Here is a 105,397-nt window from a genome sequence, read left to right as displayed (position 1 = left end):
TTGGGTTCAGGCTAATGCTGGTGAGTATGGGTTTTATTCAAATGTTAATCCAGAAGTTAACCATCCACGCTGGAGTCAGCGTCGTGAAAGACGTATAGGTGAATTCCTCAAACGTGAAACACTTATGTTTAATGGCTATGGCGAAGAAGTTGCAGAGTTATATACCGGTATGGATTTAAAACGTTATTTCTAATGGGTAAACATATCTCCAGAGCTAAATGGCTGGTTTTCTGCGTTTGCTTATTGCCACTATTTTGGCTTGTTTATGCCTTATTAAACGATCAATTGGGTGCCAACCCGATTGAAGCTGTGACCCGTGACACCGGCTTGTGGGCTTTGCGATTTATTATGCTGACATTATTGATTTCGCCGTTACGCAAACTGACCGGCATCAATGAATTTATTCGTTTTCGCCGCATGCTGGGCTTATTTGCCTTCTTTTATGCCAGCGTACATATGCTGCTTTACTTAGGGCTGGATCAGTTTTTTGATGTACAGGAAATTTGGCTGGACATTATCAAACGACCATTTATCACGGTGGGATTCATCAGCTTTCTGTTACTGATTCCATTAACGATTACTTCTACCGATAAGATGATAAAAAAGCTCGGCGGGCGACGCTGGAAAAAATTACATTATTTAATTTATCTGATTGTCGTGCTTTCTTGTTTGCATTTTTATATGCTGGTCAAGCAAGATAAAACTGAGCCGGTAATTTATCTGCTCATTGTTATTCTGTTACTGGGATTCAGAGTGCTTAGCCAGCGTCGGCGTCATCAAGTAGCGAGTTCCTAAAGCCAATTCACTTGGCGTTTACGGCTTTTTATCCGTAATAAATATTTCCACAAGGTTTTGATTTTCTTGCCAGAATGGCGCTGCATCAGGCTTTTGTCGACGTGTCAGAGTGTCAATTAAACAAAAACTGTTACAATGTGCGGCTGTAATTTATCGCGTTGAGATTTAAGAAGGTATATATGACTGATTTTGTCGATCACGATCCACAAGAAACGCAAGAATGGTTGGACGCTCTCGAGTCTGTGCTTGAAGCGGCCGGTGACGAAAAAGCCCATTACATTATTGAAAAACTCATTGATAAGGCCCGCCGTAGCGGTGTAAACCTGCCTTACAGTGCCAATACCGCATACGTAAATACCATTCCAGTGGATCAGCAGGAGCGTATTCCTGGTGACCAGGCAATGGAACATAAGCTCAGATCGTATATCCGTTGGAACGCGATGGCGATGGTGGTTAAAGCCAATATGAAACCCGGCGCTGTCGGTGGACATATTGCGAGTTTCTCCTCCGCTGCAACACTCTATGATGTTGGTTTCAACCACTTCTACCGAGGCGATAACCATGAAGAAGGCGCCGATATGGTGTTTGTTCAAGGTCATTCTGCACCGGGTATCTATGCTCGCTCTTTCCTCGAAGGTCGCCTGACCGAAGAACAGTTAGATAATTTCCGTTTTGAAGTGGATGGCAAAGGTCTGTCTTCCTATCCTCATCCATGGTTGATGCCGGATTACTGGCAGTTCCCGACAGTATCAATGGGCCTTGGTCCAATTCTGTCTATTTATCAAGCACGTTTCATGAAGTACATGCATCATCGTGAAATCGCCAAAACAGCAGGCCGCCATGTTTGGGCTTACTTAGGTGATGGTGAGATGGATGAACCGGAATCATTGGGTGCCATCACTCTGGCCGGTCGTGAAAAACTCGATAATCTAATTTTTGTCGTCAACTGTAACCTGCAACGTCTTGATGGTCCGGTGCGTGGTAATGGCAAAATTATTCAAGAACTTGAAGCCTTATTCCGTGGGGCTGGCTGGAATGTATTAAAAGTTATCTGGGGCAGCGGTTGGGATCAATTGCTGGCACGTGATACTGATGGCTGGTTGCTGAAACGCATGGAAGAAGTGGTCGACGGCGAATACCAGAATTACAAAGCTAAAGATGGTGCTTATGTTCGTAAGCATTTCTTTGGTAAATATCCAGAGTTGCTGGATATGGTTTCAGATATGACTGATGAAGATATCTGGCACTTGAGTCGTGGTGGTCATGATCCACGCAAGATTTACGCAGCTTATAAACAAGCAGTAGATCATGTTGGTCAACCAACCGTTATTCTGGCTAAAACCGTTAAAGGTTATGGTTTGGGTCAAGCGGGCGAAGGCCAGAACACCACGCATCAGCAGAAGAAAATGGAACTGGAACATATGAAACGCTTCCGCGATCGTTTCAATATTCCTATTCCTGATGATGAAATTGAACAAATTCCTTACATCAAACTTGATGATGACAGCGCAGAGAAAAAATACCTGCTGGAACGTCGTGAAGAGTTAGGCGGATTTATTCCAAAACGTAATCACAGTGCACCTGCGCTGGAGATTCCACCATTAAGTATTTTTGATGCTGTACTGAAAGATAGTGGCGATCGTGAATTATCAACCACAATGGCTTTTGTACGGATATTAACCGCATTAATTCGTGATAAGAATATTGGCAAGAATATCGTGCCAATCGTACCGGATGAAGCACGTACTTTTGGTATGGAAGGTTTGTTCCGTTCAATCGGCATCTATTCTTCATCTGGCCAGAAGTACGAACCGGAAGATTCGGGCAAAGTCATGTGGTATCGCGAAGATACCAAAGGCCAGATCCTTGAAGAAGGCATCAATGAAGCTGGTGCGATGTCAGAGTGGATTTCTGCAGCCACGGCTTACTCCAATTACAACGTTAATATGGTGCCGTTCTACATCTATTACTCGATGTTCGGTTTCCAACGTGTTGGTGATTTGTGCTGGTTGGCCGGTGATATTCAGGCCAAAGGCTTCTTGTTAGGTGGTACAGCGGGACGCACCACACTAAATGGTGAAGGTCTGCAGCATCAGGATGGACACAGTCTGATTCTGGCCAACACTATTCCAAACTGCCTAAGCTACGATCCGACCTATGCCTATGAAATGGCGGTTATCGTCCATGAAGGCATGCGCCGGATGTATGAGAAACAGGAAGGCGTGTTCTATTACATCACTGCGATGAATGAAAACTATACCCATCCGGCAATGCCTGAAGGTGTGGAAGAGGGCATCATCAAAGGTCTGTATCAGTTGAAATCGGGTGGCAAACACAAAGTTAAAGCCCAATTAGTTGGTAGTGGCACCATCCTGCGTGAAGTTGAAGCTGCTGCTGAAATGCTGGAAAAAGACTGGAATGTTTCTGCCAATGTGTGGAGCGCAACCAGTGTGAACGAACTGGTACGTGATGGTATGGATGTGGAACGTTACAACCGTCTGCACCCGACTGCTGAGAAAAAACGCAGCTATATTTCACAATGCCTGGATGATCAGGAAGGTGTAGTTATCGCGTCTACAGATTATATGCGTCTGTATGCCGAGCAATTACGTCCGTGGATCAAACAACGTTATGTTGTACTGGGTACCGATGGTTTTGGTCGCAGTGATACCCGTGAGAGATTGCGTAGCTTCTTTGAAGTGGATCGTTATCACGTGGTTGTCGCCACCCTCAGCGCGCTGGCTGATGAAGGCACTATTAAATACGATGTGGTCGCAAAAGCCATCAAGCAATACAACATTGATGCTGACGCAACAAATCCAGTTAAGGTTTAAAACATGGCAGATTTAATCGAACTAAAAGTCCCTGATATTGGTGATTTTGATAGCGTTGAAATCATTGAAGTTTTAGTCGCTGAAGGTGATTCAATCAGTGCTGATCAGGAAGTAATCACCATTGAGTCCGATAAAGCGATGATGGAGATCCCATCATCGCTCAGCGGCACCATTAAAGAAATGAAAGTTAAAGTCGGCGATAAAGTCAGCGAAGGTTCTGTTATCGCTTTAATTGAATCCAGTGATTCAGCTGCAACGAGCGAAAAAGCAGAAAAACCAGCTGAGAAAGCTGCTGAAAGCAAGCCGGCAGAGAAAGAAAAACCAGCTGCGGCTGAAAGTAAACCAGCACCAACTCCTACGGTTGCTAACCCAGAACCTGAAAGAACTGAAACACTGCCTTATGCACCGGATACCGGTTCAGCTAAAAAACCTTCACATGCATCACCTTCAGTAAGGCAGTTTGCTCGTGAATTAGGTGTGCCATTGGCCGCTATCGTTGGCAGCGGTCAAAAAGGTCGTATTACCAAAGAAGACGTGCAAAATTTTGTTAAACAGGTGATGAATGCACCTGCACCAAAAGCGGCTGAAGGCGCTGGTATTCCATCTGTTCCGGTAATAAATTTTGAACAGTTTGGCGAAATCGAGAGCAAAGAATTATCCAGAATCAAGAAAATCTCCGGCAAACATTTGCACGCTTGTTGGTTGAATATTCCTCATGTGACGCAGTTTGATGAAGCCGATATCACTGAGCTGGAAGAATTCCGTCAGGAAAACAAAGACATGGCTGCCAAGAAAGGTGTCGGTCTGACGCCATTGGTATTCATTATGAAAGCCGTTGTTGCCTGTCTGAAACAATACCCTGAGTTTAATGCTTCCCTAAGTGAAGACAAACAAAGCCTGATTTACAAAAAGTACTACAACATCGGTGTGGCCGTTGATACGCCAAATGGTTTGATGGTTCCGGTGATTCGTGACGTTGATAAAAAAGGCTTTCTGGAACTTGCCGGTGAATTGGGTGAAATCAGCGCCCGGGCGCGTGAAGGCACTTTAACAGCCAAGGATTTACAGGGTGGAACCTTCTCTATCTCTAGCCTTGGTGGTATTGGTGGTCAATTCTTTACCCCGATTGTTAACGCTCCTGAAGTCGCTATTCTCGGTGTTAGCCGTCATCAGATGAAACCTGTCTGGAATGGTAAGGAATTTGAACCGCGGCTAATGTTGCCATTGTCGATTTCATATGATCATCGTGTAATTGATGGCGCTGCCGGCGCTCGCTTTACTGTGATGCTTAATCAAATGTTGTCGGATATCAGAAAGGTATTGTTATGAGTTTGATTGAAGTCAAGGTACCGGATATCGGTGATTTTGATGCAGTTGAAATTATTGAAATCCTGGTTGCTGAAGGCGATTCAATTAGTGAAAATCAAGACATTATCACGCTTGAATCAGATAAAGCCGCGATGGAAATCCCTAGCTCTGCTGCCGGTATTATCAAGTCTTTGAAAGTTAAAGTTGGTGATAAGGTAGCTCAAGGTGATCTGATTCTGACGTTGGAAAGCGAAGCTGATTCTGCAACTGAAGAAAAACCGGCTGAAACGGAAAAAGAATCTGCCAAGCCTGCCGAAACAAAAGCAGAAAAACCTGCTGAAAAACCCCAGGCTGCCCCAACTGCCAAGGCTGAACTAGCAACCGATGCCGATATGCAAGCCGAAGTAGTGGTTTTAGGATCCGGCCCTGGTGGTTATACGGCAGCATTTCGTGCAGCGGATTTAGGCAAGCAGGTGATTTTGATCGAGCGTCATCAACGCATCGGCGGTGTTTGTTTGAATGTCGGTTGTATCCCGTCAAAAGCATTATTGCATACCGCTCACGTGATTAATGAAGCTAAACATATTGCTGAAAATGGTGTGACGTTTGGTGCGCCAAAAATTGATATTCGCAAAGTCGCAGATTGGAAAGACAGCATTGTTTCCAAGTTGACTGGCGGATTATCGGCTTTGGCCAAGCAGCGTAAAGTCACCGTCGTACATGGTGAAGCCCAATTTGCCGGTACAAATTTGATTCAGGTCAAAACTGACGATGGCGTTAAAACTATCAGTTTTGAAAACTGCATTATTGCCGCTGGTTCGCGGGTAACTAAAATTCCAGTTTTCCCTAATGATGATCCGCGGATGATGGATTCTACCGATGCGTTGGAATTGGAAGATATTCCGAAAAAACTGCTGGTTATTGGTGGTGGCATTATCGGTCTGGAAATGGCCACTGTATATAACGCGCTGGGTTCTGAAATCAGTGTGGTTGAATTGCAGGACAGTTTGATTCCTGGCGCCGATAAGGATCTGGTCAAACCATTGCATAACCATATTCAAAAACAATACAAAGCGATTTATCTGAAAACCAAAGTCAGCAAAATCGATGCAATGAAGTCAGGTCTCAAAGTCACTTTTGAGGGTGATAATGCGCCGGAACCACAAACCTACGACAAGATCCTGGTTGCGGTTGGCCGTTCACCAAACGGTAAATTGATTAATGCAGAAGCGGCGGGCGTAACCGTCAATGATTATGGCTTTATTGAAGTCAATCAACAGATGCAAACCAATGTGCCGCACATCTATGCGATTGGTGACATTGTCGGCCAACCGATGCTGGCACATAAAGCAACACATGAAGGCAAAGTTGCTGCAGAACATATTGCTGGTAAAAAGGTAGCCTTTGATCCGATGACAATTCCTTCGGTGGCTTATACCGATCCTGAAGTTGCCTGGATGGGACTCAGTGAAGATGAAGCCAAGAAGCAGGGTATTGAATACGTTAAAGGTGCTTTCCCTTGGGCGGCAAGTGGTCGCAGCTTGAGTGTTGATCGTGATGAAGGTTTAACCAAAGCACTGTTTGATAAAGAAACCGGTCGTTTACTCGGTGCCGGTATTGTCGGACCAAATGCCGGTGAGTTAATTGCTGAAGCGGTATTGGCACTGGAAATGGGGGCTGATGCAGAAGATATTGGCTTAAGCATTCATCCACATCCGACCTTGTCAGAAACCTTTGCCTTTGCTGCCGAAATGGCTGAAGGTAATATCACGGATTTAATGCCGCCACGTAAAACATTACATAGTAAATAAGTTAATGTCAGCTGTTCAGAACAACCCCGTTGTTCTGAACAGCTTTATCCATAATTCAGTGATGAACTGCCTTGCATGCCGCGGATCCAGCCAGTGATAACTCAGCTATGACCAGAGATGATTCTGTGCTTAAACCGCCTTTAAAATGGGCGGGGGGCAAACGCTGGCTAATTCCGAAACTGTTAAAGTTGTGGAAGAAGTTTCCCGAACATCGACTGGTCGAACCCTTTTGTGGTGGTTTGTCCGTTGCTTTGGGATTAAATCCGCAGCAAGCTTTATTAAACGATGTAAACCCGGCACTGATTAATTTTTACCGCCAATTACAGCAAGGCTTAACCATCGATTTGCCACTGGCAAATGATGAACAGCTTTATTACCAATATCGTAAACAATTCAATGATATCGCTGCAGATAATGAAGTTGAACGTGCTCAATTATTTTATTATCTGAATCGAACTGGTTATAACGGCTTATGTCGGTTCAATAAAAGCGGCGGTTATAACGTGCCATTCGGGCGTTATAAAACCATCAATTACGTCAGTGACTTTGCGCCCTACCAATCTGTTTTAAGCAGGTGGGAATTCAGCAACACCGATTTCGCCAACCTTACTCTTCAGCAGAATGATTTTATCTATGCTGATCCACCTTATGATGTGCCTTTTCGACAATATTCCCAGCAAGGTTTTGACTGGGAAGATCAGGTGAGATTGGCTGAGTGGCTGGCAAAACATGATGGACCGGTGGTGTTGTCTAATCAGGCTACAGACAAAATTAAAAAGCTCTATCGTGATCTAGGATTTAGCTTGAGATACCTTGATGCACCTCGCACCATTAGCTGCAAAGGTGATAAACGCCAGTCAGCAAGAGAAGTGCTTGCTTTACGCGGATTTTGATACAATAACGCACCAATTTTTAATTTCTTCGATACAGGATTTCTTCCCCCATGTCTGACATCAAAAAAGTCGTATTAGCCTATTCAGGTGGCTTGGATACTTCGGTTATTCTCAAATGGCTGCAGGATAAATATCAATGTGAAGTCGTGACCTTTACAGCTGATCTGGGCCAGGGTGAAGAAGTTGAACCAGCTCGTGCTAAAGCCCAGTCTTTAGGTATTAAAGAAATTTATATCGAAGATTTACGTGAAGAATTCGCGCGTGATTATGTTTTCCCGATGTTTCGTGCCAATGCTATTTATGAAGGTGAGTACCTGTTAGGTACCTCTATTGCACGTCCGTTAATTGCTAAACGTCTGGTTGAAATTGCCGCTCAAACTGGTGCCGAGGCGGTTTCACATGGCGCTACTGGTAAAGGTAATGATCAGGTCCGTTTTGAGCTGGGTGCATATGGTCTGAATCCGAACATTAAAGTTATCGCTCCTTGGCGTGAATGGGATTTGTTATCACGTCAAAAACTACTGGATTATGCAGAACAACACGGTATTCCAGTTGAAATGAAACAGGGCAAAAAATCACCTTATTCAATGGATGCCAACTTGCTGCATATTTCTTATGAAGGTGGGATTCTTGAAGACCCATGGGCTGAAGCAGAAGAAACCATGTGGCGTTGGTCAGTTTCTCCTGAAAATGCTCCCGATAAAGCAACTTATCTGGAACTGAGCTATGAGAAAGGCGACATTGTCGCTATCAATGGCGAACGTATGACACCTGCACAAGTCATGACGTACTTGAACAAAGTTGCTGGTGAGAACGGTGTAGGACGACTGGATATTGTTGAAAACCGTTATGTGGGTATGAAGTCACGCGGTTGTTATGAAACTCCGGCTGGTACAGTGATGTTACGTGCGCATCGCGCCATCGAATCACTGACTCTGGATCGTGAAGTCGCCCACCTGAAAGATGAGTTGATGCCACGTTATGCCAGCATGATTTATAACGGCTACTGGTGGGCCCCAGAACGCTTGATGATGCAGACAATGATAGATGCATCACAGCATAGCGTGAACGGTGATGTCAGAATCAAATTGTATAAAGGAAACGTCACTGTGGTAGGCAGACAGTCAGCGACAGACAGTCTGTTCGATGAATCAATTGCAACATTTGAAGACGATGCTGGAGCGTATAATCAGAAAGATGCAGAAGGCTTTATTAAACTCAATGCACTACGATTAAAAATAGCAGGGAAGAAGAAAAAATAGGCATCAGGAACTTGCCGGAGAGATTATGAAATACAGCGAGCAAGATGAGCGCACATCAGAGTGGATGCGATTAGCGCTTTCAAAAATGAAACAATTCGATATTGCTCCAACGCCGGCGAATTATGCGCTATGGTTTGAGTATGTATCCGGTACCAATCTCTCTTTGACTGAAGCAGTAGATAACGAAATTGAGATGTCTGGAAAACTGACAGCACAGCAATGTCATTTGTTGTACGAGCAGTTTTTTGATGATGATAAAGATCGGGCGGCCATGTTTGAGATGCGCCAGGAATTGGCGCGATTACTTAAACAAGTATTGAATTACGTCTATACCGGCGTAACCACAACCGGTCGTAGTAACAGCCATTTACAAAGCATGTTAAGTCGTTTGCAACCTGATTTAAATCGTCAGCAATTGCATACGCTTATTGAAGAAGTCTTGATTGAAACTCGGTTGGCTGTTTCATCAGGCGAATTACTTAATGAACAATTGAATGGTGCAATGACCGAAGTTGCTGCATTGAAAAAAGAGTTGAGTGATTCGCGACGTGAAGCAATAACGGACAGTTTGACGGGTTTGGCCAATCGTAAACATTTTGATGATTTGATCCATCAAATGACACGCGATGCCGATCAGAATGGTATGGACGTCTCAGTTATCTTTTCCGATGTGGATATGTTCAGCACCATCAACGAAAAACATGGCCAGTTAGTCGGCGATCAAGTGTTAAGAGTGATTGCCGAATTAATGAAAACGTCGCTGAAAGGCCGGGACCTGGTTGCCCGCTATGGTGGTGAAGAATTTGCTGTCATTCTGCCAAATACCAGCATGCAGAATGCTCGTATTCTCGCTGATACGATTCGTCAGGATCTTGCCAGTAAACGTATTCAGCGTAAGGATACCCGCGAACCATTAGGTACTATAACCATGTCATTTGGCGTCGCGCGTTATGTGCCGGGTGAGGGCGTGGATAGTTTCCTGCAACGGGTGGATCGCGCTGTGTATTTAGCGAAACGACGAGGGCGCAACAATGTCTGTGATGCGCCGCCGCCGATTATCTGATTAAAAACTATCGGTAAAAAACACTTCCTCGAGCGGTAATTGACCGGCTCTGGGACGTGCATCCTCCAGCTTTTTACCTACGGTAATCATCATCACAATAATATGATCGTGTGGCAGGTTGATGATGCGAGCGACTTTATCAAAATCAAAGCCATCCATCGGGCAGGTGTCATAACCCATGCCTTTTGCCATCAGCATAATGTTCATCGCGGCAATACTGGCTGACCGAACACATTCATCACGCTGACCTTGATGATGATTGGTGTAGTAATTTTCAATCGCCGGAAGTATGGCATTTTGGGCTGCTTGTGGTGCATGCTGCCAATAACGTTCAGGTTGTTTTTCCCAGGCATTTAAATCAGCACAAAGCACCAGTAACAAGGATGAATCTACTACTTGCGCCTGACCCCAGGCCGCTTCCAGAATTTGCTGACGTTTCTGAGTATCTTGTACTCGCACAAACCGCCAGTGCTGAATATTGAATGCCGTAGGTGATAGGATGGCATGTTCCATCAATTCGTTGACTTCGGCTTCGGTCATTTGATGTGCTGGGTCATAATGTTTGACCGAGCGACGAGTTTGAATCGCTTCTTTTATATCCATTGTTTTGCAGGGTTACTCAGTTAAGTTCGATTTTAAGATACAGCCATTGTTGTTGATCCTGATGACTGCGATAGGTTTTAGCATTTTGTTGCTGACGGTGTTGTTCACCAATCTGACCTATCAGGATCCATTGATCTACAGGTCCAGTGACAGTGGTAAGCAGACTAGTTGTGCTGATATCTCCATTACGATGCATTTTGGAAAATAAAGGCAGAATATCGACGCGAGCTTGTTGGTTGCCGAGAATATTAACTCTAGCCTGAAAGCCATTATCCAGTTGAATGTACTGGGTCGTTTCTTGAACAGCAATACCACCATGAGGGTAAAAAATAAGCTGTTGCTGATTATCGGCGACTGCTCGGCCCATTTGTATATCAATCGGCTGACCAGCAATACCCCGTGCCTGATATTGTTGATCCCGTTCACGACTATCTTGAGTTGACCAGCGTTTTATTTGTACAGATGAATTTTGCGGATCCTGTAAATCAATATTCAGTTGATCATCAGCAAACCGTTCATCAATCAGTTGTTGTTGGGTACGCAGCACCGTAACGGTCAGGCTTTGCTGCCGGCTATCCAGCTGTTTGACCAGTTGTTCAATTTCTTGAAAGCTTTGCGACGAACTTTTGATAATCAGCAGATTATCGTGACCATTAATAGTGGTGTAGTTATCGACCATCGGTTCAATCATCGGCAATATTTCTGCCGCCAGTCGATGTTGCAAGGTAATGGTTCTGATTTGATCAGCATAAGCCGGTAACGCCAGCAATAAAAATGCTATCGAATAGATTATTTTCATAATAAAAACCGCCTTGTCGCCACATCTGCAGAGCTGTGATTCCAGCATTCTTCAAACTGTTGTTTGAGTTCACGTACCGTCAAAGGATCATGCAGATTTGCCTGTCCCTGATAGCGTTGATTATTCAGACAACGTAAATAGCCAGAATCATCCACCAACAGCACAATATTTTTTGGCCGTTGATGTTTATCTGACAAAATATTCACGCTGATCGAGCTGGTGAGCTTGGAAATTAACGGTAATAGTCGATGTGAACTAATGATGCTGCTTTGAGTTTCATCTACTAAAAATCTAATTTTTGACCGGCGACTACTTATACAAAGCTGTTTGATGCATTCAATAATCGCTAAGTTGTCGAGCAAGGTTGAATCAAGTTGACTACCGAGAAAACAAATTTCGCGCTGAGCTGATTCCACCAATGCCAAGGCAGCCGCAGCCGCCTCATGTTTACCATCAAACGCGATGATTTGATTCGTGTTGGCATTAGTGGGGTGTTCAGTCATCTAGCAGTTTTTTGCCTGTTCAATGGCATTGCCGATGTAGCTGGCAGGCGTCATATCTTTCAAAGAAAATTTGGTAGCATCAGGCAGATCCAGCGAATCAATAAACTCATGCATGATCTGTTTATTCACTCGTTGGCCGCGGGTTAACTCTTTAAGTTTTTCATACGGGTTTTCAATGCCATAGCGACGCATGACAGTTTGAATCGGTTCGGCCAATAACTCCCAGTTGGCATCCAAATCTGCCGCCATCGCTTCTGGAGCCGCTTCGAGTTTGCTGATACCTTTCAGTGCAGAGCTGTAAGCCAATAAAGAGTGAGCAAAGCCAACGCCGATATTGCGTAATACGGTTGAATCCGTAAGATCACGCTGCCAGCGAGAAATAGGCAGTTTCATCGCCATATGATCGAAAGTTGCATTGGCAATACCCAGGTTACCTTCCGCATTCTCAAAATCAATCGGATTCACTTTGTGTGGCATGGTGGAAGAGCCGATTTCGCCCTTTACGGTTCTTTGCTTGAAGTAACCAATCGAAATATAGCTCCAGACATCACGACAAAAATCGATCAGCACAGTGTTAAAACGAATCATTGCCTGGAATAATTCGGCCACATAATCATGTGGTTCAATCTGAGTGGTGTATTTGTTCCAACGCAGGCCCAGTCCGGTGACAAAAGCATTGGCCATCATTGGCCAGTCGATATTCGGGTAAGCGGCGTAATGGGCATTGTAGTTACCAACAGCGCCGTTCATTTTTCCGTAAAGCAATACGGCAGCAACATGAGTGCGTTGCAGTTCCAGACGTTTTACGACATTGGCTAACTCTTTACCCAACGTAGTTGGAGAGGCCGGTTGGCCATGAGTACGTGACATCATTGGGGTTTCAGCTTGTTCCAAAGCCAGTTTTTTCAATGCACCAATCAGCGTATCCATTTCGGGCAGGATCACCTGTTCGCGGGCATTTTTAAGCATAATGCCGTAAGCGGTGTTGTTGATATCTTCAGAGGTGCAGGCAAAATGCACAAACTCATTGACTGCATCAAGTTCTGCATTATTTTTGAATTTACGTTTGATGAAGTATTCAACAGCTTTAACGTCGTGGTTGGTCTCACGTTCGATAGCTTTGATTTCCGCCGCATCTTCAACTGAAAAATTATTCATTAAATCGTTAAGAAACTGTTCAGCGGTTTCGCTTAATTTGGGGACTTCCTGGATATCGGCATTCGCACCAAGTAAATGCAACCAACGGCACTCAACTTCGACACGAGCTCGCAGCAAACCATACTCACTGAAATAGGGGCGTAAAGCCTTGGTTTTATCGGCATAACGACCATCAACTGGTGAGATGGCAGTAAGAGCTGTTAATTCCATGAAAACTCCATTAAAAATAAGCTGAAAATTGGCCGAAATTATAGCAGAATTTGGCTGTATTTCTGGATTTGATTCAGTTTGCTTTGTCATTTTGCGTTAAAATACCGTCCATCTTGGTTTTAACTTCGGAGCGTTTTCGTGCTGCTAGAATATCAAAAACATGTTGATGAGCGGGCTGCAGAGGGTTTGCCGGCTTTACCTTTGGATGCACAACAAGTATCAGACATTATTGAAGGGCTCAAACAGCCACAAAATGGGGACAGCGAAGCATTACTCGAATTGCTGGTTCACCGTGTTCCACCTGGTGTAGATAAAGCAGCCTATGTCAAAGCGGGCTTTCTCGCTGCAATTGCAAAACAGGAAACGCAATGTGATTTGATAACACCTGTTCGGGCGACTGAACTACTGGGTACGATGATGGGAGGATATAACATCCATCCATTAATCGATTTACTGGATTATGACGCTACTGCCGAAGCCGCACAGACAGCATTATCCAAAATCGTGATGGTGTATGACGCTTATCACGACATTGTTGAAAAAGCCAAAACAAATCCGTACGCAAAACGTGTTTTGCAATCCTGGGCTGAAGCTGAATGGTTTTTATCCAGACCGCAATTAGCCGAATCAATCACGCTTACCGTATTCAAGGTTCCCGGTGAAACCAATACCGATGATTTGTCGCCAGCAACCGAGGCATGGAGTCGACCGGATATTCCATTGCATGCCAAGGCTATGTTGGTCAGTAAAATGCCCGGAGCACTGGATACCATCATCACGCTGAAAGAAAAAGGTTATCCATTAGCCTATGTCGGTGATGTGGTCGGTACGGGGTCTTCACGTAAATCTGCCATTAACTCTGTGCTTTGGCACATGGGCCATGATGTACCGTTTGTGCCTAATAAACGCCAGGGTGGTGTTATTTTAGGTAATAACATCGCGCCGATTTTCTTTAATACCGCAGAAGATTCTGGCGCTCTGCCAATCGAATGTAATGTCGATAAATTAGAGATGGGTGATGTTATTACCATCAAGCCTTATGAAGGCAAAATTTATAATCAAGCGGGTGAGGTTGTTTCCGAATTCACTTTGCGTCCGACCACCATTGCTGACGAAGTGCGTGCCGGTGGCCGTATTCCATTAATTATCGGTCGTGGATTAACCGATAAATCCCGCGAAACATTGGGCATGCCAGCATCATCAGTGTTTATGCGTCCAGTAGAACCTGTGCATAGTGACAAAGGCTTTACGCTAGCACAGAAGATGGTGGGTGTAGCGTGCGGTGTTGAGGGTGTTCGCCCTGGTGCTTATTGTGAGCCAAAAGTCACCACTGTCGGTTCCCAGGATACAACGGGTGCCATGACTCGTGATGAGTTGAAAGAATTGGCCTGTCTGGGATTCTCTTCTGATTTAGTTATGCAGTCTTTCTGTCATACCGCAGCTTATCCAAAACCTGTTGATATCAAGCTACAGCATGAATTACCCGAATTTATTAGTACTCGTGGCGGTGTGTCATTACGCCCTGGTGATGGCGTTATTCATTCATGGTTAAATCGGATGATTTTGCCAGATACGGTCGGAACAGGTGGCGACTCACATACTCGGTTCCCGATTGGTATCAGTTTTCCTGCAGGCTCTGGCTTGGTGGCATTTGCTGCGGCGCTTGGCGTAATGCCACTGGACATGCCGGAATCAATATTAGTACGTTTTAAAGGTGAAATGCAGCCGGGTATTACCTTACGTGACCTGGTTAATGCCATTCCCTATGCAGCTATTCAGGAAGGATTGCTGACGGTTGAAAAGAAAGGCAAGAAAAATATCTTTAATGGCCGTGTGTTGGAAATTGAAGGTTTGCCTGATCTGAAAGTCGAACAGGCATTTGAACTGTCGGATGCATCGGCAGAACGTAGTGCCAATGGTTGTACCGTCAGATTAAATAAAGAACCAATCATTGAGTTTTTGAATTCCAATATCTCATTAATGGAATGGATGATTGCCGAAGGTTATGCTGATGCCAGAACGTTGCAACGCCGCATTGATGCGATGCGTGCATGGCTGGCTGATCCGCAATTGCTCGAACCGGATGCTGATGCAGAATATGCTGCCGTTATCGAGATTGATTTGAATGAAATCAAAGAGCCATTACTGGCCTGTCCGAACGATCCGGATGATATCAAACCATTATCCGAAGTCGCTGGTGCCAAAATCGATGAGGTGTTTATCGGATCCTGCATGACCAATATTGGTCATTATCGTGCAGCAGGTAAAGTGCTGGAGAAAATGGGTAATCTGCCTGTTAAACTTTGGGTTGCTCCGCCGACCAAGATGGATCAGCATCAATTAACCGAAGAGGGCATCTACAGTATCTTTGGTCGTGTTGGTGCTCGCACTGAAACACCGGGTTGCTCATTATGTATGGGTAACCAGGCACGGGTGGCGGATAATGCCACGGTAGTTTCAACTTCTACTCGTAACTTCCCGAATCGTCTGGGTAACGGCGCAGATGTATATTTATCTTCTGCTGAACTCGCGGCTGTAGTTGCCAGTCTGGGACGTATCCCAACAGTTGCCGAATATCTGGAGAAAGTCGCCGGTATTCAGCCAATGGCGAATGAGATCTATCGTTATCTGAACTTCAATGAGCTGGAACATTATCAGCGTGCCAAAGCCAGTTAAGCTGGCAAATCGCTGAAACAAAAAAGGGCTGTTTTACAGCCCTTTTTTTATGTGTTTTGGTGCTAAATGATCTCAGGTTTGAGCATGTAATTCTGTAGCGGCCTGTAATAATTTGTTGCTTTGCAATAAAAACTGCCAGCGTCTGCCACCTTTTTGTTGCCACAACACAGCAGCGCGAATGCCAGTTAAAAGTAAGGCGCGAATACGATTTACATTATCAGCTTGTTGCAGATAGGAGGAATCGCCAAATACTTGAATACGCGGGGTGAGCTCACTGACGGTGCGTTGATAAATATCGGCAAAGCGGGCAATGACCTGCGTACTGGTGATACTGCCAAAATACTCGATCTGTTGAGGGATCTGTTCCAGTTCACGAGTGATCAGATCCAACATCGCTGGGCGTTTTGCCAGTTTGCGTTGCAAATGCAAAATACCAATCGCATAACGTAAAACCACGATATCGCCTGGTTGTTTGCGTTTGGAGAGTTGCTGATTGAACTGACGCAGGCCAGTTTTTAAGTTACTAATCCCACCGTAAACGGACTCAGAATCAGGGGCATCCATCACCATCAGGCTTTGTAACATGGTCTGCATATCATCATTATCGACCTGACCAGTCTCAGCAATCTGTTGAACCAGTGTGACCGACTGCATGATGGCGGAAAGGGCGATTACCCGATCATGAATAATTGTTTTCTGACTCATGGGTGCATTCCCGGCGCATTGGTGTCGACAATAATACCGCCGCCAAGGCAGACATCATCCTGATAAAACACGACAGATTGTCCCGGCGTGACGGCACGTTGAGGCTCATCAAATTCAACCTGAATATTACCGTTGTTATCCTGTGTGATAACACAAGCTTGATCTGGTTGACGGTAACGAGTTTTGGCCTTTGCGCGACATGGGAATACTGGAGCTTCACCAGCCACCCAAGAGAGTTGTTCCGCAGAGAGTTTAGTGCTGTAAAGCCATTCATGCTCGCCTTGAACAACATATAAAATACGCTTTTCCATATCCTTGCCAGCGACAAACCAAGGCTCGCCACTGCTGTCTTTGCGACCACCGATGCCAAGCCCCTGACGTTGCCCCAGTGTGTAATACATTAATCCTGCATGCTCGCCGATTTTTTCGCCTTCCGGGGTGCGCATTTCGCCTGGCTGAGCCGGAATATAACGACCTAGAAACTCGCGAAAACGTCGCTCACCGATAAAGCAGATGCCGGTGCTGTCTTTTTTATCATGATTGATGAAGCCGGCTTTTTCGGCAATCTCACGAACTTCAGTTTTTGGCAATTCGCCCAAAGGGAACAGGGTGCGTGATAGTTGCGCCTGACCAAGGGTATAGAGGAAATAGCTCTGATCTTTAGTGTTGTCCAAACCTTTTAATAACTGAAACTTACCCTCAAATTCACGCACTCGAGCGTAATGACCGGTAGCAATCAGATAGCCACCCAATTCCATGGCGTGATCTAAAAAGGCTTTAAATTTGATTTCGCGATTACACAGAATATCGGGATTCGGTGTACGTCCGGCTTTGTACTCATCAAGAAAATGTTTGAACACATAATCCCAATATTCCATGGCGAAATTGGCTTCATGGAAAACGATGCCGACTTTATCGGCGACTGATTGAGCGTCTTTACGATCTTCCTCAACCGTACATTCGCTTTCATCGGCATAGTCGACCCAGTTTTTCATAAACAGACCTTCAACATCAAAGCCTTGCTGTTTGAGTAACAAGGCCGAGACAGAAGAATCCACACCACCGGACAGACCGACGACTATTTTTTTGTGTTCAGACATAATTAATCAGTTAATAAATCAAGTGGATAGCGTTTTCCAGCGAGGTAATCCTGTAAACATTGTTCTACCAGAGGGCTGCGAAACTGGGATCGACGTTGTTGAATAGTCTCGGCATCCAGCCAAACGGCTTGATGAATATCGGTATCTAACGGAATGTCCAGCTGCTCACCTAAACTTCCGGCAAAGCAGAAGCGAATATAAGTATTCTGTGAAGGTTGATGTCGCCAGCGATAAATACCAATCAACGACTCAGGCGTAAATTGCCAGGCTGTCTCTTCGAGTGTTTCGCGGATAACCGCTTCAATCAGGCTTTCTCCGTCTTCGAGATGGCCGGCTGGCTGGTTGAGTTTGAGTTCGCTGCCGATCATTTCCTCGACCATCAGAAATTGCTGGTCGCGTTCTATTACGGCGGCTACGGTGGTTCTTGGAGTCCAAATCATCGGCGTATTTTATCATGGTCTGAAAATTAACTTCACACCATTGTCCCGGTAAAAGATCATTTATCTGCCATGGACCAATGGCTGCGCGGATCAATCTTAATGTCGGGTGTCCTACTGCTGCGGTCATTCGTCTTACCTGACGATTCTTGCCTTCGCTGATTTGCAACTCCAACCATTGAGTGGGGATAGATTGGCGAAAGCGTACTGGCGGGTGCCTTTCCCAAACTTCTGGTGGGTCGATCAGTCGAGCATTAGCCGGTTTAGTCAGGCCATCATTTAATAAAACACCCCGTTGCAATTGTTCGATTGCAGCGGCATCCGGAATATTTTCGACCTGAACCCAGTAAGTTTTTGTTAATTTATGCCGTGGATCGCTGATATGATGTTGCAATCGACCATCGTCGGTCAGCAATAATAAACCTTCACTGTCACGATCCAATCGTCCTGCCGGATAAACCTCAGGTATATCAATATAGTCTTTGAGTGTTTTTCGACCATTGTTATCGTTGAATTGGGTCAGTACGTCATAAGGTTTATTAAACGCAATTAGTTTGGTCATGGTTATATCAGCGCCATAGATCATGTAAAATGCCACTTTTAACTCCAGGAGCCGTGCATGGCATATCAACACATTAGTGTACCGGAACAGGGTGCAGCTATCGGCGTTAATGCCGATTATTCGTTAAATGTACCTAATCAACCGATCATCCCTTTTATTGAAGGTGATGGTATCGGTGTCGATATCACACCGGCGATGATTGATGTGATTGATGCGGCAGTAAACAAAGCCTATAACGGCGAACGCAAAATTTCCTGGATGGAAGTTTATGCTGGCGAGAAAGCCACGGAACTCTATGGTGCAGATACCTATCTGCCAGAAGAAACCATTGATGCATTGAGAGAATATTCGGTATCTATCAAAGGTCCGTTGATGACACCAGTTGGTGGTGGTATCCGCTCTTTGAATGTGGCCCTTCGTCAAACTTTAGATTTATATGTTTGTCAGCGTCCGGTACGTTATTACCCTGGCACACCAAGCCCAGTTAAAGCGCCTGAAAATATTGATATGGTTATCTTCCGGGAAAACTCTGAAGATATTTATGCCGGCATAGAATGGGCTGCAGGTACACCGGAAGTTCAAAAAGTCATCGACTTTTTACGCAAAGATATGGGTGTAAGCAAAATTCGTTTCCCGGAAACTTCAGGTATCGGTATCAAACCGGTTTCTAAAGAAGGAACCGAGCGCCTGGTACGTAAAGCCATTCAGTACGTTATCGACAATGACCGTGATTCATTGACCTTGGTACACAAGGGCAACATCATGAAGTTTACCGAAGGTGCGTTTAAACAGTGGGGTTACGATCTTGCTGAAAAAGAATTTGGTGCAACACCTTTGGATGGTGGTTCCTGGAAAACTTTTACTAACCCTAATACCGGTAAACAAATCGTTATCAAAGATTCGATAGCGGATGCGTTTTTACAAGAAATCCTGTTACATCCTAAAGATTATGATGTGGTCGCAACATTGAATCTGAATGGTGATTATATTTCTGATGCACTGGCTGCACAGGTGGGCGGAATAGGTATCTCACCCGGCGCAAATCTGGCAGATGCGGTGGCTATGTTTGAAGCGACTCATGGCACAGCTCCGGCATTAGCTGGAAAAAACAGCGCAAATCCGTCATCATTGATCCTTTCAGCCGAAATGTTATTACGTCATCTAGGTTGGGTCGAAGCGGCAGATCTTGTCGTTTCCGGCGTCTCAGGCGCCATTTCTAATGCGCGTGTCACCGGTGATTTAGCTCAGGCTATTGGCGTCGATGCGTTGAGTTGTAGTGATTATGCTGCAGCTGTTATTCAAAACATGTAAGGAGTTTTCATGAAAGTTGCAGACAATAAAGTAGTTGTAATTGACTACACGCTAACCGACAACAGCGGCACAGTAATCGATAGCAGTGAAGGTGCAGGCCCGCTGGCGTATCTGCATGGTGCAGGCAATATTATCCCTGGTTTGGAAGATGCTTTGATGGGTAAAGAAGCGGGCGATAAAGTTCAAGCCAGTATCGAGCCAGCTAATGCATACGGCGAACGCCATGAAGCATTAAAACAAGATGTACCAGCTGATTTATTCAGTGGCGTAGACAATGTTGAAGTGGGCATGCAATTTCAGTCTGAAACTGAGCAAGGCCCGGTTTTAGTTACGGTTATCGCGATAAACAATGATACTGTTACCGTAGATGGCAATCATCCATTAGCCGGTGTTCATCTGAATTTTGATGTTGAAATTCGTGAAGTACGTGAACCAAGTGCTGAAGAATTGGAACACGGCCATGTTCACGGTGAAGGTGGACATCACCACTAAACCTCTTTGTTTTTTAACATTTTAAAGACGGGCATTGCGCCCGTCTTTTTGTTTCCGGCATAGAATTACATGCAAACTATCGAACAACTTGAACAACAATTTGGCATTCCTGGTTCTCTCAATTTTTCGATGGGGCCTTCAGAGTGCGTAATGATCAACATTGATACACCTTTCGCTAAGGCACGTATAACTACTCAAGGCGCGCAAATTTTATCGTACCGCGCAGCGGATGCATTACATGATTTGTTGTTTTTGAGCCATTTGACTCGCTATGGTAATCGCCGAGCAATTCGTGGCGGTGTTCCTATCTGTTGGCCATGGTTTGGGGTAGACCCCAGTGGTTCGGGCCGCCCAGCACATGGTTTTGCTCGCATTCGAGTGTGGGACGTTACCGATGTTCAGCAGACCGAAAGCGGCGGTATTGTGTTGACCTTGAACTTAACCCCCGATCCGGTTGATGAAAAGCTTTGGCGTTGTGCCTATAGTTTGGAAATGAAGATTGAGATTAGTGAACAACTCAAACTTTCATTGACGACCAAAAATCTCGATAGCGAATGTTTTGTGATATCTCAGGCGCTACATACCTATTTTGCAGTGGGTGATATTCATAAAACGCAGGTAAGAGGGCTGGATAACCATCATTATCTCGATAAAGTAGAAAATTTCCGCGAAAAATTACAGCAGGGTGAGATTCATTTTCGAGGTGAAGTCGATAGAGTTTATTTGGATAGCTCCGACAACCTGTTTATTGAAGATACTGAGTGGTCAAGACGCATCGTGGTGGAAAGTGCCGGCTCAAATACAACTATCGTTTGGAACCCTTGGGATCGGGTCACCAGCTTAAAAGACATGACAGATGATGCTTATCAGTATTTTGTTTGTGTTGAAAGCGCTAATGCAGCAAATGACAGTATCAGCCTAGCGCCAGGTGAATCTCACACGCTTTCTGCGTGTTATCGAATCATGCCACTTAGTTAGTCTGACCAGCGTTGACGTAATTCTTCACGGTGTAAGGCCAACCACTGTATTGCGATAATTGGAATAGCAGAGATGATCTTACCGGCTTCAAGCAATTCATAAACCTGATCGAAAGATAAAACACTGACGGAGATATCTTCATCTTCTTCATCGAGACCGTGCAAGCCGCCGATATGGGTGCTATCAATACGGCCACAGAATAAATGCAGCAGTTCAGATGTACCGCCCGGTGAAGTAAAAAACTCGCTGATTTTAATCATCTCAAGTATTTCACAGCCGGATTCCTCTACGGCTTCACGGTAAGCAACTGATTCTGGCGTTTCACCCGGCTCAATCGCGCCGGCAACAATTTCCAGCAACCATGCACGCTCATCATTTAACTGTAAGGCACCTGGGCGGAATTGCTCGATAATCACCAGAGCATCTTTTTGCGGATCGTAGAGTAATACGGCTACACAATTTCCACGATGAAACACTTCACGAGTGAGTGGGGCACTCCAGCCACCTTTATACAAAGTATGTTTGACCGAAACAATTTTCAAACTAAAAAAACCGCTATAAGCGGTTTTTTGCTCGATGATTTCAAATTGTTTTTTGCTCATCTAAATACCTGTTTTTTAGCTAAAAAATTATTTGTTTTGTTCAAATGCCGAGTTTTGCATACCTTCTAGACTTCGAAGTACTGCAGTAAACTTAGTGCCATCTTTCTCAATATGCTCGAGTTTAACTGGTAAGTAACCTAATTCTGGTGCGCACCACAGCGTGGTTTCCCGATCTTTATCACTATCACGATCACGTTGTCGGGTAAATTTAACCGTATCAATTTTGCCAAGCGGAGTAGAGATCGTTTCTTGCTCAAGCCGCTCTATCTGGTAATGCTTTATCCGTCCGCCATCAGCAATCAGATAGTTAAAAACCTTCTGGTCAGGATCTTGTTGTAAATCTAGGCGTAGCTGTACTTGGTAAATATGTTTTTCCAATGTACCTGATTCGATGTCGAGTTCCCATGGATGTACTTTATCGTCAATCTGCACTTTATTTGCAGGCCAATCAAAATCCATGCGCAGGTATTTATCTTTTTTGCCGCCGTTACGCTGATAAAGATATTGATGAGGTTGGATTTGTTGATCGGCGAGAGTCCATAAACTGGTTTCTTTTACCGTATCACGTCTGAACATGGCGACCACGCCCTTAGCTTTAGTGACCGAGCGGAAACGATGTAAACCATCAGATAATGTCTCAAGTTGTTGAGTTAGCTCACCTGCCTGCAGGCCATTCATTTCAATCTGATATTTTGCTGAATAATCCTCCAGGTCTTGGGCAAAAGCCAAGGAGGACATCATGGAAAATACTAAAAAATAAAAATAGCGCATGGATAATCAGCTCTGATGTTGTTCGATTAACAACCTTAAGGCATCTGGATACAGCTTATGTTCCTCAACTAACACTCTCGCGGCCAGTGTTTCTTCAGTATCAGCTTCCAGAACTGGCACTTTGGCTTGCAATATAACCGGTCCTGCATCTAATTCTTCGGTGACAAAATGCACTGAAGCGCCGTGTTCAGATTCACCGGCTTCGATAGCTCTTTTATGGGTATGCATACCTTTGAACTTCGGTAATAGCGACGGATGAATATTGATTAAACGATTGGCATAATGCTGAACAAATGCCGCGCTGAGAATTCTCATAAAACCCGCCAGCACGACATAATTAGGCTCAAATTTATCAATTAAATCCATCAATTGCTGATCAAATGCTTCACGGCTGGCGAAGTTTTTGTGATCCAGTGTTTCGGAAGTTATGCCGGCGTCTCTGGCAAAATCCAAACCAGCCGCATCAGGACGATTACTGATAACGGCTGCAACTTCAGCATTTAATTTATCAGCCTGAATAGCATTAACGATAGATTGCATATTGCTGCCACGACCTGAAATCAGGATGACAAGTTTAGCTGGGGTGGGGTTACTCATTTAATAATGACTTGTTCGTCAGAATCAGTGGCTTCAATATGACCAATACGCATGGCGGTTTCGCCCAATGCGGTCAAGATTTGCACTGTTGCATCTGCATCTTGTTCAGCCACACATACCACCATACCGATACCATTATTAAAGGTGCGGTACATTTCGCGGTCAACCACATTTCCCTGTTGTTGCAACCAATCAAACACTGCAGGTCTTTGCCAGCTTTTGCTATCAATAACCGCAGTCACATTTTTTGGTAATACCCGGGGGATATTTTCTAATAAACCACCGCCGGTAATATGAGATAAAGCATGAATACTAATTTTTTCATGAAGTTGCAGCAATGATTTGACGTAAATTCTGGTTGGCGCTAATAGTTTCTCAGCTAAGGTTGCACCATCAAATGGCATGTTCAAATCGGCTTTGCTTACTTCGATGATCTTACGAATAAGCGAATAACCATTGGAGTGTGGACCAGAAGAAGCAATACCGATAATGGCATCGCCGGCTTTTACTTTAGTGCCATCAATAATGTTGTCTTTTTCGACGATCCCGACACAGAAACCTGCCAAATCAAAATCACCTTCTTGATACATGCTAGGCATTTCAGCTGTTTCACCACCAACTAATGCCGCACCAGATTGCAGGCAGCCTTCGGCGATGCCACTAACTACATCGGTTGCTACATCAATGTCCAGCTTTCCGGTTGCATAATAATCCAGAAAGAACAAAGGCTCTGCGCCCAATACAGCGATATCATTAACACACATGGCAACTAAATCAATACCGATGGTGTCATGTATTCCAGCTTCGATTGCCAGTCTTAATTTGGTACCGACGCCATCTGTTCCAGAGACCAGAACCGGGTTTTTATATTTATCGAGTGGTAGTTCAAACAGGCTGCCAAAACCACCCAGGCCAGCCATGACACCAGGACGACGGGTTTTAGCGGCTAAGGGTTTGATACGCTCAACAAGCGCATTTCCGGCTTCGATATCAACACCGGCATCGCGGTAACTGAGAGCTTGGTTTGATTGGGTAGGTGGAACGACGGGATCGGTCATGCTGGCTTCCTGATTATTTGGACATCACACACAAAAAACAGCGTGTTAGAATACCACAATGCCTAGATTATTTTTCTCACTGATTTTCGTTTTCGCTGCGTCGATTGCCTCCGCAGCGGAAGTTACTGATTTGTATCAAGCTCAAGCGCCTGTCGAGTCGCAGAGTGAGGAGGATCGTAAACGCCTCGCGCCGGATTTGCTCAAACAGGTTGTTATAAAAGTAGTCGGTGACCGCCGAGCGGTGGAGCAGGCGGATATTTCAGCCTTGGTGACTGATGCTGAACGTTATATCGATCAGCATTACTATCAGCAGATCTCAACCATCGATAATGACACACCAACACAACAGCTGGCATTAACGATGGATTTTAATGCCAACGGCATCAATACTGCATTACAGCGGATTGGTTTGCCTGTTTGGGACAAAATACGTCCGGAGTCGCTGTTGTGGGTAGCTATTGATTATCAGGGTAAACAGCAATTAATCACTGAAGGCGATGAAGATTCATTGGTTTTGCAAATTCAACAAGCGGCTAAAAAACGCGGTATTCCGCTGCTGATGCCACTAATGGATTTGGAAGATCAAAGTCAGCTGACTTTCAATGATGTTTCCACCGGTAATACCACAGCGGTAAATCAAGCTTCAGAACGCTATGGTGCCTCCATTGTGGTAACTGCGCGTTTGAGTGGAAATGCTGAGTCGGCTGAGATTAGCTGGCAGGCAATCCTCGGTGAAGATACTGAACGTTGGTCCAGTCAAGGCAACGTACAAACTGCTATTCAGCAGGGGGTAGATGAACTTGCTGATCGACTTGGTCGACGCCTCAATATGCCAATCAGTTCATCAGGTGACACTGAGTTAGCTATTCAAGTGTCAGGGGTCAATGACTTTGAAGGCTACAGTCGTTTAATGGATTATCTGGGAAGTTTGCAGGTTGTATCAGATATCAAAGTCGGCAGTTTAGGTAGCGAGAAGCTGGATTTGGTGTTGGTCATTCAGGCTGAACCTGAAAGATTCCGTCAATTACTGTCAATGGGCCGGGTGGTGCAACCTGACTCTACTGACAATACTGGTTTGCAGTATCGGTTATTACCTTGAGTCCACGGGATATTCCCAACCTTATATGTCTGTTTCGAATTTTATTGGTTGGACCAATCGTCTGGCTGATGCTACATGAAAACTTTTCAGCAGCATTATTTCTGGTTGCAATAGCAGGTATTTCAGATGGCTTAGATGGCTTTCTGGCCCGTCATTTTCATTGGCAAAGCCGCTTGGGTTCGATTATTGATCCTCTTGCAGACAAACTTTTGCTGGTCGCTACATTTGCTACGTTAACCTATATGCAATTATTGCCTTTGTGGCTATTATTGCTGGTGCTCGGCAGAGATATACTGATTGTCTGCGGTGCTTTGGCTTATCATCTTAAGTATGGTGAATACGAACTGACTCCGCTCTGGAGCAGCAAAATCAATACGGTATTTCAAATTGCATTAGTCTTGCTAGTCATTGTGCAACAACAGTGGCTACCGCAAGCTGCAACATGGAGCACAACCTTGATCTGGTTGGTGGTGGCGAGTGTCATCATTAGTGGCAGTGAATATATTGTGGTTTGGGGGACAAACGCGTGGCGTCAGAAGAACAAAAACTGATTAGCGATACCAATAAAGTTTTGCTGTTAGGTCTGTTAATTTTGGGGGGCTGGCTGGTGATGCGGCTTTCCTCTGTATTAACGCCTTTTTTTGTTGCCGCTCTGCTGGCCTATCTTGGCGATCCGCTGGTCGATAGACTGGAAAAGTCCCGTTTATCTCGAACTGGTGCGGTTTGTGTGGTGTTTGGAGTGTTTCTGCTCAGTGGGCTGATTCTGTTATTAATCTTTATCCCCATGTTGAGCGGACAGTTAGTCTCTCTGTTTGAAAAAATGCCCAACTACCTGGATCAATTGCAAAGTTCGATCGAACCTTTATTACAAACAATTGGTTTATCCACCGAAATGATTGATCTGAATACGCTTAAAACAGCGTTTAAGGATTATTGGTCTGAAGCGGGAAAATTTGCCGGTGATCTGTTTGGATATATGACGCATTCGGGAATGGTTATTTTGCAATTGCTGACCAATCTGGTGTTGATTCCTGTTTTGACATTCTATCTTTTACGCGATTGGGATGATCTGGTCGCCAGAATCCGTGAGATTTTACCCCGCAAGCATGCGGGCAAGATCACCCAAATCTCCATTGAATGTGACGATATGCTGGCAGGCTTTTTACGTGGTCAGCTAATGGTTATGTTAGCGTTATCAATTATTTACAGTATTGGTCTTATGTTCATCGGTCTGGATTTGGCATTGTTATTAGGTGTTATCGCCGGAGTCGTGAGTTTTGTGCCTTATCTTGGATTATTTGTGGGTATTACACTGGCTGGGCTGGCCGCTTATTTACAGTTTCAGGAATGGTTGCCGGTATTAATGGTTGTGCTGGTGTTTGGTTTTGCACAGTCAATTGAAAGTATGTTTCTGACACCAAGATTTGTCGGTGAACGAATCGGCCTGCACCCAGTGGCGGTAATATTTGCTGTGATGGCCGGTGGTACGTTATTTGGATTTGTCGGTGTATTGCTGGCACTGCCTGTGGCAGCCGTGGTGATGGTTTTATTACGCCATGCACACCATCGTTATCTGAACAGTCATTTGTATTCTTAACCGCGCTGCAACGATGAACAAGCAAGAAATACAGCTGACACTGCGCCTTACGCCGCAGGAAATCTTTCGAATAGATAATTTTATATTTGAAAATGATGAGTTAGCCTCAGTAGTTGACGTTTTTTGCCGTGAGAGTAAACCTGACTTTCTCTATCTTTGGGGAGAATTAGGTGTCGGGAAAACGCATTTAACTCTGGCGGTTGCCGAACAACTACAACAGCGTGGTCATCAGGTAAGTTATATCAATCTTCAGGAGTTACTCTATACCGCAACCCCTGAAATATTGTCTTCGTTATTTCAGACTGATTTTGTTTGTCTGGATGATTTGCAGGCAATTTCTGGTGAAGCAGCCTGGGAAGAAGCATTGTTTCATTGCTTTAATCGCTTACGTGAACATGAGCATAAATTACTGATTTGTGCTGACCAAAATCCTGCGCAATTAGCCATTCAACTCCCTGATCTGCGTTCCAGATTGGCTACCGGTTTAATTTACCAATTACCCTCAATGACCGATGTGTTGAAACAACAAGCATTGATAAGTCATGCGCAAAGTCGGGGATTAATTCTGCCGGAAGAAGTAGCCCAATATTTGTTACGCCATTACAGCCGTGATATGCCGTCACTGATGCTGGTATTACAACGACTTGATAAGGCGTCTTTACAGGCACAACGTCGGCTGACGATCCCATTTGTTCGGGAAGTTATACAGCATGGCTGAAAAGCCATCAGTGACGATTATCTGGCCCGGCTTAGCGACTGCGATGCAGGAAATCAATCAGTCTTTAGTGCCCGAAGATCTGCAGAAATTATTAAAAAAAGCTCACTTTATTGCCACTGAACATACGTTTGAACACGAACTCATTCAGTTATTTAGCGCTAATAATCTTTCCGGTCCTGATTTACCTACCGCAAAATTACGCAATCCAGGTCAATTAAGTTTGTGTGCCGACCCATGTTATCTGCATGCCGATCGCGATCGACTTTTATTATTTCCCATCAATGATTTAACAATGGAAGAGGGCACGCAGCTTAGAGAAAGTATTCAACCTCTGTTGAATGATTTTGATGCTCAACTGGTGCCTAATGATTTGAACCATTGGTCAATATGGTTGGAAACTATGCCAGATATCGCGTTAACGGCAATGCCATCATTAATTGGTCAATCGATAGCCTCAGCATTACCGAGTGGGACTGAACAAAACGATTGGTTGCGGTTAGGCAATGAAATTCAGATGGCTTTATTTGAGCATCCGGTAAATCAACAAAGGCAGTCTGCAGGCAAATTACCGGTCAACAGTCTCTGGTTCTGGGGGAAAGCTGATTGGCAGCCACAAGCAAATACCTGGCAGCAGCTTTATGGTGACGCGGCGTTATTAAAATCGCTTGCATCAGCGACTTCAACGAGCTTGCAACCAATGTCTGAATGGAAATCTGAAAATACGATGACGGGTCAGCAGTTACTGGTATTTCCTGAGCTGGATTTACAAAATAACTGGCCACAGCGACTGGAACAAAATACAACGCAGCACATTTTGCCTTTGCTAAATAGATTACGTCGTTATCAAACTCGTCAATTACGCTTAATTATTCCGCAACATGGCCAGTATTACTGGCGTTGCTGGGATACCTGGAAACCCTGGTAAAACGATGAATATTCAACAGCGAACAACAGAAGATTTAAGCGCTTTACCCAACGACTGGCCAGAGTGCATTCGCAGAATCATGGCCGCACGCGGTATCAAAAAGGCTGATGAATTAACCTTTGATTTAGCTGAGTTGCCAAAACCCTCGGAAATGCTGGGCATGGAAGCCGCCGTAAGATTATTGATTCAGGCATTACAGCAACAATGGCGAGTCATGATTGTGGCGGATTTTGATAGTGATGGAGCTACCAGCTGCGCTGTGATGATGCGAGGTTTACGCATGATGGGCTTGCAACAGATTGATTTTATTGTGCCGAATCGATTTGTTCATGGCTATGGTTTAACCACTGAATTATTGAATGAAATTGCTGCTGAAAACCAACCGGATTTATTGATTACCGTGGATAACGGGATTGCCAGTCTGGATAGTGTTGCTCTGGCCAAACAACGTGGGATGCAAGTGTTGATCACTGATCATCATCTTGCGGCAGAACAATTGCCACAAGCCGATGCCATCGTTAATCCTAATCAACCAAATGATAACTTTCCCAGCAAAATGCTGGCCGGTGTTGGGGTGGCGTTTTATGTACTGCTCGGTTTGCGGCAGGGATTACGCGATATTAACTGGTTTGAAATACAAAAACTGGCAGAACCACGTCTGGTGGAATTGCTGGATTTGGTGGCATTGGGCACCGTCGCCGATGTCGTGCCTTTGGATAGGCTCAATCGCACATTGGTAGATCTGGGCCTGAAACGCATGCGGCAGGGACGTGCCTGTGCAGGCATTCGTGCTTTATTACAGATTGCCGGTAAGGACATCAGTCGATTATCTGCTCAGGATTTGGGCTTTGCCATTGCGCCAAGGTTAAATGCTGCCGGTCGTATGGAAGATATGGGGCTGGGCATTGATACCTTAATGACAGATAACTTTGCCATGGCTCAGCAAGCTGCTCAGTTACTGGATCAGATTAATCTTGAACGTCGCTCGGTTGAACAAGGTATGCAGCTGGAAGCCCTGGCGATGCTGGAAAAACTTCAGCTTAATGAAACCAGTCAGGCAGCTGCTTATTGTTTATATGAAGAAAGCTGGCACCAAGGGGTCATCGGGTTACTCGCGTCTCGAATTAAAGAAAAACTGCATCGGCCGGTCATAGTGTTTGCACCGGGCGAACCTGGCGAAATCAAAGGTTCGGCACGCTCCATAACAGGCGTTCATATTCGTGATGTGCTGGTTAATGTCGCTGCTAAATATCCGGATTTAATTTTGCGCTTTGGCGGACATGCGATGGCAGCAGGGTTAACATTAAATCAGAACGATTTTTCATTATTTGAAAAGGCATTCAGGGACGCTGTAGAGCTTGCAGCCGATCCCACAGTATTTGAACGTGCTTTGTATTCTGATGGTGAATTATCGGTGCAGGAACTGAACATGCACCTGGCCGAGCAATTACCGGTTCTGGCACCATGGGGACAGGCTTTTCCGGAACCACAGTTTCATGGTCAGTTTGTTTTGCAGAATTATCGTCATGTCGGTCAGCAATCTGACCATCTTCGGTTAACCGTCAAACTGGATGATGGGCGTGAAATCACGGCCATGGCGTTTCGTCAGACAGCCCCAGTATGGCTGAAAATCGGCCAGAAAGTTGGCTTGCATTATCGCCTGGATGTGAATGAATTCCGGCAAACAAAATCATTACAATTGTTGGTTGATAATATCTTGCCGAGTTAAATATCCAGAGTTTGGATAGTCACCTGCTGTCGGAAATCAGCCAGTTCATGACCTTGAAATAATTCTGTTCCGGCGTGCATTACGGTACCGGCTCCACAAGCGATACCATAGCGCAATGCCGTTTCGGGCTGATCATCAAGACTGAACCCGGCCACCAGACCCGCCACCATGGAATCACCTGCACCCACGGTAGTATTCACTGGCACCGCTAACGCTTTCGCATAAAAACTGTTTTTCGGGCTGACTAATAAAGCACCTTGATCGCCTAAAGAAACACAGACATGGTTAACACCGGACAACTGCAGTTGTCTGGCGCATTCAGCAATTGCTTCTATAGTGTCGAGTTTTATTTGCAGCAGGGTTTCCAGTTCATACAAATTAGGTTTTATTAAAAATGGTTTCGCTTCAATTGCCAAACGCAATATTTCACCATGACTGTCAACGACAGCACGTCCGCCTTGTTGCCGGATTTTATTAATTAAATCAGCATAAAGAGTGGCAGGTATATTGGGTTGGAAGGACCCGCTCAGAATGCCATAACCATTTCCTACAGCATTGGCAAAATTCTCCACCAATTCAGTTAACTGAGCTGCCGGGACGGGGGTACCGGCATCAGTGATTTGAAATTGAGATTGTGTATCAAGCTCAATAATCGTGCTGTTAATGCGTGTCTGTCCTGAGACAGGATGAAACATAACATTGGGTAGCTGTTCAACAAGCATGTCTCGCAGAATCTCACCAACTGAACCGGCAATAACACAGTACGTTGTTGCATCTACCTGCATACGAAACAAAGCCCGCCCAATATTGATACCATTACCACCTGGATCATGACGGGCAGCATCGGAACGTGATTTTTGGTCGGGGATTAACTTTTTGACATGGTAAGTCACATCCAACGCAGGGTTTAAACATAACACATGAATGTTTCCCGATGACGGCGTCATGACTGTCTCCGTTAATAAAATTTGTTCGATAAAATGATGCTCAGCTGACCAATAATAAACTGCATTTCTGATAAAGGCTCCAAATGAAACCAACGCATGTCGCGGTATTCAGCGCAAAACCCTATGATCAGGCCTATCTCACGGAAATGGCCGATGAGCGCGTATCTTTATGTTTTTATGAAATGGCGTTAAATCCAATGACAGCAGCATTAGCCAAAGATGTTGAAGTGGTCAGTGCGTTTGTTAATGACGATATATCGGCTGAAACACTTAAAATGCTGGCAGAAAACGGTACCCGTTTAATTGCGTTACGCTGTGCCGGGGTTAATCAGGTGGATTTAACGGCGGCTAATAAGCTTGGTATAACCGTCGTCAATGTGCCAGCTTATTCACCCTATGCTGTCGCGGAACATACCATTGCGTTGATGTTGGCATTAAGCCGGAAGATACCGCGGGCTTATAATCGTGTTCGCGATGGTAACTTTTCTCTGGATGGTTTGCTGGGTTTTGATTTTTTCGGTAAAACCGCGGGCATTATCGGTGGCGGTAAAATTGGCATGTTAGTAGCTGAGCGTTTACGGGCATTTGGCTGTCAGGTTTTGATTTATGAGCCGCATAACGCTGAACCGGCAAAACAAGCAGGTTTTGACGTAGTGACACTCGACAGCTTGCTCGGTCAAAGCAATATTATCAGCCTGCATTGTCCATTAAATGATGCAACGCATCATATTATCAATGCGGCCAGTCTCAGGCTGACCAAACCGGGCGTAATGCTGATTAATACCAGTCGCGGAGCTTTATTGGATACAGTCGCCGTATTGGATGCCCTGAAAGCGCTGCATATAGGCTATCTGGGAATAGATGTGTATGAACAGGAAGGCAGTCTGTTTTTTGAAGACCATTCCACCGATATTATTCAGGACGATATATTCCAGCGTTTATTGACCTTTCCAAATGTGCTGGTCACCGGGCACCAGGCCTATTTCACCCGGGAAGCATTGCAGCATATCGCGCAGACAACTTTGCAGAATATTGATGATTTTATGGCTGGTAAGGCACTGAAAAACCGAGTGGTAATACGTTAAATGTTTGATGAAATATTTACCAGTATCAACAAGTTGATGCCGGATTTTAAAGCCAGACCGCAACAAGTCGAAATGAGTCGCTTTATTCATCAACGGTTACAACAGTCGCAAAATAGAATGGCGGTAGTGGAAGCACCAACCGGCGTGGGAAAAACGCTGGCATATCTCAGCGGTGCCATTGAAACAGCTTTGAACAGTAAAAAATTGCTGGTTATCAGTACTGCAACAGTCAATCTGCAACAGCAATTGATTCAGAAAGATCTTCCCCAGTTTTCAGCCTCTTTGCCGCAACCGATACGTTTTATGCAGATAAAAGGCCGCCGCCGTTATGTCTGTCCCAGCAAACTGGCACAACTGGCAACCACGCCAGAACAGCAGGATTTGACGCTGGATGTGGATCAAAAGTATCAGCAGGTATTGATGCAAACCCAAGCGAAGAATCTGTTTCAGGATTGGGATGAACATCGCTGGGATGGCGATCGGGATAGTCGTACCGATGCGATTGATACGGCTCTGTGGCATGAAGTATCTACCGATTCAGAAGGCTGTGCCGGTAAGAGCTGCCGGTATTTCATCAGCTGTCCGTATTATCTGCTGCGTAAAGAAATGCAGCTGGCACAGGTAGTGGTAGTGAATCACGATTTATTACTCAGTGATGCTGACTTGGGAGGCGGGCTAGTGTTGCCCAATCCTGAAGAGCTTATTTTAGTGTTTGATGAAGCCCATAATCTGCCGCAAAAAGCGCTGGGACATGCCGCCAAAGCATTAAACTTTGCCCAGCTTTATCAAACCGTTGAAACCGCCGACAGTCTGATGAAAAAGCTGCCCACTGCTTTGGCTTTCCGGCAGCATGATTTTGGTTATATGTTTAAGGAAATTCGTCAGGATTTACCTGCCATCATTAGTCTGCTGCAACAGCTACTGGATATTCTGGGCAGTGATGCCACAGTAAATGAAATGCTGGAAGGTCATATCAGTGAGCCGCGTATTTTCTGGGGCAGTCCGTTACTCAATGCCTTGTTTATCCCCTGTCAGAACCTGTTACAGCGGGCCAATTCTATCTATAAACACTTTTCTTTGATTGGCAAATGGATTAAAGAAGGGCTGGAGAAAACCCAGTTAAGTAATAAAGTCGGCGAGGCATTGCTGCCTCAAGTGGGAACGGTACAGAATATTTTTGGTTATCTGATTGATTTTATGGCGTTGTTTCTTGATGAAGACAAAGCAGAGCGCCCACCAAATGTGCGCTGGCTGGCACAGGAACAGTTTGCCAAACAACAAACCCTGGTGATTCATGCCGGGCCGATGACAGCGGCAGGTTTTCTGGACCGCAGTTTATGGCAACGTGCTTATGGGGTGGTAATGACCTCAGCCACTTTACGGGGCATGGGATTATTCCAGCGTTTCCGGGCGGATTGTGGCTTACAGCGTTACGATGAAAAACACTTTCTGGCGCTGCCTTCACCGTTTAAATATCAGCAACAGGCGGTGTTAAAACTGCCCATGATGCAGTATTTACCTAATGAAAATTTGCCGCAATGGCAGCAGGAAGTTGTTAGCCAACTCAAATCAATTATTGATATTCAAGCGGCGACGCTGGTGCTCTTCACCTCCCGCCAGGTGATGTTGCAGGTGTATAAGCAATTGCCATTGTCATTGAAAAATTTGATTCTTTTACAAGGTGATCAATTGTCGCCCAAAAATATGATCGTTAAACATATTCAACGAATTGAAGCAGGGCGGGGCAGCATTATTTTTGGGATGGATCGTTTTGCTGAAGGCGTCGATTTACCCGGCAATTTATGCACACATGTAATCATTACCAAACTGCCATTCCCAGTATTTACCCGCCCGATTGAACAGGCACGTCAGGAGTGGATCATAAAACGTGGCGGTCAGCCGTTTATCAGCTTGTCATTACCGGCTGTCAGCGTGAAGTTGATTCAGGCCTGTGGTCGGCTGCTTCGCAAAGAAACTGATTCCGGGCAAATAACCATCCTGGATCGTCGGTTGTTAACTAAAAATTACGGCAAGCAATTACTGTCTCATTTACCGGATTACCAGGTAATAACCGAATAAAAAAAGCCCGGCGAGGCCGGGCTTTCGGGGTGTATCAACAAACTTATTCAGTGCGGCTGGTAACTTCCAGCAAATGATAGCCAAATTGTGTTTTCACCGGACCCTGAACGGTGTTGACCGGGGCGGAGAAAACAACTTTATCGAATTCCGGCACCATCATGCCAGGGCCAAATTCGCCCAGATCACCGCCTTGACGGCTGGATGGGCAAGAAGAATTTTCTTTGGCGACGGCAGCAAAATCTGCGCCTTCTTCGATTTCGCGTTTCAATTCCAGACAGATTTCTTCACTGTCCACCAGGATGTGTCGTGCGGTTGCTCTAGCCATAATAGTTCCGTAATTAATGTGTAAATTGCCGACTTATGCCAGCTGTTTTAACAGGGCCTTCGCCGTGGCTTCTGACGAAGCCGGGTTTTGTCCTGTAATCAAAATGCCATCCGTAATCACGAATGAACTCCAGTCGCCACCTTTTTCATAAATAGCGCCACGTTGTTTGAGGGCATCTTCAAGTAAAAAGGGTACAACATCAGACAAGCCTACCGCATCTTCTTCACTATTTGAAAATGCTGTGAGCTTTTTACCTTTAATCCATGGATCATCGCCGATGGTTTTAACGTGTAACAAAACAGCCGGTGCGTGACAGACCACCGCCACCGGTTTATTGGCGAGCACAAAGCTTTCAATCAGTGTGATCGACTTTGTATCTTCAGTTAAATCCCATAATGGACCATGTCCACCTGGATAAAACACTGCATCATAATCTGCGGCATGAACATCGGCTAACTTAAGGGTATTAGCCAGTTGGTTTTTAGCTTCAGCATCATTTTCAAAACGCCGGGTAGCGTCTGTTTGAAAATCAGGCTGATTGCTTTTTGGATCAAGTGGCGGTTGCCCACCTTTGGGTGAGGCCAGTGTTATTTCTGCCCCGGCGTCTTTCATTGCGTAATAAGGTGATGCGAGTTCTTCTAGCCAGAAACCGGTTTTTTCTCCGGTATTGCCAAGCTTATCGTGCGAAGTTAGTACCACTAATATTTTCATGGTTGTTTCTCCTGAAATTTGTGGTTTTGAGGATTTATGAGATGTTACTTATTCGAAATGGGGTTTAGGCAATAAAATTTCAAGCAATATTGCAATTCATTCCTATCGTCGTAAACTCACATTAGGGTCTGTCGCTCTTTAAATATAGCAGCCTCTGTTGTGGCTGAAAATGCACAACAGAGGCGCGGATAGAGCAGTTCAACAGACACCAAAATAATAACAGCGAGAGAAAACTATGAAAAAAGAAACTATCTGTCTGCATGAAGGTTATGAAACCGATCCCACCACTAAATCCTGCGCGGTACCTATTTACCAAACTGTGGCGTTTGAATTTGATAATGCCCAGCATGGTGCCGATCTATTTAATCTTGATGTTCCCGGGAATATCTATAGTCGAATTATGAACCCCACCTGGGATGTATTGGAAAAGCGTGTAGCGGCGTTGGAAGGTGGTCTTGCTGCACTGGCGACTTCTGCTGGAAGTGCTGCGATTCATTACGCAATCCTCACTATTGCTGAGGCTGGCGACAATATAGTAACAACACCGCAGCTCTATGGTGGAACCTATACTTTGTTTGCTCACATGCTTCCTAAGCTCGGCATTGAAGTGCGATTTGCCTCAACCGATCAAGCTGCTGACTTGGAAAAATTGATTGATGCGAAAACCAAAGCGGTTTTCTGTGAATCAATCGGCAATCCTGCTGGTAATATTGTCGATATCGAGCCAATTGCAACAATGGCACATAAACACGGTGTTCCAGTGATCGTTGATAACACTGTGGCAACTCCGTTTTTGCTTAATCCAATTGAATATGGTGCTGATATTGTGGTGCATTCCTTAACCAAATACATGGGCGGTCATGGCACAACTTTAGGCGGCATTATTGTGGATTCCGGCAAGTTTCCCTGGGCTGAACACAAAGAAAGATTTCCAGTATTGAATCAACCGGAACCGGCTTATCACGGAGTGGTGTATACCGAGCAATTCGCTGAAGCAGCCTTTATTGCCAGAGCACGGACCGTCCCTTTACGTAATACCGGTTCGGCGTTGTCACCTATGAATGCGTTTCTATTATTACAAGGCATTGAAACGTTACCATTACGTATGGAGCGACATTGTGAAAATGCCATCGCAGTGGCTAAATACCTGCAACAGCATCCCAAAGTTAAATGGGTCAACTATGCCGGACTGGAAGGGGACAAGTATTTTGATTTGGCCCAGAAATATTTCAATGGCAAACCATCATCAATTCTGACCTTTGGCATTAAAGGCGGCTTTGATAATGGTGTGAAATTCTACGATGCATTGAAGTTGGTTAAACGTCTGGTGAATATCGGGGATACCAAGTCACTGGCCTGTCATCCGGCTTCGACCACACATCGTCAGCTGGAAGAAGCCGAACTCAAAGCAGCGGGAGTTACACCGGAAATGCTTCGCCTGTGTATTGGCATCGAACATATCAATGACATTATTGAAGATTTGGAGCAGGCTTTTTCTGCTGTCTAAATTAACTAATCCCGGCCTGTAATCAGGCCGGGACTTTTTAAACCAGTTTCCAGTGAATGGTTTCACCGGCGCGCATCGGCACCAGAGTTTCATCAGCAAATGCCAATGTTTCAGCAACCTGCCAATCGGTTTTTTGTATGGTGATTTGCCGTTCATTTCTTGGCAGTCCATAAAAGTCCGCACCATAGAAACTGGCAAACCCTTCGAGTTTATCCAAACACTCATGCTTATCGAAGACTTCAGCATAGAGTTCTATGGCAGCATGCGCGCTGTAGATCCCTGCACAGCCACAGGCATTTTCTTTATTGTTTTTACCGTGTGGAGCACTGTCGGTTCCCAGAAAGAACTTCGGATTACTGCTGGTTGCGGCAGCAATAAGCGCTTTCTGATGGGTATTACGTTTAAGCACTGGCAAGCAGAAATAATGAGGTCGAATACCGCCCACTAACATATCATTTCGATTTAACAGTAAATGGTGAGGTGTAATCGTTGCCGCTACAAAATTGCTGGCCTCTGCGACAAAATCCGCCGCATCCTTTGTGGTGATATGTTCAAAAACAACTTTCAGTTCTGGAAAATCACGTAACAACGGAATCAATTTTTCATCTATAAAGACTTTTTCACGATCAAAAATATCGGTTTCACTGTGAGTGACTTCACCATGCAGCAACAAAGGCATACCAGCTTGTTGCATGGCTTCCAGTGTTTTGTAACATTTACTGATATCGGTTACGCCAGCATCAGAATTAGTCGTTGCACCAGCCGGATAGAGTTTGACGGCTTTAATAAAATTGGCCTGCTTAGCCGCAACAATATCTTCTGCTTTAGTATTGTCCGTCAGATATAACGTCATTAATGGTTCAAAATCAGAGTCTGCCGGTCGAGCATCCAGGATACGTTGTCGATAGGCTGTTGCCTGTTCAACATTAGTCACGGGCGGACGCAAATTTGGCATCACAATGGCGCGTTTAAAGCATCTTGCGGTATCTGCAACAGTACGTTGCAATGCCTCATTGTCGCGCAAGTGGAGATGCCAGTCGTCTGGTTGGGTAATGCTAAGGGTATTTAATGATTGTTTTGTCATGAAGCAAATTATGCCATAGCTGTTAAGTTTTGCAGTTGAAAAGTTATGCTGTATTTATAGTAAAGGCAGTATTAGAACGCGGTTTTTCTTGACCTTGACAGGCATTCGCAGTAACTTTAGCCGTTTGATATTTTGAAGCAGATCGCATTAGCGATACGAGAGAGGACGACGTGGAATTAAGCGGTGCCGAGATTCTGGTCCATTGTCTGAAGGACGAAGGGGTTGAGTATTTGTTTGGCTATCCGGGTGGTGCAGTGCTGCATATTTACGATGCGCTGTATAATCAGGAAGAGGTCAAGCACATTCTTGTTCGCCATGAACAGGCGGCAACGCACGCTGCAGATGGTTATGCGCGCGCTACGGGCAAACCCGGTGTGGTGCTGGTAACTTCAGGTCCAGGTGCGACCAATGCGGTAACTGGTATTGCTACTGCCTATATGGATTCTATTCCTATGGTGGTTATTACCGGTCAGGTGGCAACAGCTAATATTGGTAGTGATGCTTTCCAAGAAGTCGATTCAGTTGGTATTACTCGTCCGTGCGTTAAACATAACTTTTTAGTTAAAGATATTAACGATCTGGCTGAGACCATCAAAAAAGCATTTTATGTAGCGACAACAGGCCGTCCTGGTCCAGTTGTGGTTGACGTACCAAAAGATATAACCGATCCGAATATCAAGATCCCGTATATCTATCCCGAGAGCGTACATATGCGCTCTTATCAGCCGGTTACTAAAGGCCATCCTGGTCAGATTAAGCGCGCCGTTGAGTTATTGCTGACCGCTAAAAAACCGATGATTTATACAGGTGGTGGGGTAGTTCTTGGTAATGCTGCTGAACAGTTAAGAACCTTTGTGAACACCTTGGCTTATCCTGTTACATCAACTCTGATGGGCTTGGGTTCTATTCCCTGGGATGACGAACAGTTTCTCGGTATGCTTGGTATGCATGGAACTTACGAAGCCAATATGGCAATGCATGATTGTGATGTTTTAATTGCCGTTGGCGCACGCTTTGATGACCGGGTAACAGGTAAAATTGCTGAATTTTGCCCTCATGCCAAGATCATTCATATTGACATTGATCCTTCATCCATTTCCAAGACAATCTCTGTTGATGTGCCGATAGTTGGTAATGTTGCGGATGTGTTGGCGGATATGAATCATTTGCTGGGGCTCAGCAAAACCCAACCTGACCAGGCAGCATTAGCTGAATGGTGGGGTATTATTAACGGCTGGCGCGCTAAAAAATGCATGTCATACGATCGTAATAGCGACCAAATCAAGCCCCAAGCCGTGGTTGAAATGATTCATGAGATCACCAAAGGTGATGCATATGTAACCTCGGATGTTGGCCAGCATCAGATGTGGGCTGCCCAATACTACGGTTTCAGCAAACCCAATCGCTGGATTAATTCAGGTGGTTTGGGAACGATGGGGTTTGGCTTGCCTGCAGCAATGGGCGTTCAGTTGGCGTTTCCTGAAGAAACGGTTATTTGTATTACTGGTGAAGGCAGTATTCAGATGTGTATTCAGGAACTGTCCACCTGTCTGCAATATGGATTACCGGTAAAAATCGTTGCGTTGAACAATCGATACCTTGGCATGGTTCGTCAATGGCAGGAATTTTTCTATCAGAATCGTTATTCGCATTCTTATATGGAATCATTGCCGGATTTCGTCAAACTGGCTGAAAGTTATGGTCATGTTGGTATTCGTATCGAACGCGTTGAAGATTTACGTCCAAAATTGGAAGAAGCCTTTGCATTGAAAGATCGCCTGGTGTTTTTGGATATCGTCACCGATCAAACGGAAAACGTTTACCCGATGATTGCCCAAGGCAAAGCGCACAATGAAATGCATATGTCACCATATTGCGATTTACCACAAGATCCAGAGCGGGAGCTGTCATAATGCGCCATATCATCTCGATTTTGATTGAAAACGAAGCCGGTGCGTTATCACGTGTTGCAGGCTTATTTTCAGCACGTGGATACAACATTGAATCTTTAACGGTTGCGCCCACTGAAGATGCATCGTTATCACGTATGACGATTGTTACCACTGGTACAGACCGTATTATCGAACAGATCACTAAGCAGCTGAACAAGTTGATTGATGTGGTGAAGTTGATGGAGTTATCTGACGGCCCGCATATTGAACGCGAAATGATGTTAATCAAAGTCAAAGCGGCCACTATGGATCAACGTGATGACGTTAAACGTTTATCAGATATTTTCCGTGGCCGGATTATTGATGTCACCGCATCTACATACACGATTGAACTGACTGGTGCAGGTAGCAAACTGGATTCGTTTATTGAAGCGTTATCCGAGCACAAAATTCTTGAAACCGTTCGCAGTGGCGTTTCTGGCATTGCCCGCGGCGAAAAATGCCTGCAATTGAATTGATTTAAAAACGAAGGAATTGATAATGAGTTTGAATATCTATTACGACAAAGATTGTGACCTGTCACTGATCCGTGGCATGAAAGTCACCATCATTGGTTACGGTTCACAAGGCCACGCTCACGCATGTAACCTGAAGGATTCTGGCGTGGATGTGACTGTTGCACTGCGTGCTGGTTCATCTTCTATTGCCAAAGCCGAAGGTGCTGGTCTGAAAGTCGCTGATACAGCATCTGCTGTTAAGCAAGCTGATTTAATCATGGTTTTAACACCTGATGAATTCCAATCTTCTTTATACAAAGATGAAATTGAACCAAATCTGAAGCAAGGTGCTGTATTAGCTTTTGCTCATGGTTTTGCGATTGTTTATAACCAAATCCTGCCACGCAAAGATTTAGACGTCATTATGATTGCGCCTAAAGCCCCAGGTCATACTGTTCGTAGCGAATTTACTCGTGGTGGTGGTATTCCTGATTTGATCGCCATTGAACAAGATGCTTCAGGTAAAGCGAAAGCAATCGCGTTATCTTATGCCTCTGCTATCGGTGGTGGCCGTACTGGTATCATCGAAACCACTTTCCGTGATGAAACTGAAACCGATCTGTTTGGTGAACAAGCCGTATTGTGTGGTGGTGCCGTTGAATTGGTTAAAGCCGGTTTTGAAACTTTAGTTGAAGCTGGTTATGCCCCAGAAATGGCTTATTTTGAATGTCTGCACGAACTGAAACTGATTGTTGATTTGATGTATGAAGGTGGCATTGCAAACATGAATTATTCAATTTCCAACAATGCGGAATACGGTGAATACGTCACTGGCCCTAAAGTTATCAATGATGAAAGTCGTTGGGCTATGCGTGAAGCATTGAAAAATATTCAGGAAGGCAAATATGCTAAACAGTTTATTATGGAAGGCCAAACAGGCTATCCAGAAATGACTGCCATGCGTCGTTTGAATGCTGAACATCCAATTGAACAAACGGGTGCTAAACTGCGTGAAATGATGCCTTGGATTCAAAAAATCGTTGATAAGTCTAAAAACTAATTAGCGTTTTTAATTGTCCTGAAATAAGGGCAGGTTGCTTAGCAATCTGCCCTTATTTTGTTTATGAAGGTACGGATGTCATAATGAAATCACTTCTTCTCTGAATACAGGAATTTTATGGTTAATCATGAAGAACGACAAAAACGCGGCATTTACCTATTACCGAATTTATTTACCACAGCTTGTCTGTTTGCCGGGTTCTACGCTATTGTCGCTGCGACTAGAGGTGAGTTTTCAGTTGCAGCTGTAGCCATCTTTGTCGCTATGGTCATGGATGGTCTGGACGGGCGTATTGCCCGAATGACTAATACCCAAAGTGCTTTTGGCGCCGAATATGACAGTCTTGCCGATATGGTGGCATTCGGGCTGGCACCCGCATTGGTAATGTTTGAATGGACATTAAATGGTCTGGGCAAGTTTGGTTGGATGGTGGCATTTATTTATGCTGCTTGTGGTGCGTTAAGACTTGCACGCTTTAATACACAGGTGGGAATTGCTGATAAACGCTATTTTCAAGGTCTGCCTAGCCCGGCAGCCGCAGCGGTTATTGCCGGTTGGGTATGGGTTGGTCATAACAACCAGTTGGACCCCACATTACTAACGTTTATAGGCGTGCCATTGACCTTTGCCGCAGCAATTTTGATGGTCAGCACGGTCCGTTATCATAGTTTTAAAGAGTTGAACCTGCGTGGCAAAGTTCCTTTTATCGTTATGTTGGTATTGGTATTAGTGTTTGCATTGATCGCTACAGACCCGCCAATCGTATTGTTCACTGCATTTTTGTTATATGCGATTTCAGGTCCGGTATTTACACTGGTACAGCTCCGCAAGCATCGTAATGAACGGTCGCAATCAAAATAAAACCACCTAAATGTCGGGGGCAAACCATAACTCATAAAACACTGAGATTGGATTTGAAATTCAGGATAAAGCGTCTTGAAAATCATTCTGCCCCCCTCATTTAACCTCCCTATATAATGACAATAAAAAACTTGTTCAGTGTTGAGCAAGCTGTTCGGAGTGAGCGAGATGAAAGACCAATTAATAATATTCGACACAACCTTACGTGACGGGGAACAGAGCCCTGGCGCATCAATGACCAAAGACGAAAAGGTGCGGATTGCAAAAGCCCTTGAACGTATGCGTGTCGATATTATCGAAGCAGGCTTCCCGATTGCCAGTATTGGTGATTTTGAGGCAGTACAAGCCGTTGCCAAAGCAGTTAAAGATAGTCGTGTCTGTGGTCTGGCGCGTGCACTGGATAAAGATATTGATAGGGCAGGTGAAGCACTTAAAGCCGCTAATGCTTCACGGATTCATACTTTTATCGCTACCTCACCCATTCATATGCAGATGAAACTGCGGATGCAACCAGACGAAGTGGTTGAAAATGCAGTTAAGGCAGTGAAGCGCGCTCGTCAATATACCGATGACGTTGAGTTTTCGCCTGAAGACGCTGGCCGTAGTGATTTGGATTTTCTTTGTCGGGTGCTCGAGGCTGTTATTGATGCCGGCGCTAAAACCTTGAACATCCCCGATACAGTTGGATATAACCTGCCGCATCAATTTGGTGAATTAATTAAAAACCTGCGTGAGCGCATCCCAAATTCTGATAAAGCGGTTTTCTCGGTCCATTGTCATAACGATTTAGGCCTAGCCGTTGCCAATTCATTATCAGCCGTTATGAATGGTGCACGTCAGGTTGAATGTACTATTAATGGGCTTGGAGAACGTGCTGGTAATGCCTCATTGGAAGAAGTGGTGATGGCTGTGCGTACCCGCCAGGATATGTTTGATTGTGATACCCGGCTGGATACTACACAAATATTAGCGGCCTCTCGTTTGGTTTCAGGAGTAACTGGTTTTGTGGTGCAACCCAATAAAGCGATAGTTGGTGCCAACGCGTTTGCCCATGAGTCTGGTATTCACCAGGATGGTGTGCTGAAAAATCGTGAAACCTATGAAATTATGCGTGCTGAAGATGTGGGCTGGAATACCAATCGTATGGTACTAGGCAAACATTCGGGACGAAATGCATTTCGTTCGCGGCTAAAAGAGCTGGGTATTGAGTTGGATTCCGAAGAAGATTTGAACAGTGCATTTACCCGATTCAAAGAACTGGCAGATAAGAAGCACGAAGTATTTGATGAGGATATTCAAGCACTTGTAAGTGATACCTTAACTGAGGATAACGAACGTATTCGATTGATTTCAATGCGTGTCTGTAGCGAAACTGGTGAAACCCCAGTTGCAAATGTCACATTGGCATTGGATGACAGTGAAGTACGTACTGAAATGAAAGGCAGTGGTCCGGTTGATGCCGCATTCAAAGCAATTGAATCGATGGTGCAGAGCCACACTGAATTACAACTTTATTCGGTAAGCAATATTACTAGCGGCACCGACTCGCAGGGTGAAGTCAGCGTCAGGTTGGAAAAAGGTGGACGGATTGTTAGCGGCCAAGGAACTGATACCGATATCGTTATTGCTTCAGCCAAAGCTTATATCAATGCCTTGAACAAAATGCTGCTGCCTGCTGATCGGGCACATCCTCAAGTCTGATGAGTTTATCGGCACAACAATATTTTGTATTGGATCAGATGGGTATTCCTGTCTGGGTCCCACGCGCGGATGAGGCCGTTACCACTGCCGACATGAGCTCTGAAACCATTGATTTCAGTCAATTTGATTTTGCAAAACCGTGGTTAGTCATCACTGAAAATCAGCTTTCTGTAGCTGAAAATCGTTTATTACGAGCCATTTTTGGCAGTATCAATGTTCAGCTAAATGACGTGACAGTAATTGATATGCAATTTTCAAAGGCCTTACAAGACTTTTCGGCGGATAAAACAGTGGCACTGGTTTTAGGTGAAGAGTTGTCACAAAAACTTAACTTAAAGCCTTATAATTCATTAAGCTGTCAGCAACTTGAAAATGATGTGCTAGCTATGATCAGCCCAAGTTTGCGTATATTACTTGAGCAGCCTCAGCGTAAAGAAGAGATGTGGCAAGCTATTCAGCAACTTCGGAACTTAAGAGCTTCGCTGAGTGACTGAATTAGCAATAAGTCAAATGCAACTGGCAGACGTTGATAAAGTCTGGCAAATGGAAAAACAGGCAAATCGCTTCCCCTGGACTAAAGGCAACTTTGAAGATTGTTTGAAGGGCGGTTATCGCAGTTTCCTCTATTCAGTTGCTGATGAGATGATTGGTTACAGCGTAGTACAATCGGTTCTGGACGAAGTTCATTTGCTGAACATTTGTGTGAAACCCACTTCTCAGGGCAACGGTTTTGGCAGACAAATCCTGAATCACGTAATTGGTCTCGCGCTGGAACAGTCTGCTTCAATTGTCGTATTGGAAGTGCGAGCCAGTAACTTTCGGGCTCAACAGCTTTATTTATCAACAGGTTTTAATGAAATGTCAGTACGCCGTGGTTATTATCCTGCAGAACAGGGCAGAGAAGATGGTGTATTGATGGGACTCGAACTTGGCATGTTATCGCAGCTTGGTCAAAACTTGCTATAAGACATGCCCTCACTTAGACTAACGGGTTTACGTTGGTTATTTTCAATCAAGGAGATTTATTATGGCTTTTGAATTGCCACCACTTCCTTATGCAAAAGATGCTTTGGAACCACACATCTCTGCAGAGACTCTTGAATACCATTATGGTAAGCATCACCAAACCTATGTAAATAACCTGAATAATCTGGTTCCTGGAACCGAGTTTGAAGGTCAATCGCTTGAAGCCATCATCACGAAATCTAGTGGTGGAGTTTTCAACAATGCTGCTCAAGTGTGGAACCACACTTTTTACTGGAATTGCCTGACACCAAATGGCAAAGATGCTGTTTCAGGTGATTTAGCGGCTGCAATCGATGCCAAATTTGGTTCATTTGCAGAATTTAAAGAGCAATTTACCAAATCTGCTACCACAAACTTCGGTTCAGGTTGGACCTGGTTGGTGAAAAATGCTGATGGCAGCATTGAAATCGTTAACACCAGCAATGCCGGTTGCCCGCTGACTGCAGGTCAAACGCCATTATTGACTTGTGATGTTTGGGAACATGCTTATTACATCGATTTCCGTAATGCCCGTCCAAAATATTTAGAGACATTCTGGACGCTGGTAAATTGGGATTTCGTTGCGGCAAATTTTGCAGCATAAATCATAGAATCAAGTCAGTAGTCTTATGGCTGCTGACTGATTCGATATATAATTTACAGTTTTTGGAATATGGCAGTTTTCTTTTGAAACTGCCATTTTTCGTTTCAATCCGGCAGAAAATCTGCTGATATATCGCCTGGAAAAACAGGCAGGGAGTTAAATTCCATGACCGAATCTGTCATGCCAACTTATGGACGTTTAGATATTACTTTTGCTAAAGGGGAAGGCGCGTGGCTGACTGATACCCGTGGCGAACGATATCTGGATGCATTGAGTGGTATTGCAGTTTGCAACCTTGGACATTGTCACCCTGCAGTAACACGCGCTATTTCTGAACAAGCTGCAACATTAGTGCATACATCGAATGTTTATCATATCGAGAAGCAACAACTATTAGCTGATAAATTAACGCAGCTGTCAGGAATGGAGCAGGTGTTTTTCTGCAATTCCGGCGCCGAAGCGAATGAAGCAGCAATTAAACTTGCTCGTAAATATGGTCATAGCAAAGGTATTGATAAACCCGTCATTATTGTTATGGAAGGCAGTTTCCATGGTCGGACAATGGCAACGTTGACCGCTACCGGTAATGCCAAAGTACAGGCTGGTTTTGAGCCATTAGTGCCAGGTTTTGTTCGGGTTCCTTACAATGATTTTGATGCGATTCGCATGGCTGTTAGTCATTGGCCAGAAGCTGTTGCTGTATTGGTTGAGCCGGTGCAGGGCGAGGGTGGTATTAAGGTGCCGGACAGTGAATATTTGTCTGCTATCCGTGATTTATGTACGCAACGCAAATTACTAATGATGCTCGATGAAGTACAGACAGGCGTTGGCCGGACTGGTAAATGGTTTGCTTTTCAACACAAACAGGGATTAGTGCCTGATGTGATGACGCTGGCTAAAGGCTTGGGTAATGGTATGCCTGTTGGTGCATGTCTAGTGGCCGGCTTGGCAAAAGGTGTTTTGCAAGCTGGTAATCACGGCTCAACATTCGGTGGTAATCCATTGGCCTGCAGTGCTGCATTAGCGGTATTGGAAACGATTGAAAAAGAACAGCTGTTGGATCATGTCAACAGACTGGGCGAACAGATGTATCAACACTTTAAACAGCAGTTGGGTCAAACCGAAGGTGTAAAAGACGTTCGGCATTTAGGTTTTATGTTTGGTATTGAATTAACCGTGCCTTGTGCTGATTTGGTCAAACTGGCATTGCAGGATCATATCCTGATCAATGTGACGGCTGAAAAAGTTATTCGCTTATTGCCTCCACTGGTGATCAATGCTCAAGAAGCCGAAATGATTGTTAACAAGGTAAGTCAACTGGTTAAAACCTTTCTGGCTTCTCAGCCGATCGAGAGTGTAGCCTGATGAGACATTTTCTTACGCTGAAAGACCTATCGCCGGTTGAATTGCATCAATTGATTATCCGTGCATCTGAATTAAAAGAAATGCATAAAGCGGGTGAGATCTACCAGCCTTTAAAAAATAAAGTGCTGGCTATGATTTTTGAAAAATCTTCAACCCGTACCCGTGTATCTTTTGAATCAGCTATGGTGCAATTCGGCGGCGGCTCTATCTTTTTATCGCCCGATGATACCCAATTAGGAAGAGGCGAGCCGATTGAAGACTCGGCCAGAGTGATTTCCAGCATGGTCGATGCAGTGATGATCCGAACCTTTGAGCACAGCAAAGTCGAAACCTTTGCTAAATATTCATCGGTACCGGTTATCAATGCATTGACGGATGATTACCATCCTTGTCAGCTGTTAGCCGATATGCAGACCTATCAGGAACATCGTGGAGATATACGTGGCAAAACCGTGGCATGGATTGGTGATGGCAACAATATGTGTCATTCCTATATCAATGCGGCGCAACAATTTGGATTTACCTTAAACATTGCGACACCGGTTGGGTATGAACCAAAGGCTTCTATAGTCAAGGCGGTTGATGCGCCAATTCATCTGTTTAATGATGCGATGCAGGCTGCAGAGCTTGCTGATTTAGTGGTTACTGATGTCTGGGCCAGTATGGGCCAGGAAGAAGAGCAACGTAAGCGTGAAGCTGCGTTTGCAGCGTTTCAGGTGGATAAAAAGGTCATGCAGCAAGCCGCTAAAGATGCATTATTTATGCATTGCCTACCCGCGCATCGTGGTGAAGAAGTGACGGCAGAAGTGATTGATGGGCAGCAAAGTGTCGTTTGGGATGAAGCTGAAAATCGGCTCCATGCCCAAAAAGCCTTACTGGAATTTCTCTGCGCCTAAGCTGCTGTTAAACGTCGAGTTGCTTAGCCAACGCGTTTAAGCGCTCGACTGTTCCAATGTCAGACCATTGTCCCTGATAATGTTGCCCGGTCGCTTTTCGCTGCTTCATAGCCTCAACAAAAAAAGGCTTTAATGCCAGTTTGGCGACTGGATGCTCAGCAAACATTTCTGGACGATAAATCCCGATACCACTGAACGTCAGTTTGGGGTCACCTTCGATTGCGAGCAAACCATCGGCATCAAGATAAAAATCCCCAGCAAGGTTGTGCAGAGGGTTATTCACCATAACCAGGTGACATAGTTGCTCTGTAGTTAATTCAAGTCTGGTTAAATCAGCAAAGGGAAAATCTGTCCAGATATCGCCATTTACCACCAGAAAGGGTTCATTGCCCAGTAGCGGTAATGCCTGAATAATTCCACCTGCTGTTTCCAGTCCGCCCGTGACTTCAGCTGAATATTCAAAGTTAGCTTGATAACGTTCACCACTGCCTAATAATGGCTCAAATTGCTCACCTAAATGAGCATAATTAATCACAATATCCTTAAGTCCTGCATCGACCAGTTGTTCAATCAGATACTCAATCAAGCGTTTTGGACCGGCATGCAGCAAAGGCTTTGGCGTGTGATCAGTAAGAGGTCTGAGTCGTTCACCACGACCAGCTGCCAGAATCATTACTTTCATTTTATGGCCGCAATTTTGGGTTGTTCAATAAGATATTGATAGAGGTTTTGTAACTCTGGATATCGTTCACAAACTTGATGAACATAATTTAAAGTCAATGCTAAGTCATTCATATAATTGGGTTTGTTGTCACGATAATTAAGTCGACAAAAGATCCCCAGTATTTTCAGGTGACGTTGCAAACCCATTAAATCAAACCAGCGAGGGAAATGTTCTGCTTGCTCGGAAGTTAACAATCCATGCTGTTGGGCCTGCTCAATATAATATTCAACCCACTGTTTTTGTTCTGCTGAAGACCACTGGATATACACATCACGCAACAATGAAACTAAGTCATAACTAATGGCACCAATCACGGCATCCTGAAAATCAATCACACCAGGAGTATGCCCGGGTAAATACATCAGATTACGTGAATGAAAATCCCGATGCACCAGAACCTGAGGTTGAGATAAGGCATTATTGATTAACAAATCATAAACAGCTGTTAACCAGTCAGGTGCTGTTAACTGCAAATGTTTTTGCAGAAACCATTCATCAAACAGCCGCATCTCACGCAGTAATAATGTGGAATCATATTGTGGTAAAGACTGATTTTTACAAGGAATTTTCTGTAGCTTTATCAGGCTGTCGATAGCATTTTTATACAGCCCATCAGCCGTCGATGTCGATAACTGAGAAAGGTATGGCGTGCTTCCTAGATCGCTCAGAATTAAAAAACCACTCTGCAGATCTTGTTGATAGATATGCGGAACATTCAGTCCGTATTGTTCCAACAATATCGCAACGTTGATGAACGCCTTATTATCTTCATGTTCTGGAGGTGAATCCATGACGATAAAGCTGCCATCCTGTTGCGCTAGTCGGAAATAACGACGAAAGCTGGCATCACTGGAAGCGGGCGTTAGCGAGTAGTTTTTATCGGTCACAAAGCTTTGTAACCATTGTTGCAGCTGTTGAAAGCGTATATCTTGTGTAATGTTCATCTGGGAAAAGCGTTATTTGTTTGAGAAATCAGGCTCACAACTGTGGTCACTGAATTTAAGGTGATGGCAGATTGTAGCGTATTCATCGGTGATGGGATAATTTGCCGGTGAAACATGTCCTAGCATGGCACCAAAAAAACTATAAATATCTGGAGAGGATGTAATGATTAAGCACTATCTCGCTGCTGGTTCGCTGGCTGTCTTATGTTCAGCCGTAATGGCAGAAGAATCCATGTTAACCCCTGGTGATATGCCTCAAGAAGCTATCAATGAAATGACCAATAATATTACCGCTTACAACAAATGCATGATGGAATCACGGTTAAATGCCAATAAAAGCGGTCAGGATGCCACACAGAATGCCGATGATATTCTGCAATCCTGCGAACCACAGCTGGATGAGTTAAAACAATTACTCACCGACAATAACGTCAATCCGGGACTGACTGAGGGAATGGCTAGAACCTTGCGTTCTAAAGCGGCTCGCCAATTGATGGGGCAAGCAATGAACAATATGGCTGCTCAAGCAGCAGCCATGGAAAATATGGAAAAAAGCCAACAGCAATAAGCTGATTTAGTCGGACTGCTGCGCCAACACATCAACACCTTCGTTGGCCAGCAGTTCAATCAAACGTATCAGTGGTAATCCAATCAGACTATTAGGATCCTGACCACGCAGCTCCTGAAATAAGCTGATTCCAAAGCCTTCAGATTTAAAACTTCCTGCGCATTGATACGGTTGTTCCGTGGTTAAATAAAAATCAATCTGTGCTGCAGAAAGCGGCCTGAATATCACCTCAAAATAATCCACCAACGACTGCATCGAATCGCTAGCGGAGTTATACAAAGCCAATCCCGTCATAAAGGTTACTTTATTTCCTGCAGCAGCAGAAAGCTGTTCTGTCGCCTTGGCATAATTACCGGGTTTACCCATTATGTGACCATTTAAAACCGCTACCTGATCAGACCCAATAATCAGGCTATCAGGATGCTGTTCTGCAATTTTACGAGCTTTGGCTTCTGCAAGCCGTTTTACCAGTTGTTCAGGCTTTTCATCCGCTTGCGGGCTTTCATCGATATCCGGTGAAACAGTAATAAAATCCAAATGTAGTTTAGCCAGCAGTTCAGCCCGGAAAGGGGAGCTGGATCCTAAAATTAATGTTTGCATGCAAAGCCTAAGTAATAACGGTGGGAGCGGCGCGGCCAGTGATTGATTGGATTCCAGCCAGGCCGTTAGCCAAATCAATTAAATCTTTCAGCCGTGTTTGAGTGTCTTCAAACAATTGGTCCGGATTATCCTCAATGGCTTCGATATAAACCCTTAAAGTCGCGCCTTGGGTGCCAGTACCTGACAGTCGAAAGATAATGCGACAACCATCGGTAAAGCCAATACGGATACCCTGATTTTCAGAAATACTGTTGTCGACAGGATCGTGATAACTAAAGTTATCTGCATAATCCACTTTATAACCATTCAGTTCCTGACCTGCCAATTGAGGCAATTGCTTTTGTAAACGATCAATTAGCTGATTGGCTTTATCGGTCGGAATCTCTTCATAATCATGACGGGTGTAATAATTCCGGCCATATTTCTGCCAATGCTGTCGAACAATCTCACTGACAGATTGCTGTCTGACGGCAAGAATATTCAACCAGAATAAAACTGCCCACAATCCGTCTTTTTCGCGAATATGATTGGAACCAGTGCCAAAGCTTTCTTCGCCGCACAAGGTAGCCATATTAGCGTCAAGCAGATTGCCAAAGAACTTCCAGCCAGTCGGTGTTTCATGCATTTGAATATTTAATGCTTTTGCGACTCGATCTGCTGCCTGACTGGTTGGCATTGAGCGGGCGATACCTTTAAGGCCTTCCTGATAGGCAGGTATCAGTTCGGCATTCGCTGCCAAGATGGCGAGACTGTCAGATGGTGTGACAAAGATGCCATGACCCAGGATCATATTACGATCGCCATCGCCATCCGACGCTGCGCCGAAATCCGGACCATTTTCGGCAAATAATTCTGCGACCAATTCTGGCGCGTAGGTGAGATTAGGGTCGGGATGACCGCCGGCAAAATCCGCTTGAGGAATGCCATTAATGACCGTACCTATTTCTGCTCCCAGACGTTTTTCGAGAATTTCTTTGGCGTACGGTCCGGTAATAGCATGCATCGCATCAAAGCGCATTTGAAAACGACCATTACACAGCAAGGCACGAATCGCCGGAAAATCGAAAATATCAGCCATCAATTCGGCGTAATCAGCAACAGGATCAATGATATCTATCTGCATGTCCTGCAGGTGTTGAGTGCCAATTTCGGAAAGGGAAATATCGTCACAGTCGAAAATACGATAAGACGTAATCTTTTGACTAAGTTGAAAGATTGCTTCGGTAATGCTTTCAGGTGCGGGGCCACCATTACGGATATTGAATTTGATACCAAAATCACCATCCTGTCCGGCAGGATTATGGCTGGCCGATAGAATAACGCCTCCAAATGCCTGATATTTGCGAATAACACACGATGCAGCCGGTGTTGAAAGCAGACCGTTTTGGCCAATAATTAATCGCTTGAAGCCATTCACCACCGCCATTTTTACAATAGTCTGGATCGCTGTCTCATTGTAAAAACGGCCATCACCGCCAATAACCAAGGTTTGATTTTGGGTATCGCCAATAGCATCAAACATGGCTTGTACAAAGTTTTCCAGATAATGTTTTTGTTGAAAAACACGAACTCGTTTACGCAATCCCGAGGTGCCGGGTCGTTGATCATTAAACGGCTGAGTAGTGATGTTACTGATCGACATGATATTTCCTGAAAAAAGGCGAATGAATGGGGCGTTAAAGACAGTTCATTACTGCTTTGCACAAAGGTTGTGTCTCACTATACTGAGAACATGTTACGGTCTCAACACTTCGATAATGCAACATTAATGTGCTTAGCCAGCTACGCTTCTGTGTTGACGGCTTTTGTGCTTATTGCCGCTAAGCTTATTGCTTGGTATCTCTCCGATTCCATCAGTATTCTGGCAAGTCTTATTGATTCCAGTCTTGATTTACTCGCTTCTTTAGTCAACCTGTTGGCGATTAGACACGCCTTACAGCCTGCTGATAAAGAACATCGCTTTGGTCATGGCAAAGCGGAACCTTTAGCGGCGGTAGGGCAATCTATGTTTATTGCTGGATCGGCGTGCATGTTGTTATTTCAGGCAAGCGGCCGACTCGTTAATCCTCAACCGCTGACCGCGGGAATAGAGCTGGGCGTGGCTGTCATGTTGTTTTCCATGATGGCTACGGTGGGGTTATTACTGTTACAGCGATTTGTTATTAAAAAAACCAAATCTTCGGCTATCCGGGCCGATTCCCTCCATTATCAATCGGATTTATTGGTCAATTTCAGCGTCATAATTGCATTGCTGTTAACACAGTTTGGCTTAATCTGGTTTGATCCATTAATGGCGGTATTTATTGCGGTCTATGTGCTGTTCAGTGCATGGAAGATCCTTAGGGATGCAGTAGACTTGTTGATGGACCATGAAATTAGTGATGCCGAGCGTCAGCAAATAACTGAATTGGTGTTAAAGCACCCGCAAGTAAAAGGTATGCATGATTTACGAACCAGACGATCAGGCACCACTGTTTTTATTCAATTACATCTTGAGCTGGATGCTGCGTTTACTCTGCAACAAGCCCACGATATAAGTGATCAGGTAAACCAAGAAATTCATACCTTATTCGATGAAGCAGAAGTGATTATTCATCAGGATCCTATAATCGTTGGCAATTAAACATTGCCTGGCTCTAACGCCGTATAATATTTAAAAACTTGAGGAGTGGTATTCGTTTGCTTGAACAATTTTCTATAGAGTTAGCCGGCGGGCTGGGCTTGGTTTTAATATTGATTATTTGGTTACTCTATCGACGTTTTGTTCGGAAAAGTCCTTCACAGATTCAGATTGAACAAGTATTAAAACCGTATAAACAGGACGAACTCAAAAATGTGATTTTGCCTGATGGCTTGGGTGGATTACTGGAAATTGAAAAGATTTTTTGTTGGAGCAGGGCATTTTGATTTTGCGGGATTATCCAATCAGCGGACATTTATTCGGTGCTGAGAAAATCGAGCAATGGACCCAAATTGTTGATGGTCGCAGTTATAAATTCACTAACCCGCTGCATCATCTTGAACATGCGCGCCAAGCCATTCGTTCACTGATTCCCAAAATGCCGGTTTTTTGCCATGTGGTATTTACTGCAGACAGTAATTTCCCTAAAGGTAAGCCTGCATCGGTTTCGGTTTTACATAGTTTTGAACAGGATATGCAAAGATTGTTTAATAGCCCGAAATTACCCTCTGAATCCAGAGAGAAAATGTGGGATGTTATTAAGCAGAATGTTCGCATCGACGCTCAGTCATTAGTCCGGGAGTAAACGTGGAAAAGCCAACAAAACCATTGGTGGTGGCAATTTCATCACGCGCGCTGTTTGATTTGGATGAAAGCCATCGGATTTATGAAGAACAGGGCACCGAAGCCTACTGTCAGTTTCAGATTGAAAATGAAGATGTGCCTTTATCACCAGGCGGCGCATTTAATTTGGTCAAAAAGTTATTGGCGTTAAATGACAATAATCCCAATACCCCTCGGGTTGAGATTATTTTATTGTCGCGCAATAGCGCTGATACAGGTTTACGCGTATTCAATTCGATTCAGCACCACAAGTTGGGCATTATCCGCGCTGTATTTACCTCTGGCAGTAGCCCGTATCGATATGTTGCTCCTTTCAGCGCAAACCTTTTTTTATCAACTAGTCCTGAAGACGTGCGGATGGCACTTGAGGCAGGTATTGCGGCAGCCACTATCTTGCCGTCGAATCTAGGTAATAACTCTGAATCAGATCAACTACGCATTGCCTTTGACGGCGATGCCGTTTTATTTTCAGATGAATCAGAACGCATATATAAAGAGCGCGGGCTGGAAGCATTCACCCAGAACGAACAGAAAACCGCCAGACAGGCATTATCCGGCGGGCCATTCAAAGATTTCTTAATGGCATTGAATCAAATCCAAACCGAATACCCTGAAAATAGCTCACCGATTCGCACGGCTTTGGTGACTGCTCGTTCCGCACCGGCTCATGAACGTGTGATCCGTACTTTACGAGAATGGGGTATCCGTATTGATGAAGCTATCTTTCTTGGCGGTATGGAGAAAGGCCCTTTTCTAAAATCATTTGGCGCCGATATTTTCTTTGATGATCAGGAACGTCATTGCATCTCGGCAAGAGATCATGTCGCTACCGGACACGTTCCGCATGGAATTGCTAATCAGATTATTGTCAAAGAAGACTCTGAATGACACTGACACCAATGCCGGTTGCTGCACAACGTTTTATCCGTCAGTTGACCGATAAGCATATGCCAGTTTTTCCCAATACCATGCTGGAAATTAATCAGATCCTTGAACAGGAAGATAGTGCGGCAGTAGATGTTGCGCAGGTTATTTTGCGTGATGCCGCCTTAACTGGCCGTTTATTAAAAATGGCCAATAGCGTCTATTACAATCCTCAAGGACATCATATTAATACTGTGTCACGCGCTTTAATGCTGTTAGGTTTTGAACAGGTCAAAGTATTGGCACTGACGCTGGTATTAATTGATTCATTAAAAGCCAGCAAACGTCACGATAAAGTGCTTAAAGAAATGGCGATATCACTGCATGCTGCAGTACAGGCACAGAATATGGCCAACTTGTGTCATTCTGAATTGCCAGAAGATATTTTTATTGCGGCATTACTCTCGCGTCTCGGCTATTTAACCTTTTGGGCATTTGCCGATGAAAAAACTGTTAGCGCATACGAGCAAGCAGAATCAACTGTTTCTGCCGAGATAGACGTCTTAGGATATTCCTTGCAGCAACTCACTCAAGGTCTTGCCGAGGCCTGGTCATTAAATGATCTGCTGGTTCAAAGTTTTCGTTCACATGATAAATCGGAAGCGGTACAGATTATTCGCTATGCCGGACAACTGGCCTTTGAAACTCGGAAATCCTGGGATATGACTAAGCTAGCGCCATGGTTTAAGCAATCCGCAACACTGGCACACAGTACAGAGGAAACCTTAATATCATCGGTTTATGATAGTGCCTTGGCAGCACAACAATTGTTAAATCTGACAGGTATTGAGCGCGCTCAGGGATTGATTCCTCTGCCCAGTGACATTGAACTAAGTGATGATAGCTTGAGCGAATCAGTAGCAGATGTTGAGCAGGGAACGCTTTATTTTGCACCTGATCAAGCAATTCAATTACGCATTTTGCAAGATATTACCCAAGCCATTCAGGAACATAGAAGTATTAATCAGATTCTGGAAATGGTGATGGAGGGGATTTATCGTGGTGCGGGTATGGACAGGGTGGTATTTGCTGTTTTATCAGCTGACAAAACTCAGCTCAATTGTCGGTATGCCATGGGACATCAAAATGAACAATTGTGTGAGTTATTCAAGATAACTATCAGTAACAATACATCCAGCCTTTTTAAAGATTTATTGTCAGCTGAAGATGCCGTGCTACTTGATCAATCACAACCCGCACAGATAAAAAAAATTCAGCAAGAAAGTAATGCAATATTTAATGTTCAATCCCTGCTGGCGATGCCATTGAAACGCTCCAACAAACCCTTCGGCTTATTTTTGGCTGACAGGCATGCTTCAAACAGAGCTTTAGAACAGCAGGATCTTATTGCTTTTCGGCAGTTTTGCCAGCAGGCAGCCTTGGCATTCGCATTTTTGACAATACAAGGCTAGTTTTGGTCTGTTTATCTGGCTATAATGGCCGACTTGATTAGATACGTAAGCATATCTATAACGAATTGCGAGAGTGGCGGAATTGGTAGACGCGCTGGATTTAGGTTCCAGTAGGGTAACCTGTGAGAGTTCGAGTCTCTCCTCTCGTACCATTTACAATTGTTGGTGCTATGACGCCGGCAATGCGCTTAATCCCCGTGTTTGAGGTTTAAAGAATGCAAGTAACTGTAGAAAATGTCAGCGAGCTTGGTCGTAAAATGACCATTACTGTGGAAGATGCGAATATTGAACAAGCTGTTGAACAACGCTTGGCATCTATCCGCCCATCAGTTCGAATGGCTGGCTTCCGTCCCGGCAAAGTTCCAATGAAAATGCTGGTTAAAACGCATGGTCCCTCAGCACGTCGCGAAGTGATTGATCAAATTGTCCAAGACAGCATGCGTGAAGCTTTCACACAAGAGAAAGTGAATCCGGCCAGCCCTCCGCATATTGATAGCATGAAAGAAGAAAAGTCAGCGTTAGTCTATACACTGAATTACGAAATCTTTCCTGAACTCGCCGAAGTAAAACTTGCCGATATTAAATTGGAAAAAACAGTTGCTGAAGTAACTGAAGAAGATGTTGATAAAATGCTAGAAACCCTGCGTGAGCAACGCATGAGCTGGGAGCCGCTGAAACGCGCCGCCAAAGAAGAAGATGGTGTAACCATTGATTTTGTGGGCAGCATTGATGGTGAAGAATTCCAGGGCGGTAAAGGTAAGGATGTATTAGTTATTATTGGTAATGGCAGCATGTTGCCGGAGTTTGAACAACAATTGGTCGGTGTGAAGCCAGATCAAGAGCTGACCATTTCAATGACTTTCCCTGAAGATTATCGTGCTGAACATCTGCGTGGTAAAAAAGCTGATTTTGCTGTGACTGTGAAACAGGTCGCCAAGAAAAAACTGCCAAAACTAGATAAAGAATTTGCTGAGCTTTGTGGTGTTGAAGGTGGTTTAGCTGCCTTGAAAAAAGAAGTCCGCTCGAATATGGAACGTGAACTCTCAGCAGCATTGAAAAATGTCAATAAGCGTAAAGCGATGGACAGTGTTGCTGCAAACAATGATATTGCTTTACCAGAAGCTCCAGTAGAACGTGAAGCGAATTTCTTGATGGAGCAAGCTAAGAACAATTTGCGTAATCAAGGCGTCAATGTTGAAGGTTTGCCATTTGAATTGAGTAATTTCAAAGATAATGCCGAAAAACGTGTCAAACTTAGTCTGCTTATCGGTAAGATTATTTCTGACAATAAAATTCAACCTGAAGAAAAACGCGTTCGTGAAGCAATTGAAGCCATTGCTGCCAGTTATGAAGATCCTGAAGATGTAATGAACTACTACATGACAAATCAGGATAAATTATCTGAAATCCAAATGATGGTTGTAGAAGACACTGTCGTTGAATGGATCTACGATAATGTTAAAGTTGAAGAAAAAGCATCTTCATTCTCTGAAGTGATGAATGCAATAGCCTAAAGGCACAAGCAAGTTTTTACAAAGACAGCCCGTGCTCAAACTTTTGGGCATGGGCTATTTTTTATTTGGCATTAAAACAGGACCGCTATGAGCACTATATTTTCTGAGCATCTCAATCCAGTTCAAAATGCATTGGTTCCAATTGTTGTTGAACAGACTTCACGTGGTGAACGTTCTTACGATATTTATTCTCGTCTGCTAAAAGAGCGCATTATCTTTTTGGTTGGTCAAGTTGAAGACCATATGGCGAATTTGATTGTCGCCCAGATGTTGTTCCTGGAATCAGAAAACCCTGATAAAGATATCCATCTCTATATTAATTCTCCAGGTGGAGCTGTCACCGCCGGTTTGGCAATTTATGACACAATGCAATTTATCAAACCGCAAGTCAGTACCTTATGTATCGGTCAAGCTGCCAGTATGGGTGCATTATTGTTAACAGCAGGTGCCAAAGGTAAACGTTTTGCTCTGCCAAATTCGCGCATTATGGTGCATCAGCCATTAGGTGGTTTTCAGGGGCAGGCATCAGATATCGATATTCATGCCAGAGAGATTCTAAGTATCCGTGATAGATTAAATGGAATTATGGCCCATCATACTGGTCAGGATATAGAGAAAATTGAACGTGATACCGATCGTGACAATTTCATGAATGGTGAACAAGCAGCAGAATATGGTTTAATTGATGCTGTAATGAATAGCCGACCAGCAGAAAAGTCTTAAGCCAACACAAACGTTAGGAAAGTAGAGCGATATGAGCGACGACAAAAAAAACGACGACAAATTACTTTACTGTTCATTCTGCGGTAAAAGTCAGCATGAAGTAAAAAAATTGATCGCGGGTCCATCGGTATTTGTCTGCGACGAGTGTGTAGAGCTTTGTAACGATATTATCCGTGAAGAGCTGCAAGAAAAAACGGACGGCAAGGCCGATTCGAGATTGCCTTCTCCACATGAAATAGATTCTGCTCTTAATAATTATGTTATTGGTCAAGTAAAAGCCAAACGCGTTTTATCGGTAGCGGTATATAACCATTACAAACGTCTGCGCCACGGCACCAAAAACGATGATGTAGAACTTTCTAAAAGTAATATTCTGTTGATTGGACCGACGGGTAGTGGCAAAACATTGCTGGCAGAGACATTGGCCAGACAATTAAATGTGCCTTTTACCATGGCGGATGCCACTACGCTGACCGAAGCTGGCTATGTTGGTGAAGATGTTGAAAACATTATTCAAAAATTGTTACAGAAATGTGATTACGATGTAGAAAAAGCTGAAACGGGCATCGTGTATATCGATGAAATCGATAAGATTTCCAAAAAATCGGATAACCCATCGATTACTCGTGACGTATCCGGTGAAGGTGTTCAACAGGCCTTATTGAAATTGATTGAGGGTACGATTGCCTCAGTACCACCCCAAGGTGGCAGAAAACATCCACAACAGGAGTTTTTGCAAGTTGATACCAGCAAGATTCTATTTATTTGTGGTGGTGCATTTGCTGGCTTGGATAAAGTTATTCGCAACCGTACCCACAAGGGTGGCATAGGTTTCTCAGCTGACGTGAAGAGCGTTGATACTAACGCACCGTCAAGTGAAGCTTTAAGAGTGGTTGAGCCTGAGGATTTAATTCAATACGGATTGATTCCAGAATTTGTTGGTCGTTTGCCAGTTGTAGCAACGCTTGAAGAACTTGATGAAGCTGCTTTGGTACAAATATTAACTGAACCGAAAAATGCCCTCACTAAACAATATGAAAAATTGTTTGAACTGGAAAATTGTGAACTAGAATTCAGAGCGGATGCATTACGGGCGATTGCCCGCAAGGCAATGGAGCGTAAAACCGGCGCACGTGGTCTGCGATCCATTATTGAAAATGTTCTGTTAGATACCATGTTTGACCTGCCATCCTTGGATAACGTCACTAAAGTGGTAGTGGATGAAAGTGTTATCAACGGAGAAAACACGCCAATACTAATTTACGAAGATCAACCTGCTGATCTTGCTTCAGGTGATAAATAGTCTCTACCTGATTGTTCTTTATACACTTTGGCAAATATTAATGCGTCCGGTTACACCGGACGCTTGATTTCTTTATGCCTGTCCCCATATTGTTTTCACGTACACGATAAACGTGTCTGTTGACTCCCTTAAGAGGTCTGCATTGATGGAAAATGAATTAAAAGCTACATCAACTGATGACAATGCCTTGCAAAAAGTACCAGTGTTGCCATTGCGTGATGTTGTTGTCTATCCGCATATGGTTATTCCATTATTTGTTGGGCGTGAAAAATCCATCAAAGCATTGGAACACGCTACTGATGAAAACAAGCAAGTTCTGCTAGTAGCCCAAAAAGATTCAGGTGAAGATTCACCTTCACCTGAAAATCTTTATGAAACGGGTACCTTGGCAAACATCCTGCAATTATTGAAATTGCCAGATGGCACTGTAAAGGTTTTGGTTGAAGGTACTCAGCGCGCTAAAGTTGCGTTGTATGACAATACCAATGTTTTTCTTGAGGCTGAAGTTGCGACCTTTATTGATGAACATCCTGATCAGCGTGAAGCCGATGTGTTGATGCGCACGCTGCTGGGTCAATTTGAACAGTACGTTAAGCTTAATAAAAAAATTCCACCTGAAGTAATTGCATCATTGTCTAGCATTGAAGATCTTGCGCGTATGGCGGATACCGTCGCCGCTCATATGACCTTAAAGCTTGAAGACAAACAACTGCTTTTAGAAATGTCTGACGTTAAAGATCGCATCGAAAAATTGATGGCCTATCTGGAGTCGGAAATCGATATTCAACAGATCGAAAAACGCATCCGTAATCGTGTCAAAAAGCAGATGGAAAAAAGCCAGCGTGAATACTATCTGAATGAACAGCTTAAAGCTGTGCAGAAAGAACTTGGTGAGCTGGATGATAGTGGCAATGAGGTAGAAGAGTTAGCGGAAAAAATTGCTACTGCAGGCATGAGTGCTGAAGCGCGCGATAAAGCCGAATCAGAACTGAAAAAATTAAAAATGATGTCACCAATGTCTGCTGAAGCGACAGTGGTACGTAATTACATTGAATATTTACTAGAAGTACCTTGGAAAAAACGTTCACGTGTTACGTTGGATCTGGATCATGCACAACAAGTGCTCGATGAAGACCACTATGGCTTGGAAAAAGTTAAAGAACGCATTATCGAGTACCTCGCAGTACAAAAACGCGTTAAAAAACTCAAAGGCCCAATTCTATGTTTAGTTGGCCCACCGGGCGTTGGTAAAACATCGATTGCCCAGTCAATTGCGCGTGCTACTAACCGTAAATTCAGCCGTATGGCGTTGGGTGGTGTACGTGATGAAGCAGAAATTCGTGGTCACCGTCGGACCTACATTGGTTCTATGCCTGGTAAAGTAATTCAGAATATTTCCAAAACAGGCGTGCGTAATCCATTGTTCTTGCTGGATGAGATCGACAAGATGGCTCAGGATTTCCGTGGCGATCCTGCATCTGCATTATTAGAAGTTTTGGATCCGGAGCAAAATTCTACTTTTGCCGATCATTATCTGGAAGTGGAATACGATTTGTCCGACGTAATGTTTGTCTGTACGGCAAATACTTTGAACATTCCAGATGCATTGCGTGACCGTATGGAAATTATTCGTCTTGCCGGTTATACCGAAGATGAAAAATTGAATATTGCTTTGCAATACTTATTGCCGAAAGCGATCAAAGATAATGGTTTAAAAGCGGACGAGATCGAAATTACATCTCAAGCAGTGATGGAAATCATTCGCCGTTATACACGTGAAGCTGGTGTACGTAATTTGCAACGTGAAATCTCGAAAATTTGCCGTAAATTGGTCAAACAAATTTTAAGTGAGTCACCTGCAGAGAAAGTGATCGTCACCGCCGATAATTTGGAAGACTATCTTGGCGTATATCACTATCAATATGGCGTAGCAGAAGAGGATGATCGCATCGGCCAAGTCACTGGACTTGCCTGGACGGAAGTAGGTGGTGAATTATTAACTATCGAGTCGGCAGTGATGCCTGGTAAGGGCAAAGCCAGCTATACCGGTAAGTTGGGTGATGTTATGCAGGAATCGATTCAAGCTGCTACTACAGTTGTCCGTTCGCGGGCATTAGAGTGGGGCATTGCTGAAGATTATTTGCAAAGCCATGATTTACATATTCACGTTCCAGAAGGCGCTACACCAAAAGATGGTCCAAGTGCCGGTATCGGTATGTGTACCGCATTAGTGTCTGCAATTACCGGCATCCCGGTTAAATCCAACGTGGCAATGACTGGTGAGATCACATTGCGTGGAGAAGTATTGGCGATTGGTGGTTTGAAAGAAAAATTACTGGCCGCTCATCGCGGAGGCATTGATACGGTCTTGATCCCTAAAGATAATGTGAAAGATTTAAGGGAAATTCCGGATAATGTTAAATCCGGCTTGGAAATTATTCCGGTTCGCTGGATTAATGAAGTGCTGGAAAAAGCATTGCAAACCATGCCGACGAAAGTATTACCGACTCCGGATACGGCGACTGTTCTGGCACCTGAACAAGCCAGTTTCCATGAAGTTAATACGCAAAACAGGCATTAAAATTGATTAAAGCGAGCAACGGAGACTTATGATGACTCAGAAACAACAACAGCGTTTAATCGGGACGCTTTTGCTGGTCTTTTTCATCGCCGTGCTCGCTTATATCGTTTTATCTAAAGTTAGTCAGACTGAATCTGGAAGACAAATTCAAGAGGAAGAGCCCATTCAATTCTCTTCGGTAATAGAGGCTTTGCAAGAAGCTTCTGACGATGACAATGATATTGGGACGGACTCTATTTCTGGTGATGAAGCTTTTATAGATATTGATCCTGAAGTCACAGACGAATCGACAGTACCTGCTCCATCAATCGAACCTGTAGTAACGGCACCCGCCACTCCAGTAACCCCTGAGCCAGAAGTTGTAGCCCCCAAACCAGCGCCGGTCCTACCTAAACCTACTCCAGCTCCAGCTCCAACTCCAACTCCTGTACCTGAACCAAAGCCGGCACCGGCACCAGTTGTTGAAGCTCCAAAACCAGCACCGACACCAGCAGCACCGGTAGAAAGAACGCCTGAACCTACACAAGCTGAAACAGCGTCGCGTTGGATCCTTCAATTAGGAAGTTTTTCAGTTGAAGCCAATGCAAACAGCTTGAAAAAGCAGTTAGAAGATATCGGTTACAAGCCAATGATCGAACAAACTCGCAGTGGTGAAACGGTTATTTACCGTGTGAGACTGCAACCGAATGCAGATAGAGCAGCCTTGGAAAAAACGGCTGAGTCAATTCGTAATCAATTGAATTTAAATACTCAGATATTCCCATATCCGTAATGCATCACAAAGTCATCGATTTGTAATCAGTTACGCGTAAATATATTGGGTTACCTTTGGCAATTCTGATAAAATTCCCTCTTTTTTACACGCTGCTCGACGCGGAGTCATAATGAACTGGGTAGATTATTTAATAATCGGCATTATTTTGATTTCGTCGGGCATCAGTATTGTTCGTGGCTTTATAAAAGAAGTACTTTCGTTAATCAGCTGGGCAGTGGCGATTTGGGTCGCCTTTATGTTTTTTGCCAATTTTGCCAGTTTATTAACGCCTTATATTGATACAGTTACCATACGTTTATTTATCGCGTTTTTTGTCTTATTTGTTGTCACATTAATACTCGGGGCACTGGTTAACCATTTAATTTCACAGCTGGTCGAGAAGACAGGGCTTAGTGGCACTGACCGTGCACTGGGAGTGATTTTCGGTATTCTTAGAGGTGTCGCAATCGTCACTATTTTAGTGTTGGCTGCAGGCGTAACGCCCATGCCAACAGATGCTTGGTGGCAAAACTCTTTATTGTTACAACATTTTGAAGACCTAGCGGTTTGGGTCAAGCAGTTTTTACCGACTGATGTCGCTGAACACGTTAACTTCAACTAATCCTGGCAGGGTAATTTTATGTGTGGAATTATTGGTATTGTAGGTCACTCGGAAGTCAATCAAGCGCTGTATGACGGACTGACAGTCCAGCAACATCGCGGCCAGGATGCTGCGGGTATTATGACTTGCGACCAAAACGGACGGTTTTATCTTCGTAAAGATAACGGTCTGGTAAAAGATGTATTTCATACCCGTCATATGATTCGCCTAAAAGGTTCAATGGGGATAGGGCATATTCGCTATCCGACTGCTGGTTGCTCAAACTCAGCGGAATCTCAACCATTTTATGTCAACTCACCATTTGGTATTGCGCTGGCGCACAATGGTAATCTGACTAATACCAAACTGTTATCTGATCAATTATTCAAGAGTGATCGTCGTCACCTTAATACTGGTTCTGATTCTGAAGTTTTGTTAAACGTGCTTGCGCATGAATTGCAAACCTCAGGCAAACTCAAACCGCAACCAGAAGATATTTTCAAAGCCGTTTCCGAAGTACATAAACGTTGCAAAGGTGCTTATGCCGTTGTTGCGATGATTGCCGGCGTTGGTATGCTGGCATTCCGTGATCCTTACGGTATTCGTCCTGCAGTCATTGGTAAGCGTGAAACAGATTTAGGCACAGAATACGTTGTGGCATCTGAGAGTGTGGCAATTGATACGCTTGATTTTGAGTTTATGCGTGACGTACAGCCCGGCGAATGTATCTTTATTGATATGCAGGGTAGTTTTCATAGTCAACAATGTGCTGAAAACCCAATCAAATCACCTTGTATATTTGAATATGTTTATTTTGCTCGTCCAGATTCAATGATGGATGGCATTTCGGTGCATAAAAGCCGTATGCGTATGGGCACTAAGTTAGCGGAAAAAATTAAACGTGAATTTCCAGATCACGATATTGATGTCGTTATCCCAATTCCCGATACCAGCCGTAGTGCGGCACTGCAACTTGCCTATGATTTAGATGTGGTGTATCGCGAAGGTTTTATTAAAAACCGCTATATTGGTCGTACCTTCATCATGCCTGGGCAGCAACAGCGCAAAAAATCTGTGCGCCAAAAATTGAATGCAATTGATCTGGAGTTCCGCGATAAGAATGTTCTGCTGGTTGATGATTCAATTGTTCGTGGCACGACCTCGCAACAAATCGTTCAAATGGCACGTGATGCCGGTGCAAAAAAAGTTTACTTAGCTTCTGCTGCACCACCAGTTCGTTTCCCTAACGTATATGGTATTGATATGCCATCACCGTCTGAATTTGTTGCGCACAATCGTAATGTTGAACAAATTGCAGAAGAGCTTGGCGTGGATTGGTTGATATACCAGGACTTACAAGATTTGGTTGAAGCCATTAACAAGAAAAGTGATGTCAAACGTTTTGATACTTCCTGCTTTGATGGGAATTACATTACTGGCGATATCGATGAGACTTATTTGTATTACATTGATGCGCTGCGTAATGACATGTCAAAACAGTCAGAAGAAGAAGGTAATGTTACGATTGAGCTGCATAATGATGTTTAAGCAGCTTATTACACACAACAATTTCTATACCATTGTTCCCGCTAAATTCAGCGGGAATAAACAGCTTTTTGCTGTTTGATACCAATTCTTATATAATCCCGTCGATTATGCATCAGCAATTGCCAAGAGAGATTGATCCGTTTCGTTTTGCTCATAGCGGTTTACAGATAACGGGAGAAATTCCGGTCAGTAAAATGTCGCGTTTGAGTGAAATGCTTTACGACGATTCAGGGACAGTTTTGGTCGATATGCAGTTTGATATCGATACCACTGGCACGCCTTTTATGCTTGGGCAATTTGCTGTAACCGTTAATTTGCTTTGCGAACGTTGTATGGAGTCAATGGCTCATTCAATGAATATCACAACCAAATTGGCACTGGTTCGACATGAAGGAAAGGTTGAAGGTCTTGCTGAGCAATATGAGCCCTGGATCTTGAATGATGCAAAACAAGTTGATCCGGCATTGATGGTGGAAGATGAGTTGATTCTCGCTTTACCGATCGTGCCAAAACATGATTATTCATGTTTGCCTGAACAGTTGTGGCAAGCAGGAGAAGAGGAAATTGAGCCTGAGAAACCAGTCTCACCGTTTGCAGCGTTATCTGCATTGAAATCGAAAAAGTAATTTATTTATTGTTATTGGGTTTAGGAGTTTAAGCCATGGCTGTTCAAAAGAGTAAAAAGAGTCCTTCACGTCGCGGTATGCGTCGTTCACATGATGCATTAACAGAATCAACTTTATCTGTTGATTCAACTTCTGGTGAATTACACCGTCGTCACCATGTGACAGCTGACGGTTACTACCGTGGCCGCAAAGTTATTGCTGACAAGAGTGAATAAGGCTTAACAGAAATTGACTTTAACAATTTCGATCGACGCTATGGGCGGGGATCACGGACCACAAGTCGTGATCCCCGCTGCCATATCAACGCTGGAAAGACATACGGATGTTGAGCTGATTTTAGTAGGTGATGAAGCCACTATTTCAGCAGAGATAACTAAACATCAGTTTGCTGACAAGCACCGTATGAAAATTCACCATGCTTCCCAAACCGTCGGTATGGACGAAGCGCCATCCTCAGCATTACGTGGCAAAAAAGATTCTTCAATGCGGGTGGCTATAAATCTTGTCAAAGACGGCCAAGCTGCTGCCTGTATCAGTGCCGGTAATACCGGTGCATTAATGGCAACTGCGCGTTTTGTGTTGAAGACACTGCCAGGTATTGAACGACCTGCCATTATTACGGCATTACCTACCATGCGTGGTCACACATATGTTCTCGATCTCGGGGCAAATGTGGACTCTACGGCTGAGCATCTGGTGCAATTTGCCTTAATGGGCTCAGTTTTAGCTGAGTTAATTGATGGCAAACCAAATCCGACAGTTGGTCTACTGAATGTGGGCGCGGAAGAAATCAAAGGTAATGAACGGGTAAAAGAAGCAGCTCGTTTATTGGCTAAGACAGATTTGAATTATTACGGTTATGTTGAAGGCGATGGTCTTTACCATGGTGAAGTAGATGTTCTGGTCTGTGATGGTTTTGTGGGTAATGTTGCGTTAAAAGCTAGTGAAGGGGTCGCGCACATGATCCGACATTATTTACGGCAAGCATTTAATCGCAACTGGTTAACCAAGATTGCCGGCTTAATTGCCTATCCCGTATTAAAAAGCTTTAGCAAAGAACTTGATCCTCGAGCCTTTAACGGTGCGAATCTGATTGGTTTACAAGGCATTGTTATTAAGAGTCATGGTGGTGCAGATGCGTTTGCCTTTGCCAATGCAATTAATATCGCTATTCTTGAAGCCAGAAAAGATGTGCCGAAAAACATCACCAAACATCTTGAGACTCTTTTAGAGGAACAAGTCTTGTGATTTATTCCAGAATTGCTGGAACGGGCAGCTACTTACCGGAAAAATTTCTCACCAATGTTGACTTAGAGTCAATGGTTGAAACCAGTGACGAATGGATTACCGATCGTACTGGTATCAAAAAAAGGCATATCGTCGCCAGTGACGAAACCACAACTGATTTAGCTTATTACGCAGCTAAAAATGCTATATCTGCTGCTGAGTTAAAGCCTCGTGACATTGATATGATTATTGTTGCGACCACCACCCCGACCCGCATTTTTCCAAGTACCGCGGCGTTAGTTCAAGAAAAGTTAGGTATTCATGGTTGTCCAGCTTTTGACATTCAAGCAGTGTGTACTGGTTTTGTGTATGCGTTAACCGTAGCAGACAAGTTTATTAAATCTGGCAGTGCTAAAAATGTCTTGGTTATTGGTGCGGAAACCCTGTCACGTATAGTCGATTGGACTGATCGTAATACCTGTGTTTTATTTGGTGATGGTGCGGGTGCTGTCGTCCTTCAAGCATCTGCTGAGCCGGGAATTTTATCTACGCATATTCATTGTGATGGCAGCTTTAATAATTTGTTACATGTACCGACAGGGCCGGGCAGTGCGATAACCGAAGATCCAGCTTATATCGAAATGCAGGGAAATGACGTTTTCAAAGTTGCCGTCAAAACACTAAGTAAAATAGTTGACGAAACACTCGAAGCGAATCAATTAGACAAGCACGACATTGATTGGCTTATTCCGCATCAAGCTAATATCCGTATTATTGCGGCTACAGCCAAAAAATTGAGCATGTCCATGGACAGTGTTGTGGTAACTGTTCAAGACCATGGTAATACCTCTGCGGCATCTATCCCACTGGCACTTGATGTTGCCGTGCGTGATGGTCGCATCAAGCGTGGTGAAACATTATTGTTAGAAGCGTTCGGTGGTGGGTTTACCTGGGGCTCGGCACTTATCAAATTTTAATCTGAGGTATTTTTACCAATGCATTCAGCTTTTGTTTTTCCCGGCCAAGGTTCACAGTCTGTATCGATGCTTGCCGAGCTATCAGAATCCTTTCCACAAGTTCAAGAGACATTTGCCGAAGCCAGTGACGCACTAGGCTATGATTTATGGGCTTTGGTGCAAAACGGACCTGAAACTGAACTTAACCAAACAGATAAAACTCAACCGGCCATGCTGGCTGCAGGTATCGCTGTATGGAGATGCTGGCAGGCAGTCAGTAACTATAAACCAGCTTATTTTGCGGGTCATAGTTTAGGTGAATACACAGCATTGGTTGCTGCTGAGGCATTGGACTTCAAAACGGCTATCAAACTGGTTGAAAAACGTGGTCAATTAATGCAGCAAGCAGTTCCTGCGGGTGAAGGCGCTATGGCGGCAATCCTTGGCTTAGAGGATGACGTGGTAAAAGCGGTTTGTCAGCAGGCCAGTGTTGAGGGTATCGTCGAAGCGGTCAATTTTAATTCACCGGGTCAAGTGGTGATTGCTGGTAGCAAAGCTGCGGTTGATAAAGCCGTTGAAATTGCCACCGAAACAGGTGCTAAACGTGCTTTGTTATTACCGGTCAGTGTTCCTTCTCATTGCGCTTTAATGCGCCCGGCTGCTGAAGAATTATCTAAAGAACTAGAATCAGTATCTATTCAGGCCCCACAAATCCCAGTTATTCACAATACCAGTGTAACGGCAACCACCGATCCTGATGAAATTCGTCAATTATTGGCTCAACAGTTGTATAACCCGGTACGTTGGGTTGAAACAGTTGAATGGCTTGCAGCGCAGGGCGTAGATACTCTGGTTGAATGTGGACCAGGTAAAGTTCTGGCGGGATTAAGCAAGCGTATCGATAAATCTTTGCAGGCTTTACCGGTTTATGATTCGGTGACGTTGCAGAAAACTCAAGAAGTGTTAGGAGAATAATGATGAGCCTACAAGGTAAAGTTGCTTTGGTAACTGGCGCTACCCGCGGTATCGGCCGTGCCATTGCGTTAAGTCTGGGCGAGCAGGGTGCAACGGTTATTGGTACCGCCACCTCAGAAAATGGTGCTGCGGCTATCAGTGAATATCTGCAATCAGCAGGCATTCAGGGCAAAGGCATGGTGTTGAATGTTACTCAGGAAAATGCCATTGATGATGTGGTAACAGCGATTGAATCTGAGTTCGCTGCGCCAGATATTCTGGTCAACAATGCAGGTATTACCCGCGACAATCTGTTGATGCGGATGAAAGACGAAGAGTGGGACGATATTATCAATACCAACCTCACTCCGATCTTTAAATTAAGCAAACGCTGCGTACGCGCAATGACCAAGGCTCGTTGGGGCCGTATTATCAATATCACTTCTGTTGTGGGTGTTATGGGTAATGCCGGTCAAACCAATTATGCTGCCGCTAAAGCTGGTGTAATCGGCTTTAGTAAATCACTGGCTCGCGAAGTAGGGGCTCGTGGTATTACTGTGAACAGTGTTGCACCAGGTTTTATTGATACCGATATGACAAGTGGTCTGCCAGAAGCGCATAAAACAGCGTTATTGGAACAGGTTCCTGTCAAACGCCTCGGTGAGGCAGAAGAAATTGCCGCTGCTGTCAGCTTTTTAGCCAGTCCTTTAGCAGGATATATAACGGGCGAAACGCTGCATGTAAACGGCGGTATGTATATGAATTAATGGCCTGAATCTGCTGAGACTTAGGTTTTTTATTGTGGAGATATTTTATGGACAAGGCTTCCAGCTTGTCTCCGCAGTGCTCGCACTATAAAATGCCAGCACGTTGTTTGTACTTAACCACCAAAGGAAACAGATGTTATGAGTGATATCGAAGCTCGAGTAAAAGAAATTGTTGTTGAACAATTAGGTGTAAATGCCGATGAAGTAACTGCCGATGCTTCATTTATTGATGATCTGGGTGCTGACTCGCTGGACACTGTTGAGCTGGTTATGGCACTGGAAGAAGCATTTGAATGTGAAATTCCTGACGAAGAAGCTGAAAAGATCACCACTGTAAAAGAAGCTGTCGCTTATATTAATTCTGTTCAGTCTTAATATTACAGATTGCTTAAGATGTAGCCGTCTAGTATGCAGGACATACTAGGCGGCTACGTCGTATCTATAGAGAAGATTTGCATGAGGAAAACTGATGTCTAAAAGACGCGTTGTCGTTACCGGGCTGGGCGCGGTAACACCGGTCGGTTTATCGGTAGCAGAGAGTTGGGAAAATATTCTGGCTGGTAAAAGCGGTGTTGCGCCAATCACAACATTTGATGTAACTGATTTTCCGGTTCGTTTTGGTGCCAGCGTCAAAAACTTTGATGTCGAGACAGTTATTTCTCGTAAAGACGCCAAGAAAATGGATACTTTTATTCACTACGGCATTGCGGCCGCAGTGGAAGCCATTAAAGATGCCGGGCTTGAAGTTACCGATGCCAATGCTGAGCGTATTGGCGTGGCGATTGGCTCGGGAATAGGTGGATTGCCAGGTATCGAAGCGGGCTATGACAGTTTTCTAAGTGGTGGCCCCCGCAAGATTTCACCATTCTTTGTACCAAGTAACATCATTAATATGATCTCCGGTAATTTATCGATTATGTACGGCATGAAAGGCCTAATACTGCGATTGTTACTGCCTGTTCTACCGGAACACACTGTATTTCGGCTGCAGGTCGCATGATTCAATATGGTGATGCTGATGTGATGATCGCCGGTGGTGCAGAGATGGCTACATCCAAAACGGGTTTAGGTGGCTTTGCTGCAGCACGCGCATTGTCCACTCGTAATGATGATCCTCTGGCAGCAAGTCGTCCGTGGGATAAAGACCGTGATGGTTTTGTACTGGGTGATGGTGCTGGCGTCATCGTATTGGAAGAATACGAACACGCTAAAAAAACGCGGTGCCACTATCTATGCTGAATTGGTTGGTTCAGGCATGAGCAGTGATGCTTATCATATGACCATGCCTTCTCAGGGCGGCGAAGGTGCTGCACGTTGCATGGTTAATGCAATGAATGATGCAGGTATCAACGCCGAAGACATTGATTACATCAATGCGCATGGTACTTCCACGCCAGCCGGTGATGTGGCTGAAACTCAGGCAATTAAAACCGCTTTAGGACATTCAGCCCAGAAAGTTGCCGTCAGTTCCACTAAATCGATGATCGGTCACTTGTTAGGTGCAGCCGGTGGCGTAGAAGCGGTTTTCAGTGTCCTGGCAATTCGTGATCAGGTTGCTCCGCCGACCATTAATCTGGATAACCCGGATGAAGGTTGTGATCTGGACTATGTTCCACACATAGCCCGGGAAATGCCAATTGAGTTTGCCATGTCAAATTCATTTGGTTTCGGTGGCACCAACGGTACTGTTATTTTCAAAAAACACAGTTAGTTGACGCGACATGATTCTGATTAACGGCCAACCCGAAAACAGAATCGATGTCGCGGATCGTGGCTTGCAATATGGCGATGGTTTATTTGAAACCATCGCCTATCGTCATGGCCGACTGGAATTTTTATCCGATCATCTTTCTCGTTTAAAAGAAGGCTGCAATCGCCTCAACATCGCCTTTTCAGCATCTCAACAACAGTCTCTAATTTCCGAAATTGATAGCGTATGCCAGCAGTTAAATAGCGATGCTGTCATCAAAGTGATGATTACCCGCGGCCCTGGCGGAAGGGGATATCGTTATCAGTCAGAAATGCCCACAACCCGCATTATCAGCAGTCATGCCATGCCGGTTTATCCTGTGGCTAATGTTTCCGGTATTACCGTGCGGATCTGTCAGCAACGTTTGGCCATCAATCCATCCTTGGCTGGAATCAAACATCTTAATCGCTTGGAACAGATCCTTGCCCGCAATGAATGGCAGGACGACACGATTGCCGAAGGGGTAATGCTGGATTATCAGGAGCGGGTTATCGAAGGCACAATGTCTAATCTGTTTCTGGTGAAAAATAATGAACTGCTAACTGCTGAGCTTTCAAGCGCGGGAATCGCTGGTATCATGCGTAAACAACTTATTAAAGTTGCTGATGAACTGGGTATTCCTCTGAACATCACAACACTGACGCTTGATGAGCTGAAATCTGCTGAAGAAGTCTTTGTCTGCAATAGTTTAATAGGTATATGGCCAGTGATTCGAATCACTGATCTTAATGTGGATTTTAGTCATGGTCCGCTGACTCAAATATTGCAGAATGCTTTAAATTCAATAAATACAGACGAATGAAAATATCCTTAACGATTAAACTGCTTTTTTTACTGGTGCTCACGGCAATTATTGCTTTAGTTGCGTGGAGTGAATATCAGCGATTCCTGCACCAGCCCGTGAACCTGATAGAAGAAGAGACCATTTTTACTATTTATCCCGGTGATAACATTAGTAAAGTCAGTCAACGTTTATACGATAGTGGAATAAGCCCGGTACCCAGCATCTATCTGGATATCTATGCTCGCCTGCAAGGTAATGCCCAACAGATAAAAGCTGGTGAATATAGGGTTCAAGCTGATGCGACCTTACCGGCTTTGTTAAATCTTTTTATCAGTGGCAGAGTAGTTCAATACTCAATAACCATTGTTGAAGGCATGACGGCCAAACAATTATTTGAAAAAATTCAAGCTCATCCCAAAATTAAACAAACATTAGCCGAATTGAATAATGAAACAGTTCGTGAGGCGTTAGCTATCGAAAATGAACTGGTTGAAGGTTTATTTTTACCTGAAACCTATCATTTCCCGGCTAATACCACCGATGTGCAATTTTTACGTCGTGCTTACCAGAAAATGCAAAGCCAGTTGGACAGTGCCTGGCAACAAATGACAGAAAACTTACCTTATGATTCAGCTTATGAAGTGTTGATCATGGCCTCGATTATTGAGAAGGAAAGTGCCATACCTGAGGAACGCCCTGAAATTGCCGGTGTTTTTGTCAGACGTTTAGATATAGGCATGCGTCTACAGACCGATCCAACGGTTATCTATGGAATGGGGGATAGTTATGATGGCAATATCCGTAAAAAGGATCTGCAAACCGATACGCCATATAATACCTACACCCGGTTTGGCCTGCCGCCAACACCAATCTGCTTACCAAGCAAAGAATCTATTGAAGCTGCAATGAATCCAGCGGAAGGCACCAGTCTGTATTTTGTCGCCGGCGCTGAAAATGGTGGTCATGTATTCTCGGATAATCTTGAAGATCATAACCGGGCAGTAAGACAATATTGGAACAATATGCGGTTAACCAGATGAGTGGAAAATTTATCAGCATAGAAGGCATCGAAGGTGCCGGTAAATCAACGCAGCTGCAATTTATTGCTGATTATTTGCGCTCACATGGAAAACAGGTAGTGGTAACCCGCGAACCAGGTGGCACTCTTTTGGGTGAAGAAATTCGACAAGTACTGCTTAAGCCCACCGATCAGGCCATGGGCGAGGATACTGAATTGCTATTGATGTTTGCCGCTCGATCAGAACACATTAAACAGGTTATTGAACCGGCATTAAAACGCGGGGACTGGGTGTTGTCTGATCGTTTTGTTGATGCCACTTTTGCTTATCAGGGCGGCGGCCGTGGCATTGATGAACAACGAATTAGTGAGCTTGCCAGCTGGACCTTGCAAGGCTGTCATACCGATGTGACATTTTTGTTTGATTTACCGGTTGCTGTTGGGCAAACAAGGGTAGAGCAGCGCCAGCAGCAAAAAGATCGTTTTGAGCAGGAAAAACAGGCGTTTTTTGAACGCGTGAGAATTTGTTATTTGGCCCGAGCCAAGGCTGAACCGCAGCGTATCAAATTAATTGATGCCAGCCAGAGTATTGAAGCTATTCAACAACAGCTCAGCCAACACCTTGTTCAGTTAGTGGATAATGCAGCTTTATGACCGAGCTTTTCCCCTGGCAACAGACACTCTGGCAGCACGTAGTCTCAAGAGTTGAACAGCAGCGCATACCTCATGCCGTTTTATTAACTGGTGTGGCGGGGTTGGGAAAGACGTTATTTGCTGCCAAAATGGCGGAAAGCCTGTTATGCCAATCCCCAGATGAACAATTTATGGCCTGTGGCCATTGCCATAGTTGTCAGCTAATGCAGGCGGGTAATCACCCGGATCATCTGACCATATGCGCAGAAGAGGCTGGTAAGTCCATTAAAATAGAACAAATCCGTGCGCTGAAAGAGAAACAATCGCTTACGCCAAGCATTGCTAAATGGAAAACAGTCATCATTGAAGCGGCTGATTCAATGACTAATAGCGCCGCCAACAGTTTACTGAAACTGCTTGAAGAGCCGCAAAATAATACAATTTTGATTTTAACCACTGAAGCCGTACATCGTTTGCCAGTGACCATTCGCAGTCGCTGCCAGCAGATGCATTTACCAACTCCAGATTATTCAATTACTTTGCCATGGCTAGATTCACAAGGAATTTCGACGGATACTGACCAATTGCAACAACTTGCGTCATTAACATTGGATGCGCCTTTTGCTATTGTTCATGCACTTGAAACTAATGAATGGCAAAGCTATCAGCAGCTTCAACAGGACTTTGATCAACTGCTGCAACAGCGTGCTAATCCAGTACAAATGGCCAACCAGTGGCAACAGTACGATCTACTGAAAGTCATGCATCAATTGTTATCAACCATTAAAACCCGTTTAAAACTACATTATTCGGGGTATGCTGAAGTCACTAAAGCTCAGCAATACTGGCAGATCGTTGATTGCATAGTGAATACAATAAAGCTAGTATCGTCTTCAAATAACTATAACAAGACACTGTTAATAGAAGACTTTATGGTTTCTGTAATGCGTATTTCCAATACAAATTCAGTAAATCATTAGTGCCATTATCTAAAAGTAACTAAAGAGTATTTATATGGGCATGAATCCACGTAAAGGCATCCTTTCACTGAAAATCAGTGATCAGAACATGCTTTATCACTCCTTTATGCCATTTCTCAAAAATGGCGGTTTGTTTATCCCTACCAATAAAACCTACGAAATGGGCGAAGAAGTATTTATTTTGCTCACCTTGCTGGATGAAGCAGAAAAAATTCCGGTAGCTGGAACCATTGCCTGGATTACTCCTAGAGGTGCTCAAGGTAATCAAGCAGCCGGTATTGGCGTACATTTTAGTGAAGGTGATGGCGGGGCGAATGTTGTTCGCGGCAAGATTGAAAATCATCTGGTCGATAAATTGAAATCGGACAAAGCCACCTACACGATGTAAGACACAATGATGGCAAACGCCATCACTAACCGGGTTATTTATGTATATCGATTCACATTGCCATCTCAACTTGCTGGCTGACCAACCAGGGGGCGTTGCTGCAATGGTTGCCGAAGCCAGCGAAAATCACATTGAACATATCCTGTGTATTGCCATCGATAAAGAAAGCATTGAGTCAGTGCGCCAGCTTGCTGAGCAATATCCGCAACTTACAGCCAGCGTTGGAATTCATCCAAATGTTGAAGAATCAGGCACATTAAGTACTGAACAACTAATCGAACTGGCAGCGCATCCAAAAGTAATTGCAATTGGTGAAACCGGCCTTGATTACTTTCGCAGTGAAGGTGATTTGACCTGGCAACGGGATCGCTTTCGTTATCATATTGATGCGGCTAAACAGACCCAAAAGCCTTTGATAATTCATACCCGTGAAGCACGTGAAGATACTATGAGCATGCTGGAGCAAGAAAACGCCAGAGACGCCGGCGGCATCATTCATTGTTTTACAGAAAACTGGGAAACCGCTAAACGTGCTTTAGATATTGGATTTTATATTTCTTTATCCGGAATTGTGACGTTTAAAAGCGCCCGTGAGTTACAAGATGTCGCCAAACAGCTGCCACTGGATCGGATTCTGATTGAAACTGATGCGCCTTATCTGGCACCAATGCCACATCGTGGAAAAACCAATAAACCCGCGTATGTGAAACATGTGGCAGCGTTTTTGGCGGAACTACGAGGCGAGTCAGAAGAGCAGATTGCAGCAGCAACTACGGAAAATTTTTATCGTCTGTTTCCCTCTGCGAGGCTTGCTGCCTAATGAAAAGGGGTAATATTTCAATAGCTAAATACCTCTTGATGGTATGCGTCAGTGTCTTTGCTTTGGCAGGATGTGATGATCAATCTTCAGTAGGTTTAAAACCACTTAGTCAGGATGCGGTAATTCTTGCCTTTGGTGACAGCCTGACATTTGGCACTGGTGCTCAACCGGAGCAAAGTTATCCATCCGTCTTGGCAGAGTTAACTGGCAGGCAAGTGATTAATGCCGGAATTCCAGGTGAACTCAGTGGCGCTGGTAAGGTGCGTTTATCACAATTGCTACAGGAAACTAAACCGGATTTGGTTATTCTGTGTCACGGTGGCAATGATTTACTGCGTAAGCAAAGCCGCCAACAACTACAAAATAATCTGCAGGCTATGGTGGATGAGATTACTAAAAGCGGTGCACAAGTATTGTTGATCGCCGTACCAGCATTTGGAATTAATCTGGCACCTGCACCGTTATATCTAGAAGTAGCACAGACTAATAATCTTCCCATTCAGCCCACTATTCTCAGTGAGCTGCTTATCGATAACTCCCTAAAAGCTGATCAGGTGCATCCTAATGCGCTTGGCTATCAACAGTTTGCTCAATCCATTCATCGTTTATTAATCGACTCTGGCGCCATTTTGTATTAACTCCAGTACAGGAAATTCTCCTGGGGATTGCCTAAAGTTTCTAATAGTGAAGACGCTATAGAAAATGATAGGAATTTTTCTCGTAATCACTGGGAGTTTGGTATGTTGAAGTCAATGTCTGTTAAGACAAAAATGTTGGTTTTAAGCAGCATAATGGTTATTGGGATTATTGTTCTAGCTGCAATGCTAAGTCTTGGTATGCATTCACTGGTGCAGATGGGACAATCGAACGCATTGACAAATGACACTCAAGCAGAGTTTGTAAGATTACGAGTACATCAGAAAGATTTTTTCAATCGACTTGATCTTAAGTATCAAGGGAGTTTTAACGAAACATATAGTGTCGTCAAACAGCAACTGGCTGACCTGGAGTCACAACTTCAATCCCAAAATATTCAACTTGAACAAATCCCTAGATTAAGAAGTTTGCTTCAGGAATATCATTCAACTTTCAATGAGTTAGTTTCTTTTCAGCAGGACATTGGTTTAACTTATACCGATGGGCTTTATGGTAAATTACACCATTCTGATGAAGAAGTTGAACAGTTATTGATGCAGCTTCAAGAAGACGGATTACTCAAAGATATGCTGATATTGCGCCGCGATGAAAAAAACTTTTTATTGCGAAAAGATAAAAGCTACCTGGATGCTTTCAATAATAATTTGCAGGTTTTTAATCAGAACTTACAACAAAGCTATTTAAGTGATTACGAAAAACGCCAAATCTCAACGTTAATGCAGAATTACATTAATAATTTCGACATTCTTGCTAAAGCCTACGAGCAGCTTGGCTTTAACGATGATGCTGGCCAAATTGGCGAAATGCGTACTACGGTTTTTGCAATTCGAGATTTGTTTCAAGAAACATCGAATCAAATTTCCAATGAAGTAGCTAACCATGAAAAATCCGTTTTTATCAAAGCTATTATCACGATAATAGTAGTGTTAGTGTTACTGATTTTGTTATCCCAGATCATCAGTCGCAGTGTCGTCAACCCAATCAATATGCTGGCTGAAGTTATGAAACGGGCACAGCAAAATAAAGATTTGACTCAACGTGTCAATATCGAAGGCAAAGATGAGATCGTGCAGATGGCTGACGTATTTAATCAGATGATGAGCGCATTTAGTCAGCTGATTCAGCAAGTATTTGATTCATCAAGACAATTGAATGTTGCCGCTGAAGAATTAACGGTTATTACCGGCCAAACCAGCCGCGGTGTAATGAGTCAACAAAGTGACAGCGAGCAGGTTGCAACCGCAATGAATGAAATGACTGCAACTGTTCAGGAAGTGGCTCGCTATGCTTCGCAGGCAGCTGAAGCGTCTCGTACTGCAGATGACGAAACCAAAGCCGGTAAACAAGTAGTCATGGATGCTATTAATGGCATCAATCTACTCGCCAAACAAGTTGAAGTTGGGGCGATATCCATTAAAGATCTGCAAAAAGAAAGTGAAAATATTGGCAGCGTATTGAGTGTGATTCAAGGTATTGCCGAGCAAACCAATTTGCTGGCCTTGAATGCCGCAATTGAAGCCGCTCGGGCAGGTGAATCAGGTAGAGGTTTTGCTGTAGTGGCCGATGAAGTGAGAACGCTTGCCAAACGCAGCCATGATTCAACCGAGGAAATCAAAAAAATTATTGATCGCTTACAAAATGAAGCTGAAAAAGCAGTTCGTGTTATGGATGAAGAGCTTGTCCAAGCACATCAAAGTGTCGAAAAAGCAGAAAAAGCTGGCCAATCACTGGATATTATTGCGGAATCTGTTACCTCAATTCGTGATATGAACACACATATCGCCAGTGCTGCCGAAGAGCAGTCAGCTGTTGCAGAAGAAATCAACCGTAATATTGTCAGCATCGCTCAGGTTGCTGAAGAAAATGCTGAAAGCACAAACCAAACTACTTTGACCAGCCAGGAGCTGGCCAGATTAGCAAATGGATTAGAAACCCAAATTAGTCAATTTAAAGTTTGATTTAGATAAAAAATTCTCTGGCGGGCCAGGCCAACTCTAGTATATGGTTATCTGGAGTTGGCTTGTTTCATACAAAGTGAGATAAAAATTGAGCAACAATGCTGGGGCCCAGGATTACCTCTTAAGCGTGCTGATAAATCATCAGCCACAGGCAGTATTTATCTTTCAGGATGAAGTATTGTTAACTGCCAATTCCGAAGCGTTGCGTCTTATAAAAGCTCAAAGTGAATGTGATATTCTCGGCTTATCTTTTAGTGATTTTTTTGATGAGCCTCTAGACAACATCAATTTAACTCCCGAATTATCGATTCAATCTCCATTAACCCTGATTGGAGTGAATCAAGCTCAACGATATCCAGCGACTTTAGTGCTAGATAAAAGCAATAAATTACTTATTATTTTGTCCAGTCAAATTCAACCTGGTGTGGCCCAAAGGTGGCTATCCTCTGATCTGGATTCATCGTCAACGCTCATTGGGCACTGGATTTACAACCCAGCCACCACAAATCTTTGGTGGGAATCTCAAACGTATGAGATTTTTGCCCAGTCAGCCGCGCAGTTTATACCGTCAATAACCTCAATGTTGCAATTGGTTCATCCGGACGATAAACAACAGGTTGAAAATGCCTTTACTCAAGCCATTGCCCAGCAGAATAAGCTGGATATTTGTCATCGGGTAATAACTGCTGATGGCGAGATAAGGTTTATCCGGCAGCGTGCTACCTGGGGTTCAGAAAATAATGAACTGTTAGGCACCGTTTTAGATTTAACAGACATAAAACAACATATCAGTCATAGCGATTATAAATTGCGCCTGATGGATGAAACCCAGCGAATCGGCCATATGGGCAGTTGGGAATTTGATTTATTGAAAAATAAGGTGACCTGGTCTGAGCAAACTGCTGAGCTGTTTGGAATGCGGCTAGCAGAATTTGATGGAACCATTGAAAGCTATCAGCAATTCATTCTGCCAGATGACAAAACGAACCTGGATTTAACGCGGTCAAAACCAAATAATAGCGGCATTATCGAGGCTGAATATCGAATTACCCGTAATAATGATGGGGCAATTCGCTGGTTATTCGAATGTGGAAAGTCGATTTTTAATGCAAGCGGTCAGGAAATACGCCGATTAGGCATGATCATCGATATTACCGAACGTAAACGACTTGAACTGATCCAAAGGCTGGAATCCAGTATGGTTGAAGCTGTTGCTTCCTCTCTGGCATTACAGCAGATAATGGAACAGATAGTACTTGGTATAGAGGAAATCATACCCAATACCATTGCCTCGATTTTACTATTAGACGAAGAGGGAAAGCGTCTCCTTCATGGCTCTGCACCACACTTACCGAACAGTTACAACGATGCCATTCATGGAGAGCTGATAGGTCCACAAACAGGTTCCTGTGGAACTGCCGCCTATCTCAAAAAACCGGTCATTGTTTCAGATATCGAGCATGATCCGTTATGGGCGAACTATTATGGTTTGGCATTGGCTTGTAATTTACGAGCTTGTTGGTCACACCCTATATTTGATGAAAAACAAAAGGTTATCGCGACGTTTGCGGTTTATCACAACACGATAAGAACTCCAGAACCAGAACAGCTGGATACTATCGAGCGAATCACGAAAATTATTGCTATTGCCATTTGTAAACAGCGTGATGAAGAACGAATTCGACGAAGTGAAAGTCGTTTTCGTGAAGCATTTCAGGATGCTGCGACCGGCGTAGCAATTACGACGATTGATGGTCGATTCCTTGAGTGCAATCAAGCATATTGTGAAATGCTTGGTTACTCAGCTGAAGAGCTGACCCAACTTACTTTTCAGCAGCTGACGCATCCTGATGACAAAAAACAGAATCAGCAGGAAATTAGCGAGATTCTGCTCGGTCTTCATGATAGTTGTATTATCGAAAAACGCTACATCAGCAAATCAGGAGAAACAGTTTGGGCACGATTAAGCGTCACATTACAACGTGATGATCATGATCAACCGTTGCATCTTATCGCTATCACTGAAAATACCACTGAAAATAAACTAGCCGAATCAAAAAGAGATGAAGCTGAAAGATCATTAACACAGTTACTTAAAAATTTGCCAGGAGTGGCTTATCGCTGTCGCTTCGATGAACAGTGGACAATGATTTACGTAAGCGAAGCTTTTTATCGTTTGACCGGATATGACGCTGAGGATGTTATTGGAAATCAGCGGATTGATTTTGCCAGCATTATTCATCCCGATGATCGGCAAGAAATGTATCTTCAAACCCTGAATGCTGTAGAGAAAAACCAACCGTTTCAGGTTGAATATCGCATTATTCGAAAAGACGGTGGTGTGCGCTGGTTTTGGGAGCAAGGTAACGGTGTGCGTGACCTAAACGGAGAGCTACAAACCATAGAAGGTTATATGACGGATATAACCTTGCAAAAACTGGCTGATGCCAATATTCGTGAGAGTGAACAGCGTTTCCAGATATTGTCAAAAGCCACCAACGATGCAATCTGGGATTGGAACCTCATCACCGACGAACTTTGGTGGAGCGATAATTTTGAAACGTTATTCGGGATTTATGCAGAAGAGTCAAAGCCTTCTTTCAACGGTTGGGAAAATCGAGTTCACCCTGATGAGCGAAATAGAGTTGTTAATAATCTCAAACGGGCTGTAGAAGAGAACCAACAGAGCTGGTCAGATAATTACAAGTTCCGGCGACACGATGGTAGTTATGCTGATGTCATTGACCGTGGTTACGTCATTTACAACAGTGCCAATGAACCAATCCGTATGGTCGGTGGTATTACAGATATCAGTGAGCGACTTGAAATAGAAGAAAAATTACGCCAATCACAGCGGCTGGAAGCTGTTGGTCAATTAACCGGTGGCGTAGCTCATGACTTTAATAATTTACTGACAGTGATTGTCGGTAATGCTGAAATCATCACCGAGTCACTTCCAGCTGATTCAAATTTACGCGGTTTATCACAAATGGTTCAGGAAGCCGCCAATCGCGGTGCTGATCTGATCGGCAGTTTATTGGCATTTGCCAGACGTCAGCCATTGGATCCCAAAAATATTGATGCTAATCAATTACTAAAAAATTTCCAATCGTTATTAAGCCGATCTCTGGGTGAAGCTATTCAGCTGGAAATGGCGTTAGAGCCAGATATATGGCTAGCCCAAGTCGATCCAGGACAGCTGGAAAATGCTTTACTAAATCTTGCTTTGAACGCCAAAGATGCCATGCCTTCTGGTGGTCGACTTTTAATTGAAACACTCAATGTTTTACTCTCGGAAGATTATGCTGCACAACATGATGTGACTGCAGGAGATTATATCGTTATAGGCGTTTCCGACACCGGTATTGGTATCGCTCCTGAAAATCTGGATAAAGTATTTGAGCCTTTTTATACAACTAAAAGTAAAGATAAAGGTACCGGTCTTGGCTTGGCAATGGTTTATGGCTTTGCTCGACAAAGTTTAGGACATATCAATATTTATTCCGAGCGGGGGCAGGGAACCACCATAAGACTTTACTTACCGAGATCTCCGGTAGAAATTTCAACAGCAGATAATCCTCCTGCTTTACCCATTCAGCCCAAAACAGGCAAAGAACATATTTTAGTGGTTGAAGATGATGATCTGGTTCGAAGCTACGTTATTTCTCAATTGGAATTTATCGGCTATCAGGTCATAAGCGCGTCAAATGGCCAAGAAGCTATGGAAATCATCCAGAGTGATGCTCATATCGATCTGTTGTTTACTGATGTAGTAATGCCCGGTGGTATAAGTGGCCGAGATCTCTCGGATAAAGCGCAGCGTATCCGACCGCAGTTAAAAGTGTTATTTACCTCCGGTTATACCGAAAACTCTATTGTTCATCATGGTCGATTAGATCCTGGTGTTATGTTACTAAGTAAACCATATAGCCGTGATGAATTATCAACCAAAATTCGCCAGGCATTGGATTGAAGATGCATAAACTACTAATTAATTCAGAGTGCTATTTGACATGGATAATAAAGAGTATTCTGTCCCGATGACCGAACTTAAAGTACTGATTCTGGATGACAATAACCTCACTGCAAGAGCGATAGCAAATGTTGCAGAATTTATTGGTCTGTCAGCCAAAGTAACCTCGGATTTTCAGAGTTTTCTCAACATTCTTAATGAATGGCAACCACAATATCTGATTGTGGATTTGATCATGCCGGACATGGATGGTGTAGAAGTTCTAGGCGAATTAGGCAAAATGCAGGTCGAGGCGCAGTTAATTATTACCAGTGGTGCTGGGCAGCAATTGCTGCATGCCGCTGCACGCTCAGCCGGTGCTCATGGTTTGAATGTGTTGGGGATTTTGCCAAAGCCCTTCAATCCGAAAGCATTTCGCGATTTGATTAATGCAGAATCGAACAATACTGCTGACAACACCTTTGGCAGACAATTACGAGCCGAGAATCAGATTAACACGCTCACGGTTACTGAATTGGAACAAGCGATTGATGCACGTGATATTTATCTGGTTTACCAACCGAAAGTATCTTGTATCAGTGGCGCTTTAACTGGCTTTGAAGCCTTGGCCAGATGGCATCATCCGGAAAAAGGTTTTATTTCACCGGAAAAATTTATCCCTTTAGCCGAACAACATAATTTAATTGATCGTTTAACCTTGCAAGTTTTTGAGCAGGCGTTACCATTTCTCAATCAACTGCAAGATGCTGATACTGTTCAAGGCATACAAAGCCGTGGCTTATTACTTTCAGTGAATATTTCTGCGGCATCGCTAAAAAATCTATATCTATTCAAACAGATAGAGCTTCTTTGTAAGAGTAATAATGTCAAGCCAGATCAGCTTATTCTCGAGTTAACCGAAACCGCTGCCATGGATGATCCGGTTATGTCCCTGGATATATTAACTCGACTGCGATTACGTGGTTTTCGATTATCCATTGATGATTTTGGCACCGGGTTCTCTTCAATGCTGGCATTGGTACGCATGCCTTTTTCAGAAGTCAAAGTGGATAAAACTTTTGTGATGACCTCGGGCGATTCTCGCGAATCACGACTAGTAATCAAAGCCATTATCGAGTTGGCCCATAGCTTGAATATGCAGGTAGCAGCTGAAGGTATTGAAGATAATGAGGCATTGGAACTGCTAAGGAATATGGGCTGTGATCAGGCGCAGGGATATTTTATTGGACGTCCCATGCTAGCGGATGCCTTTATCGAATGGTCGAAACAAAGCTCAGAACATATTGATTCGCATAGAATTAAGCATTTACATGGACTGGGCTTATTAGATAGCGAACCCGAACAGCGATATGACCGTTTGACCAAACTCTGTACAAGGTTATTCAATGTAGATATCAGTTTAATTTCGTTGATTGATGAAAATCGACAATGGATTAAATCTTCGCAGGGATTTAGTCAACGCCAAACCGAACGTTCTATTGCTTTTTGTAATCAAACCATTTCTCAAGAAGAGATTTTTATTGTTCCAGACACGCTGCTGGATGAGCAGTATGTCAATAATATTATGGTGACGTCCGCACCATATGTACGTTTCTATGCTGGCTGTCCCATACGCGCTAAATCCGGTGCAAAACTAGGGGCACTATGTTTAAAGCACTCTGAGCCCAGAGAATTTTCTATTAAAGACAAACTGTTATTGAAGCAACTTACGGAAATGGTTGAAGAGGAAATCGATTACAACCCGTTTCTGGATGAAGATAAATTAACCGGGCTTCTTAATCGAGAGGCGTTTGAACGTCGGGCACAAAAACTAATAACAATTTTTGCTCCACATCAAATTCCGATCACGATGTTTTATTTTGATTTAAATAATTACAAACGAATTATTGAGGCGCATGGAATATCAGCAGGAGATGAAGCACTGATCCATTTTTCCCGGTTATTGCTGGAAACCTTTACCGATACCGAATTAGTTGCCAGACTGGTTGATGATGAATTTGTTGTTTTGTGTATATGTGAGCTGAAAGGCGCCCCATTGGAGACCTTGGCTGAAGCGGTTAAACAGCATAATTCATCGGTCAGTCCACACTTGAATATTCAATATACTGTTGGCACAGCATGCAGCCAATCAATGTTAAATGTCGATTTACAATCTTTATATATGTATGCAGACAGTGATTTATACGATCATAAAAGTCCTTAATAAGGTTGATTTAAATTACTTTGTACCAATATTGGTATACACAACTTTGTCAGACATCACCAACCATTCACATTAAAATTTACATAAAAACTTTTAAACTAAGTTTTAACGCAGTTTTTATATCTTAAATTGTTATATGAAAATCAAAACATATAGTTTCTATTTATATATTGTTTTTGTTATTTTGTGCTGTGCCCACCTTAAGAGATAACGCATTACCATGAATATCAGGCTGCCAAACGCCCCGCTAACGGATGAACAATTACAACAGTTGAATAATTTACTGCAAGGTCTGGAAGGCTGGCAGGTAGACTGGCTGTCTGGCTATTTATCTGGCTATCGTGCGGCCCAGGTTGGCACTGCTGTTATGGAAGCTGGACCATCTCTGGCTGAGCAAGCTATTAAACTTACCGTGCTATATGGTTCACAAACCGGTAACACCGAAGCGGTTGCCGGACAACTTGCTGAGAAAGCAAAAGCCAGTGGTATTGAAGTCAAGTTATGGGATATGGCCGAATACAAACCACGAGAACTGAAAAACGAGCAATATCTGGCCGTATTAACTTCCACCCATGGTGAAGGAGAGCCACCTGACAATGCCATGGATTTATACGAGTTTCTGAATAGCCGCAAAGCACCGGGCTTGAAAGGTTTGCACTACAGTGTACTATCGCTTGGCGATTCCAGTTATGAATTTTTTTGCCAAACCGGCAAGGATTTTGATGAGCGTTTGCAGAAACTAGGTGCAACCGCTGTTATTCCTCGAGTTGATTGTGATGTGGATTACGATGATTTGGCGGAAAAATGGATTGCTGAATTTGTTGGGGCACTGACCAGCTCCATGCAAGCCAGTGCCGCACCACCATCTGCTTCTGCTGCGATGAGTCAGCTTGAAACCTCAGTTCAATATGATCGGAAACATCCTTTCTCTGCACCATTACTGGAAAATCAGCTGTTAAGTGGTCGCGGTTCCAGCAAGGAAGTACGGCATATTGAAATCTCGCTGGAAGGTTCAGGATTACAATATGAGCCAGGTGATGCTTTAGGCGTTTACCCGCAAAACGATCCCGCTCTGGTTTCAATGCTGATTGATGCGCTGGGATTTGATGCCGATAGTTCTGTAGAACTTGATGAACAACAAGAAACGTTAACCAATGCATTGATGCATCATCGTGAAATTACCGTGCTGACTCGACCGTTAGTGGAAAAGTGGGCTGAACTGGCCCAGTCCGATGAACTTAATAAGCTGATGGAAAGCAAAGCCGCCGTCACAGAATGGATCCGTGGTCGTGATGTTCTGGATTTGGTGCAAAGCTACCCATTAGCTGACATAGACGCCAATGGCTTTATCAAATTGCTGCGTAAACTGCCGCCAAGATTATATTCGATTGCCTCCAGTCAGGCTGCGGTTGATGAAGAAGTGCATATCACCGTGGCAACGGTTCGTTATAACGCCCATAACCGTGAGCGGGGCGGGGTAGCCTCAACCTGGTTAGCCGATCGCTTAGCCGAAGATGCGACTATTCCGGTGTATATTGATCCCAATAAAAACTTCAAATTGCCTGCCGATGATAATGCGCCGATTATTATGATTGGCCCTGGTACCGGTGTGGCACCGTTCAGAAGTTTTATGCAGGAACGTGAAGAGCGCGGAGCACGCGGGCCCAACTGGCTGTTCTTTGGCGATCAGCATTTCTTAACCGATTTTCTCTATCAGACCGAGTGGCTGGCCTGGCGTAAATCCGGATTGTTAACGCATCTTGATGTGGCCTTTTCTCGTGATCAGACCGAGAAAATCTATGTGCAGCATCGTATTCGCGAAAAATCTATTGAGATCTGGAACTGGCTGCAAGACGGTGCGCATATATATGTCTGCGGCGATGCCGACAATATGGCACCGGATGTGAATGAAGCGCTGATTGATATTATCAGTCAGCAAGGCAATAAAAGCCGCGAAGACGCCACCGAATATCTGCGTCAGCTGACGCGTGATAAACGTTACCAACGTGATGTGTACTAATGAATACAAAATTACCTGAAGCCGAACAACTCAAACTCGACAGTCGTTACCTGCGCGGCACCATTGCCGAAGGGCTGGATGATGTGGTTACCGGATCGATTTCCGAAGATGACAACAAACTGACCAAATTCCATGGCAGTTATATGCAGGATCATCGTGATCTGCGTGATGAACGCCGACGTCAAAAGCTGGAACCGTTATATTCATTTATGGTTCGGCTGCGAATTGCCGGAGGTGTGGTGACCCCACAACAATGGCTGGGACTTGATGCAATAGCTGATGATTGCTCCAATGGCACACTACGTATTACCACCCGTCAGACATTTCAGTATCACGAGGTTTTGAAAAAAGATCTGCGTTCGTTAATGCAGCAAGTCAATGCGTTAGGTTTGGATACCAAAGGCGCGTGCGGTGATGTTAACCGAAATGTGGTGACCAACGTCAATCCGCATCAATCTTCGGTGCATGCCGAAGTTCATCAGATTTCCCAGGCTATCAGTGATCATTTGTGCTGGCAGTCTGGTGCCTATGCCGAGATCTGGCTGGATGAAACATGTGTCTATCAACCGGGAAAATCCGAAGAGCCATTTTATGGTGATCGCTATTTACCACGTAAATTTAAAATCGGTATCGCCATTCCACCTGAAAATGACAGCGATGTACTGGCCAATGATATTGCGTTGATTGCTATTATCGAAAACGATGAATTAGTTGGATTCAATGTCGCCGTCGGTGGCGGCATGGGCATGACGTACGGTGAAACGGCAACTTTCCCACGCTTAGCCACCATGGCCGGTTTTGTGCCAAAAGACCAGATTGTTAAAGCCTGCGAAACCATTGCCGCCATTCAACGTGACTTTGGTGATCGCAGTGTCAGGGCGCATGCCCGCTTTAAATACACCATCGATGATCATGGTATTGAATGGTTTAACGAAAAGTTTACCGAATACCATGGTGAGGCAATGACAGCTGCCAGACCCTTTGAGTTAGTACGCAATGGCGATCGCTTTGGCTGGATCCAGGGTGAAGATGGGCAATGGCATCTGACCTTATACATTTATAGTGGTCGTGTTGCGGATACTGAAGCACTGCAATTACGTACCGCACTTCGGGAAATCGCCAAAGTTCATACCGGCGAGTTTCGCATGACCTGTAATCAGAACCTGATTATTGCCAATATCAGTCCTGAGCAGAAACCGGTTATTGAACAGCTGGTCGAACAATATCAACTTGATATCGGCGAACGCGTCCGGCATTACGTTTAAATGCCATGGCCTGTGTTGCATTACCTACTTGTGCTTTAGCGATGGCTGAATCAGAACGTTATTTACCAACGTTTCTCAGTAAGCTGGAACAAATAATGAGTGATGTTGGTTTGCCGGAAGAACTGATTAATATCCGTATTACTGGTTGCCCCAATGGTTGTGCCAGACCTTACTTGGGTGAAATAGCCTTAACCGGGAAAGCAGTCGGGCGTTATAACCTGAACCTGGGGGCGGATTTCAGTGGTCAGCGATTAAATCGTCTGTATCTGGAAAATGTGGATGAAACTACCATTCTGAATACGCTGAAACCAATGATCGAACAGTTTGCTGCTGAACGTGAGCAAGACGAGCATTTTGGCGACTTTCTAATCCGTGTCGGCATTCTGGGCGCCGAACGGACACCTGAGATGATGCATAAGCCTTTGGTAGATTGAAATCTAACCAAAGAGATTTTTATCCGTAGATTTCGCAGATTTTTGTTAGACGTGGGTTGTGTCGGGTTACGCTAGGCTAACCCGACCTACCCATGAAAAATGACTTATTTAATTTTTCTATGTGGTTAATAATTGAAACTAATTCATCCGGCGGTATTTGATACGTTCCGGCTGATGATCCTTGCCGAAGCGTTTACGGTAATCTTCGGCATAATCGCTGTAATTACCTTCAAAGAACACCACGCTGGAATCGCCTTCATAGGCAATCATATGGGTACATACCCGATCTAAAAACCAGCGATCATGCGAAATCACCACCGCAGAACCCGGGAAGGCCAAAATGGCTTCTTCCAATGCCCGCAGAGTTTCAACGTCCAGATCATTGGTCGGTTCGTCGAGTAATAAAACGTTGCCGCCTTCTTTAAGCAGTTTGGCCATATGCAGACGGTTACGCTCACCACCGGATAAATCCTTAACGAATTTTTGCTGATCCGAGCCTTTGAAATTGAAGCGGCCACAGTAGGCACGAGAAGGGGTTTGATAGTTACCGACAGTAATCATATCCGCACCATCTGCAATTTCTTCAAACACGGTTTTCTTGCCATCCAGTTCACGTGACTGGTTCACATAAGCCAGTTGCACGGTGCTGCCGATTTCGATTTCACCTGAGTCGGGTTTTTCTTCACCAGTAATCATGCGGAACAAGGTGGATTTACCCGCACCGTTAGGACCGATAATGCCGACGATTGCACCAGGTGGAATCGTCAGACTAAGGTTTTCAAACAGTAATTTGTCACCATAGGATTTAGTGACGTTGTGCAGTTCAATGACCTTATCACCTAAACGTGGGCCAGGTGGAATATAGATTTCCTGAGTTTCATTACGCTTTTGAAATTCTTTTGAATTCATTTCTTCAAACTGTTTCAAACGCGCTTTGGATTTTGCCTGACGTCCTTTGGCACCTTGGCGAACCCACTCCAGTTCAGCCTGAATGGCTTTATTGTGCGAGGCTTCCTGTTTGGATTCCTGCGCCAGACGTTGATCTTTCTGTTCCAGCCAGGAAGAGTAGTTGCCTTCATAAGGAATACCGCGTCCACGATCCAATTCCAGAATCCAGCCAGCGGCATTATCGAGGAAATATCGATCATGGGTAATGGCAACAACCGTACCTGGGTATTCCTGCAGGAATCGTTCAATCCAGGCAATGGATTCGGCATCGAGATGGTTGGTCGGCTCGTCGAGCAATAACATATCCGGGTTATCCAGCAATAACCGGCATAACGCCACACGACGACGTTCACCACCAGATAACACTGCTACTTTGGCATCCCAGGGTGGCAGACGTAAGGCATCGGCTGCACGTTCCAGAGCATTGTCCAGATTATGACCATCTTTTGCGGTGATCAGATTTTCCAGTTCAGCTTGTTTTTTGGCTAAAGCGTCAAAGTCAGCATCGGGTTCAGCGTAAGCGGCATAAATTGCATCCAGTTCATCCAGGGCAGCTTTGACATCTGAAACTGATTCTTCAATGATTTCACGAACGGTTTTACTGTCATCCAGCTGAGGTTCCTGTGGCAGATAACCGACCTTCATATTCGGCATCGGTCTGGCTTCGCCAATATAATCCTTATCTTCACCGGCCATAATGCGAAGCAGGGTGGATTTACCTGAACCATTTAAACCCAATACACCGATTTTGGCGCCGGGGAAAAAGGACAGGGAAATATCTTTTAATATTTCGCGTTTGGGCGGCACGATTTTGCCAACGCGGTTCATGCTGTATACGTATTGAGCCATTTTAAAATCCAATAAAACAGGAGTTCAGTAGAAGCGGTGATTCTACCTGAAATTACTTTTGGTTTGGCGGGCTGAGCGAAAATCTTTTGTTTAGATTCTAAAAGATCAACAACCCAAAAAAATCACTCACCAATTAAAATCAGCTTGCCGGTTTGGGGATCACGATATACCTGACCAACCGCTTCATAGCCACTACCATCCTGCATTTGTTGCTGCATATTGTCGGGCAGTTTTGGCAGTTCTTTACCGAGAGTGATCTCCTGCGGCTGTACTTCAAAGTGCTCCTGTAAATCAGTGCTGAACGCGACCAGTGCTGCGATTAGCCCACAGGCAAATACCAGCACAATATCAATTAGATTGGCTAATGGACCCAATGGATCTTCATCGGTATCCAGAAATGAACTACGCCGCCATTTATCCATTTTGCTGTTCCAACTGAGTTAAAGCCGCGTCATACCAACGCCGACGCATACGGCCAATAACAAAGCCGATCATGCCAGCCAATAAACCAATAACCGTGGTATCAAACGCCACTGTCATCGCCGTTGTCAGAATGCTTAGTTGTCCTTCGCCTAATGCGGCAAGACCTGGACCTAGAGGAATCAATGTCCCCATCAAGCCAAGCATTGGTGCTAGACGAGTAATAAAATCTGCTCGTTCAATCCGACGTTTGCCAAGTGCAATGAGCGATGCACTGTCCAGTTGTTTTGTCAGACGGGCAATTCCCCAAAAACGCTCGCCAATGGCGATACCGGTTTCATATACAGCCAGCCCGACAAAAAACAATAAAGCCCAGACCACCGGGGTTAATAACAGTCCGGTCAGCTGGTGCATCAATTCCAGTGAAAAGTGTGGATACATTACATAGCTCCTTTACGACCACGCCATAAACCGGCTGCGACAATTACTGATAATGCCAGTAACGTCCATAACCAAAGCAGATTTTTATCGTTCGAGTTTGAGTCAGCACCTTGATCAACTTTATCGTTTTGCTGGCTATCATCCTGATTTAACTGTAATTCCTGGATATGCGTCGGTGACGATTCGAGCTCTGAAGTTTGCATGCGACTACGTGCCAATACGGCTTCTAAAGCTTCAGCCGTATCCGCATCAAGCTGTGATTTCACAAAATCATACATTGGATGATTGGCATGGGTATGACCACTGCCGGGAATGCCTTTTTTAATAATATTGGCAGCAAACTGTTCGGCTAATTGTTTTTGCGTTGCCAGATCGGCATCCCAGAAGCCTTTATCAATGGCAACCAACATCACGGCTAAAATATTGGTTTGCACATGTTGCTGATGGCTATTACTGAGAAATTCATCCAATCCCAATTGCAGGCTGTCATCTACATACACCGCTTTAACTTCTTCCCAGACCTGATCGGTAATGATCTCTGGGCTGGTCACCTGCCAACCCCAAAGATATTCAATAAATTCACTGCCCATGGTGCGGGCACCGGCATAGCTTCATTCATCAACGGTTTAATCCATTGTGAATTCAGATAACGAGCACGCAATTCACTGAGCAGAGCTTGTGGCAGATTATCGATTCGCAGGTTATCGTCATTACTGTGATTAATCACCGCGCTGCCAGGTTGCTGGCCACTGACTGTTTCCACCGCCAGATTAAAACCGCCGAGATAATCAAATGCATCATTGTTATCCATCAGACCGTACAGATTACTGGCCCGTCCCAGAAAAGTCTGTGAAACCCCGGCAAGTTGCTGTTTGAACAAGTCTGGTTGCGATTCACCCTGCAGACCACTGCCATAGGCATGAGCCATACGTTTGATAAACACATCGGCCAGTTCACTGCGATCCTCCCAGGCCGAAGATCGTTCAACCAGACGATTAATGCCAGCACCATAAGATCCTGGTGCGATGCCAAATACACGAAGGCTGGTTTCACGACCTAATTGTGCCGGATCGAGATCCGGTTGCTGTGCCAAACGTTGTCTGGCTTCATTAACCCAATTTGATGCCACCAGATTTTTATTCAAAGCTTCCTCGCCACCTTGTTGCCATTCGCCTAACGGTTGCAGAGCTGCTTTAAGCGCAATGGCCAGAGCAGGGTAATCACGAATAATCAGATCACGACTGGCATCCAATGCCAACAAGCTGGCTTTATCGAGCAATACCAGATGTTCCCCATATAAATCCCTGAATAGACCTGAGGTGGTAAACAGCACGTCCAGCCGCTGCGGTTGTTCCTCATTTAATGGCAGACGCTCAAGACCTTTGATAATGCCCCGGCTATTCCATATCGGGCGGACACCCAGCAGCTTCATGCCAAAAGCAATCATTGCACCTTCATCACGCACCGAATCAGAGGCCCAGAGAATGACGCCTTGTTTATTGCGATCGCCAACTTCATGACCTTCAATATTGCCTTTTTCGCCAGCCAATACCGGCGCAGCCAGTTGCTGACCAATATCAAAACCCACACGGGTCGGCAGTAAACTGCCATCCAACGCATAAAAATTTCGCCCGGTGGGCAGTGCATCGGGTGTGCGGATCGGATCATTGCCTTTACCTGGTGAGATAAATCGCCCATTCAGACCATTCAGTAAGGCGTCAATTTCAGCAGCAGGAGATATTTGTAATCTCTGATATATCTCATTGCGTTGTTGTTCGCTGGGCTCGGATTTATCCAGCATTGAATTCATCATGGTATCCAGACCTTCAGCTGACCAGTCACGACCAAATACATGCAATCCCAATGGCATAAAGGTTTCCTGAAAATGCGTCAGATAATGACCGACTTCATGCAGCAAAAAATCATCATCAATTTCTTCAAAACCGGCACCACGGACTTGCAGCTCTTCATCCATGCTGGCGATTAATTCATCGCGCAGACCCATGGTTTCGATTTGCTCACGTAAGGTGACAATAGCGCGATAACGTGTGGCTTTGTCTGAAGCGGCTTCAGCGCTTTCAATCAATTGACGTAGTTGCAAAAGATCGTCATACAGTTCAGTGACGGCAAGCGGGGGAGTCAAATGATCAATGATAACCGCCTGACCACGCCGTTTAGCTTGAATGCCTTCCCCGACGCCATCAACGATATACGGATAAAGACCTGGCACATCCCCAGCGATAATAGTGGGGTAATCATCTTCACCCAGACCTACACTGCGTTTGGGTAAAAACTCATAGGTTGAATGTCGACCAACATGCACCATGGCATCAGCATTAAACGTCGACTGAATATAGTGATAAAACGCCAGATATTGATGTGGCGGTGGAAAGGACATATTGGCATGTAACAGTTCTTCATGGATCTCCCAACCGCGAGGTGGTTGCGGACCGATAAACACATTGCCAAATTGCACACCGGGAATCAGTAGTTGATTATCCCAGACCATCACTTTGCCGGGGATTTCGCCCCAGCCACGAATACCTTCAATCTGCATTTCCAACAGAGCATTATGTAATGATTCGCTATGTTGCCAGTCAGGCTTTTTACCTTGAGCAGCAGCTTCGATGATCTGCTGATAATCCTGTTCCAGCTGAGTTAATAAATCCAATGCCCGACTGCGGCCGGGATGACGCAAACCATCCAGCGCGTGGTGAATATCGGTCGTGGTTTGCTGCATAAATGCTGAAAGTAACTGCAGTCGAGACTGCCGAATGGTTACATTTTCCAATGTCAGAGCCTGCTCAATGGCATCACGCATCCGCTGCTGTAATACTGCCAAAGGACCATCAATCATTTCGGCCTGAACAGTTGCCGGTAACTGCTTGAACCAGTGTTGATAATCATCCGCTGTCATGGTGTTGGCGACCTGGGACATCGCTGATAACGCTTCAGCGTCTTCAGGTAAATTCACCCCTTGAAGTTGCAGCAAATCAAGCAAAGCCTCAGCGTCTTTGGGTAATTCACCGGTCTGATAACCTGCGTTTTTCAGACCATTCAATATTTCCAGCAGACTTTCAGGCACATTCAGATTGTCAGCACCAATATTATGTCTGCCCGGTGGATGGTTGTAATACACAATGGCGACACGTTTATCAGCGTTGTCTTTTTGTTGCAGATCCAGCCAGCGTTGCATGCGCTGTGCCTGAAGGTTTATATGTTCTTTAATTGGCAGACTTTGAGTCAGCTGGGCCCCGGTTTGTTGGTCAATCTTTGCAGGCTCAGTTAACGCCAGAATCTGCGGTTGGCTGACACCTTGCAACTCAGGCATGGCAATCCGGTAATGAATTGAATCACGTGGAATGCCTTGTGCAGAAAGGGCATAGTCAACCTCATTCAATTCATTCAGCCGAACGCCTTTTAATACCGGAACATTCAGTTCAGTAAATAATTGTTCAACCTGCTCACGACCATCACCGCCACCAATCACAAAATCCTGTAAAGAAACGATTCCCCATGGTGTGATTGGCAAAGATTCATTCATTACCTTTTTAATAGTCTGAATCGCGGCAACACTGGGTTCGCCCCAGGCTGCCAACACCGATACACATTGGCTATTTAGCGCCTGACAATACTGTTGATGCAATTGCCATTCGCCCGTTAAATCACCGGTATCATGATCGACCAACCAGACAACAGGATTTGTTGCATCAAGTTGTTTGACTAGTTCATCTGGACTGAGCCATTGAGTCTTATCCTCGTTATGCAAAGCAAAGCGTAAAGCCCCGACAGGTTGCAATTCAGTTTTTATATTGCCATCGCTTAGCAACATTTCCAGCAGACTTCGTGAATTCTCCGTGGAACGATTTACCCAATAAGCACGCGCCTGCAACCAGTTAACATATTCCGGATAGCTGGCTTGCAAAGCCTTTAAGTCATCTGCTGAACTTAATGATGCTTTCTCGCTAAGTACTTGTTCAGGAATAGATCGTGTAAGTGGATCACTGTTTAATGCTGTGAGTCGCTGATCACTATGTAAAACATAGCGTTTTTGTGTAGTGTTGTATTGACGTGCCAGTAAACGCTCAACCGGATCACCAAATACGCCAACCATTAATAAGCTGCCGCTGCTATCGATTAATTTCTGCAACTCATTGTCATTTACAGCATTAAGCTGACTGACAGTGCGGATTTGAATATTTGCATCGGACTTTTGTTGTAATAATTGATGCGCTCCTGAGACCAAAGTTGACGCAGAGCGATCAGAAACAATAACCGTGACGTTGGGTTCATTCGCATAAACATCAGCCAACACCAGAGAAAACATTAAAACAAACAAAAATACAGGTCGAAAAAGACGCGAATCCGAATAAAACATATAAGACATAATCCATCCTGCCGCAGTAAAAGCAGCTACCAGTGAGGTAAATAGCGGGCAGGGGACAAGTATGAGTGTAATCTCGGAAACGTTCAGGCACCCCGCCACGACTCCATTATTTAGCTTCGGGCCGGTCTCCGGACTTACAGCTTAGCCATAAATGGCGGCATTTCTCGTCTTCCCATACTGTTTGAGTACAGTGACTGTCGATCTATCAAGCAGATAGCGACCAGAGCAATGAAATAACTGTTTACCGTTGCGGGGGCAGTACAGGAATAACCAAATCAATGACGCACCTGTTTCCCGTTTAACCTTTATCACATGTTGTAATAAAGGCACCTGAAACTGCCAGCGATAATACAGACAAATGGTAATCAGTCAAACCAGGCGATATTGGTAGTAATACATTAATGAGACTGATCGTGACATTGAGATAGTATTTTGCTGAACGTTAATGGCCCTTAGCTTTCATAGTCAGTAAGCTGTTTGATACTGTGGGTTATCTAAATTGATAACCAATCATTACGTTAAATTAAAAAAGGAGAGAAATATGGAATGGGTATTACTGGCCATCGTGGGGCTACTGATTTTATATGTCATCATTGAATACAATAAATTAGTCCGGCATCGCAATATTTTTCAGAATGCATTCAAACAGATAGACGTAATGCTTAAACAACGTCATGACATGATTCCGCAGTTGGTCAACACCGTTAAAGGCTATGCTAAACATGAGCAGGAAACCCTGACGGGTGTCATTGAAGCCCGTAATCAGGCAGAAAAAATGCGCGGCCAAATTGACTCGGGCGATGCCACATCCATGCTGGCACTTGGACAGGCAGAAGGGTTATTGGGTAAAGCGATGGGCGGTATTTTTGCTTTATCAGAAGCGTATCCAGATCTGAAAGCCGATGGTGCTTTCCGTGATTTGATGGAGCAGTTGACCAGTATTGAAAACAAAGTCGCAGCATCACGGCGTGGCTATAACAATACCGTACTGGAATATAACAATGTGCTGGAAACCTTTCCAACCAATATTCTGGCGAATATGTTCAGTTTTACGCGTGCATCAGAGCTGGATTTTGATGACCGTGAAGCTATTCAGAATGTGCCAAAGGTTGAGTTTTAATCATGGCTGAAATGAGCAGCTATCAATTAGGCGCCAATGCTCGAAAACAAAGTCGGCTGATGATGGCAATGTTTATCTTTTCAGTTGCCTTAATTGCCACTGTAATTGCTGCCCTGGCATCGGTCAGGTTGCCATCTGAAACCATGAATCAGTCCGCACAGGTCATCGTGGACTGGTATTTATTTGGCTGGGTTGCAACTGGCGTAGCGACGGTGATTGTCTTAACGTCTGTTTGGAAAATGCTCAGCATGGGCGGTGACGGAGTAAAAGTTGCTCAAAGCCTGGGTGCAACCGACGTAAATGATGAAACCAATGATCCGTTAATTACCCGTTATAAAAATATCGTTGAAGAAGTCGCTCTGGGTGCCAGCATGCCTGCACCGCATATTTTTGTGCTGGAAAATGAACCTGGGATCAACGCTTTTGCAGCAGGCAGTTCCCCCGATAAAGCCGCTATTGCTGTTACTCGTGGCGCTTTAAAAATATTGACTCGTGATGAACTTGCAGCGGTAGTTGCCCACGAATTTGCCCATATCCGCAATCTCGATATGCGGCTTAATCTGCGGGTGATCGGCCTAATTCATGGATTAATGGCTTTGTATGTATTGGGACGGATTCTGATGCATTCCGGAGGTCGCGGCGGCAAAAATGGGGGAGCCCAGTTAGCGTTGATTGGTATTGCACTGATCCTGTTGGGATTATTAGGTGCATTTATGGGTAAGGTCATGCAGGCAGCAATTTCTCGCCAACGTGAATATCTGGCCGATGCAGACGCCACGCGCTTTACCAGTGATCCTGACTCTCTAGCCGGCGCTCTGAAAAAGATAGGCAGTCTGAGTCAGAAAGACGCTAATGCAACCGTACATGATGAGTTGGAAGAGGCCAGACATATGATGTTTGCTGAACTTTCAAACAAAATGTCCGGATTACTCTCCACCCATCCGCCTTTGGTCAAACGAATACAAGCCTTGGATCCTAGTTTTGACCCGGAAATTCAAGGTTGGCCGACAGTGGAAATTAACGAATCTACATAATTACCAGTCTTGTATTTGGACGTTTTTAAAATGATCTGCATCACTTATATCGTCGGCGTAATAAATCATTGATCAGGCAAAGAAATACATAAAACCCAACCAGTGGGCCTACTCCATAAATCAGACCGGTTTGTAAATCTTGTAAGTAGGGCAGTGATAACGCTATCGCGATGGTAAACCAGACGTAGGCCACATATAGCACCAGGAATAAAAAGCCCTCGAAACGGTTTAAGGTACCGCCAAGAAAGAACAATGGCAGACATAACACAGCCACCGCGACCATCACCGGAACATCTATTTGCATTAACTGCTCGCTGGCTATTAATGGCATAGGAGAGATCAAGCCGGATAAGCCCAGCACTGCCAGAATATTAAAGATATTGCTGCCCACTACATTGCCGATGGCAATATCGCGTTCACCTTTGATGGTGGCAATAATAGACGTCATAACTTCTGGTAACGAAGTGCCGGCAGCCACAATGGTTAAGCCAATTACTGCTTCGCTGACACCAAATGATGAAGCAATAGTGACCGCACTTTGCACTAACCAGCGTGCGCCGAGCACCAATAAAGCCAAACCAACAACAATAAGCAATAAATTCTGCCATGTTGGGGCAGGCTTTTCTGTGGTTACTTCGCTTGAATCAATACCGGTTTTTTTGCCTTGATAGAACAAGAACAACGTATACAAAACTACTCCCAATACCAGCAAAGCTGCTTCCAACTTGCCGATGGTGCCATCCTGAATCATCCATAAACCAAGCAAACTGACCCCAATCATGATCGGTACATCCTGACGAATCAGTTGTTGAGAAACTATCAGGGGCATAATCAAAGCTGCTAAGCCCAATATAAACAGAATATTAAAAATATTACTGCCTACAACATTGGCAATGGCCATCTCGGCTTGACCGGAAAAAGCGGCTTTGACACTGACGGCTAATTCGGGTGCACTGGTGCCAAATGCCACTACTGTCAGGCCAACCACAAGTGCCGGAATACCAAAACTGGTTGCTAAACGTGAAGCACCTTTAACCAGCAGCTCTGCACCGACAATCAGCAATACTAATCCTGCTGCTAACATTAACCAGGTCATCTTTTTGTCCTTAAGTGAAGCTTTATGGTGAAAGTCGTCACCATAAAGCTTATTTTAATTAATCACTTACAAAGTAAAGCTGAATTTATTTACATAATAGCATCCAGTTTCTTTTGCATTTCTTCGGCTGATGGACGCAGCTGTGACAGTCCCTTACGCATACGGTGTTGTCCCATCCAGAACACAATTGGTGCAGCGATAAATACCGATGAACTGGTGCCAATCACAATGCCGAATAACATCGGCAAAGCAAAGCTGGCCACCGCACTACCACCGGCAACGGCCATTGGGATTAATGCCAGAAAAGTGGTAACCGAGGTAAAGACCGTACGAGTTAATGTAGAAGTAATACTTTCATTGAGCAATTCCAGCATCGGTTTATCAGGCGTTAACCGCAGGTTTTCCCGCACCCGGTCAAACACCACCACCTTGTCATTTACCGAATAACCTATCAATGCTAACAAAGCGGCCACCGCTGTAAGGTTGAATTCCACCCCGGCCAGCACAAAAAAGCCAATGGTTTTGGTCAAATCCAGACCAATCGTTAATGTCGCCGCTAAGGCAAAGTGATATTCAAACCGAATCCACAGATACGCCAACATACCGAGCCCTGCAAAAACAATGGCCAAGATAGTCGCATCTTTAAAATCACCACTGACTTTTGGACCAACCATTTCAACGCGTGGAAAACTCGCATCGGCCGATATTTCCTGTACCGCTGATTTGATATTTTCAACAGGTTCACCGCTAGCGACTTGTTCAGCACCTTCCATTGGCAGGCGAATTAGATAATAGTCATCATCGCCGAACTCCTGAATCGAAGCCTGAGCAAAACCTTTTGCTTGCAAGGCATGACGCACCTGTTCCACATCAGTATTGGGGGCTTGCACTTCCATCACCGTGCCACCACTGAAGTCGATGCCGTATTTCAATCCAGGTTGGAAAAATAAACCAATCGCTGCTAAAGACAAGATGGCTGAAGCGGCAATACCGACAAACCGACCCCGCATAAAATCAATCTTGCTGCTACTGAGTCGATCCAGCGCTTTGATGCCGGAAATACTGAGTAAATCCTGTTTTGGCATCCGCTTAACCCGCCATTCCATCAATAAACGAGTGAATGAAATAGACGTAAACATTGATGTAATAAGGCCAATCGCCATCGCCACGGCAAAACCACGAACCGGGCCACTACCAAACATAAACAGCAAACTAATTGCTATCAATGAGGTGATATTGGAATCCAGAATCGTACTGTAAGCGCGTCTGAAACCGGCATCCAAAGCAATCAGGGCACGTTTGCCTCGACGGGTTTCTTCGCGGATCCGTTCGTTAATCAGAATATTGGCATCAACAGCCATACCGATACTCAGAATAATCCCAGCAATACCTGGCAGGGTTAGCGTTGCGCCTAATACACTCAAAACGCCAAAAATCAGACCGATATTGAGTGTCAGGCTCAGACTGGCAATAAGTCCCCAAGTGCCATAAATCGCCAGCATAAACACCAACACCAATATGGCACCAATTACACCGGTAGTAATACCCATCGAAATGGAGTCACTGCCTAAATCTGGTCCGACCGTGCGTTCTTCAATCACATTAAGTGGAGCAGGCAGGGCACCGGCACGTAACAAAAGTGCCAGTTCATTTGCTTCAGAAACAGTAAATGAACCACTGATTTCACCACGACCACCGGCAATTACACTGCGGATAACCGGGGCAGTAATGACTTTATCATCCAATACAATCGCAAGGGAGCGGCCGATATTGTTCTTGGTCATTTCGCCAAATAGTCGAGCACCTTCTTTATCGAGCTCAAAACTGACCACTGGCTGGCCATTTTCCTGACTGAATACCAGATTGGCATCTTTGATATGCTGACCTTCAAGTGCTACCCGTTCTTCCAAAGTATAGACTTCACCTTCAGTCATACCCTGAGCTTTGATGACGCCGGACGATTCTGCATTCGCTGCCCAATGAAAGGTCATTTTGGCGGTAGTACCCAGCAGGGTGCGGATATAACTTGGATCATCAACGCCAGGCAATTGCACCAGAATGCCGTCACTGCCTTGTTTGGTAATGGTCGGATCCACCAGGCCACTCTCATTAAGACGTTGTCTGACCACCTTCAAGCTGTGCTCAACGGCATCTTTAGTGAGTTTTTCACTATGCGCTTTGGTTGGAGTAATGGTGAGTTTATTTGCCTCATCATCAAGCGAGAACAAAGCCAGTCCGCCTTTGGGATCTTTAATAAAAGTCCGCACAAGCTGTTTGATATCCGCTAACCGGCTAGGATCTTTCGGTGTGATGACCAGATGGTTTTTCGATACAGAAATTGGCTGAATAAAGATGCGTTTTTCGCGTAATGCATCGGTGATCTGTTCGGCTAACTGCTGATGATCGTTGAGTTGTAAATCATTGGTATCCACTTGCATTAGCAAATGGGAACCACCACTCAAATCAAGACCTAATTGAAAGGTATTGTCAGTAAACCATGAAGGTAAATGTTGTGAAGTTGATGTTGGCAACACATTAGGCAATGCACTGAGCAGGCCCACAATAATAATCAGGCTGAATACAACAGCCCGTGAAACGAATGAACGCATACATAATCCTCGAAGAAAGCTTCGTTAAACAAAAAGTTTTAAAAGGATTATTGGTATGGTGGGGCTCGATTGAGAGGTAAATGATATTTGTCATCGCTGAAAATCAACAGCGCCAAATAATGCAAATCCACCGCATGCAGTAATGCTGCGGCAGCAAAATTGAATTCGGATGAATAATTTAACCAGTGCTGTTCGTTATCACCGTCACCTGAAATCGGTGAAGCCAGATTTTTGATATCCAGCAATGAACGGAAATGATCACGATGATTAGCTAAAGTAAGCTGATTAAACTCAGCGACAAAACCGGAATTGGTTGAAACAGTTGCCTGACGGAAATCTACCCAGCCGGCAAAGGCCAGACTATTAAGCAACAACAGCAATACGGACAGCTGCCAGAAATTGGCAGGGCGCTGGTCAAGCTGCTGTGTTTGGAGATGTTTCATGAACTTATTCGCAATTAAGTGCACAAATTGTGAGCTTCGCTAATAAAACAGTCAAATCTATTTAAGGAAGGTAACGCATGGGTTTATTAATGGAAGGCCAGTGGGTCGATCGCTGGTATGACACCGATTCCAATCAAGGAAAATTTGTTCGCAGTAAATCGCAATTCCGCAATTGGATCACCGCCGACGGCACTGCCGGGCCAAGTGGAGAAGGTGGTTTTAAAGCGGAAGCTGGTCGTTATCATTTATATGTTTCTCTGGCCTGCCCCTGGGCGCACCGCACCCTAATTTTTCGTAAGCTGAAAGGTCTGGAGCAGATGATTTCATTATCTGTAGTTAATCCGTTAATGCTGGAACATGGCTGGACGTTTGATTATGCAGAAGGAGTGATTGAAGATCCGTTACATCAGGCGAAATTTCTGCATCAGGTGTATACCGCAGCCGATCCAAACTACAGTGGACGAGTAACGGTACCGGTGTTGTGGGACAAACAGCAAAACACGATGGTCAGCAACGAATCTGCTGAAATCATTCGTATGTTTAACAGTGCGTTTGATGCGATTGGTGCCACAGCGGGGGATTATTACCCGGTCAATTTAAGAAACGATATCGATGCTATCAATGATGAAGTCTATGACAACATCAATAACGGTGTTTACAAAGCAGGTTTTGCCACTACTCAACAAGCCTATGAAGAAGCTGTTTATCCTTTATTTGAAGCCCTGGATAAGGTTGAACAGCGCCTGAGCAAAAATCGCTATTTAGTTGGCAATGATTTGACAGAAGCCGATTGGCGTTTATTTACGACTTTGATTCGCTTTGATGCGGTGTATCACGGCCACTTCAAATGCAATCTGAAACGCATTGAAGATTATCCGAATACTGCTGAATACATTCGTGAGCTATACCAATGGCCCGGCGTTGCAGAAACCGTCAATATGCAGCACATCAAAGACCATTATTATCGCAGCCATAAAACGATTAATCCCACAGGCGTAGTTCCGGCGGGACCGATTTTAGATTTCGACAGGCCACATCAAAGAAGCTAGTCAATAAATAGTGGCAAGATAAAACATCACAGCGGCATCAATAAAACCAAAAGCAATAATGCCGATAACCAGATAATGCCAAAAAGTCAGTTTAGTTTTCATACAAGTTCTTTAATGTACTGTTAAGTCATTATTCTTGTTGAGAAATACAGCCATCATAGGTTTGTTTTTTAAAATCATCGATGGCTTTCTGTTTGCCCTCATTGGTGTCTTGCACTGGCTCTTGATAGGCACTCAACAATAAACCCCGAGTCACGTTGCCCATGGCGTTTTGAATGGCTTCGTGAATTGGCGTATTCATTTGGCGAAACAACATATACGAACCGGCTTTACTGGCCCATTCTTCACAGACCTGTTCTTGTTCTGCCTGAACAGCAAAAGCATTGAACAACAACATCCCGCCCAACCAGAGACTTACTGTTATGTGTTTCATTCACAAATCCTCATCGATGATGCAGTGAATTTACCGTTATCAAGATGAAGATTTCGTCAAATTAAATGCAAAAGGTCAGCATGAAGCTGACCTTTTATCAGAAAGTGTTTAATTTAAGCAGAAAGAGATGCCATATCAATCACAAAACGATAGCGAACATCAGACTTCTCCATCCGTTCAAACGCTTCATTGATCTCATCCATTTTGATCATTTCGCATTCCGGCAGAATGTTCATTCGTCCACAAAAATCCAGCATTTCCTGAGTTTCGGCAATTCCGCCAATCAACGATCCAGCAATGCGACGACGCCCAAAAATCATTGGTGCGGTATTGGGTCCTTCAACTGGGCCGATTTGTCCGACTAAAACCAGCGTGGCATCGTTATCCAATAAAGGTATGTACGGATTTAAGTCATGGTTCACTGGAACCGTATCGATAATCAAATCAAAACTGGAGCCTGCAGCGGCCATTGAATCTTCATTTTTGGAGACCAGAAATGCGTGTGCACCCAGGTCTTTTGCATCCTGTTCTTTACTCGGTGAAGTGCTAATGACAGTAACATGTGCACCCAATCCAACTGCCAACTTAATCGCCATATGACCCAAACCGCCCATACCCACAACACCAACACGGCTTCCTGGGCCAACATTCCATTCTCTTAAAGGTGAATAAGTGGTAATACCCGCACAGAGCAATGGCGCGGCCAAGGCTAAATCTAGGTTTTCGGGGATACGTAAGACAAATTCTTCACGCACTACCAGATGTTTTGAATAGCCACCCTGCGTGATATCACCGGTAATGCGATCTGGTGAACCATAGGTCAAGGTAAAACCATTACGGCAATACTGCTCATGATCGTTATGGCATTCATCGCAGTCTTGGCAGCTATCCACCATACAACCCACAGCCACGTTTTCACCTGGTTTGAATTTGGTCACCGCAGAGCCAACCTCGATAACCCGACCAACAATCTCATGGCCTGGAACGACGGGATAAATTGATCCACCCCAATCATTTCTCGCCACATGCAAATCTGAATGGCAGACGCCGCAATAGAGGATTTCTAACGCAATATCATTGGCACGTAGTGCACGACGTTCAAAGGTTAAGGGTGTTAATGGGGATTCAGATGAGTTTGCTGCGTAGCCGATGGTTTTCATGGAAATCTCCTGATTAAAAGGAAGTGATTAGGGTAGTGATTCAAAATGTAAAATGAAAACGTTTTTATATTTCTTACATCCAGAATACAGCCAAGTGGATTAACTTATTATTAAATTGATTTCAAACTAAGTTATCACATCAATATTTACTGAATTACTGATGGCACTATGAATGTCTTCGTCCGGTAAGTTTTAATTTCACTATATAAATTTTATATAGATCTTATAGTTTTATTTTGTAAGTCAAAAAATTCCCGCTCTAAAGCCGCATTCCCATTGA

The 105,397-nt window shown here is 44.3% G+C and carries 96 protein-coding genes, 1 tRNA gene, 2 pseudogenes and 1 riboswitch; of the genes and pseudogenes, 69 read left to right on the top strand and 30 right to left on the bottom strand.

Translation table 11 applies throughout. The features are described 5' to 3' along the window. From A9E74_RS04280 to A9E74_RS04245, 8 genes and pseudogenes are all read left to right on the top strand, one after another. A pseudogene (locus A9E74_RS04280) lies at positions 1–193 on the top strand (protein-methionine-sulfoxide reductase catalytic subunit MsrP); the annotation flags it as partial. After that, on the top strand, positions 193–795 hold the full coding sequence (gene msrQ / locus A9E74_RS04275) for a protein-methionine-sulfoxide reductase heme-binding subunit MsrQ (RefSeq protein ID WP_069295409.1): 603 nt from the start codon (positions 193–195) through the stop codon (positions 793–795). The pseudogene A9E74_RS04280 and the gene msrQ, both read left to right, overlap by 1 nt. A gap of 179 nt (positions 796–974) precedes the next feature. Continuing rightward, entirely contained in the window at positions 975–3,629 is a 2,655-nt protein-coding gene (gene aceE / locus A9E74_RS04270) for a pyruvate dehydrogenase (acetyl-transferring), homodimeric type (RefSeq protein WP_069295408.1), read from the top strand. Positions 3,630–3,632: 3 nt separating this feature from the next. Then, positions 3,633–4,958 carry a dihydrolipoyllysine-residue acetyltransferase gene (gene aceF, locus A9E74_RS04265; RefSeq protein WP_069295407.1) on the top strand — a complete coding sequence of 442 codons (1,326 nt, stop codon included), beginning with the start codon at positions 3,633–3,635 and terminating at the stop codon, positions 4,956–4,958. After that, positions 4,955–6,748 carry a dihydrolipoyl dehydrogenase gene (gene lpdA, locus A9E74_RS04260; protein WP_069295406.1) on the top strand — a complete coding sequence of 598 codons (1,794 nt, stop codon included), beginning with the start codon at positions 4,955–4,957 and terminating at the stop codon, positions 6,746–6,748. Before aceF ends, lpdA begins: the two co-directional genes overlap by 4 nt. A gap of 107 nt (positions 6,749–6,855) precedes the next feature. Next, positions 6,856–7,641: a DNA adenine methylase gene (locus A9E74_RS04255; RefSeq protein WP_069295418.1), complete on the top strand. Its 786-nt coding sequence runs from the start codon at positions 6,856–6,858 to the stop codon at positions 7,639–7,641. 50 nt (positions 7,642–7,691) lie between these two features. Further along, positions 7,692–8,903, top strand: coding sequence for an argininosuccinate synthase (locus tag A9E74_RS04250; RefSeq protein ID WP_069295405.1), 1,212 nt, complete (start codon positions 7,692–7,694; stop codon positions 8,901–8,903). Positions 8,904–8,928: 25 nt separating this feature from the next. After that, on the top strand, positions 8,929–9,966 hold the full coding sequence (locus A9E74_RS04245) for a GGDEF domain-containing protein (RefSeq protein WP_069295404.1): 1,038 nt from the start codon (positions 8,929–8,931) through the stop codon (positions 9,964–9,966). Here A9E74_RS04245 and A9E74_RS04240 read toward each other — a convergent pair whose 3' ends face one another. Genes A9E74_RS04240 through purB form a run of 4 tightly spaced genes read right to left on the bottom strand, consistent with a single transcriptional unit; the run spans position 9,967 to position 13,239 of the window. Further along, on the bottom strand, positions 9,967–10,569 hold the full coding sequence (locus tag A9E74_RS04240; RefSeq protein WP_069295403.1) for a nitroreductase family protein: 603 nt from the start codon (positions 10,567–10,569) through the stop codon (positions 9,967–9,969). It abuts the gene before it with no gap. Between the two features lie 16 nt (positions 10,570–10,585). Beyond that, entirely contained in the window at positions 10,586–11,368 is a 783-nt protein-coding gene (locus A9E74_RS04235) for a secretin N-terminal domain-containing protein (protein WP_069295402.1), read from the bottom strand. Next, positions 11,365–11,871: a DUF7931 domain-containing protein gene (locus A9E74_RS04230; RefSeq protein WP_069295401.1), complete on the bottom strand. Its 507-nt coding sequence runs from the start codon at positions 11,869–11,871 to the stop codon at positions 11,365–11,367. Before A9E74_RS04230 ends, A9E74_RS04235 begins: the two co-directional genes overlap by 4 nt. Continuing rightward, the gene (purB, locus tag A9E74_RS04225; RefSeq protein ID WP_069295417.1) at positions 11,872–13,239 is read right to left on the bottom strand and encodes an adenylosuccinate lyase; all 1,368 of its coding nucleotides are present in this window, start codon (positions 13,237–13,239) and stop codon (positions 11,872–11,874) included. 138 nt (positions 13,240–13,377) lie between these two features. Between purB and acnB the strand changes: the two genes are divergently transcribed. Further along, positions 13,378–15,915 carry a bifunctional aconitate hydratase 2/2-methylisocitrate dehydratase gene (acnB, locus tag A9E74_RS04220; protein WP_069295400.1) on the top strand — a complete coding sequence of 846 codons (2,538 nt, stop codon included), beginning with the start codon at positions 13,378–13,380 and terminating at the stop codon, positions 15,913–15,915. A 72-nt stretch (positions 15,916–15,987) separates the two neighbouring features. On the opposite strand, the gene hflD is transcribed toward acnB, so the two are convergent. The 4 genes from hflD to A9E74_RS04200 are packed head-to-tail and all read right to left on the bottom strand — an operon-like array spanning position 15,988 to position 18,755. Continuing rightward, the gene (gene hflD, locus A9E74_RS04215; protein ID WP_069295399.1) at positions 15,988–16,620 is read right to left on the bottom strand and encodes a high frequency lysogenization protein HflD; all 633 of its coding nucleotides are present in this window, start codon (positions 16,618–16,620) and stop codon (positions 15,988–15,990) included. Continuing rightward, positions 16,617–17,720: a tRNA 2-thiouridine(34) synthase MnmA gene (gene mnmA, locus A9E74_RS04210; protein ID WP_069295398.1), complete on the bottom strand. Its 1,104-nt coding sequence runs from the start codon at positions 17,718–17,720 to the stop codon at positions 16,617–16,619. Before mnmA ends, hflD begins: the two co-directional genes overlap by 4 nt. Before the next feature lie 2 nt (positions 17,721–17,722). After that, complete coding sequence (locus A9E74_RS04205) at positions 17,723–18,100, bottom strand: NUDIX hydrolase (RefSeq protein ID WP_245652046.1); 378 nt, start codon at positions 18,098–18,100, stop codon at positions 17,723–17,725. After that, entirely contained in the window at positions 18,021–18,755 is a 735-nt protein-coding gene (locus A9E74_RS04200; RefSeq protein WP_245652045.1) for a pseudouridine synthase, read from the bottom strand. Before A9E74_RS04200 ends, A9E74_RS04205 begins: the two co-directional genes overlap by 80 nt. 21 nt (positions 18,756–18,776) lie before the next feature. Here A9E74_RS04200 and icd point away from each other — a divergent pair, with 21 nt between their 5' ends. The 3 genes from icd to A9E74_RS04185 all read left to right on the top strand — a co-directional run bounded on the left by icd (position 18,777) and on the right by A9E74_RS04185 (position 21,500). After that, positions 18,777–20,030 (top strand): NADP-dependent isocitrate dehydrogenase, encoded by a 1,254-nt coding sequence (icd, locus tag A9E74_RS04195; protein ID WP_069295396.1) that lies wholly within the window; start codon positions 18,777–18,779, stop codon positions 20,028–20,030. 9 nt (positions 20,031–20,039) lie between these two features. After that, entirely contained in the window at positions 20,040–20,522 is a 483-nt protein-coding gene (locus A9E74_RS04190; protein ID WP_069295395.1) for an FKBP-type peptidyl-prolyl cis-trans isomerase, read from the top strand. Positions 20,523–20,591: 69 nt separating this feature from the next. Further along, positions 20,592–21,500 carry a D-hexose-6-phosphate mutarotase gene (locus A9E74_RS04185; RefSeq protein ID WP_069295394.1) on the top strand — a complete coding sequence of 303 codons (909 nt, stop codon included), beginning with the start codon at positions 20,592–20,594 and terminating at the stop codon, positions 21,498–21,500. Here the strand turns inward: A9E74_RS04185 and A9E74_RS04180 are convergent. From A9E74_RS04180 to purM, 4 genes are read right to left on the bottom strand one after another with little or no spacing between them, the layout of a single operon-like run. Further along, positions 21,497–22,102, bottom strand: coding sequence for an NUDIX domain-containing protein (locus A9E74_RS04180; protein ID WP_069295393.1), 606 nt, complete (start codon positions 22,100–22,102; stop codon positions 21,497–21,499). The genes A9E74_RS04185 and A9E74_RS04180 overlap by 4 nt on opposite strands. A 27-nt stretch (positions 22,103–22,129) precedes the next feature. Further along, positions 22,130–22,873 carry a DUF3108 domain-containing protein gene (locus A9E74_RS04175; protein WP_245652044.1) on the bottom strand — a complete coding sequence of 248 codons (744 nt, stop codon included), beginning with the start codon at positions 22,871–22,873 and terminating at the stop codon, positions 22,130–22,132. Positions 22,874–22,879: 6 nt separating this feature from the next. Further along, positions 22,880–23,470, bottom strand: coding sequence for a phosphoribosylglycinamide formyltransferase (purN, locus tag A9E74_RS04170; protein ID WP_069295392.1), 591 nt, complete (start codon positions 23,468–23,470; stop codon positions 22,880–22,882). Then, positions 23,467–24,528 carry a phosphoribosylformylglycinamidine cyclo-ligase gene (gene purM, locus A9E74_RS04165; protein WP_069295391.1) on the bottom strand — a complete coding sequence of 354 codons (1,062 nt, stop codon included), beginning with the start codon at positions 24,526–24,528 and terminating at the stop codon, positions 23,467–23,469. Before purM ends, purN begins: the two co-directional genes overlap by 4 nt. A 58-nt stretch (positions 24,529–24,586) precedes the next feature. Between purM and A9E74_RS04160 the strand changes: the two genes are divergently transcribed. From A9E74_RS04160 to recJ, 6 genes are read left to right on the top strand one after another with little or no spacing between them, the layout of a single operon-like run. After that, positions 24,587–25,627: a DUF2066 domain-containing protein gene (locus tag A9E74_RS04160; protein WP_069295390.1), complete on the top strand. Its 1,041-nt coding sequence runs from the start codon at positions 24,587–24,589 to the stop codon at positions 25,625–25,627. Beyond that, positions 25,624–26,178: a CDP-alcohol phosphatidyltransferase family protein gene (locus A9E74_RS04155; protein WP_069295389.1), complete on the top strand. Its 555-nt coding sequence runs from the start codon at positions 25,624–25,626 to the stop codon at positions 26,176–26,178. Before A9E74_RS04160 ends, A9E74_RS04155 begins: the two co-directional genes overlap by 4 nt. Continuing rightward, positions 26,154–27,224, top strand: a complete 1,071-nt coding sequence (locus tag A9E74_RS04150) for an AI-2E family transporter (protein ID WP_245652043.1) — start codon at positions 26,154–26,156, stop codon at positions 27,222–27,224. The genes A9E74_RS04155 and A9E74_RS04150 overlap by 25 nt, the downstream gene beginning before the upstream one ends. A gap of 13 nt (positions 27,225–27,237) precedes the next feature. Further along, positions 27,238–27,942 (top strand): DnaA regulatory inactivator Hda, encoded by a 705-nt coding sequence (gene hda, locus A9E74_RS04145; protein ID WP_069295388.1) that lies wholly within the window; start codon positions 27,238–27,240, stop codon positions 27,940–27,942. Then, entirely contained in the window at positions 27,935–28,867 is a 933-nt protein-coding gene (locus A9E74_RS04140; protein ID WP_069295387.1) for a hypothetical protein, read from the top strand. Before hda ends, A9E74_RS04140 begins: the two co-directional genes overlap by 8 nt. Positions 28,868–28,871: 4 nt before the next feature. Next, a complete protein-coding gene (gene recJ / locus A9E74_RS04135; RefSeq protein ID WP_069295386.1) occupies positions 28,872–30,596 on the top strand; it encodes a single-stranded-DNA-specific exonuclease RecJ in 1,725 nt (574 codons plus the stop codon). On the opposite strand, the gene A9E74_RS04130 is transcribed toward recJ, so the two are convergent. Beyond that, complete coding sequence (locus A9E74_RS04130; protein WP_069295385.1) at positions 30,593–31,543, bottom strand: 1-phosphofructokinase family hexose kinase; 951 nt, start codon at positions 31,541–31,543, stop codon at positions 30,593–30,595. The two genes, recJ and A9E74_RS04130, sit on opposite strands and share 4 nt — an antisense overlap. Positions 31,544–31,626: 83 nt before the next feature. On the opposite strand from A9E74_RS04130, the gene A9E74_RS04125 reads away from it, so the two are divergent. Further along, on the top strand, positions 31,627–32,628 hold the full coding sequence (locus A9E74_RS04125) for a 2-hydroxyacid dehydrogenase (protein ID WP_069295384.1): 1,002 nt from the start codon (positions 31,627–31,629) through the stop codon (positions 32,626–32,628). After that, positions 32,629–34,707 (top strand): ATP-dependent DNA helicase DinG, encoded by a 2,079-nt coding sequence (gene dinG / locus A9E74_RS04120; RefSeq protein ID WP_069295383.1) that lies wholly within the window; start codon positions 32,629–32,631, stop codon positions 34,705–34,707. Between the two features lie 43 nt (positions 34,708–34,750). On the opposite strand, the gene A9E74_RS04115 is transcribed toward dinG, so the two are convergent. Then, the gene (locus A9E74_RS04115; protein WP_069295382.1) at positions 34,751–35,032 is read right to left on the bottom strand and encodes a peptidylprolyl isomerase; all 282 of its coding nucleotides are present in this window, start codon (positions 35,030–35,032) and stop codon (positions 34,751–34,753) included. Positions 35,033–35,065: 33 nt separating this feature from the next. Next, the gene (locus A9E74_RS04110; protein ID WP_069295381.1) at positions 35,066–35,743 is read right to left on the bottom strand and encodes a type 1 glutamine amidotransferase domain-containing protein; all 678 of its coding nucleotides are present in this window, start codon (positions 35,741–35,743) and stop codon (positions 35,066–35,068) included. A gap of 235 nt (positions 35,744–35,978) precedes the next feature. On the opposite strand from A9E74_RS04110, the gene A9E74_RS04105 reads away from it, so the two are divergent. Further along, positions 35,979–37,250, top strand: a complete 1,272-nt coding sequence (locus A9E74_RS04105) for an O-acetylhomoserine aminocarboxypropyltransferase/cysteine synthase family protein (protein WP_069295380.1) — start codon at positions 35,979–35,981, stop codon at positions 37,248–37,250. A gap of 37 nt (positions 37,251–37,287) precedes the next feature. Here the strand turns inward: A9E74_RS04105 and pyrC are convergent, their stop codons facing one another. Beyond that, positions 37,288–38,334: a dihydroorotase gene (pyrC, locus tag A9E74_RS04100; protein WP_069295379.1), complete on the bottom strand. Its 1,047-nt coding sequence runs from the start codon at positions 38,332–38,334 to the stop codon at positions 37,288–37,290. A gap of 170 nt (positions 38,335–38,504) precedes the next feature. Here pyrC and A9E74_RS04095 point away from each other — a divergent pair, with 170 nt between their 5' ends. The 10 genes from A9E74_RS04095 (at position 38,505) to argF (ending at position 48,215) form a co-directional block, all read left to right on the top strand. After that, positions 38,505–40,247, top strand: coding sequence for an acetolactate synthase 3 large subunit (locus A9E74_RS04095; protein ID WP_069295378.1), 1,743 nt, complete (start codon positions 38,505–38,507; stop codon positions 40,245–40,247). Continuing rightward, on the top strand, positions 40,247–40,744 hold the full coding sequence (ilvN, locus tag A9E74_RS04090) for an acetolactate synthase small subunit (protein WP_069295377.1): 498 nt from the start codon (positions 40,247–40,249) through the stop codon (positions 40,742–40,744). Before A9E74_RS04095 ends, ilvN begins: the two co-directional genes overlap by 1 nt. Before the next feature lie 28 nt (positions 40,745–40,772). Then, positions 40,773–41,783, top strand: a complete 1,011-nt coding sequence (gene ilvC, locus A9E74_RS04085; protein WP_069295414.1) for a ketol-acid reductoisomerase — start codon at positions 40,773–40,775, stop codon at positions 41,781–41,783. 117 nt (positions 41,784–41,900) lie between these two features. Then, a complete protein-coding gene (pssA, locus tag A9E74_RS04080; RefSeq protein ID WP_069295376.1) occupies positions 41,901–42,644 on the top strand; it encodes a CDP-diacylglycerol--serine O-phosphatidyltransferase in 744 nt (247 codons plus the stop codon). A 168-nt stretch (positions 42,645–42,812) separates the two neighbouring features. Then, positions 42,813–44,345 (top strand): 2-isopropylmalate synthase, encoded by a 1,533-nt coding sequence (locus A9E74_RS04075; protein ID WP_069295375.1) that lies wholly within the window; start codon positions 42,813–42,815, stop codon positions 44,343–44,345. Continuing rightward, positions 44,345–44,839 (top strand): DNA polymerase III subunit psi, encoded by a 495-nt coding sequence (locus tag A9E74_RS04070; RefSeq protein WP_069295374.1) that lies wholly within the window; start codon positions 44,345–44,347, stop codon positions 44,837–44,839. Before A9E74_RS04075 ends, A9E74_RS04070 begins: the two co-directional genes overlap by 1 nt. Positions 44,840–44,855: 16 nt before the next feature. Further along, entirely contained in the window at positions 44,856–45,311 is a 456-nt protein-coding gene (gene rimI / locus A9E74_RS04065; RefSeq protein WP_069295373.1) for a ribosomal protein S18-alanine N-acetyltransferase, read from the top strand. A gap of 61 nt (positions 45,312–45,372) precedes the next feature. Further along, positions 45,373–45,954: a superoxide dismutase [Fe] gene (sodB, locus tag A9E74_RS04060; RefSeq protein WP_069295372.1), complete on the top strand. Its 582-nt coding sequence runs from the start codon at positions 45,373–45,375 to the stop codon at positions 45,952–45,954. 165 nt (positions 45,955–46,119) lie between these two features. Continuing rightward, positions 46,120–47,319, top strand: a complete 1,200-nt coding sequence (locus tag A9E74_RS04055) for an aspartate aminotransferase family protein (protein ID WP_069295371.1) — start codon at positions 46,120–46,122, stop codon at positions 47,317–47,319. Then, positions 47,319–48,215, top strand: a complete 897-nt coding sequence (gene argF / locus A9E74_RS04050) for an ornithine carbamoyltransferase (protein ID WP_069295370.1) — start codon at positions 47,319–47,321, stop codon at positions 48,213–48,215. Before A9E74_RS04055 ends, argF begins: the two co-directional genes overlap by 1 nt. A 7-nt stretch (positions 48,216–48,222) precedes the next feature. Here the strand turns inward: argF and murU are convergent, their stop codons facing one another. Together murU and A9E74_RS04040 are read right to left on the bottom strand one after the other, a co-directional pair. Continuing rightward, positions 48,223–48,897, bottom strand: a complete 675-nt coding sequence (gene murU / locus A9E74_RS04045; RefSeq protein WP_069295369.1) for an N-acetylmuramate alpha-1-phosphate uridylyltransferase MurU — start codon at positions 48,895–48,897, stop codon at positions 48,223–48,225. Then, on the bottom strand, positions 48,894–49,883 hold the full coding sequence (locus tag A9E74_RS04040) for an aminoglycoside phosphotransferase family protein (RefSeq protein WP_069295368.1): 990 nt from the start codon (positions 49,881–49,883) through the stop codon (positions 48,894–48,896). The genes murU and A9E74_RS04040 overlap by 4 nt, the downstream gene beginning before the upstream one ends. A gap of 163 nt (positions 49,884–50,046) precedes the next feature. Between A9E74_RS04040 and A9E74_RS04035 the strand changes: the two genes are divergently transcribed. Next, positions 50,047–50,451, top strand: coding sequence for a hypothetical protein (locus A9E74_RS04035; protein ID WP_069295367.1), 405 nt, complete (start codon positions 50,047–50,049; stop codon positions 50,449–50,451). A 6-nt stretch (positions 50,452–50,457) separates the two neighbouring features. Here the strand turns inward: A9E74_RS04035 and A9E74_RS04030 are convergent, their stop codons facing one another. After that, the gene (locus tag A9E74_RS04030; protein WP_069295366.1) at positions 50,458–51,051 is read right to left on the bottom strand and encodes a Maf family protein; all 594 of its coding nucleotides are present in this window, start codon (positions 51,049–51,051) and stop codon (positions 50,458–50,460) included. Positions 51,052–51,058: 7 nt separating this feature from the next. Further along, the gene (locus A9E74_RS04025; protein ID WP_069295365.1) at positions 51,059–52,693 is read right to left on the bottom strand and encodes an alpha-D-glucose phosphate-specific phosphoglucomutase; all 1,635 of its coding nucleotides are present in this window, start codon (positions 52,691–52,693) and stop codon (positions 51,059–51,061) included. A 90-nt stretch (positions 52,694–52,783) separates the two neighbouring features. Here A9E74_RS04025 and A9E74_RS04020 point away from each other — a divergent pair, with 90 nt between their 5' ends. The 34 genes and pseudogenes from A9E74_RS04020 to A9E74_RS14640 all read left to right on the top strand — a co-directional run bounded on the left by A9E74_RS04020 (position 52,784) and on the right by A9E74_RS14640 (position 89,128). Further along, the gene (locus A9E74_RS04020) at positions 52,784–53,674 is read left to right on the top strand and encodes a cation diffusion facilitator family transporter (protein WP_141696760.1); all 891 of its coding nucleotides are present in this window, start codon (positions 52,784–52,786) and stop codon (positions 53,672–53,674) included. A 56-nt stretch (positions 53,675–53,730) separates the two neighbouring features. Next, positions 53,731–53,958 (top strand): hypothetical protein, encoded by a 228-nt coding sequence (locus A9E74_RS14650; RefSeq protein WP_245652042.1) that lies wholly within the window; start codon positions 53,731–53,733, stop codon positions 53,956–53,958. Next, positions 53,940–54,317 carry a nuclease-related domain-containing protein gene (locus A9E74_RS14645; RefSeq protein ID WP_245652041.1) on the top strand — a complete coding sequence of 126 codons (378 nt, stop codon included), beginning with the start codon at positions 53,940–53,942 and terminating at the stop codon, positions 54,315–54,317. Before A9E74_RS14650 ends, A9E74_RS14645 begins: the two co-directional genes overlap by 19 nt. A 2-nt stretch (positions 54,318–54,319) precedes the next feature. Continuing rightward, entirely contained in the window at positions 54,320–55,243 is a 924-nt protein-coding gene (locus tag A9E74_RS04010; RefSeq protein WP_084002904.1) for a 5'-nucleotidase, read from the top strand. Continuing rightward, on the top strand, positions 55,240–56,691 hold the full coding sequence (locus A9E74_RS04005; RefSeq protein ID WP_069295362.1) for an HDOD domain-containing protein: 1,452 nt from the start codon (positions 55,240–55,242) through the stop codon (positions 56,689–56,691). The genes A9E74_RS04010 and A9E74_RS04005 overlap by 4 nt, the downstream gene beginning before the upstream one ends. A gap of 67 nt (positions 56,692–56,758) precedes the next feature. Further along, positions 56,759–56,843, top strand: a tRNA-Leu gene (locus A9E74_RS04000). A 63-nt stretch (positions 56,844–56,906) separates the two neighbouring features. After that, entirely contained in the window at positions 56,907–58,205 is a 1,299-nt protein-coding gene (gene tig, locus A9E74_RS03995; RefSeq protein ID WP_069295361.1) for a trigger factor, read from the top strand. An 87-nt stretch (positions 58,206–58,292) separates the two neighbouring features. Next, a complete protein-coding gene (clpP, locus tag A9E74_RS03990; RefSeq protein WP_069295360.1) occupies positions 58,293–58,928 on the top strand; it encodes an ATP-dependent Clp endopeptidase proteolytic subunit ClpP in 636 nt (211 codons plus the stop codon). Between the two features lie 31 nt (positions 58,929–58,959). Then, positions 58,960–60,231, top strand: a complete 1,272-nt coding sequence (gene clpX, locus A9E74_RS03985) for an ATP-dependent Clp protease ATP-binding subunit ClpX (RefSeq protein ID WP_069295359.1) — start codon at positions 58,960–58,962, stop codon at positions 60,229–60,231. Between the two features lie 145 nt (positions 60,232–60,376). Beyond that, a complete protein-coding gene (gene lon / locus A9E74_RS03980; RefSeq protein ID WP_069295358.1) occupies positions 60,377–62,812 on the top strand; it encodes an endopeptidase La in 2,436 nt (811 codons plus the stop codon). Positions 62,813–62,840: 28 nt separating this feature from the next. After that, entirely contained in the window at positions 62,841–63,584 is a 744-nt protein-coding gene (locus A9E74_RS03975; protein ID WP_084002901.1) for an SPOR domain-containing protein, read from the top strand. Between the two features lie 112 nt (positions 63,585–63,696). Continuing rightward, on the top strand, positions 63,697–64,188 hold the full coding sequence (locus tag A9E74_RS03970) for a CvpA family protein (protein WP_069295356.1): 492 nt from the start codon (positions 63,697–63,699) through the stop codon (positions 64,186–64,188). 18 nt (positions 64,189–64,206) lie between these two features. Then, positions 64,207–65,715 (top strand): amidophosphoribosyltransferase, encoded by a 1,509-nt coding sequence (gene purF, locus A9E74_RS03965; RefSeq protein ID WP_069295355.1) that lies wholly within the window; start codon positions 64,207–64,209, stop codon positions 65,713–65,715. 68 nt (positions 65,716–65,783) lie between these two features. After that, on the top strand, positions 65,784–66,341 hold the full coding sequence (locus A9E74_RS03960; protein ID WP_084002899.1) for a YceD family protein: 558 nt from the start codon (positions 65,784–65,786) through the stop codon (positions 66,339–66,341). 35 nt (positions 66,342–66,376) lie between these two features. Further along, positions 66,377–66,556 carry a 50S ribosomal protein L32 gene (rpmF, locus tag A9E74_RS03955; protein ID WP_069295354.1) on the top strand — a complete coding sequence of 60 codons (180 nt, stop codon included), beginning with the start codon at positions 66,377–66,379 and terminating at the stop codon, positions 66,554–66,556. Between the two features lie 13 nt (positions 66,557–66,569). Then, on the top strand, positions 66,570–67,589 hold the full coding sequence (plsX, locus tag A9E74_RS03950) for a phosphate acyltransferase PlsX (RefSeq protein ID WP_084002897.1): 1,020 nt from the start codon (positions 66,570–66,572) through the stop codon (positions 67,587–67,589). After that, entirely contained in the window at positions 67,586–68,545 is a 960-nt protein-coding gene (locus A9E74_RS03945) for a beta-ketoacyl-ACP synthase III (RefSeq protein WP_069295353.1), read from the top strand. Before plsX ends, A9E74_RS03945 begins: the two co-directional genes overlap by 4 nt. Before the next feature lie 18 nt (positions 68,546–68,563). Further along, positions 68,564–69,499: an ACP S-malonyltransferase gene (fabD, locus tag A9E74_RS03940; RefSeq protein WP_069295352.1), complete on the top strand. Its 936-nt coding sequence runs from the start codon at positions 68,564–68,566 to the stop codon at positions 69,497–69,499. Positions 69,500–69,501: 2 nt separating this feature from the next. Further along, the gene (gene fabG, locus A9E74_RS03935) at positions 69,502–70,245 is read left to right on the top strand and encodes a 3-oxoacyl-ACP reductase FabG (protein ID WP_069295351.1); all 744 of its coding nucleotides are present in this window, start codon (positions 69,502–69,504) and stop codon (positions 70,243–70,245) included. Between the two features lie 138 nt (positions 70,246–70,383). Then, the gene (gene acpP / locus A9E74_RS03930) at positions 70,384–70,620 is read left to right on the top strand and encodes an acyl carrier protein (protein WP_014707198.1); all 237 of its coding nucleotides are present in this window, start codon (positions 70,384–70,386) and stop codon (positions 70,618–70,620) included. Positions 70,621–70,714: 94 nt separating this feature from the next. Then, positions 70,715–71,956, top strand: a pseudogene (gene fabF / locus A9E74_RS03925) (beta-ketoacyl-ACP synthase II). Between the two features lie 10 nt (positions 71,957–71,966). Beyond that, positions 71,967–72,797 (top strand): aminodeoxychorismate lyase, encoded by an 831-nt coding sequence (pabC, locus tag A9E74_RS03920; RefSeq protein WP_069295350.1) that lies wholly within the window; start codon positions 71,967–71,969, stop codon positions 72,795–72,797. Beyond that, the gene (mltG, locus tag A9E74_RS03915) at positions 72,794–73,819 is read left to right on the top strand and encodes an endolytic transglycosylase MltG (RefSeq protein WP_069295349.1); all 1,026 of its coding nucleotides are present in this window, start codon (positions 72,794–72,796) and stop codon (positions 73,817–73,819) included. The genes pabC and mltG overlap by 4 nt, the downstream gene beginning before the upstream one ends. Then, positions 73,816–74,451, top strand: a complete 636-nt coding sequence (tmk, locus tag A9E74_RS03910) for a dTMP kinase (protein ID WP_069295348.1) — start codon at positions 73,816–73,818, stop codon at positions 74,449–74,451. Before mltG ends, tmk begins: the two co-directional genes overlap by 4 nt. Beyond that, positions 74,448–75,410, top strand: coding sequence for a DNA polymerase III subunit delta' (holB, locus tag A9E74_RS03905; protein WP_069295347.1), 963 nt, complete (start codon positions 74,448–74,450; stop codon positions 75,408–75,410). Before tmk ends, holB begins: the two co-directional genes overlap by 4 nt. A gap of 34 nt (positions 75,411–75,444) precedes the next feature. After that, positions 75,445–75,798: a PilZ domain-containing protein gene (locus A9E74_RS03900; protein ID WP_136554279.1), complete on the top strand. Its 354-nt coding sequence runs from the start codon at positions 75,445–75,447 to the stop codon at positions 75,796–75,798. A 40-nt stretch (positions 75,799–75,838) separates the two neighbouring features. Continuing rightward, the gene (locus A9E74_RS03895; protein WP_069295346.1) at positions 75,839–76,618 is read left to right on the top strand and encodes a TatD family hydrolase; all 780 of its coding nucleotides are present in this window, start codon (positions 75,839–75,841) and stop codon (positions 76,616–76,618) included. Beyond that, entirely contained in the window at positions 76,618–77,256 is a 639-nt protein-coding gene (locus A9E74_RS03890; RefSeq protein ID WP_069295345.1) for a GDSL-type esterase/lipase family protein, read from the top strand. Before A9E74_RS03895 ends, A9E74_RS03890 begins: the two co-directional genes overlap by 1 nt. A 153-nt stretch (positions 77,257–77,409) precedes the next feature. Beyond that, positions 77,410–79,233, top strand: coding sequence for a methyl-accepting chemotaxis protein (locus A9E74_RS03885; protein WP_245652040.1), 1,824 nt, complete (start codon positions 77,410–77,412; stop codon positions 79,231–79,233). A gap of 127 nt (positions 79,234–79,360) precedes the next feature. Continuing rightward, positions 79,361–83,206: a PAS domain-containing protein gene (locus A9E74_RS03880; protein WP_245652039.1), complete on the top strand. Its 3,846-nt coding sequence runs from the start codon at positions 79,361–79,363 to the stop codon at positions 83,204–83,206. A gap of 67 nt (positions 83,207–83,273) precedes the next feature. After that, complete coding sequence (locus A9E74_RS03875) at positions 83,274–85,409, top strand: EAL domain-containing protein (RefSeq protein WP_069295343.1); 2,136 nt, start codon at positions 83,274–83,276, stop codon at positions 85,407–85,409. A 220-nt stretch (positions 85,410–85,629) separates the two neighbouring features. Next, on the top strand, positions 85,630–87,429 hold the full coding sequence (locus A9E74_RS03870) for an assimilatory sulfite reductase (NADPH) flavoprotein subunit (RefSeq protein WP_069295342.1): 1,800 nt from the start codon (positions 85,630–85,632) through the stop codon (positions 87,427–87,429). Continuing rightward, entirely contained in the window at positions 87,429–88,694 is a 1,266-nt protein-coding gene (locus tag A9E74_RS03865) for an NADPH-dependent assimilatory sulfite reductase hemoprotein subunit (RefSeq protein WP_245652038.1), read from the top strand. The genes A9E74_RS03870 and A9E74_RS03865 overlap by 1 nt, the downstream gene beginning before the upstream one ends. A gap of 41 nt (positions 88,695–88,735) precedes the next feature. Continuing rightward, the gene (locus A9E74_RS14640; protein ID WP_245652037.1) at positions 88,736–89,128 is read left to right on the top strand and encodes an assimilatory sulfite reductase (NADPH) hemoprotein subunit; all 393 of its coding nucleotides are present in this window, start codon (positions 88,736–88,738) and stop codon (positions 89,126–89,128) included. A gap of 138 nt (positions 89,129–89,266) precedes the next feature. On the opposite strand, the gene ettA is transcribed toward A9E74_RS14640, so the two are convergent. From ettA to A9E74_RS03845, 5 genes are all read right to left on the bottom strand, one after another. Beyond that, positions 89,267–90,925: an energy-dependent translational throttle protein EttA gene (gene ettA, locus A9E74_RS03860; protein WP_069295341.1), complete on the bottom strand. Its 1,659-nt coding sequence runs from the start codon at positions 90,923–90,925 to the stop codon at positions 89,267–89,269. A gap of 122 nt (positions 90,926–91,047) precedes the next feature. Then, positions 91,048–91,347, bottom strand: a complete 300-nt coding sequence (locus A9E74_RS03855) for a DUF2149 domain-containing protein (RefSeq protein ID WP_069295340.1) — start codon at positions 91,345–91,347, stop codon at positions 91,048–91,050. After that, a complete protein-coding gene (locus A9E74_RS03850; RefSeq protein WP_069295339.1) occupies positions 91,340–91,786 on the bottom strand; it encodes a MotA/TolQ/ExbB proton channel family protein in 447 nt (148 codons plus the stop codon). Before A9E74_RS03850 ends, A9E74_RS03855 begins: the two co-directional genes overlap by 8 nt. Next, positions 91,786–92,376, bottom strand: coding sequence for a cobaltochelatase subunit CobN (locus A9E74_RS14905; RefSeq protein ID WP_218104284.1), 591 nt, complete (start codon positions 92,374–92,376; stop codon positions 91,786–91,788). The genes A9E74_RS03850 and A9E74_RS14905 overlap by 1 nt, the downstream gene beginning before the upstream one ends. After that, a complete protein-coding gene (locus A9E74_RS03845; RefSeq protein ID WP_218104283.1) occupies positions 92,334–96,173 on the bottom strand; it encodes a cobaltochelatase subunit CobN in 3,840 nt (1,279 codons plus the stop codon). The genes A9E74_RS14905 and A9E74_RS03845 overlap by 43 nt, the downstream gene beginning before the upstream one ends. Before the next feature lie 102 nt (positions 96,174–96,275). After that, a riboswitch (cobalamin riboswitch) is annotated at positions 96,276–96,522 on the bottom strand. Positions 96,523–96,714: 192 nt separating this feature from the next. On the opposite strand from A9E74_RS03845, the gene A9E74_RS03840 reads away from it, so the two are divergent. Further along, positions 96,715–97,293, top strand: coding sequence for a LemA family protein (locus A9E74_RS03840; RefSeq protein ID WP_069295338.1), 579 nt, complete (start codon positions 96,715–96,717; stop codon positions 97,291–97,293). Positions 97,294–97,295: 2 nt separating this feature from the next. Then, positions 97,296–98,327: a M48 family metalloprotease gene (locus A9E74_RS03835; protein WP_069295337.1), complete on the top strand. Its 1,032-nt coding sequence runs from the start codon at positions 97,296–97,298 to the stop codon at positions 98,325–98,327. Positions 98,328–98,367: 40 nt separating this feature from the next. Here the strand turns inward: A9E74_RS03835 and A9E74_RS03830 are convergent, their stop codons facing one another. The 3 genes from A9E74_RS03830 to A9E74_RS03820 form a co-directional block, all read right to left on the bottom strand. Next, positions 98,368–99,423, bottom strand: coding sequence for a calcium/sodium antiporter (locus tag A9E74_RS03830; protein ID WP_069295336.1), 1,056 nt, complete (start codon positions 99,421–99,423; stop codon positions 98,368–98,370). A gap of 89 nt (positions 99,424–99,512) precedes the next feature. After that, on the bottom strand, positions 99,513–102,032 hold the full coding sequence (secD, locus tag A9E74_RS03825; protein ID WP_069295335.1) for a protein translocase subunit SecD: 2,520 nt from the start codon (positions 102,030–102,032) through the stop codon (positions 99,513–99,515). A 47-nt stretch (positions 102,033–102,079) separates the two neighbouring features. Beyond that, complete coding sequence (locus A9E74_RS03820; protein WP_069295334.1) at positions 102,080–102,475, bottom strand: hypothetical protein; 396 nt, start codon at positions 102,473–102,475, stop codon at positions 102,080–102,082. 77 nt (positions 102,476–102,552) lie between these two features. On the opposite strand from A9E74_RS03820, the gene A9E74_RS03815 reads away from it, so the two are divergent. After that, positions 102,553–103,524 carry a glutathione S-transferase family protein gene (locus A9E74_RS03815; protein WP_069295333.1) on the top strand — a complete coding sequence of 324 codons (972 nt, stop codon included), beginning with the start codon at positions 102,553–102,555 and terminating at the stop codon, positions 103,522–103,524. Positions 103,525–103,654: 130 nt separating this feature from the next. Here A9E74_RS03815 and A9E74_RS03810 read toward each other — a convergent pair whose 3' ends face one another. Both A9E74_RS03810 and A9E74_RS03805 read right to left on the bottom strand, forming a co-directional pair. Further along, the gene (locus A9E74_RS03810; RefSeq protein WP_069295332.1) at positions 103,655–103,957 is read right to left on the bottom strand and encodes a hypothetical protein; all 303 of its coding nucleotides are present in this window, start codon (positions 103,955–103,957) and stop codon (positions 103,655–103,657) included. 113 nt (positions 103,958–104,070) lie between these two features. Then, positions 104,071–105,117 carry an NAD(P)-dependent alcohol dehydrogenase gene (locus tag A9E74_RS03805; RefSeq protein ID WP_069295331.1) on the bottom strand — a complete coding sequence of 349 codons (1,047 nt, stop codon included), beginning with the start codon at positions 105,115–105,117 and terminating at the stop codon, positions 104,071–104,073. Between the last annotated feature and the right edge of the window lie 280 nt (positions 105,118–105,397).

It is taken from the genome of Methylophaga muralis (assembly GCF_001720165.1).
Classification (GTDB): Bacteria; Pseudomonadota; Gammaproteobacteria; order Nitrosococcales; family Methylophagaceae; genus Methylophaga; species Methylophaga muralis.
Note: the sequence above shows the minus strand (reverse complement) of the source record. Positions and strands in the feature narration are given on the sequence as shown.

Bases quoted from the DNA above. Each gene is read 5' to 3' on its own strand.
- rimI (WP_069295373.1), top strand. From the start codon at position 44,856: ATGCAACTGGCAGACGTTGATAAAGTCTGGCAAATGGAAAAACAGGCA.
- A9E74_RS03970 (WP_069295356.1), top strand. From the start codon at position 63,697: ATGAACTGGGTAGATTATTTAATAATCGGCATTATTTTGATTTCGTCG.
- A9E74_RS04160 (WP_069295390.1), top strand. From the start codon at position 24,587: ATGCCTAGATTATTTTTCTCACTGATTTTCGTTTTCGCTGCGTCGATT.
- tig (WP_069295361.1), top strand. From the start codon at position 56,907: ATGCAAGTAACTGTAGAAAATGTCAGCGAGCTTGGTCGTAAAATGACC.
- A9E74_RS03835 (WP_069295337.1), top strand. From the start codon at position 97,296: ATGGCTGAAATGAGCAGCTATCAATTAGGCGCCAATGCTCGAAAACAA.
- A9E74_RS04115 (WP_069295382.1), bottom strand. From the start codon at position 35,032: ATGGCTAGAGCAACCGCACGACACATCCTGGTGGACAGTGAAGAAATC.
- sodB (WP_069295372.1), top strand. From the start codon at position 45,373: ATGGCTTTTGAATTGCCACCACTTCCTTATGCAAAAGATGCTTTGGAA.
- A9E74_RS04250 (WP_069295405.1), top strand. From the start codon at position 7,692: ATGTCTGACATCAAAAAAGTCGTATTAGCCTATTCAGGTGGCTTGGAT.
- A9E74_RS04240 (WP_069295403.1), bottom strand. From the start codon at position 10,569: ATGGATATAAAAGAAGCGATTCAAACTCGTCGCTCGGTCAAACATTAT.
- clpP (WP_069295360.1), top strand. From the start codon at position 58,293: ATGAGCACTATATTTTCTGAGCATCTCAATCCAGTTCAAAATGCATTG.
- secD (WP_069295335.1), bottom strand. From the start codon at position 102,032: ATGCGTTCATTCGTTTCACGGGCTGTTGTATTCAGCCTGATTATTATT.
- A9E74_RS03855 (WP_069295340.1), bottom strand. From the start codon at position 91,347: ATGGATAAATGGCGGCGTAGTTCATTTCTGGATACCGATGAAGATCCA.
- A9E74_RS04130 (WP_069295385.1), bottom strand. From the start codon at position 31,543: ATGACGCCGTCATCGGGAAACATTCATGTGTTATGTTTAAACCCTGCG.
- lon (WP_069295358.1), top strand. From the start codon at position 60,377: ATGGAAAATGAATTAAAAGCTACATCAACTGATGACAATGCCTTGCAA.
- A9E74_RS03810 (WP_069295332.1), bottom strand. From the start codon at position 103,957: ATGAAACACATAACAGTAAGTCTCTGGTTGGGCGGGATGTTGTTGTTC.
- holB (WP_069295347.1), top strand. From the start codon at position 74,448: ATGACCGAGCTTTTCCCCTGGCAACAGACACTCTGGCAGCACGTAGTC.
- A9E74_RS04105 (WP_069295380.1), top strand. From the start codon at position 35,979: ATGAAAAAAGAAACTATCTGTCTGCATGAAGGTTATGAAACCGATCCC.
- A9E74_RS04020 (WP_141696760.1), top strand. From the start codon at position 52,784: ATGTTACGGTCTCAACACTTCGATAATGCAACATTAATGTGCTTAGCC.
- purF (WP_069295355.1), top strand. From the start codon at position 64,207: ATGTGTGGAATTATTGGTATTGTAGGTCACTCGGAAGTCAATCAAGCG.
- msrQ (WP_069295409.1), top strand. From the start codon at position 193: ATGGGTAAACATATCTCCAGAGCTAAATGGCTGGTTTTCTGCGTTTGC.
- A9E74_RS04235 (WP_069295402.1), bottom strand. From the start codon at position 11,368: ATGAAAATAATCTATTCGATAGCATTTTTATTGCTGGCGTTACCGGCT.
- fabG (WP_069295351.1), top strand. From the start codon at position 69,502: ATGAGCCTACAAGGTAAAGTTGCTTTGGTAACTGGCGCTACCCGCGGT.
- tmk (WP_069295348.1), top strand. From the start codon at position 73,816: ATGAGTGGAAAATTTATCAGCATAGAAGGCATCGAAGGTGCCGGTAAA.
- pabC (WP_069295350.1), top strand. From the start codon at position 71,967: ATGATTCTGATTAACGGCCAACCCGAAAACAGAATCGATGTCGCGGAT.
- A9E74_RS04125 (WP_069295384.1), top strand. From the start codon at position 31,627: ATGAAACCAACGCATGTCGCGGTATTCAGCGCAAAACCCTATGATCAG.
- A9E74_RS03815 (WP_069295333.1), top strand. From the start codon at position 102,553: ATGGGTTTATTAATGGAAGGCCAGTGGGTCGATCGCTGGTATGACACC.
- A9E74_RS04005 (WP_069295362.1), top strand. From the start codon at position 55,240: ATGACACTGACACCAATGCCGGTTGCTGCACAACGTTTTATCCGTCAG.
- A9E74_RS04040 (WP_069295368.1), bottom strand. From the start codon at position 49,883: ATGAACATTACACAAGATATACGCTTTCAACAGCTGCAACAATGGTTA.
- argF (WP_069295370.1), top strand. From the start codon at position 47,319: ATGAGACATTTTCTTACGCTGAAAGACCTATCGCCGGTTGAATTGCAT.
- purM (WP_069295391.1), bottom strand. From the start codon at position 24,528: ATGACCGATCCCGTCGTTCCACCTACCCAATCAAACCAAGCTCTCAGT.
- A9E74_RS03895 (WP_069295346.1), top strand. From the start codon at position 75,839: ATGTATATCGATTCACATTGCCATCTCAACTTGCTGGCTGACCAACCA.
- hflD (WP_069295399.1), bottom strand. From the start codon at position 16,620: ATGAGTCAGAAAACAATTATTCATGATCGGGTAATCGCCCTTTCCGCC.
- mltG (WP_069295349.1), top strand. From the start codon at position 72,794: ATGAAAATATCCTTAACGATTAAACTGCTTTTTTTACTGGTGCTCACG.
- A9E74_RS03850 (WP_069295339.1), bottom strand. From the start codon at position 91,786: ATGTATCCACACTTTTCACTGGAATTGATGCACCAGCTGACCGGACTG.
- A9E74_RS03870 (WP_069295342.1), top strand. From the start codon at position 85,630: ATGAATATCAGGCTGCCAAACGCCCCGCTAACGGATGAACAATTACAA.
- A9E74_RS04255 (WP_069295418.1), top strand. From the start codon at position 6,856: ATGACCAGAGATGATTCTGTGCTTAAACCGCCTTTAAAATGGGCGGGG.
- rpmF (WP_069295354.1), top strand. From the start codon at position 66,377: ATGGCTGTTCAAAAGAGTAAAAAGAGTCCTTCACGTCGCGGTATGCGT.
- acpP (WP_014707198.1), top strand. From the start codon at position 70,384: ATGAGTGATATCGAAGCTCGAGTAAAAGAAATTGTTGTTGAACAATTA.
- A9E74_RS03885 (WP_245652040.1), top strand. From the start codon at position 77,410: ATGGTTATTGGGATTATTGTTCTAGCTGCAATGCTAAGTCTTGGTATG.
- A9E74_RS04035 (WP_069295367.1), top strand. From the start codon at position 50,047: ATGATTAAGCACTATCTCGCTGCTGGTTCGCTGGCTGTCTTATGTTCA.
- murU (WP_069295369.1), bottom strand. From the start codon at position 48,897: ATGAAAGTAATGATTCTGGCAGCTGGTCGTGGTGAACGACTCAGACCT.
- A9E74_RS04110 (WP_069295381.1), bottom strand. From the start codon at position 35,743: ATGAAAATATTAGTGGTACTAACTTCGCACGATAAGCTTGGCAATACC.
- A9E74_RS03875 (WP_069295343.1), top strand. From the start codon at position 83,274: ATGACCGAACTTAAAGTACTGATTCTGGATGACAATAACCTCACTGCA.
- A9E74_RS04180 (WP_069295393.1), bottom strand. From the start codon at position 22,102: ATGAGCAAAAAACAATTTGAAATCATCGAGCAAAAAACCGCTTATAGC.
- dinG (WP_069295383.1), top strand. From the start codon at position 32,629: ATGTTTGATGAAATATTTACCAGTATCAACAAGTTGATGCCGGATTTT.
- A9E74_RS03805 (WP_069295331.1), bottom strand. From the start codon at position 105,117: ATGAAAACCATCGGCTACGCAGCAAACTCATCTGAATCCCCATTAACA.
- A9E74_RS04025 (WP_069295365.1), bottom strand. From the start codon at position 52,693: ATGTCGATCAGTAACATCACTACTCAGCCGTTTAATGATCAACGACCC.
- A9E74_RS04055 (WP_069295371.1), top strand. From the start codon at position 46,120: ATGACCGAATCTGTCATGCCAACTTATGGACGTTTAGATATTACTTTT.
- A9E74_RS03820 (WP_069295334.1), bottom strand. From the start codon at position 102,475: ATGAAACATCTCCAAACACAGCAGCTTGACCAGCGCCCTGCCAATTTC.
- A9E74_RS03900 (WP_136554279.1), top strand. From the start codon at position 75,445: ATGGGCATGAATCCACGTAAAGGCATCCTTTCACTGAAAATCAGTGAT.
- A9E74_RS03840 (WP_069295338.1), top strand. From the start codon at position 96,715: ATGGAATGGGTATTACTGGCCATCGTGGGGCTACTGATTTTATATGTC.
- A9E74_RS03830 (WP_069295336.1), bottom strand. From the start codon at position 99,423: ATGACCTGGTTAATGTTAGCAGCAGGATTAGTATTGCTGATTGTCGGT.
- ilvN (WP_069295377.1), top strand. From the start codon at position 40,247: ATGCGCCATATCATCTCGATTTTGATTGAAAACGAAGCCGGTGCGTTA.
- recJ (WP_069295386.1), top strand. From the start codon at position 28,872: ATGAATATTCAACAGCGAACAACAGAAGATTTAAGCGCTTTACCCAAC.
- purB (WP_069295417.1), bottom strand. From the start codon at position 13,239: ATGGAATTAACAGCTCTTACTGCCATCTCACCAGTTGATGGTCGTTAT.
- mnmA (WP_069295398.1), bottom strand. From the start codon at position 17,720: ATGTCTGAACACAAAAAAATAGTCGTCGGTCTGTCCGGTGGTGTGGAT.
- purN (WP_069295392.1), bottom strand. From the start codon at position 23,470: ATGAGTAACCCCACCCCAGCTAAACTTGTCATCCTGATTTCAGGTCGT.
- lpdA (WP_069295406.1), top strand. From the start codon at position 4,955: ATGAGTTTGATTGAAGTCAAGGTACCGGATATCGGTGATTTTGATGCA.
- A9E74_RS04070 (WP_069295374.1), top strand. From the start codon at position 44,345: ATGAGTTTATCGGCACAACAATATTTTGTATTGGATCAGATGGGTATT.
- A9E74_RS03975 (WP_084002901.1), top strand. From the start codon at position 62,841: ATGATGACTCAGAAACAACAACAGCGTTTAATCGGGACGCTTTTGCTG.
- hda (WP_069295388.1), top strand. From the start codon at position 27,238: ATGAACAAGCAAGAAATACAGCTGACACTGCGCCTTACGCCGCAGGAA.
- A9E74_RS03845 (WP_218104283.1), bottom strand. From the start codon at position 96,173: ATGTCTTATATGTTTTATTCGGATTCGCGTCTTTTTCGACCTGTATTT.
- A9E74_RS04075 (WP_069295375.1), top strand. From the start codon at position 42,813: ATGAAAGACCAATTAATAATATTCGACACAACCTTACGTGACGGGGAA.
- pyrC (WP_069295379.1), bottom strand. From the start codon at position 38,334: ATGACAAAACAATCATTAAATACCCTTAGCATTACCCAACCAGACGAC.
- pssA (WP_069295376.1), top strand. From the start codon at position 41,901: ATGGTTAATCATGAAGAACGACAAAAACGCGGCATTTACCTATTACCG.
- A9E74_RS04230 (WP_069295401.1), bottom strand. From the start codon at position 11,871: ATGACTGAACACCCCACTAATGCCAACACGAATCAAATCATCGCGTTT.
- A9E74_RS04030 (WP_069295366.1), bottom strand. From the start codon at position 51,051: ATGCAAACATTAATTTTAGGATCCAGCTCCCCTTTCCGGGCTGAACTG.
- A9E74_RS04190 (WP_069295395.1), top strand. From the start codon at position 20,040: ATGAAAGTTGCAGACAATAAAGTAGTTGTAATTGACTACACGCTAACC.
- A9E74_RS04245 (WP_069295404.1), top strand. From the start codon at position 8,929: ATGAAATACAGCGAGCAAGATGAGCGCACATCAGAGTGGATGCGATTA.
- A9E74_RS14640 (WP_245652037.1), top strand. From the start codon at position 88,736: ATGGCTGAATCAGAACGTTATTTACCAACGTTTCTCAGTAAGCTGGAA.
- A9E74_RS04175 (WP_245652044.1), bottom strand. From the start codon at position 22,873: ATGCGCTATTTTTATTTTTTAGTATTTTCCATGATGTCCTCCTTGGCT.
- A9E74_RS04140 (WP_069295387.1), top strand. From the start codon at position 27,935: ATGGCTGAAAAGCCATCAGTGACGATTATCTGGCCCGGCTTAGCGACT.
- fabD (WP_069295352.1), top strand. From the start codon at position 68,564: ATGCATTCAGCTTTTGTTTTTCCCGGCCAAGGTTCACAGTCTGTATCG.
- A9E74_RS14905 (WP_218104284.1), bottom strand. From the start codon at position 92,376: ATGGGCAGTGAATTTATTGAATATCTTTGGGGTTGGCAGGTGACCAGC.
- A9E74_RS03890 (WP_069295345.1), top strand. From the start codon at position 76,618: ATGAAAAGGGGTAATATTTCAATAGCTAAATACCTCTTGATGGTATGC.
- A9E74_RS04185 (WP_069295394.1), top strand. From the start codon at position 20,592: ATGCAAACTATCGAACAACTTGAACAACAATTTGGCATTCCTGGTTCT.
- aceF (WP_069295407.1), top strand. From the start codon at position 3,633: ATGGCAGATTTAATCGAACTAAAAGTCCCTGATATTGGTGATTTTGAT.
- ettA (WP_069295341.1), bottom strand. From the start codon at position 90,925: ATGGCTCAATACGTATACAGCATGAACCGCGTTGGCAAAATCGTGCCG.
- A9E74_RS03865 (WP_245652038.1), top strand. From the start codon at position 87,429: ATGAATACAAAATTACCTGAAGCCGAACAACTCAAACTCGACAGTCGT.
- A9E74_RS04205 (WP_245652046.1), bottom strand. From the start codon at position 18,100: ATGGTCGAGGAAATGATCGGCAGCGAACTCAAACTCAACCAGCCAGCC.
- aceE (WP_069295408.1), top strand. From the start codon at position 975: ATGACTGATTTTGTCGATCACGATCCACAAGAAACGCAAGAATGGTTG.
- icd (WP_069295396.1), top strand. From the start codon at position 18,777: ATGGCATATCAACACATTAGTGTACCGGAACAGGGTGCAGCTATCGGC.
- clpX (WP_069295359.1), top strand. From the start codon at position 58,960: ATGAGCGACGACAAAAAAAACGACGACAAATTACTTTACTGTTCATTC.